This is a genomic window from Compostibacter hankyongensis, assembly GCF_039541075.1.
GTDB classification, from domain to species: domain Bacteria; phylum Bacteroidota; class Bacteroidia; order Chitinophagales; family Chitinophagaceae; genus Compostibacter; species Compostibacter hankyongensis.
Genome location: NZ_BAABFN010000002.1, coordinates 576,715 through 692,057, shown reverse-complemented (window position 1 = coordinate 692,057; position 115,343 = coordinate 576,715). Strand labels below are relative to the sequence as shown.

Annotated in this window: 77 protein-coding genes (2 of these 77 only partly in view); 59 read left to right on the top strand and 18 right to left on the bottom strand. The window is 53.9% G+C overall.

Annotated elements, in window-relative coordinates:
- From ccsA to ABD851_RS07535, 7 genes are all read left to right on the top strand, one after another.
- Positions 1-2,435: the 3' portion of a cytochrome c biogenesis protein CcsA gene (gene ccsA / locus ABD851_RS07565; protein ID WP_344977835.1), read on the top strand. It extends 19 nt beyond the left edge of the window; only the last 2,435 of its 2,454 coding nucleotides appear in the window; its start codon lies beyond the left edge, outside the window; its stop codon occupies positions 2,433-2,435.
- Positions 2,436-2,516: 81 nt separating this feature from the next.
- Positions 2,517-2,957 (top strand): rhodanese-like domain-containing protein, encoded by a 441-nt coding sequence (locus ABD851_RS07560; protein WP_344977833.1) that lies wholly within the window; start codon positions 2,517-2,519, stop codon positions 2,955-2,957.
- Positions 2,958-3,006: 49 nt separating this feature from the next.
- Complete coding sequence (locus ABD851_RS07555; RefSeq protein WP_344977831.1) at positions 3,007-3,627, top strand: DUF4294 domain-containing protein; 621 nt, start codon at positions 3,007-3,009, stop codon at positions 3,625-3,627.
- Positions 3,628-3,725: 98 nt separating this feature from the next.
- The gene (bshB1, locus tag ABD851_RS07550; RefSeq protein WP_344977829.1) at positions 3,726-4,445 is read left to right on the top strand and encodes a bacillithiol biosynthesis deacetylase BshB1; all 720 of its coding nucleotides are present in this window, start codon (positions 3,726-3,728) and stop codon (positions 4,443-4,445) included.
- A 172-nt stretch (positions 4,446-4,617) separates the two neighbouring features.
- Positions 4,618-5,574 (top strand): serine hydrolase, encoded by a 957-nt coding sequence (locus tag ABD851_RS07545; protein WP_344977827.1) that lies wholly within the window; start codon positions 4,618-4,620, stop codon positions 5,572-5,574.
- A 150-nt stretch (positions 5,575-5,724) separates the two neighbouring features.
- A complete protein-coding gene (locus tag ABD851_RS07540) occupies positions 5,725-6,279 on the top strand; it encodes a peroxiredoxin (RefSeq protein ID WP_344977825.1) in 555 nt (184 codons plus the stop codon).
- 195 nt (positions 6,280-6,474) lie between these two features.
- Positions 6,475-7,062, top strand: coding sequence for a carboxymuconolactone decarboxylase family protein (locus ABD851_RS07535; protein ID WP_344977823.1), 588 nt, complete (start codon positions 6,475-6,477; stop codon positions 7,060-7,062).
- 7 nt (positions 7,063-7,069) lie between these two features.
- On the opposite strand, the gene ABD851_RS07530 is transcribed toward ABD851_RS07535, so the two are convergent.
- Positions 7,070-7,204, bottom strand: a complete 135-nt coding sequence (locus ABD851_RS07530) for a hypothetical protein (protein ID WP_344977821.1) — start codon at positions 7,202-7,204, stop codon at positions 7,070-7,072.
- 258 nt (positions 7,205-7,462) lie between these two features.
- On the opposite strand from ABD851_RS07530, the gene rpmB reads away from it, so the two are divergent.
- The 5 genes from rpmB to ABD851_RS07505 all read left to right on the top strand — a co-directional run bounded on the left by rpmB (position 7,463) and on the right by ABD851_RS07505 (position 10,196).
- Positions 7,463-7,699, top strand: a complete 237-nt coding sequence (rpmB, locus tag ABD851_RS07525; RefSeq protein ID WP_344977819.1) for a 50S ribosomal protein L28 — start codon at positions 7,463-7,465, stop codon at positions 7,697-7,699.
- A 28-nt stretch (positions 7,700-7,727) separates the two neighbouring features.
- On the top strand, positions 7,728-7,910 hold the full coding sequence (gene rpmG / locus ABD851_RS07520) for a 50S ribosomal protein L33 (protein WP_344977817.1): 183 nt from the start codon (positions 7,728-7,730) through the stop codon (positions 7,908-7,910).
- Positions 7,911-7,923: 13 nt separating this feature from the next.
- Positions 7,924-8,091: a DUF4295 family protein gene (locus ABD851_RS07515; protein WP_344977815.1), complete on the top strand. Its 168-nt coding sequence runs from the start codon at positions 7,924-7,926 to the stop codon at positions 8,089-8,091.
- 123 nt (positions 8,092-8,214) lie between these two features.
- Positions 8,215-9,183 carry a signal recognition particle-docking protein FtsY gene (gene ftsY / locus ABD851_RS07510; RefSeq protein WP_344977813.1) on the top strand — a complete coding sequence of 323 codons (969 nt, stop codon included), beginning with the start codon at positions 8,215-8,217 and terminating at the stop codon, positions 9,181-9,183.
- Positions 9,184-9,290: 107 nt separating this feature from the next.
- Positions 9,291-10,196 carry a cupin-like domain-containing protein gene (locus ABD851_RS07505; protein ID WP_344977811.1) on the top strand — a complete coding sequence of 302 codons (906 nt, stop codon included), beginning with the start codon at positions 9,291-9,293 and terminating at the stop codon, positions 10,194-10,196.
- Here ABD851_RS07505 and ABD851_RS07500 read toward each other — a convergent pair.
- Positions 10,175-10,372, bottom strand: a complete 198-nt coding sequence (locus ABD851_RS07500; RefSeq protein ID WP_344977809.1) for a hypothetical protein — start codon at positions 10,370-10,372, stop codon at positions 10,175-10,177. The genes ABD851_RS07505 and ABD851_RS07500 overlap by 22 nt on opposite strands.
- Positions 10,373-10,635: 263 nt before the next feature.
- Here ABD851_RS07500 and rimO point away from each other — a divergent pair, with 263 nt between their 5' ends.
- From rimO to ABD851_RS07485, 3 genes are read left to right on the top strand one after another with little or no spacing between them, the layout of a single operon-like run.
- Positions 10,636-11,955, top strand: a complete 1,320-nt coding sequence (gene rimO, locus ABD851_RS07495; RefSeq protein ID WP_344977807.1) for a 30S ribosomal protein S12 methylthiotransferase RimO — start codon at positions 10,636-10,638, stop codon at positions 11,953-11,955.
- 13 nt (positions 11,956-11,968) lie between these two features.
- Positions 11,969-13,576 (top strand): bacillithiol biosynthesis cysteine-adding enzyme BshC, encoded by a 1,608-nt coding sequence (gene bshC / locus ABD851_RS07490; protein ID WP_344977805.1) that lies wholly within the window; start codon positions 11,969-11,971, stop codon positions 13,574-13,576.
- 28 nt (positions 13,577-13,604) lie between these two features.
- Positions 13,605-15,068 (top strand): glycoside hydrolase family 130 protein, encoded by a 1,464-nt coding sequence (locus ABD851_RS07485; RefSeq protein ID WP_344977803.1) that lies wholly within the window; start codon positions 13,605-13,607, stop codon positions 15,066-15,068.
- A gap of 1 nt (position 15,069) precedes the next feature.
- On the opposite strand, the gene ABD851_RS07480 is transcribed toward ABD851_RS07485, so the two are convergent.
- The gene (locus ABD851_RS07480) at positions 15,070-16,080 is read right to left on the bottom strand and encodes a glycosyltransferase family 4 protein (RefSeq protein WP_344977801.1); all 1,011 of its coding nucleotides are present in this window, start codon (positions 16,078-16,080) and stop codon (positions 15,070-15,072) included.
- The gene (locus ABD851_RS07475) at positions 16,077-18,368 is read right to left on the bottom strand and encodes a glycosyltransferase family 4 protein (RefSeq protein ID WP_344977799.1); all 2,292 of its coding nucleotides are present in this window, start codon (positions 18,366-18,368) and stop codon (positions 16,077-16,079) included. The genes ABD851_RS07480 and ABD851_RS07475 overlap by 4 nt, the downstream gene beginning before the upstream one ends.
- A gap of 368 nt (positions 18,369-18,736) precedes the next feature.
- On the opposite strand from ABD851_RS07475, the gene smc reads away from it, so the two are divergent.
- From smc to ABD851_RS07460, 3 genes are all read left to right on the top strand, one after another.
- Positions 18,737-22,270: a chromosome segregation protein SMC gene (gene smc / locus ABD851_RS07470; protein ID WP_344977797.1), complete on the top strand. Its 3,534-nt coding sequence runs from the start codon at positions 18,737-18,739 to the stop codon at positions 22,268-22,270.
- Positions 22,271-22,428: 158 nt separating this feature from the next.
- Positions 22,429-24,006 carry a Na+/H+ antiporter gene (locus ABD851_RS07465; protein WP_344977795.1) on the top strand — a complete coding sequence of 526 codons (1,578 nt, stop codon included), beginning with the start codon at positions 22,429-22,431 and terminating at the stop codon, positions 24,004-24,006.
- Positions 24,007-24,008: 2 nt separating this feature from the next.
- Positions 24,009-25,049, top strand: a complete 1,041-nt coding sequence (locus ABD851_RS07460) for an MBL fold metallo-hydrolase (RefSeq protein WP_344977793.1) — start codon at positions 24,009-24,011, stop codon at positions 25,047-25,049.
- A gap of 27 nt (positions 25,050-25,076) precedes the next feature.
- Here ABD851_RS07460 and ABD851_RS07455 read toward each other — a convergent pair whose 3' ends face one another.
- Positions 25,077-26,414, bottom strand: a complete 1,338-nt coding sequence (locus tag ABD851_RS07455; RefSeq protein WP_344977791.1) for a sugar porter family MFS transporter — start codon at positions 26,412-26,414, stop codon at positions 25,077-25,079.
- 69 nt (positions 26,415-26,483) lie between these two features.
- Positions 26,484-27,392 (bottom strand): AraC family transcriptional regulator, encoded by a 909-nt coding sequence (locus ABD851_RS07450; protein ID WP_344977789.1) that lies wholly within the window; start codon positions 27,390-27,392, stop codon positions 26,484-26,486.
- Between the two features lie 170 nt (positions 27,393-27,562).
- Between ABD851_RS07450 and ABD851_RS07445 the strand changes: the two genes are divergently transcribed.
- The 15 genes from ABD851_RS07445 (at position 27,563) to ABD851_RS07375 (ending at position 55,809) form a co-directional block, all read left to right on the top strand.
- Positions 27,563-29,581 (top strand): polysaccharide lyase family 8 super-sandwich domain-containing protein, encoded by a 2,019-nt coding sequence (locus ABD851_RS07445; protein WP_344977787.1) that lies wholly within the window; start codon positions 27,563-27,565, stop codon positions 29,579-29,581.
- 8 nt (positions 29,582-29,589) lie between these two features.
- Complete coding sequence (locus tag ABD851_RS07440; protein ID WP_344977785.1) at positions 29,590-30,726, top strand: glycoside hydrolase family 97 catalytic domain-containing protein; 1,137 nt, start codon at positions 29,590-29,592, stop codon at positions 30,724-30,726.
- 183 nt (positions 30,727-30,909) lie between these two features.
- Positions 30,910-34,245: a DUF5107 domain-containing protein gene (locus ABD851_RS07435; RefSeq protein ID WP_344977783.1), complete on the top strand. Its 3,336-nt coding sequence runs from the start codon at positions 30,910-30,912 to the stop codon at positions 34,243-34,245.
- Positions 34,246-34,358: 113 nt separating this feature from the next.
- Positions 34,359-37,226, top strand: coding sequence for a sugar-binding domain-containing protein (locus tag ABD851_RS07430; RefSeq protein WP_344977781.1), 2,868 nt, complete (start codon positions 34,359-34,361; stop codon positions 37,224-37,226).
- 46 nt (positions 37,227-37,272) lie between these two features.
- Positions 37,273-37,983 carry an SGNH/GDSL hydrolase family protein gene (locus ABD851_RS07425; RefSeq protein WP_344977779.1) on the top strand — a complete coding sequence of 237 codons (711 nt, stop codon included), beginning with the start codon at positions 37,273-37,275 and terminating at the stop codon, positions 37,981-37,983.
- Positions 37,984-38,156: 173 nt separating this feature from the next.
- The gene (locus ABD851_RS07420; protein ID WP_344977777.1) at positions 38,157-41,279 is read left to right on the top strand and encodes a SusC/RagA family TonB-linked outer membrane protein; all 3,123 of its coding nucleotides are present in this window, start codon (positions 38,157-38,159) and stop codon (positions 41,277-41,279) included.
- Between the two features lie 56 nt (positions 41,280-41,335).
- Positions 41,336-42,934: a RagB/SusD family nutrient uptake outer membrane protein gene (locus tag ABD851_RS07415; protein WP_344977775.1), complete on the top strand. Its 1,599-nt coding sequence runs from the start codon at positions 41,336-41,338 to the stop codon at positions 42,932-42,934.
- A gap of 160 nt (positions 42,935-43,094) precedes the next feature.
- Entirely contained in the window at positions 43,095-44,723 is a 1,629-nt protein-coding gene (locus ABD851_RS07410) for a glycoside hydrolase (RefSeq protein ID WP_344977773.1), read from the top strand.
- 110 nt (positions 44,724-44,833) lie between these two features.
- Positions 44,834-45,148 (top strand): hypothetical protein, encoded by a 315-nt coding sequence (locus ABD851_RS07405; protein ID WP_344977771.1) that lies wholly within the window; start codon positions 44,834-44,836, stop codon positions 45,146-45,148.
- A gap of 77 nt (positions 45,149-45,225) precedes the next feature.
- On the top strand, positions 45,226-48,459 hold the full coding sequence (locus tag ABD851_RS07400; protein ID WP_344977769.1) for a SusC/RagA family TonB-linked outer membrane protein: 3,234 nt from the start codon (positions 45,226-45,228) through the stop codon (positions 48,457-48,459).
- Between the two features lie 15 nt (positions 48,460-48,474).
- The gene (locus ABD851_RS07395) at positions 48,475-50,349 is read left to right on the top strand and encodes a RagB/SusD family nutrient uptake outer membrane protein (protein ID WP_344977767.1); all 1,875 of its coding nucleotides are present in this window, start codon (positions 48,475-48,477) and stop codon (positions 50,347-50,349) included.
- Positions 50,350-50,401: 52 nt separating this feature from the next.
- Positions 50,402-51,607 (top strand): DUF5000 domain-containing lipoprotein, encoded by a 1,206-nt coding sequence (locus tag ABD851_RS07390; protein WP_344977765.1) that lies wholly within the window; start codon positions 50,402-50,404, stop codon positions 51,605-51,607.
- A 43-nt stretch (positions 51,608-51,650) separates the two neighbouring features.
- Positions 51,651-52,868, top strand: a complete 1,218-nt coding sequence (locus tag ABD851_RS07385) for a DUF4998 domain-containing protein (protein WP_344977763.1) — start codon at positions 51,651-51,653, stop codon at positions 52,866-52,868.
- Between the two features lie 39 nt (positions 52,869-52,907).
- The gene (locus ABD851_RS07380) at positions 52,908-54,857 is read left to right on the top strand and encodes a 3-keto-alpha-glucoside-1,2-lyase-like domain-containing protein (protein ID WP_344977761.1); all 1,950 of its coding nucleotides are present in this window, start codon (positions 52,908-52,910) and stop codon (positions 54,855-54,857) included.
- 67 nt (positions 54,858-54,924) lie between these two features.
- Positions 54,925-55,809 (top strand): alkaline phosphatase family protein, encoded by an 885-nt coding sequence (locus tag ABD851_RS07375; RefSeq protein WP_344977759.1) that lies wholly within the window; start codon positions 54,925-54,927, stop codon positions 55,807-55,809.
- Between the two features lie 67 nt (positions 55,810-55,876).
- On the opposite strand, the gene ABD851_RS07370 is transcribed toward ABD851_RS07375, so the two are convergent.
- Positions 55,877-57,046 carry a PepSY-associated TM helix domain-containing protein gene (locus ABD851_RS07370; protein ID WP_344977757.1) on the bottom strand — a complete coding sequence of 390 codons (1,170 nt, stop codon included), beginning with the start codon at positions 57,044-57,046 and terminating at the stop codon, positions 55,877-55,879.
- Between the two features lie 3 nt (positions 57,047-57,049).
- Positions 57,050-59,551, bottom strand: coding sequence for a TonB-dependent siderophore receptor (locus tag ABD851_RS07365; RefSeq protein WP_344977755.1), 2,502 nt, complete (start codon positions 59,549-59,551; stop codon positions 57,050-57,052).
- A gap of 259 nt (positions 59,552-59,810) precedes the next feature.
- Between ABD851_RS07365 and ABD851_RS07360 the strand changes: the two genes are divergently transcribed.
- Positions 59,811-61,169, top strand: a complete 1,359-nt coding sequence (locus ABD851_RS07360) for a polysaccharide deacetylase family protein (protein WP_344977753.1) — start codon at positions 59,811-59,813, stop codon at positions 61,167-61,169.
- Positions 61,170-61,307: 138 nt separating this feature from the next.
- A complete protein-coding gene (locus tag ABD851_RS07355; protein ID WP_344977751.1) occupies positions 61,308-63,434 on the top strand; it encodes a glycoside hydrolase family 2 protein in 2,127 nt (708 codons plus the stop codon).
- Positions 63,435-63,471: 37 nt separating this feature from the next.
- Here ABD851_RS07355 and ABD851_RS07350 read toward each other — a convergent pair whose 3' ends face one another.
- Positions 63,472-64,041, bottom strand: a complete 570-nt coding sequence (locus tag ABD851_RS07350) for an RNA polymerase sigma-70 factor (protein WP_344977749.1) — start codon at positions 64,039-64,041, stop codon at positions 63,472-63,474.
- A gap of 154 nt (positions 64,042-64,195) precedes the next feature.
- Here ABD851_RS07350 and ABD851_RS07345 point away from each other — a divergent pair, with 154 nt between their 5' ends.
- From ABD851_RS07345 to ABD851_RS07330, 4 genes are all read left to right on the top strand, one after another.
- Positions 64,196-67,483: a SusC/RagA family TonB-linked outer membrane protein gene (locus ABD851_RS07345; RefSeq protein ID WP_344977747.1), complete on the top strand. Its 3,288-nt coding sequence runs from the start codon at positions 64,196-64,198 to the stop codon at positions 67,481-67,483.
- Positions 67,484-67,539: 56 nt separating this feature from the next.
- Positions 67,540-69,396, top strand: coding sequence for a RagB/SusD family nutrient uptake outer membrane protein (locus ABD851_RS07340; protein WP_344977745.1), 1,857 nt, complete (start codon positions 67,540-67,542; stop codon positions 69,394-69,396).
- Positions 69,397-69,463: 67 nt separating this feature from the next.
- Entirely contained in the window at positions 69,464-71,407 is a 1,944-nt protein-coding gene (locus ABD851_RS07335; protein ID WP_344977743.1) for a heparinase II/III domain-containing protein, read from the top strand.
- Positions 71,408-71,463: 56 nt separating this feature from the next.
- Positions 71,464-73,341 carry a heparinase II/III domain-containing protein gene (locus tag ABD851_RS07330; RefSeq protein ID WP_344977741.1) on the top strand — a complete coding sequence of 626 codons (1,878 nt, stop codon included), beginning with the start codon at positions 71,464-71,466 and terminating at the stop codon, positions 73,339-73,341.
- A gap of 50 nt (positions 73,342-73,391) precedes the next feature.
- On the opposite strand, the gene ABD851_RS07325 is transcribed toward ABD851_RS07330, so the two are convergent.
- Positions 73,392-74,009, bottom strand: coding sequence for an outer membrane beta-barrel protein (locus tag ABD851_RS07325; RefSeq protein ID WP_344977739.1), 618 nt, complete (start codon positions 74,007-74,009; stop codon positions 73,392-73,394).
- 175 nt (positions 74,010-74,184) lie between these two features.
- Positions 74,185-74,847 (bottom strand): DUF4136 domain-containing protein, encoded by a 663-nt coding sequence (locus tag ABD851_RS07320; protein ID WP_344977737.1) that lies wholly within the window; start codon positions 74,845-74,847, stop codon positions 74,185-74,187.
- A 368-nt stretch (positions 74,848-75,215) separates the two neighbouring features.
- On the opposite strand from ABD851_RS07320, the gene ABD851_RS07315 reads away from it, so the two are divergent.
- Together ABD851_RS07315 and ABD851_RS07310 are read left to right on the top strand one after the other, a co-directional pair.
- A complete protein-coding gene (locus ABD851_RS07315) occupies positions 75,216-76,742 on the top strand; it encodes a carbon-nitrogen hydrolase family protein (protein WP_344977735.1) in 1,527 nt (508 codons plus the stop codon).
- A 100-nt stretch (positions 76,743-76,842) separates the two neighbouring features.
- Positions 76,843-77,274 (top strand): hypothetical protein, encoded by a 432-nt coding sequence (locus tag ABD851_RS07310; RefSeq protein WP_344977733.1) that lies wholly within the window; start codon positions 76,843-76,845, stop codon positions 77,272-77,274.
- 80 nt (positions 77,275-77,354) lie between these two features.
- Here the strand turns inward: ABD851_RS07310 and ABD851_RS07305 are convergent, their stop codons facing one another.
- Complete coding sequence (locus tag ABD851_RS07305) at positions 77,355-78,587, bottom strand: nucleoside recognition domain-containing protein (protein ID WP_344977731.1); 1,233 nt, start codon at positions 78,585-78,587, stop codon at positions 77,355-77,357.
- 107 nt (positions 78,588-78,694) lie between these two features.
- On the bottom strand, positions 78,695-79,708 hold the full coding sequence (locus tag ABD851_RS07300; protein WP_344977730.1) for an FAD:protein FMN transferase: 1,014 nt from the start codon (positions 79,706-79,708) through the stop codon (positions 78,695-78,697).
- Positions 79,709-79,777: 69 nt separating this feature from the next.
- Here ABD851_RS07300 and ABD851_RS07295 point away from each other — a divergent pair, with 69 nt between their 5' ends.
- The 3 genes from ABD851_RS07295 (at position 79,778) to ABD851_RS07285 (ending at position 83,109) form a co-directional block, all read left to right on the top strand.
- The gene (locus ABD851_RS07295) at positions 79,778-80,713 is read left to right on the top strand and encodes a hydroxypyruvate isomerase family protein (RefSeq protein WP_344977729.1); all 936 of its coding nucleotides are present in this window, start codon (positions 79,778-79,780) and stop codon (positions 80,711-80,713) included.
- 64 nt (positions 80,714-80,777) lie between these two features.
- Positions 80,778-81,749 (top strand): formylglycine-generating enzyme family protein, encoded by a 972-nt coding sequence (locus ABD851_RS07290; RefSeq protein ID WP_344977728.1) that lies wholly within the window; start codon positions 80,778-80,780, stop codon positions 81,747-81,749.
- 28 nt (positions 81,750-81,777) lie between these two features.
- On the top strand, positions 81,778-83,109 hold the full coding sequence (locus ABD851_RS07285; RefSeq protein WP_344977726.1) for a Gfo/Idh/MocA family protein: 1,332 nt from the start codon (positions 81,778-81,780) through the stop codon (positions 83,107-83,109).
- Between the two features lie 106 nt (positions 83,110-83,215).
- On the opposite strand, the gene ABD851_RS07280 is transcribed toward ABD851_RS07285, so the two are convergent.
- Both ABD851_RS07280 and ABD851_RS07275 read right to left on the bottom strand, forming a co-directional pair.
- Positions 83,216-85,087 (bottom strand): RagB/SusD family nutrient uptake outer membrane protein, encoded by a 1,872-nt coding sequence (locus tag ABD851_RS07280; protein ID WP_344977724.1) that lies wholly within the window; start codon positions 85,085-85,087, stop codon positions 83,216-83,218.
- A gap of 10 nt (positions 85,088-85,097) precedes the next feature.
- Positions 85,098-88,358 (bottom strand): SusC/RagA family TonB-linked outer membrane protein, encoded by a 3,261-nt coding sequence (locus ABD851_RS07275; RefSeq protein ID WP_344977722.1) that lies wholly within the window; start codon positions 88,356-88,358, stop codon positions 85,098-85,100.
- A gap of 481 nt (positions 88,359-88,839) precedes the next feature.
- Here ABD851_RS07275 and ychF point away from each other — a divergent pair, with 481 nt between their 5' ends.
- The 14 genes from ychF to ABD851_RS07205 all read left to right on the top strand — a co-directional run bounded on the left by ychF (position 88,840) and on the right by ABD851_RS07205 (position 111,794).
- On the top strand, positions 88,840-89,940 hold the full coding sequence (gene ychF / locus ABD851_RS07270; protein ID WP_344977720.1) for a redox-regulated ATPase YchF: 1,101 nt from the start codon (positions 88,840-88,842) through the stop codon (positions 89,938-89,940).
- Between the two features lie 112 nt (positions 89,941-90,052).
- Entirely contained in the window at positions 90,053-91,177 is a 1,125-nt protein-coding gene (gene lpxK, locus ABD851_RS07265; RefSeq protein WP_344978368.1) for a tetraacyldisaccharide 4'-kinase, read from the top strand.
- Between the two features lie 5 nt (positions 91,178-91,182).
- The gene (gene rnr / locus ABD851_RS07260) at positions 91,183-93,246 is read left to right on the top strand and encodes a ribonuclease R (RefSeq protein ID WP_344977718.1); all 2,064 of its coding nucleotides are present in this window, start codon (positions 91,183-91,185) and stop codon (positions 93,244-93,246) included.
- A gap of 48 nt (positions 93,247-93,294) precedes the next feature.
- Positions 93,295-94,266 (top strand): polyprenyl synthetase family protein, encoded by a 972-nt coding sequence (locus ABD851_RS07255; protein ID WP_344977716.1) that lies wholly within the window; start codon positions 93,295-93,297, stop codon positions 94,264-94,266.
- An 8-nt stretch (positions 94,267-94,274) separates the two neighbouring features.
- Positions 94,275-95,999 carry an amino acid permease gene (locus ABD851_RS07250; protein ID WP_344977714.1) on the top strand — a complete coding sequence of 575 codons (1,725 nt, stop codon included), beginning with the start codon at positions 94,275-94,277 and terminating at the stop codon, positions 95,997-95,999.
- 93 nt (positions 96,000-96,092) lie between these two features.
- Positions 96,093-97,832, top strand: coding sequence for an N-acetylmuramoyl-L-alanine amidase (locus ABD851_RS07245; protein ID WP_344977712.1), 1,740 nt, complete (start codon positions 96,093-96,095; stop codon positions 97,830-97,832).
- 214 nt (positions 97,833-98,046) lie between these two features.
- Positions 98,047-98,661 (top strand): RNA polymerase sigma factor, encoded by a 615-nt coding sequence (locus ABD851_RS07240; protein WP_344977710.1) that lies wholly within the window; start codon positions 98,047-98,049, stop codon positions 98,659-98,661.
- 116 nt (positions 98,662-98,777) lie between these two features.
- Positions 98,778-99,815: a FecR family protein gene (locus ABD851_RS07235; RefSeq protein WP_344977708.1), complete on the top strand. Its 1,038-nt coding sequence runs from the start codon at positions 98,778-98,780 to the stop codon at positions 99,813-99,815.
- 21 nt (positions 99,816-99,836) lie between these two features.
- Positions 99,837-103,226 (top strand): SusC/RagA family TonB-linked outer membrane protein, encoded by a 3,390-nt coding sequence (locus tag ABD851_RS07230; protein WP_344977706.1) that lies wholly within the window; start codon positions 99,837-99,839, stop codon positions 103,224-103,226.
- 26 nt (positions 103,227-103,252) lie between these two features.
- The gene (locus ABD851_RS07225) at positions 103,253-105,049 is read left to right on the top strand and encodes a RagB/SusD family nutrient uptake outer membrane protein (RefSeq protein WP_344977704.1); all 1,797 of its coding nucleotides are present in this window, start codon (positions 103,253-103,255) and stop codon (positions 105,047-105,049) included.
- A gap of 275 nt (positions 105,050-105,324) precedes the next feature.
- On the top strand, positions 105,325-106,884 hold the full coding sequence (locus tag ABD851_RS07220) for a glycoside hydrolase family 99-like domain-containing protein (RefSeq protein WP_344977702.1): 1,560 nt from the start codon (positions 105,325-105,327) through the stop codon (positions 106,882-106,884).
- Complete coding sequence (locus ABD851_RS07215; RefSeq protein WP_344977700.1) at positions 106,881-107,984, top strand: glycoside hydrolase family 71/99 protein; 1,104 nt, start codon at positions 106,881-106,883, stop codon at positions 107,982-107,984. The genes ABD851_RS07220 and ABD851_RS07215 overlap by 4 nt, the downstream gene beginning before the upstream one ends.
- A 66-nt stretch (positions 107,985-108,050) precedes the next feature.
- The gene (locus tag ABD851_RS07210) at positions 108,051-109,304 is read left to right on the top strand and encodes a glycosyltransferase WbsX family protein (RefSeq protein WP_344977698.1); all 1,254 of its coding nucleotides are present in this window, start codon (positions 108,051-108,053) and stop codon (positions 109,302-109,304) included.
- Between the two features lie 63 nt (positions 109,305-109,367).
- Positions 109,368-111,794: an outer membrane beta-barrel protein gene (locus ABD851_RS07205; RefSeq protein ID WP_344977696.1), complete on the top strand. Its 2,427-nt coding sequence runs from the start codon at positions 109,368-109,370 to the stop codon at positions 111,792-111,794.
- Positions 111,795-111,848: 54 nt separating this feature from the next.
- Here ABD851_RS07205 and smpB read toward each other — a convergent pair whose 3' ends face one another.
- From smpB to ABD851_RS07190, 3 genes are all read right to left on the bottom strand, one after another.
- Positions 111,849-112,289, bottom strand: coding sequence for an SsrA-binding protein SmpB (gene smpB / locus ABD851_RS07200; RefSeq protein WP_344977694.1), 441 nt, complete (start codon positions 112,287-112,289; stop codon positions 111,849-111,851).
- A 61-nt stretch (positions 112,290-112,350) separates the two neighbouring features.
- A complete protein-coding gene (accD, locus tag ABD851_RS07195) occupies positions 112,351-113,199 on the bottom strand; it encodes an acetyl-CoA carboxylase, carboxyltransferase subunit beta (protein WP_344977691.1) in 849 nt (282 codons plus the stop codon).
- A gap of 108 nt (positions 113,200-113,307) precedes the next feature.
- Complete coding sequence (locus ABD851_RS07190) at positions 113,308-114,366, bottom strand: class I fructose-bisphosphate aldolase (protein WP_344977689.1); 1,059 nt, start codon at positions 114,364-114,366, stop codon at positions 113,308-113,310.
- A 245-nt stretch (positions 114,367-114,611) separates the two neighbouring features.
- Here ABD851_RS07190 and ABD851_RS07185 point away from each other — a divergent pair, with 245 nt between their 5' ends.
- Positions 114,612-115,343 carry the start of a SusC/RagA family TonB-linked outer membrane protein gene (locus ABD851_RS07185; RefSeq protein WP_344977687.1) on the top strand. Its footprint extends 2,553 nt past the window's final position, so only the first 732 of its 3,285 coding nucleotides appear in the window; it begins with the start codon at positions 114,612-114,614; its stop codon lies off the right edge, out of view.

Genomic DNA, 115,343 nt, shown 5'->3' with positions numbered 1-115,343 from the left:
GAGAACACCTTTTACCGGGGCAATTGGGTCATTTCTTTGTTTTGCTGGCTTTTACAGCCTCCATGGTGGCCACGGTAGCCTATTTTGCCGCTACCCGCGCCAAAGAAGAGACGCAGATACGGTCCTGGAAAAGGCTGGCCCGCACTTCTTTCTTTATCCAGCTGGGCGCCGTCTTTGCCGTCTTTGCCACCATCTATTATCTTTTTGTCAGCCACCGTTACGAATACTTTTACGTATTTGAACATACCAACCAGCAGCTGCCGGCGAAGTATCTCCTGTCTGCCTTCTGGGAAGGGCAGGAGGGGAGCTTCCTGCTCTGGAGCATCTGGCACTGCATTCTGGGTACGGTGCTGATCTGTACGGACAAAAAATGGGAAGCGCCGGTGATGGGCGTAGTCTCCTTTGCGCAGGTCTGCCTGGCCTCCATGCTGCTCGGCATTTACTTTTTCGGGTACAAGGTGGGCAGCGACCCGTTTATCCTGTTCCGGCACGCTAACCCCAACATGCCGCTGTTCGGACGAAGCGATTATGTGAGTCATCTTACCAACGGAAACGGGCTGAACCCCCTGCTGCAGAATTACTGGATGGTGATCCACCCGCCGGTATTGTTCTGCGGCTTTGCCTCTACCATCATTCCGTTTGCCTACGCCTTTGCGGGACTCTGGCAGAAAGATTTCGGGGGTTGGGTGAAGGCTGCCCTGCCCTGGGCGCTTTTCTCCGCCATGATCCTCGGCACCGGCATCATGATGGGGGCCGCCTGGGCTTACGAGTCGCTGACCTTTGGCGGCTACTGGGCCTGGGACCCCGTGGAAAACGCCTCCCTGGTGCCCTGGCTGACCCTGGTGGCGGGTATCCATACCCTGCTGATCTATAAGCACTCCGGTCACTCGTTGCGGTCCACCTTTTTCTTTTTCTTCATCACCTTTATACTGATCCTGTATTCTACCTTCCTCACCCGCAGCGGCATCCTGGGCGATACTTCGGTGCATGCCTTCACCGACCTGGGTATGAGCGGGCAGCTGTTGGTATACATGGCCCTCTTTACCCTGCCGGCCATCTGGCTTTTTATCCGTTATTACAAAAAGATACCGGCCATCCAACGGGAGGAAGCGACCCATTCCCGGGAGTTCTGGATGTTTATCGGATCGCTGGTGCTGTTTCTCTCCGCCCTGTTCATCACCTTTACCACGTCTATCCCGGTATGGAACAAGCTTTTCGGTCTCGACATGGCGCCGCCGGTGGACCAGAAGTTTCATTACAACAAGATACAGGTGTTCGTAGGCGTGCTGATCGCCCTCGGTACGGCCATGGTGCAATACCTGAAGTATAAATCCACACCCCGTCAATATTTTCTCCGCAAGATAGGCGTGCCGACCGTTGTAGCCGCGGTGCTGGCAACCCTCCTGGCCTTTTTCGGCGGCATCAACTACCGGGCGCACGGCATCGGCTTTCTGATCGCGCTGTACCTGCTGCTGTATGCCACTGTATATGCCGTTGTGGCCAATGCCGCCTATATTTCGGTAGCGCTGAAAGGCAAAATGAAAGCCGCCGGCGCCTCGGTGGCTCATGTCGGCTTTGGTCTCATGCTCCTGGGGATCCTGATCTCCTCCTCGCGGCAGCAGACCATTTCGCTGGACCAGCTGGGCGTGCTGGAGGGTTATTTCGGCAAAGGTAGCCCTGAAGAGCATACGTCGAGGGAGAATATCTACCTGCCCCGGAATACGCCCATGCACATGGCGGATTACCGGGTTACCTACCAGGGCGATTCCACTGCAGCAGGGGATCCCAAGACCTATTATAAGGTATGGTATGAAAAGCTGAGTGATTCGGACAGGGTGGCCGAGGCCTTTCACCTGTATCCCGATGCCTTTATCAACCCGAAGGGGCAGGAGGGGCTGATTCCCAACCCGGATTCCAAGCATTACTGGAACCGCGATATCTTTACCTACGTTACGGCCGTGCACCCGTCGGAGCAGAAAGATACGGCGCAGTACGTCATGCACGATGTGCAGCCGGGGGATACCATCTTTTTCTCCAACGGATATATGCTGCTCGAGCGGATCAATACCCGTCCCGAGTCTCCGAAATATCATCCGGAGCCCGGCGATATGGCCATCGGCGCCGATCTGAAGGTATATACGCAGCAGGATGAGACCTTTACGGCGATGCCGATTTATTACCTGCGGGATTCGAGCTACCAGTACAGCATTGCCGATACCATCCCGCAGCTGTCGCTGTACGTCAAGTTCCAGCAAATACTTCCCCAGGAGAGAAAGATCCGTTTGGCGGTGAAACAATCCGATACCGTTTCGGACGATTATATCGTGCTGAAGGCTTATGTTTTCCCTTATATCAACGTGCTCTGGCTGGGTATCCTGACCATGATCGCCGGATTTCTGATGTGTATCCGTCAGCGGGTGCGGCAAAGAAAATAGCCCGGCGTGTTTTGCATGCGTCTATGGTCCTTTGGTCCGAAAAGCGGCGGGAATGCCCTCCAGGTAACTAAAAATCAAGCTATGAAAAGATTTTTTTTCGCCTGTTTCCTGATCGTTGCCGGGTATACCGCCCGTTCCCAGTCGGCGTCCCCGGTCCCCTGGACGCAGGCCCAGCTGGTGGAGCCTTCTGTGCTGGCAGCGCAGCTGCAGCTGCCCATATCGCAACGTCCGGTGGTCATCGATGTCGGACCTGCAGGGGTTATATCCGGCGCCCGGGTGGCGGGACCTGCAGGCGAAAAAGAAGGTCTCGGCCGGCTAAAGAAGATGCTGGCTGATCTGCCGCGTGAAAAGCCGGTGATCATCTACTGCGGTTGTTGTCCTTTTGAACACTGCCCCAACGTGCGGCCGGCCTTCCAGACCCTTCTTTCCATGGGTTTCCGGAATCCCCGCCTGCTCAACCTGCCGCGTAACCTCAAGGCCGACTGGATAGACCGGGGCTTTCCGCTGGCACCGGAGGAGTAAAAAGTGAATTCGTATCTTTATATCCGTCTCTCATTTGCGAAAAGGATTTATGGCGAGGTTGTTTGTCACGATCATTTTGCTGGGTTGTTTTTGCATGGCTTTTGAGCCGGCAGAGGCGCAGCGGGCCGCCACCGATAGCATACCGGTAAGTGTGATTGTGGAGGGCGGGGATTCCATGCTGGCGGCCACGCTGCCGGGTGTGCTGATCTTCGACCGCCTCCCCCGCCGCTGGCGCCAACGGCAACGGGAATGGAGCCGTCTGCGCAATGCCGTATACGTTACCTACCCCTACGCCAAAGCCGCGGCGAGCGTGCTGAAGGATGTAGATACCCACCTGGCCACCATACACGGTAAAAAGGAGCGCAGGGCTTATCTGAAGGAAAAGGAGAAAGAGCTGAAAGCACAGTTCGGTAGCAAGCTGGAAGACCTTTCGGTCTACCAGGGAAAAGTGCTGATCAAGCTCATCTACCGGGAAACCGGGGATAACTGCTATAATCTTATCCGGGAGCTGAAAGGCGGCTTCTCGGCGCGGGTCTGGCAGACGGTGGCTTTTTTCTTCGGCAGCAATCTCAAGACGCCTTACGACCGGCAGCAGGACTCCGATATCGAGAACATCGTCCGGGAGATGCAGACCGATCCCTACTTTTATTACTTCGGGAGATATAATTAGTTTTGATTTGGAGATTTGATGATTTGGAGATTTGATGATTTACTTTGTGCTCAATGTTTTTTATTTGTCTCATACCCCTAAAAAACGAATATTAACGGATGAAATTAGATATTCTCGCCATCGCCGCCCACCCGGACGATGTAGAGCTGGGCTGCTCGGGAACGCTGATGGTCCATGCGGCTCAGGGCATGAAGGTAGGGGTGGCCGATCTTACCGAAGGAGAGCTGGGGACCCGCGGTACCGCCGATACCCGGAGGGAAGAGGCTGCCGAGGCGGCCCGTGTGATGGGCCTGGCCGTAAGGGAAAATATCGGTCTGCCTGACGGTTTTTTCCGGAACGACCGGGAACACCAGCTGGCCGTTATCCGGATGATCCGTAAATACCGGCCGGATATTATCCTTGCCAATGCTACGGAAGACCGGCATCCGGACCACGGGCGGGCAGCGCGGCTGATCACCGACAGCTGCTTCCTCTCCGGTCTCATCAAGGTGGAGACCAGCCTGGACGGGCAGCCCCAGGAAGCCTGGCGCCCCAAACAGGTTTTCCACTTTATCCAGGACCGCTATTTGTCTCCCGACTTTATCGTTGATATCTCCACCGTTATGCCGCGGAAAGAAGAAGCCATCCGCTGTTTCAAAACCCAGTTCCTCGTGAAGCAGGACGAGACATTGCAGACCTATATCTCCAGTCCCGTATTTTTTGAAAGCGTGGTGAACCGGGCCAAAATGCTGGGGAAGATGATCGGCGTGGCTTACGGCGAAGGATTTACCACCCCGGGAACGCCCGGTATCCGCAGCTTCAGGGACCTGATTGTTTGAAATTTTTGATTTGAGGTCTCTGGTCTCGATGCACGCTTCGCGTTTCCGGTTCGGCCGCTATGAAGCAAAGTTCGGTAATGCCGCTTACAACGGGTTCAATCCTCTTATCGGTGCTGTACATTTTGACGATGAAGGGAATCATCAAATCATCACATCATCAAATCCTCAACCCATGTACTCCTCCATCTCCATCCGCCGGGCCGCAGGACTGCTGACGGCCTTTTTGTTTTTCCTGCCCGCACTCCCCGCCCTGTCCCAGCATCTCCGCACCGATAAACGGCTGCAGCAGCAGCTTCAGGAGTGGATAAGCGATTTCCACGGCACCGCGGGTATCTATGTGCATAACCTCCGGACAGGACGGATGGCTGCGGTCAATGCCGATACGGTATTCCCCACGGCCAGCATCATAAAAGTGCCCATCCTCGTCGGTATTTTTGACCAGATCCGGCAGGGCAAGCTAAAATATCACCAGCCGCTGCTCTACCGGGACTCCCTCTCACGCGGCGGATCAGGGGTAATGGGTTTTTTCAAGGACAGCACAAAGACCGACCTCAGCACAGCGGTAAGCCTGATGATCGGGTACAGCGACAATACGGCTGCGCTTTGGTGCCAGGGCCTGGCTGGAGGAGGAACCGTTATCAACCAATGGCTGGCGGCGCATGGCTTCGTGCACACACGGGTGAACTCCCGTACGCCGGGCCGCGATTCGGCCTGGCGGCAATATGGGTGGGGGCAGACCTCCCCCCGGGAAATGGCCACCCTCTTCACCCTCATCCGGGAGGGGAAGGCCGTAAGTCCTGCCGCCTCGGAACGTATGTACCGGCTGATGACCCATATTTACTGGGACGAGTATGCGCTGTCGGCCATTCCGCCCTATATTCAGACCGCCTCAAAGCAGGGCATGGTCGACGCCTCCCGCTCGGAAGGCGTGCTGGTGAACGCCCCGCACGGGGATTATGTATTCTACATCGCCACCAAGAACAACCGCGACCAAAGCTGGAAACCGGATAATGAAGCCTGGCAGCTGGCGCGGAAGGTAGCCGCTTACCTGTGGCATTACTACGAGCCCCGCAGCACCTGGCAACCCGCTTCCGGCAGCGATGCCTACCGGGAAGATGCGGGCGACTGACCCGCCCCGGTCCTGTGACGGATTTACAAAATAGATAATACTGATAGGATGAGTAAAACAATCTATTTTGTTTATGGGAAACGGATACGATCTTTGCGGCGTCAAATGAAAAAATGCTTCGTAGTATCGTAAACGTTAAAACAGGAAAAAATGAAAAATGCGATTTTGTCCGTAGGGTCGGTCTTCCCTGATTTCAAAAAAAATGCAGTGGTATCGACCGAAAAGGGCAAAGAATTTTATGAAATTACCTCCGAAGAGCTGAAAAATTCAGGCAAGTGGACCGTATTGTTCTGGTGGCCGAAGGATTTCACCTTTGTATGTCCTACCGAGATTGCCGAATTCAACCGCCACAATGACGACTTTTCTGACCGCGATGCCATCCTGATCGGCGCTTCCACAGACAGCGAATATGTGCACCTGGCCTGGCGCAAGCATCACGAGGACCTGAAAGACCTGCGTTTCCCCATGCTGGCAGATACTTCCAAATCGCTGGCCGAGGAACTGGGTATCCTGGAAAGCAGTGAAAAAATAGCTTATCGCACCACCTTTATCATTGACCCGCAGGGCATTGTACGCTGGGTGTCCGTATATGACCTGAACGTAGGCCGAAATGTAAAAGAGGTGCTGCGCGTCCTGGATGCGCTGCAGACCGACGAGCTCTGCCCCTGCAACTGGCAGAAAGGCGAAGCCACCCTGCAGAATTAAGAGGGTTTCTGGTTTGAAAATCAGCAGTCTAAGGTTTAAAGTTTAAGGTCTAAAGTTGACCTGCCGGCAAAAGAACCTTAGACTTTAGACCTTGAACTTTAGACTTCATTCACGGGCAACGGAAGATACCGATAATACGATACCTGAGGAAAAAGACCATTAGCCGTTGTCCGTGAATTTTTTAAAAAAAGATATATGTTTTCAACATCGCAAAGCGAAACAGCATTTAACCTGCTTACGGAAGTAGGCCTGCATGCGGATGAGCTGAGGGGCAGCCTTAAATTGCTGTCGGATACGGAGTCCCGCTATATCCGTGACCTGAAGATCAATGTTTCCAATACGCTGGGCAGCGAAAACCTGAGCCGGAAGGAAGCCTACCTGATCGGCGTGGCCGTGGCGGTGAACGAGCGGAATGCCGTGCTAAAGAACGCTTTTGAATCGCTGGCCCAGGACAACGGCGCCACCCAGGCGGAAATCGCGGAAGCCATTGCCTGCACCTCCCTGCTGAATGCCAACAATGTACTCTACCGCTTCCGGCATTTTACCGAAAAGGAAAGCTATGAAAGCCTGCCCGCCGGTATCAAGATGAATATCATGGGGAATCCCGTGCTGGGAAAGGAATTTTTTGAGCTGCTGAGTCTGGTGATTTCCGCTTTAAACGGATGCGCCCGCTGTGTAAAGGCCCACGAGGAAGGACTGGTGAAGCAAGGCACTGCTCCCCAGCGCATCTGGGACGCAGTACGCCTCGGCTCCGTGCTGAAAAGCCTCGTAGTGCTGCTATAGGCCGGTTTCAGATAAACAGATCCCGGGTGGCATCAAACTCTTCCTCCTTCATCCAGCGGCTGCGCAGCAGGTAAAGTAGCGCAAAGCCGGCCACACCTATGCCCAGTACTGCCGATCCGATCCATATAAAAATCGCGGTCATGGTCTTTGTTTATCGGTGGACTGATAGAATGACTGTTCAAATTTACAAATAATTACCGGGCCAGCCTCTTTCCTTAAAGTGTTCTTAATCAAGAGTTAATATCTTCAGCCCTGGTTTCTCCTTCCCGGGCCGGGATACTTTTGAAAAGACAGAAAAAGTATGCCAAACGCTGCACGGGAAAAGCAATTAAAAACCAGTTAATTATTTGTTTTTTTCCTAAATTAATCCGACATTTGCACTCCCAAAACCGTTGAAGTTATGGCAAGAGTATGTCAGGTTACCGGAAAGAAGCCCATCACGGGTCATCATGTTTCTTTCTCCAACATCAAAACCAAGCGCAGGTTTTTACCGAATCTGCAGAAGAAGCGTTTTTTCCTCGCGGAAGAAGACCGCTGGATCAGCCTGAAGGTTTCTGCCGACGGCATCCGTACGATCAATAAGAAGGGACTGTACGAGGTCGTAAAGGAACTGCGTGCCGCCGGTCAAAAAATCTGAATTCCAAAAGTTAAAATAAAAGCGGATCATGGCAAAGAAAGGCAACCGGGTACAGGTTATCCTCGAATGTACGGAACACAAGGCTTCCGGACAACCGGGCACCTCCCGTTATATTACCAATAAAAACAAGAAAAACACTCCGGAGCGCCTGGAGCTGAAAAAGTACAATCCTATCCTGAAAAAGGTGACGGTACATAAGGAAATTAAGTAAAAAACTACCTATCATGGCCAAACAAGCAAAAACGGCGATCAAGAAAGATCAAAAGGGCGGCGCCGAAGCCAAGAACTGGACCAAGGTAATCCGGGCGGTACGTTCCCCGAAAACGGGCGCTTATACCTTTAAGGAATCGATCGTCCATAAGGAAAAGATCAAGGATTATATGAAATCCTGAGCGCGGACGAAAAAGCACATCCTTTTGTGCCCTGAAGTAACTACGTCCGTAATGCTCCCGATAATGATATTAAAAGCCATTGCGCTCCGGCGTAATGGCTTTTCCGGTTTAATATTTTAAGCGATGGGTATTTTCAAAAAACTCTTCACCCGGGAGAAAAAGCAAAGCCTGGATGAAGGACTCCAAAAGACCAAGGAAAACTTCCTGGGTAAGATCGGAAGGGCCCTGGCCGGAAAGTCTACCGTGGACGAAGAGGTGCTGGATAACCTGGAAGAAGCCCTGATCTCCGCCGATGTGGGCGTGGATACCACGGTAAAGCTCATCGGCCGCATCGAACAAAGGGTGGCCGATGATAAATATCTGAACACGGCGGAGCTGAATACCATCCTGCAGCAGGAAATAGCCGCCCTGCTCACCGATGCGGATTCGGAGGATTACCGCGACTTTGAAACGCCTGCAGATAAAAAGCCCTATGTGGTGCTTGTAGTAGGCGTCAACGGCGTGGGCAAAACCACTACCATCGGCAAGCTGGCCTATAATTTTAAAAAAGCCGGGAAATCGGTGGTGTTGGGCGCTGCAGATACCTTTCGCGCAGCGGCAGTGGACCAGCTTACGGTATGGAGCGAACGTACGGGCGTGCCCATTGTAAAGCAGGCCATGGGTTCGGATCCCGGCGCAGTGGCTTATGATGCCGTGCGGCAGGGCGTGGCTACCGGCGCCGATGTGGTGCTGATCGATACGGCGGGCCGCCTGCACAATAAGATTCACCTGATGGACGAGCTGGGAAAAATCCGGCGGGTGATCAAAAAGGTACTTCCCGACGCCCCCCATGAGGTGCTGCTGGTGCTGGACGGCTCCACCGGCCAGAATGCCCTGGAGCAGGCCCGGCAGTTTACCGCCGCCACCGAAGTTACCGCCATAGCGGTCACCAAGCTGGATGGTACGGCCAAAGGTGGCGTAGTGCTCGCCGTGGCCAACCAGTTCGGCATACCCGTCAAGTATATCGGTATCGGAGAGAAGATGGAAGACCTCCAGGTTTTTAACAAATTCGAGTTTGTGGATTCCCTGTTCAGCCTGGACCCTTCCGCATAAATGCCTCCGTTACATTTTCCGGTTCCATATCTGCACAATTCCTATATTTGCAGGTCATTTTCCACATGACGGACCTGTAACCGAAAGCCTGATAAAAAAGCTGATGTATGCTGGTGCAACCCATTGACCGGGTGGAAAACATATCCCCCCAAGCCTTCCGGGATAACTATCTGAAGCCGCGCAAGCCGGTGGTCATCACCGGTCTCTCCCACGATTGGCCTGCCTTTACCCAATGGACCTGGGATTATTTTATCTCCCTGGTCGGAAAGGAAAAGGTGGGACTTTATAACAACAGCCGTGCGGACGCCAATACCCCGGTAAACGGCTACGACGAGGAAATGCTTTTCGGCGATTACCTGGAGATGGTTAAAAAGGGACCGGTAGCGCTACGTATCTTTCTTTTTAACATCTTTAAATATGCGCCACAGCTGGTGTCGGACTTTACCTGGCCCGATCACCTCCTAAAAGGTCTTCTGAAGAAATTTCCCATGCTGTTCGTAGGCGGAGCAGGTTCCGTGGCCCATATGCACTATGATATAGACCTGTCGCACATCATGCATACGCAATTTGTGGGCAGAAAACGCGTGCTGCTGCTTGAAAATGCGCAGTCGCCCATGATCTACAAGATGCCCCTGACGGTGGAAAGCGCCGCCAGCTTCGTGAACTGGGAAAACGGCCTCGATGAGGAACACTTTCCTGCATTGAAATATGCCCGGGGCTATACCACCGTACTGGAACATGGCGACACCATGTTCATGCCGGCAGGCTACTGGCACCATATGCAGTACATGGACAGCGGCTTTGCCATGAGCCTGCGCGCCCTTGACGAAACGCTGGCCGGCAAGCTGCGCGGCTTTTATCATATCGCGCCCATGCGTCTCATGAATAATCTGCTGATCAGAACGCGTCCCCGCTGGTGGTATAACTATAAAAGAAAAGCAGCCCACGAGAATGCGGAGAAAGCGATGAAGCGATTCGCCGGAAAACCGGATTACCAGGAAGATAAAATGTAGGAGCGGCGCTGACAGTGCGAGCAGCGGTAACGCCTGATGGGCAGCCAGCCCAGCAGAAACTTGACCAGCCAGCCCCGCGGAACGCGCTCATCAAGCTTCCCCGTCCTGCACCGCTTGCACCTGCGATAAACCTTGGTACTGTCTGCTGTTAGCCAGGACAGATCATGGTTGCTCATACCCTTGTATTTCCCGGTTAAAGACAAGCTGTCCATAACGTATAGGATTAAGGTGAAGAAAAAAGATTACTGCTATTCCTGTTTGATGTATCCGTGCTCGGGGTAAAGGGAAATGGAGATTCCTTTCCAAAAGTAAATAAAAAACGAATTTTCCGCAGTTATTATTTTGTGAATTTACAAGTGATTGACACCCAATATGACAGGGCCGGCAATGTTATTCCCCGAAATCGTCCTACCTTTGCTTCCCCCAAGCTAAAGAAGCGGTGAAGACAAAAAAAATACATCCGGATAAGGTCAATATCATTACCCTGGGCTGCTCCAAGAATATGGTAGACAGCGAAGTGCTGAGCGGACAGCTGCAGGCAAATGATCTGAACGTGGTGCATGAAAACACCGCTGCGGATCACAACATCGTGGTAGTGAATACCTGCGGATTCATTGACAAAGCCAAGGAAGAATCGGTAAATACGATTCTGGAACAGATAGAGCTCAAGCAACAGGGACGGCTGGACAAGGTGTACGTTACGGGTTGCCTCAGCGCCCGCTACCGCGATGAGCTGGTAAAGGAAATCCCGGAGGTGGACGATTGGTTCAATACCCTGGAGCTGCCGTTGCTGCTGAAGCGCCTGAATGCCGATTATAAGGCCGACCTGGTGGGAGAGCGCCTGCTCAGTACGCCGGCTCATTATGCCTATCTGAAAATATCGGAAGGATGCAACCGCACCTGCGCCTTCTGCGCAATCCCGCTGATGCGGGGCGGGCACGTTTCCAAGCCGGTGGAGGAGGTAGTTGCCGAAGCGGAGAAGCTGGTCAGCATGGGCGTGAAGGAAATTATGCTCATCGCGCAGGAACTGACCTATTACGGCCTGGACATCTATAAAAAAAGAAGCCTGGACCGCCTGCTGCATGCCCTGGCGGAAGTGCCGGGCCTTACCTGGATACGTCTCCATTACGCCTATCCCTCGCGCTTCCCGCTGGAAGTGCTGGATGTCATGAAAGCGCATGACAACATCTGCAAGTATCTGGATATGCCGCTGCAGCATGCTGCCGATCCTGTGCTGAAGGCCATGCGCCGGCAGATCACCCGCCGCGAAATGGAAACGCTGATCGGTAACATCCGGGAAAAGATACCCGATATCTGTCTGCGTACCACGCTCATCGCCGGTTTCCCGGGTGAAACACGCGAAGATGTGGAAGTACTTAAACAATTTCTGGTCGATATGCGTTTTGACAGGGTAGGTGTATTTACCTATTCCCACGAAGAGGATACTGCGGCGTATGCGCTCAGGGATGATGTGCCCGCCGCGGAAAAAGAAAAACGCGCGCAGGAGATCATGGAAGTGCAGCAGGAGATCTCCTATGAAAAGAACCGGGAAAAGATCGGCCGTACTTTCCCGGTGCTGATCGACAAGATGGAGGCGGGACGTTATATCGGCCGCACGTCCCACGATTCGCCGGAAGTAGATAACGAGGTGATCATCAGCGGAGAGCGGCCGCTGCCTGTAGGAGAATTTGTCAATGTAAAGATTACCGGCGCATACGATTACGATCTGGAAGGAGAGGTGATAACCGCAGACCTATAACAGCATACGAGATATGGATTGTCAGCTTGATTTTATCGATTATCACGATACCGGTTATTTTTCCTCGCTGATCACCGCTTACCTGAATGACGCTTCCCCGCTTCGTCCCTTTTATCAGTACAGTCCCGTCGACATCGACTTCGACAGGATCATAACAGACAGAACCGCCTTCCCCGTAGACCGTTCCCTGCTGGTGCGGGAGCTGCAGCAGCAGTATGCTGAGCTGGATGTTCCTGATGCCGTAAAAGATAATATCCGGCGGCTGGAACACAACGATACCTTTACGGTCTGCACGGCGCACCAGCCGAATATCTTTACCGGTTATCTTTACTTTATTTACAAGATAGTTCAGGCGATCAGGCTGGCAGAGCAGCTGAAGGAGCGATACCCCGGCCGTTATTTTGTGCCGGTGTATTACATGGGCAGCGAAGACAACGATCTCGAGGAGCTGAACGTAATCCGGCTGGAAGGGCAGACGCTCCGCTGGGAGACTGACCAGCAGGGCGCAGTAGGCCGTATGCGCACCGAAGGGCTGGAGCCGTTGATCGCCGCGGCGGAGCAACGGATAGGCATAAACGAACATACTGCAGAAATAGTAGATCTTCTCCGGGAAGCCTACCTCGGGCAACCGGATATACAGTCCGCCACCCGGTATCTGGTGAACGCCCTGTTTGGCAGGTACGGGCTGGTGGTAGTGGTAGCGGATACGCCCGGATTCAAGCAGGCCATCCGGAAAGTGCTGGAAGAAGAGCTTTTTAGCCACTCTTCCTACCCCGTGGTGCAGGATACCATCGGCCGGCTTTCCGCTCATTATCATGCCCAGGCTCATCCGCGCGAGATCAATCTTTTTTATCTCCGGGATCAGCTTCGCGAAAGGATCGTAAAAGAGGACGGGCATTGGCAGGTGCTGCATACCGATATCCGCTTTACGCGGGAAGCGTTGATGGCCGAGCTGGATACTCATCCCGAACGGTTCAGTCCCAATGTGATCCTGCGCGGCATTCTGCAGGAAAGCATCCTGCCGGACGTTGCCTTTATCGGGGGCGGCGGGGAAATTGCTTACTGGCTGGAGCTGAAATCGCTTTTTGAGCATCATGGCGTGTTCTATCCCCTGCTGCTGCTGCGCAATTCCGTGCTGTGGGTAGATGAAAAATCGCAGCAGGGTCTGGAAAAGCTGGGCCTGCCGGCGCGGGCGCTTTTCCGGGATACCGAGGCGCTGATTGCGGATTTTGTAAAAAAGCATACCCGGCACGATCTGACCTTAAAAACGGAATACGACGAACTGGAACGGCTGTACGCCGCATTGAAGGAAAAGTCGCGCAACATCGATCCTACCCTTGCGGCATCGGTAGGGGCGGCTGCGAAGAAGGCGCTTTGCGGCATCGGCAAGATAGAGCATAAGCTCCTGCGGGCGGAAAAAAAGAAATTCGAATGGCAGATAGCGCTGATCCGGAAAATAAAGGCCGGCTTGTTTCCCGGCAACAGCCTGCAGGAACGTACAGATAATTTTTTACCTTATTATGCAATATATGGTTCCGTTTTTGTGGATATGCTGTACGAGAGTCTTGATCCGCTTTCCCGAAAGCTGACGATTATCCGGCCCGGAGAAGACGGCATATAGCGGAATAGCTTTAAATCCCTATAAACCCATGCAACTTACTGTAACGCGTAAGACGGCGAGGGCTGACCCGGATTCTGCGCGGGTAATAGCCAGGTTTTTTCTGCTCGAACCCAACCGTACCCGTTCCATCATCCAGCAGGTGCTGGACCTGCCTGATGAAGCTGTGGCCCATCAGTTCAGCCAGGTGCTGCGGGAGTTTTCAGGACGGCACCGCAACATCACCCGTATTTTTGAAAAACACTGCGGCCGCGCCAGGGGAAGCTTTGCGGAGCTGGGCGTGGACTATGCCAGCGTGGATATCCGCCGGCGCCTGCTGATCGGCTCGTACTTTACCCTCGAATATTCGGTAGAATCGTCGGCCTTCTTCAATCCTTCTATGGTTAAAGATATTGACCAGACGGCGCTTGAGGAAGGACAATGCCGGGTGATCCTTAGCTTCAGGGCCGTAGGAGAAGGGCATATCTCCTCCATCGTCTTCCGCCGCGCCATCATCGACGCGCAGCACAACATACACCTGCATAAAACCACCCATTACATCGACGAGCCCGAAATCTACCGGGATACCCTGTACGACAAAAGCACCTTTTTTCACAAGGCCTCTTCCATACACCTGCCCCGCGAGATACATCAGCAGATTACGGAGGCGCTGCCGGAAGAGTTTGAATACGAAGCGCTGAAAAAGCAGATCAGGACCTTACAGGAGCAGCATAATGATGATCTTACGCTGAAGGACAGCCTGGAGCGGGTATTATGGCTGGCCAACTCCCACTACGAGATGCATTTCTCGCTGGATACCGACATTTCTGACCGGGTGATCTTTCCTTATTCGGAAGCCGAGAAAAAAGGCATCGAGGACGCCCGTTTTGTGCGGTTTACCGACGACGACGGCGAAGTGGCTTACTATGCTACCTATACCGCCTATGACGGGGTAGCCATACAGCCCGAGCTTATGGAGACCCGCGATTTTTATCACTTCAAGACCATGCCGTTGTACGGTTATGGCGCACAGAACAAAAACCTCGCGCTTTTCCCCCGGAAGATCAACGGCAAATATGCCATGCTGTCCCGCATTGACGGCATCAACAACTACATCATGTATTCGGATAATATCAACGTCTGGGAGCAGCCCATCCGGATACAGGAGCCGGTATCGCCTTGGGAGTTCGTACAGGTGGGCAACTGCGGCTCTCCCATCGAGACAGAGCACGGATGGTTGCTGATCACCCACGGTGTGGGACCCATGCGCCGGTACTGTCTCGGCGCCGCGTTGCTGCGGCTGGATGATCCTTCGGTGGAGATCGGCCGGCTGAAGGAGCCGCTGCTGACTCCTTCGGAGGCGGAGCGTGAAGGGTATGTGCCCAATGTGGTATATTCCTGCGGCTCCATGCTGCACAACGGCGAGCTCATCATCCCGTACGGCATGTCAGACTATGCCTCCACCTTTGCGACCATCCCCCTGGAGCGGCTTATCCGGGCGATATTGCAGGGGTGAGCTACCGACCCAATATCTGTTCGTATACCGCCAGGTAATCCCGGACCATACGTTCGCGGCTGAACTGTGCGCTGGCCCAATGATGGCAGGCTTCCCGGCTGAGGCCGGCAAGATCGGGTACCCGCTCCACGGCAGCCTCCAGCGTCGGCACCAGGAATCCCGTTTCCCCGTCCCGGATCAGCTCTGGCATGGCTCCTTCCGGAAAAGCCAGCACCGGCGTTCCGCACATCATGGCCTCGGCTACGCTCAGCCCGAAAGGTTCGGCAAAATGGATCAGGTGTACGAGGGCATGGGCATTGCGCAGCAGCTCCTTTCGTTTTACAGGATCCGCAGGCCCCAGGTAAACGATCTGTTCGTTATCCACGCAGGGTTTTATCTTTTCTTCGAAATACCGCTGATCCTGAACAAAACCGGCAATCAGCAGCTGACGCCCGGAGCGGCGTGCCAGCGCTATGGCATCCCAGGTACCTTTGTCCGGGTGGATACGTCCCATGAACAGCAGATATTCTCCGCCGGCGGCGCCGAAGGGAAAGTCCTCCGTGCGCAGACCGTGATATACGGTGGCGGTATAGTTTAGCTCGGGATGCCGGTCGGCGTTGCTGACCGATACATAATGCGTGTGATCGTTATATCTCTTGTATACCGGGATGATCCGCGGCGAGGAAAACCCATGAATGGTGGTAAGCATTGGGATGGGGATCAGCCGTGAATAGGTGAGGGGCAGAAAGTCGAAATGGTTATGTATAATATCAAAACGTTCCGCCTGCTCCATCAGATAACTGATATGCATACACTCCGATACCTTAGCGTCGCTGTTTTTATCTTCCTCATAACCTGCGGGAACCACGGCGCAAAGCTCTCCCGCTGTCTGCGAATCGGCGGTGGCAAACAGACTCACTTCGGCCCCCGCTTCGTGAAGGCCTTCGGCAATGTTAGAAGCGATCTGTTCCCAGGGGCCGTAGTGCCGGGGCGGAGTACGCCAGGCGACGGGGCTCAGTACGGCTATCTTCACAGGAGCACCTCCTTTTGCTGTAAGGCGGAATGATACGGCTGACCCGTTCCCGATTCCAGGGCATTGCGTACCGTAAGGCCGGATATCCAGTAGGCCAGCGTGCTTTCGGCCCCCTGGTTGCGGTTGATGCCCTGCTCCTGCAGGCCGTCGCAGCACCCATGGGTCTCATGATCGTATAAAGGGATATGCAGCTCGTTTTCTCCGAGGAACCAGGCATGGCAGTCGTACATTTTGCCCAGGTACGCTGTTTTTCCGGTCGTCTGATAGGCCCGTTCGTACAGCAATACCATGGCCATGGTCTCTATGGCCTGCTGGTCGAAGAGCGGGATATCCCCTCCGCGGAGGTACCAGCCGTTGTTGCCGACGGGAGCGAAGCAGCCGTTGCGGAAGCAGATTTTCTCGAGGAAATGAAGCGTAGCGAGCGCCGTCTGCTTCATTGCAGCATCAGCGGTGATCTCATAAGCGTGTAGCAGCGCAAGCGGCAGGATGCCGTTATCATAAATCATTCTGTCTTCAAACCATTGCCAGCCGTCTGCGGCATGCGCATGATAGGCATTCATGAGCTTGCCGGCGAGACGGGAAAGATGACCGATCATGCCTTCGTCTGTGGGGAAAGAAGCCAGGTAATGGCTGATACCGATGATTGTATTGGATATGCCGCGCAGATGTTGCAGGTTGGAGAAATGGGGAATCGTGCGCCGGAATATTTCCAGGCCGAACTCCCGGTAGGCGCTGTTGGGGGCATAGCGGATCAGGTAACCCAGCGCCCATACCGCGCGGCCGAAGGCGTCTTCCGAACCGATCTCCTCGGTATATTCCCGGTTAAACAGCAGGAAATTCCGGAACAGGCCGTCATCCCGCTGCATATAGTGGACAAAGCCCAGGTACACGGGAAGCAGCTTCAGGGCCTCATGGCTTTTATGATGGCGGAAAGCCATGAGCGCCAGGATCAGCGCCCGCGCATTATCATCCAGGCAATAGCCCTCTTTGAGGTTGGGGATCCCGAATTTCGCGTGCTGGAGAATGCCGGTATCATCGGTCAGCCGCAGCACATGGGCCAGGCTGAAGGGGGGCAGCCCTTCTTTGAAAGCGCCTTCGGCAAGCAGGGGCGTTTCCTCCCCGACGGGCGACAGCATCTGCTCCTCCAGGATATGCCGGAACAATTGCAGGTATTGTTTGCCGATACGGGACCAGCCCAGCTTTTTCCCGTACTCCAGCGCTTTTTTCTGCAGTCCTTCCAGCCGGGAAGGCGTATCCAGCAGCATGTTGACCTCTGCGGCCAGCTGCCGGTGGTCTTTAAAGTTAAAAAGCATGCCCCGCCCGTCTGCCAGCAGCTCCGTAGCATGCCAGTAAGGCGTGGAAAGCACGGCAGCTCCTGCCCCTACGGCATAGGACAGCGTGCCGCTGGTGATCTGGGCCTCGTTCAGGTAGGGCGTGATGTAAATATCGATGGAGGACAGGTAGTAGGCCAGCTGCGCCTCGGTAACAAAGCGGTTGATAAAGAATACATGCTTTTCCATGCCCAGCTCGGCGATCAGCTGTTTCAGATACTCCCGGTATTCTTCCCCGGAAGAGCGGACAACGCCGGGATGGGTATTGCCCAGCACCAGATAAACCACCTCGGGATGCCGGTCCACGATCTCGGGAAGGGCCCTGATGACCGTTTCAACGCCTTTGTTACGGTTCAGCAGTCCGAAGGTAAAAAGTATCCGCCGCCCCTTGTACGGCTGCAGCAGGTCTTCCCCCTCAGGGAGCTCCTGCGGCCGCATATCCGGCACCCCGTGCTCGATCAGATGGATCTTCTCTGCCGGCACTTCATATATATTATCGAGGAAGGTAACCGCCTTACGGCTCATGATCACCACCCCGGATGCACGTTTGGCAATTTCACGGATCACCATTTTTTGCAGGAAGGACGGCGATTTTAATACGGTATGAAAGGTAACCACAAAAGGTATCTTCAGGCGGCTCAGCAGCGAGAGGATATATACGCCGCTTTCGCCTCCGAAAATACCAAACTCATGTTCCAGTACGCAGATGCCGGCGCCGCTGGTGTTGATGAAGTCGGCCGCCCGGTAATAGTCCTCCCTTATTTCCTGCCGGATCACAAAACCCACTCCATGGGGATACGCATAGTTGCTGCCGGGATCATTCATGGCAATGATGGTGGCCGTATCCTGAGGCGTGTCTGCCTGCACATGGAGACCGATGGCCCGTACCAGGTTTTGGGTAAACGTGGCAATCCCGCATTCCCGGGGAGGAAATGATGCGATATAGGCTATCTTCATGGTACAGTATTAAAAGAGCTTAGGAAAGATGGTAGTTGACTTATTGTTTTATATTAACAAAATCTTTGCCAAAAGGATTAAATGGCAAAAAGTGACAATTTGTCTCCTCCGGCGACGGGGCTTTTACCGGACAGGCAGCCCCGGTGCCCGAGGACGGTATTTTCTCTCATACGGCGACGTCTTCCTTTTCCACAATTGTTGATAAAATTCCACTGCGGGGTGGGTGGCATTTATTATTTTACAGGGCATACGGGTTCTCTTCTGCAGCCCGCAGAGCGGGACACAGACCGGAAGCCGGTCCTGCCGAAAGGTTCATGGAATAACGGAATAACCCTTATTTTTGTCGCCCTGTAAAAATTGTTGAAGCTGTGCGTTTAAAAACTCTTGAGATCAAAGGCTTTAAAAGCTTTGCCGATAAAACGATATTGCATTTCGACGAAGGGGTTACCGGGGTCATCGGTCCCAACGGCTGCGGTAAGAGCAATATTATCGACTCTATCCGCTGGGTGATCGGGGAGCACCGCATCGGCGCGCTGCGTTCGGAAAATCAGGCGGGCCTTATCTTCAACGGCTCCAGAACCCGCTCTTCCAGCGGCCTCGCCGAGGTGTCCCTGACCTTTGAAAATACGCGCAACATCCTCCCGACGGAATTTACCACTGTGACCGTGACCCGTAAGTATTTTAAGAACGGGGAAAGCGAGTACCGGCTGAACGATGTGGTCTGCCGGTTGAAGGACATCCACAACCTGTTTCTGGATACCGGTGTAAGCACCGGCTCCTACGCCATCATCGAGCTCGGTATGGTGGACGATATCATCGGGGACAAAGACAGCAGCCGGCGCCGTATGCTGGAGCAGGCCGCCGGTATTTCCATTTACAAGACCCGGAAAAAGGAGGCGAAGCAAAAGCTGGACGCCACCGAGCAGGACCTGAACCGGATCGAGGACCTCCTGTTCGAGATCAACAATAACCTGAAAAGCCTGGAGAGCCAGGCCCGCAAAGCGGAGCGGTACTACGAAATAAAAAAGGAGTACAGGGAAGCCAGCGTGGAGCTGGCCAAGGCGTCCCTGGAGGGTTTTCACCTCACCTTTAAGACGCTGAGCGAACAGCAGGAAGCTGAGACCGACCGGAAGACGGCGCTGGAAGCGGAAATAGCGCAGGCCGAAGCCGCTATGGAAACCGACAAGCTGCACCTGGTGGCCAAAGAAAAAGAACTGCAGGAGCAGCAGCGGGAATTCAACGAGCTGGTAGCCACCATCCGCACCCACGAGAACGACCGGAACCTGGCCGCACAGCAGCTGTCGTATCTCCGGGAGCGGGAAAAAAGTCTCCGGACCTTCCTGGAAGGCGCAGACAGCCAGCTGCAGGGACTGACGGATTCTACGGTCTTTACCGAAGGTCAGCTGGAGGAAGAGGAGGAAAGTCTCAGCAGCATGAGCGACGAGCTGGAAGGCCTGAAGGAGCTGGTAGCCGACAAGCAGGAGACCTTTGCCGCAAAAAAAGCTGCGCTGGAGCAGCTGAGACAGCAGCATCAGCAGGATCAGCGCCGGCAGTTTGAAGCCGAAAAGCAGGTGGCCGTAGCCGATACTTCGGTGGAAAACCTGCGGCGCAGCATCCAGCAGCTGGAGGAAGAAAATGCGGGCCGGCGGGAGCAGGTGCAGCGGCTGCAGGATGAAAAGGAAACGCTGGAGCAGGACCTGCAGGAGAAAGCCGCCCAGCTGGAAGAGCGGATCCGGCACCAGGAAACCACCAAGGAAAAGATATTATCCGTACAGTCCGAAGTGGAGCTGCTCCGCGATAAGATGGTGGACGAAACCCGTAAGCTGGATGCTAAAAAGAACGAGTATGACCTGCTCAAATCGCTTGTAGACAACCTGGAAGGGTATCCGGAAAGCATCAAGTTCCTCCGTAAAAACGGAGGCTGGAACAATGAGGCGCCCATTCTTTCGGACATCATATTCTGTAAGGAAGACTACCGCGCCGCCGTGGAAGGATTGCTGGAGCCTTACCTGAATTATTATGTCGTCCACAACTATGCCGAGGCCATGCAGGCCATTCATCTCCTGGATGAGCATAAAAAGGGGAAGGCAAATTTCTTTATCCTGGATCAGTTCCGGGACGGCGCCGGCGGGGAAGTGAATATCCCTGCGGCGGGCATGGTATCCGCCCTGGATGTGGTGGAGGCGGAAGACCGGTACAAAGCCCTGGTACATTACCTCCTGGGCAAGGTGTTCCTGACCGACCATATCGCGCTCGCGGATGCGGTAGCCCTGCCGGAAGATGCGCTGCTGGTGGAAAAGAGCGGGCGGGCATACCGGGGCCGCTTCAATATGGGCGGCGGGTCTACGGGCCTGTTCGAAGGAAAAAAGCTGGGCCGGGCCAAAAACATGGAAAAGCTGCAGGAGGAGATCACGGCGCGCCAGGCTGCGGTGGACGATCTGCGGCAGCAGATACAGACCCGGCTGCAGGAAGTATCCGGCTATAACAGCGAGCTGGATGAGCAGCAGCTCAACAGGATGCGTGACCAGGTGCAGCAGCTGCAGAACCAGCTGTTTGGGTTACAGAACCGTATCGAGCATTTTCATCATCTGGACACCACCGGCAGGGGAAAGCTGGAAGAGCAGCAGCGGCAGCTCGACACCCAGCAGCAGCAGATCGCCCGCAGCCGTGAGGAGCTGGAGACGCTCACCGGCAGCACGCAGTCGCTCCGTACCCAACTGGAAACGGCAGAACGGGCTTATCAGGAAGCCGAGCAACAGTACAACCAGGCGAGCGTGCAGCAGAACAGCCAGGTGCTCCAGCAGACCCGGCAGCAAAGCAAGGTACAGGCTCTCCGGCAGGAGCTCGATTTTAAGAAAAAGCAGCACGACGACCTGCAGACCCGCATTACCCAGAACAGCGAACAGCTGCAGCATACGGCGGCCGATATTACCGCCGCCGAAGAAAAAGGCCGGCAGGCGGAAGAAGGGCTGACCGAGCTGTTCCGGCGCCGCGAGGAAGAAGAGAAAGCGCTGAATGAAAAAGACCAGGAATACTACCGTTTCCGTAACGAGGTGGGAGAGCGGGAAAACACCCTGCGCGCCGCGCACCGGAACCGGGAACAGCTGGAGCAGGTGCTCAATACCGTCAAGGACAAAGTAAACGAGCTGAAGCTGCAGCTGGCCTCCATGAAGGAAAGGCTCAGCGTGGAGTTCAAGGTGAACCTGGACGATATCCTGGATGAGCCCCGCAGCAACGACCTACCCGAGACAGACCTGCAGGCTGCGGTGGAAAAGCTGAAAAAACGCCTGGAAAATATGGGCGAGGTAAACCCTACCGCTATCGAGGCCTTCCAGGAAATGAAGAAGCGATACGAGTTCATCATCGAGCAAAAGGACGACCTGGTATCCGCCAAAGACTCCCTGCTGGCTACCATCCAGGAGGTGGAAGCCACAGCCAACGAGAAGTTTCTTGATACCTTTAACCGGGTAAGGGAAAACTTTATTCAGGTTTTCAAATCGCTCTTTACCGAAGAAGACCAGGCAGACCTGCTGCTTTCCGACCCGGAGAACTTAGCCGATACCGGTATTGAAATCCTGGCGAAGCCCAAAGGCAAAAGACCCACCTCCATATCCCAGCTTTCAGGCGGGGAAAAAACGCTGACGGCGACGGCGCTGCTCTTTGCCATTTACCTGATCAAGCCGGCTCCTTTTTGTATCCTCGACGAGGTGGATGCGCCGCTGGATGATACCAATGTGGGTAAGTTCACCAACATGATCCGTCAGTTTTCCAACAACTCGCAGTTTATCGTGGTTACGCACAATAAGCAGACCATGGCCAGCGTGGATGTTATCTACGGAGTGACGATGCAGGAAGCCGGCGTCAGCAAGCTGGTCCCGGTGGATTTCAGGAGCCTGAATTAAGGTAAAAGGTGAAGGGCGAAGGGCCAAAGGCAAAAGAATGGAGGGAATGTGCGTCAAGAAAGGTCTCCTGAATTCATGTTTGAAGTTCAAAGTCTAAGGTTCCATTCCAGGCAAATTAACTTTAGACTTTAGACCTGAAACCTTAGACTATTCATGGTATGCTGGAACATTTTCCCTTCTATTTGGGGCTGATCGTCCTTATCGTGCTGCTGATCATGCTGGGCAACCGCATCAGAGTAGCCTATCCCGTATTGCTGGTACTGGCGGGATTGCTGATCAGCTTTATTCCCGGCATCCCCATGCTGAAGATCGACCCGGAACTCATCTTCATTATATTTCTGCCGCCGTTATTATATGAATCAGCCTGGGCCAATTCCTGGAAAGAGCTTTGGCACTGGCGCCGGATCATCGGGAGCTTTGCCTTTGTAGTGGTTTTTCTGACCGCCATTTCGGTAGCTTTTGTAGCCAACTCCTTTATTCCCGGATTCTCCCTGGCGCTGGGCTTTTTGCTGGGCGGCATCGTTTCACCCCCCGATGCTGTGAGCGCGAGCGCCATCTTAAAATTTGTAAAAGTCCCCAAGAGGATGTCTTCCATATTGGAAGGGGAAAGCCTGCTGAACGACGCTTCATCGCTGATTATCTTTCGTTTTGCCATGATTGCCGTGGCCACCGGCCAATTTATCTGGTACCGGGCAGCGCTGAGCTTTGGCTGGATGGTGATCGGCGGTGTGGGTATAGGACTGCTGGTGGGATTTGTTTTCCTGAAGATGCATAAATGGCTTCCGACAGAAGTCAATATGGATATTATCCTCAGTCTGGTAACGCCTTATGCCATGTATATAGGCGCGGAAGAAGCCCATGCTTCGGGCGTGCTGGCGGTGGTGAGCGGCGGGCTCTTTTTATCTTATCACCGGCATCAGTTCCTGAGCAGCTCCTCCCGCTTGCGGGGTGAGAATGTCTGGCAAAGTTTTGTCTTTTTATTGAACGGGCTTGTTTTTATGCTGATCGGACTGGACCTTCCTGAAATTATGTCCGGGTTGAAAGCCGCGGGCATCAGCTTTTATCAGGCCGCGGGATATGGATTGCTCATTACCCTGGTTTTGATCTTCGGCAGGATGCTTGCCGCTTACGGAGCCTTGATCGTGACAAAAGTAGCCAGCCGCTTCATTACCGTGGCGGACAGGAATCCGGGTAGCAAAGCCCCGCTGATCCTCGGGTGGACAGGCATGCGGGGCGTGGTTTCCCTGGCGGCGGCATTATCCATTCCGGTAACGCTGGCGGACGGAACCGCTTTTCCGCACCGGAATCTGATCTTGTTCATCACCTTCGTAGTGATTCTGGTCACGTTGGTTTTGCAGGGATTGACGCTTCCGCTGCTGATCAAAAAAGTAAAGCTGCCCGATTTTAAGGATCACCTGCCGGAAGCGGAAACCGAAAACCTGATCCGGGAAGCGCTGGCCCTGGAGTCTTTGCAGTATTTAACGCAGCATCATAAAGCTGAGCTGGAGCATGATGTCCACCTGCAAAAGTTAGCCGGCCAATGGCAAAATTCGCTGAGGCCGGATGAAACCGCAGCTGTTCCCGGAAATATCAGATCGATCTACAAGAATGTTCTTGACCGGCAGCGCAAACTACTGCTGCACAAGAATAAAACCGAGCCGCGTATCGACGAGGAGATTGTCAGAAGATTCCTTCATCAGATAGATCTGGAAGAAGAAAAAATAAAGCTGGAATAATGATGTTGAGCAAAAAATTCGGTCAGGCTCCCGATGCAGCCCGGAGGGCCTGTTTCGGTACGCTTCCCAATTATAAAAACGGGAGATTTCAAAACCTGGTTTTTACGCCGGCATTGGTCGAAGGCGAAAGCATGATAAAGGTGCTTTGGAATTTCCTGGGTAAGCACCCCGATACGGCGCCGGCGGGTCCCATCCCGTTCGTAGACACGGATCTGAAAAACCTGAAGCCGGATGAAGATGTGTTGATCTGGTTTGGACACAGCTCCTATCTCATCCAGGTGGACGGCAGAAAGTTCTTGGTGGATCCTGTTTTTAGCGGCAATGCCTCGCCGATAAAGGGCTCCGTAAAGGCTTTTCCCGGATCTGATCATTATCACGCGGAAGATATGCCGCAGGTGGACCTGTTGCTTATTTCGCACGATCATTGGGATCATCTGGATTATACCACGATACAGCAATTAGAACCGAAGGTCGGTAAAGTTATTTGCGGATTGGGGGTAGCGCAACATTTTGAATACTGGGGTTGGGCTAAAGAAAAGCTTATTGAAAAGAACTGGTATGAAAGCGTGGATTTGGGAGAGGGGTTCAGGATTACCTTAACACCCGCCAGGCATTTCTCCGGCCGGCTGTTTCGGAGAAATATTTCGCTTTGGACTTCTTTTGTTTTGCAAACCCCGACGAAAAGGTTGTTCCTCGGGGGAGACAGCGGTTACGGGCCTCATTTTAAGGCTATCGGGGAACAGTTTGGTCCTTTTGACTGGGCGATCCTGGAATGCGGGCAGTACAACGAGAAATGGCATTATATCCATTCCTTTCCCGCAGAGCTCATCGAGGAGGTAAAGGAACTAAAAGCCGACAACTTTATTCCCGTCCATCATTCCAAGTTCAAGCTGGGTCAGCATCCCTGGTCTGAGCCGTTGCATGAGGTCTCCGCCTTTGCGGAAGCCGCGGGGCTTCCCGTCACCACGCCAAAGATCGGCGAGAAGGTAAGCCTTAACGACGGACGCCATATTTGGGAAAAATGGTGGGAAGTGGCCCTTTAACCTTTTACCCTTCACCTTTCACCCCCTTTAGGGGGCTGGGGGTACCAGCTCCCGTTCGATCTCCTCGAGGCTCTTGCCTTTTGTCTCCGGTGCATATTTCAGCAGGAAAAGGAAATAAATGAAGCAGATGCCGGCAAAAAGGGCAAAGGCCTGGAAGGGGCTCAGCCGGTTGATCAGCACCGGGAACCCGTAGGCAAGGGCAAAACAGGCTACCCATAGCATGGTGGTGGCCACCGACATGGCAATGCCGCGGATGCGCGTGGGAAATATCTCGGAGATCAGCACCCAGGTTACAGGCGCCAGGGTGGTGGCATAGGTGGCGATAAACAGCATGACCAGCGTGGTAAGGCCTGCTCCTTCAAAGAAATGAAAATGATAGCATAGCCCGATCAGCAGCAGCCAGACGGCCATGCCCAGGGAACCGCCCAGCATCAGCTTTTTCCGTCCCCAGCGGTCGATCAGCCGCATGGCCACCAGCGTGAATACCAGGTTGGTGGTGCCGATAAGTATCTGCTGGAAGAGCTGGTCTTGGACGTTCATTCCCGCCTTTTCGAAGATCACCGGCGCATAGAAAAATACTGCGTTGGCCCCGGACAGCTGCTGAAGAACGGCAATGACTATCCCAAGAAATACGATGCCGCGAATGCCCTTTTGCCAAAGGTCGCTGAGCTTTCCTTTTACCTCGTCATGCAGCGCCGTGTTGATCCTGCTGATCTCTTCCTCGGCGGCAACAGCCCCGGCAATACGGCTCAGGATGCGCCTGCTTTTTTCGGCCTGTCCTTTCGCGAGCAGCCAGCGGGGACTTTCCGGAACAAAAAATACGCAGAAGAAAAACAGCGTCGCCGGCACGGCCCCGGAAGAAAACATCCAGCGCCAGTTGTCCGTATATCCAGCCAGCAGGTAGTTGGAGAGATAGGCCAGCAGTATGCCGATAACGATAGTAAGCTGGTTGATGGCCACCATCCTTCCGCGTATGGAAGCCGGGCTTACTTCGGCGATATACAGGGGGGAAAGCATGGAGGCGGCGCCCACCCCGATGCCGGCGATGATGCGCCAAAGGATCAGTCCGTTATAGGAGCCGGACCAGCCCATCATTACGCAGGAAATGGCAAAGATCAGCGCGGCGGCGGTGAGCGGAAGCTTACGTCCGAACCGGTCCGCGGCGTAGCCGGTGATGAGGGTGCCGAGGATGCAGCCTACGTACAGCGAGCTGCCCGTCCACCCCAGCGCGGCGTCGTCGAGGTGATAGTAAGGTTGTATAAAAGGAATGGTACCCGAGAAGATGGCGATGTCAAAACCAAAAAGAAGACCGCCGAAGGCGGCAACCAGGCTGATCAGGACGATGTATGCTTTTTGCTGCTTCATAAACGGGAACAATAGTAAAAGGATTTTTGATTTCCCGCATGGAGGATAAAGGGATAAAAATGGATTTTTTTATGATCCCCCCGAATCGGGGAAGGTATGCCGCATTTCCTTTTTATTGCGGTACTCCCGTGGCGAGAGCCCCATGAGCGAGCGGAAAAGCCGGGAAAAATAATACTGGTCTTCGATCCCCACGGATAAAGCGATCTCGCTGATGCGGAGCTGTGAGAACTGCAGGAGCTGGCAGGCCTTCTGCATTTTCAGGTGATTGAAATACTCGATAGGGGAGAACCCCGTTTTCTTCCGGAACAGGCTGGAGAAATGCGAGGTGGACAGGTTCACCGCATCGGCGATATCCTGGAGAGACAGTACCTGGTCGATATTATCCCGCAGAAACAGGATAGCCCGGTCCGAAAGATCTTTCTTTTCGTGCTCCCGCGGCAGGCTGAATTTTTCCGGGAAGATGAACGAGGACAGGAAGTAATGCAGGCTGAGGCTCGAAAAAATGAGGTTGTCCATGCTGTAGCCCATCTGCAGATGACGGTATATGCTGTGGAAGAGCCGGATGAGATCTTCATTGAATTTTAAATAGTTCTGTCCTTTCTGCATGCGCCGGGCCAGCAGCTCACTCAGCTGGTTGCCGGTATGTCCGTTGAAGTGAAGCCAGTAGATGGTCCAGGGGCTTCGCTCGTCCGCCCAGTAAGAATGGGCGCAGCGCGCCGGGAGCAGCATGTACTCAAACGGATGTATGGTGTAGGGGACATCGTCGATTACCGCCCCGCCCTTGCCGTCCACGCAGTAAATGAGGATATGCTGATCCACGCCGTGCTTCCGCTCCCGGTAATGATACTCTGCGCGGGGGTAATAGCCGATGTCTGTGATAAACAGCTCCCGGATAAGCGCATGTTCCTCGCACTGCCGGATCACGGTGCGGGGCAGCACGATAGCTTCCTGTCCGTCAAAACCTTCTTTCTTTTTCACATTCACAACAAGATATTGAGAAAGATATTATTTCCGGGTCGTCCTGCGGATGGCCGCCTGCTTCAGCCGGTAAATGTAAGCTTTTTCACATAAAATAATCCATCTTTCCGGCCTTCCCTTTTCCCTGCGGGATAAAAGAAGGTATATTTGTTTCCCAAAAAATCGCCTGCATGAAGAAAGCCTGTTTTTTACCTTTTTTTATCCTGCTGCTGTGCTGCGGCCGGTGCTTTGCCCAGTATACACCCGATACGGTACTGAACCGGTACCGCAGCTATCTGTTCCGGACTTTCCCGGCAGCGCATGTTCGCAGCTGGATTGCTACCCTGGACGCCGGCGGGCAATGGCCGGATATCAACTATGCGGATAAAGAACCGGCCAAATGGAAGGTCTCGGGGCATCTTCAGCGGGTGCGCAGCCTGGCCCTGGCCTGGGCCAGGCCGGGCACTCCGGATTATCACCGGGAGGCGATATGGAAAACCATCAGCGCTGCGCTGGATCACTGGTTGAAAGTGCGTTACAAAAGTGTTAACTGGTGGCACAATCAGATCGGTGTGCCCCAGTTCATGCGGGATATCATCATTCTTACCCGGGAAAAGCTGACCCCGGAGCAGCGCAAAGGGGCGCTGGCAGTGCTGGCGCAGCTGAAAGTAGACGGGGTAGGAGCAAACCTCGTATGGAGCGCCGATCTGGGATTGCACTATGCCGCGCTTACCGGCGACAGCCTGCAGATGCAGCATTGCAGCACATTGATCAGCCGTGAAATAAAGATAACCCGCGGAGAAGGCATACAACCGGACTACAGCTTCCACCAGCACGGGCCGCGGCTGCAGATGTATCAGTACGGCGCGGCTTTCCTGGATGTGAATGTCCGGCTCGCCTGGGAGCTGCGCGGCACGCCCTGGGCCTTCCCCGAAGATAAGGTGAATATCCTGACCCGTTTTCTGCTGAACGGCTGGCAATGGATGGCCAGGGGGATTCATACCGTTCCCGGTACCATGGACCGATCGGCCAGCCGGATAAATGCGCTGAACGACGCCGATGTACGCAATCTTGTTCCCTTTCTTTCCGAGCTGCGTCCCGGTTCTGCACCGGCTTTCCGGGCTATAGCGGAACGGCAGAACGGGGCGGGGCAGCCCCTTACGGGCTTCCGGTATTTTCCGTATTCCGATTTTGCAGCATACCACCGTAAAAATTTCACCTTTTTCCTGAAAACCATCTCCGACCGCACCCTGTCTACGGAATCGATCAATCACGAAAACCTGAAAGGGCACCTGCTCAACAGCGGAGACGCTTATCTTATCCGGAGCGGCCGGGAATATTATAACCTTATGCCGGTATGGAACTGGGAGCGCTTACCCGGGGTTACTTCGTTTGATGGCGCCGACCGCATAGGGCGCCGGCCTTTTACCGGCAGTGCCGGCGACGGGAGCAGCGGCCTGACGGTCATGGATTATTGTATGAGCGGCAAGGACGGACAGCAGCTTACCGCCCGTAAATACTGGGCCTGTCACGGAGATGTGGTTGTCTGTCTCATCGCCGGTATCCATACGGCAAACATAAGCGGCGACATATTTACCACGCTGGACCAATGCCGGCTGGAAGGGAAGGTAACGGTCAACCGGCCCGGGAATGTGTTGCAGCAAGGCAGCCGGCAGCTCGAGGATGTCCGCTGGATGTATCATAACGGCTTCGCCTATATTCCGCTGAAGCCGGCCGAGATAAAGTTGCAGACCGGTCCTGTTACCGGAAGCTGGTCTTCTATTAACGTCTCGCAGACTGCCGCCCCGGTTACCGAAGATGTTTTTTGTCCCGTTATGGTGCAGCCCGTTCAGCCGGAAGATGCTTCATCCGGCTATGCACTTTGCTACTGTCCCGGTCCGCAGCAGGCCGCCGCGCTGGCCGGCAAGCCTTCCTGGACCGTATTACGGAATGACGGGCGAGGTCAGGCCGTGAGTTTCTCCGACGGCACCCTTATGGCGGCTTTCTTTTCGCCCGGCATGCTGAAGCTGGCCGACGGAAGGCGGGTAACGGCCGACCGGCCCTGCCTGCTTCTGATAACGGGGGAGACCCTTTGCGCCAGCGACCCCGCTCATACCGGCGGCGCCCTGCATGTGGATATAAACGGCAGGCAGGCAGCAGGAGAATTGCCGGAAGACGGGTCTACAGTAAAGCTATCTTTCGGAAAATAAGCTGAAATATGTATAAAAAGCTGCTCTTCATCCTGTCTTTTCTCTTATGGATATCTGCCGGCCGCGGGATTGCCGGTGACATTAATCTTTCCAGTCCCGATGGCCATGTAACCGCTGTTTTTACCGCTGGAACGGACCTGCATGCGCTGCTGGCTTACCGTCTGCATTATGAAGGCAGGACGGTCCTGAAAAATGCTTCGATAGGCTGGGCAATAGCCGGTGAAGCGGGCGCAACGGCATATACCCTGGCGGGGTCCGCGGGGCCGCTTGATCTGAAGCAGGTGATCCGGTACGCCAGCGCGAAAAATATCGGGGTGATCCTGTATGTCAACCATATTGCCCTGGAAAAGCAGCTGGACAGTCTCCTGCCTTTGTATCACTCCTGGGGCGTAAAAGGGGTTAAATTCGGATTTGTCAGGGTAGGGTCGCAGCAGTGGACCGGCTGGCTGCACCGCGCGGTGCGGAAGGCGGCGCAATATAAGCTGATCGTGGACGTGCATGACGAGTACCGGCCGACCGGCTATTCCCGCACTTATCCCAACCTGCTCAGCCAGGAGGGCGTGAGGGGCGATGAGGAAAGTCCTTCAAACGAGCAGACCCTTATCACCCTGTTTACCCGGATGATCGCCGGAGCGGCCGATAATACCAACTGTTATTTTACGGACCGGGTCGACCAGAAAATGGGCTCTCATGGTTCCCAGCTGGCCAAGACCGTGTGCCTGTACAGTCCGCTTCAGTTTCTTTTCTGGTACGACCGGCCGGATCCGGATCATGCTTCCTCCGGGCGCGAAGGTATTATTGCAGAAGTGCCGGAGCTCGCTTTTTTCAGCAGCCTCCCTACCGTGTGGGACGATACCCGCGTGCTGGAAGGGGAGATCGGATCCCATGCCGTTATTGCCCGGCGGAGCGGCGTCAGCTGGTTTATCGGTGCGCTGAACGGGAAAGCGAAAAGAGATATCGTGCTGCCCTGCGGTTTTCTGGAAAAAGGAAAGCGGTACAGGGCCTTCGTGTATGCCGACGACCCGAAAGCGCATACCCCGACCCATGTCAGGGTGGATACCCTGGAGGTGAATCAGCATACCCGGATACCGCTTACGCTGTTGCCCGATAACGGCTGCGCCATCCGCATATCCCCGCTGAAATAATATCCTCCGCAGCACAGGAAAGTCCGTCTTCTGCCTGTTCTGGACGCTTAGGCCGGCCGCCATGCGGGAGTCCCCCGTGGCGTCGGTAACGGTCTGACAATACGATAATCCATCTTTTTAAAAACTTCCTCCATTGTGGCGCGAAGCAGGCGGCGATAAATTTGACCTTGCAAAACAAGGATCATGATGGAGGTAAAAATCTGGACAGAAGAAGTTATCATTCCTACATACGGGACGGGGACTCCGGAAAAAAATCCGATGTTTCTCGAAAAAAGGGTTTATCAGGGCAGCAGCGGGGTGGTATATCCGCACCCGGTAGTGGAGAAAATCCTGGATGAAAAGGAAGACAGGGCTTATACGGCGGCTTTCCTGGAGAACGAATACCTGAAGATCATGATCCTGCCGGAGCTGGGCGGGAGGATACAGATGGCCTATGACAAAATACGACAACGCCATTTTGTTTATTACAACCAGGTGATCAAGCCGGCCCTCGTCGGACTTGCAGGTCCCTGGATATCGGGAGGGATTGAGTTCAACTGGCCCCAGCACCACCGCCCCAGCACCTTTGAGCCGGTGGATTTCACCCTGAAAGAAAATGAAGACGGTAGTAAGACCGTGTGGGTACACGAAGCCGAAAAGATGTTTCATACCCGTGGCATGGCGGGCTTTACCCTTTATCCGGGAAAAGCCTTTCTCGAGATAAAGGGAAAGCTGCATAACCCGACTCCTTTCCCCCAGACTTTTTTATGGTGGGCCAATCCCGCGGTAAAGGTGAACGATCATTACCAGTCCGTATTTCCCCCCGACGTGCATGCTGTATTTGACCATGGCAAAAGGGCTGTATCTTCTTTCCCCATCGCCACCGGCGAATACTATAAAGTGAATTATGCGCCGGGTACGGATATATCCTGGTACAAGAATATTCCCGTGCCGACTTCCTATATGGCGGTACGTTCCGAATACGATTTTATCGGCGGTTACGAACATGATGCCGAGGCCGGCGTCCTGCATGTGGCGGATCACCATGTGTCTACCGGTAAAAAACAGTGGACCTGGGGCAACGGCGATTTCGGGCAGGCCTGGGACCGGAATCTCACGGACGAGGACGGACCCTATATAGAGCTGATGACCGGCATGTTTACCGATAACCAGCCGGATTTTTCCTGGCTGCAGCCCAACGAAACCCGGACATTCAGCCAGTACTTTATGCCTTATGCCAGGGTAGGGCTGGTGAAAAATGCGACCCGCGAGGCCATGCTCAACCTTGAGCAGCAGGCCGACGGCTCTCTTGCTATAAAAGTATATGCCACCGCGTTATATGAGGACGCCCGTATACGGCTTTCGGCCGGAGATGCCCTGCTTTTGGAAACGACAGTGCGGTTATCGCCTGAGCATATCTTCGAAAAAGTCCTCCCGCCCGTGTCGTACCCCTACGAGATGCTGCAGCTTACTGTAACGGATCGCGAGGGAAGGACGCTGGTGAGCTGGCAGCCCGCCGCTGCAGAAGGCAAACCGGTGCCGCCTCCTGCCGTAGCCGCTCCGGATCCTGCCGAGGTGGAAAATAATGAATTGCTTTACTTGCACGGCTTACATCTTGAGCAGTACCGGCATGCTACCTATTCGCCGGTGCCTTATTATGAAGAAGCCCTCCGCCGCGACCCGGGCGATGCCCGCAATAACAATGCGCTGGGGCTATGGTATCTGCGGCGGGGAAAATTTGAGCAGGCCGCCGGGTATTTTCAAAAAGCCATCGACCGTCTTACCCTGCGGAATCCCAATGCCTACGACGGGGAGCCCTTTTACAACCTGGGATGGGCGCTGATGCTGCAGGGTCGGCTAAAGGCATCCTTTGACGCCTTTTATAAGGCCGCCTGGAGCGGCGCATGGAACGACAGCGCTCTCCTGTCGCTGGCCCGTATTGCCGCCATGCAGGGCAACTATGCCGAAGCCCTGGAGCTCGCCGGCCGGTCGCTGGAAATTAACGGCCTCGGATATACGGCGCATCATCTCAAGGTAATACTGCTGCGCAGCCTGAACCGGCAGGAAGAAGCCCTGGAAAGTCTTGCGGCTACCCTGCAGACCGATCCCTTTAACTATGGCTGCCGCTTTGAGCAATATTTGCTTTTGGAAAAAGGAAATCCCGCCGAGGCTGCCGCATCGTTGGCCGCTATGAAGTCGCTGATGGACGGCCGTACCGAAACCTGGCTGGCCTGTGCCCGGGATTATATACAGGCAGGATTTTACCGGGAGGCTATTCTGCTGCTGCAGCAATATGCCGCCGGCTATCCACCTGTATATCCTCTGGTATATTATTATATGAGCTGGTGTTACCTGCAGCTGCAGGATGAGAAGGGCGCGATGGCAGCGGCGGAAAAAGCCGCGGCGCCTTTTGCGGGTCCCTGCTTCCCGAATCATATTATGGATATCAATGTGCTGCGGGCTGTTGCGGACCTTAATAAGAAAGATGCCCGGGGGCTTTATTACCTGGGGAATCTCTGGTATGATAAAAGGCAATATGAGGAAGCCATCTCCTGCTGGGAGCAGTCGGCCGGAAGAGATGCATCCTTCCCGACGGTGTTCCGCAACCTGGCGCTCGCCTATCACAACAAGCGGAACGCGCCGGAGCAGGCGTTGGAGATGCTGGAAAAGGCCTTTTCCCTCGATACCGGCGATGCCAGGGTGCTGATGGAGCTGGATCAGCTTTATAAAAAGATGAACCGTGCCCCGGCGGAAAGATTGGCGCTGCTTGAGCGGCACCTTTCCCTGGTGGAAGACCGGGACGACCTCTATCTGGAAAGGATAACCCTGTACAATCAGCTGGGTCAGTACGGAACGGCCCGGCAGCTGCTGGCCGCCCGCAAATTCCATCCCTGGGAAGGCGGCGAGGGAAAGGTGGTCCGTCAGTACCTGATCTGTCACCTGGAGCTCGGCCGGCAGGCATTGCTGAGCAGGGACTTTAAAAAAGCGCTGCTGCTGTTACAGGCCTGTGAGCAATATCCGCATAACCTCGGCGAAGGGAAGCTATACGGTACGCAGGAGAACGATATCCATTACCTGCAGGGTTGCGCGCTGGAAGGCATGGGAGCGCTGCAGGCCGCGAAGGAGAAATGGCAGCTGGCCACCCGCGGCATCAGCGAACCGGTACAGGCTATTTTTTACAACGATCCCCAGCCGGATAAAATATTTTACCAGGGCATGGCCTGGGAAAAGCTTGGTGAAGCGCAGTGCGGACAGGAGATTTTCAAACGCTTTGTCCGCTTTGCCGAAGAGCACATGCAGGACCATATCCGTATCGATTATTTTGCCGTATCGCTCCCCGACCTGCTGGTATTTGACCAGGATCTGGATCTGAAAAACAGGATCCATTGTCTTTACCTCCAGGGGCTGGGTTACCAGGGCCTCCGGGCGTTCGACCGGTCGGAAGCCTGCCTCCGGGAAGTCCTTGCACTGGATGTCAACCACCAGGGCGCCCAGGTACACCTGAATGCGCTGAAGACCAGCAACCAGGCGGTCGGTTGACAGGGTTTCATTTCCTCGCTGAAAGCCGGAGCGGCATCCTGTCGGGTGTCGGAGGGGTTGGCATGGTTCATTCCTCCCTGTGCGGATAAAATGGTTTTAATGCCAGAGAGCTGATGTTATCCAGGTTATATATACAAATATCGCGAACGGCGGTGCCGCTGTTGCTGTTTTGCATTTGTACGGGATTGTCCCGTTCGCTCCGGGCGCAGGCAGAAACCGGTGATGCTGTGGTGCCTTCGCGGGTAATTTCACTGGCCGGGATCTGGAATTTCAGGCTTGACCCCCTCGCAGACGGCATCCCGCCCCAGGGCAGCCCGCTGGCCCGCAAGCTGCCGGAGTTTATCACGCTGCCGGGCTCTACCGACCAGGCGGGAAAAGGCATTCAGACAAAAACCATGACTTCCCTGCGGCTGACCCGCGCCTTCGCCTACAGCGGCGCCGCCTGGTACGAGAAAAAGATAGATGTGCCGGCCGGCTGGAAAGGAAAAATCATACAGCTGTTTCTGGAGCGGGCGCACTGGGAGACGCGCGTATGGGTGAACGGACAGGCAGCCGGCAAAAAGGAAAGTCTTTCCGTACCGCATGTGTATGATCTCACCGGGCTGATACAGCCGGGCCGTCCCAATACGATCCGGATACGGGTGGACAACGGCCGGATTTACGATATCGGATTTCCCCATGCCATCAGTGCAGAGACGCAAACGAACTGGAACGGTATCGTCGGCAAAATGGAACTGCGGGCTTTTGATCCGGTACATATCCGGGATGTGCAGGTCTATCCTGAGCCTTTGCGGCGGCAGGCGCGGGTAAAGATCACCATTGCCAACGATACCCGGCAGCCGGTGGCCGGTACGCTGGCCTTGTCCGCCCGCCCGCAGCAAGCAGGGGGACGGCCTTCTATTAAAGTAGCCGGGGCGGGCAGGAAGGAAAGATTCTCCGGAAGCGGCGATACGATAACGGTGACGACCCTATTAAAAATGGGCGACAGCATCCGGTTATGGGATGAGTTTGATCCAGCCCTGTATGCCCTGGGGGTTAACCTGGAAACACAGACAGACAGTTCCGCCTGCCGCGACAGCCGTACGGTTACCTTTGGCATGCGGCAGTTCTCCTTAAAAGGCACCCACTTTGCGGTCAACGACCGTATCACCTTCATCCGCGCCGATGTAAACTCCGCCGAGTTTCCCCTTACCGGTTATCCGGCTACCGACACGGCTTACTGGGGTCATGTGTTCCGTACCTGTAAGGCCTACGGGCTGAATGCCATGCGCTTTCATTCCTGGTGTCCGCCGGAAGCCGCTTTTGAAGCTGCCGACCGTACCGGGATCTACCTGCAGGTGGAGAATTCGGACTGGCGGTTTAATATCGGCAGGGATCCCGCTGCAGACAGCTTCCTGACGGCAGAGGCCGATCGTATCCTGCAGGTCTATGGCAATCACCCTTCTTTTATGCTCTTCTGCGAAGGCAATGAGCTCGTGGGGCCTAACGTCAAACCCTTTTTATCCGGCCTGCTGCGTAAATGGAAACAGCAGGATCCCCGGCATCTTTATACTTCGGGATCCGGCTATCCTTCCGTTCCGGAAAACCAGTACGAGGATTTTTACGGACCCCGCTACCAGCATTGGAAAGAGGGGCTGAAGGGACGCATGAACGCCCGGGCGATGAATACCGATTTTGACTATAAGGATTATGTGGGCAAGTTCAGTGTGCCGCTGATCAGCCATGAAGTAGGACAATGGTGCGTATATCCCGATTTTTCACAGATACCGAAATATACCGGTGTTTTAAAACCTTATAACTACGAGCTGTTCCGTGAGTCGTTGCGCAACCACCATATGCTGGATCAGGCCAGGGCGTTTACCCGGGCCTCCGGCCGCTTCCAGGTTATCCTGAAAAAAGAGGAGATGGAAGCCTTGTTGCGTACGCCCGGTCTCGGCGGCTTCCAGCTGCTGCAGCTGCAGGACTTCCCGGGGCAGGGTACTGCGCCGGTGGGGGTAGTAGACGACTTCTGGGATCCCAAATTTTATGCGGATGCCGCCGAATTCCACGCTTTCCAGTCGGCCCGCGTGCCCTTGCTGAGAGCGGCTGCATTCACCTGGACCAATGATCAGGTTTTTACCGCAAAGGCCGAGCTCGCCAATTACGGAAGCGGGACCCTCCATGATGCGGCGCTGCGCTGGGAGCTGCAGTACCCGGATGGACGCGTTTATGCGGCCGGCCGGTTTGATCGCAAAGATATTCCGGTAGGAGATCCGGTATCCCTGGGCGCGTTGCAGATACCGCTGCAGGGAATACAAAAGGCAGTTTGTATGAAGCTGGTTATCGATCTGAAGGGTACGCCGGTCCGGAACAGCTGGCATGTGTGGGTATATCCGGCCCGGCTGCCGGCGGTGTCCCGCAAGGGGGTAACGGTAACGGATAAGTGGAACGAAAAGACAAAGCGGATATTGCAACAGGGCGGCAGCGTATTGCTGCTGGGCGATACCTCCCGGCTCAATGATGCCATCTCGCCCAGCTTTTCGGGCATCTCCTGGAATACCGTATGGTCCGGCATGCCCCCGGACCTCATGGGCATCCTGTGTGATCCGCAGCACCCTGCATTGCAGGCCTTTCCGACCGCCTTTCATTCGGACTGGCAGTGGTGGGACCTGGTCAGCCATTCCCGCCCCATGTGGCTGGACAGTATGCCCTCGGCCCTCCGGCCGCTGGTGCAGATGATCCCGGACTGGAACCGGAATTATAAGATAGCGCTGATATTCGAAGCCCGGGTGGGGAAGGGGAAATTGCTGATGTGCAGCATTGACCTGCTGCATGATATGGAACGCCGTCCTGTAGCGCGACAGTTGCTGTACAGCCTCGAAAGATATGTAACCGGCGATGATTTTAAACCGGAGCTGACGCTGCTGCCGCAGCAGGTAGACCGGCTGTTTGACCGTAGTCTGCGTCCCGCGGCCACGGCAGCCGGCGCTGCACCGTATTGACCAGGCCGGCCGGTAATCTTATTTTTATCAATGTTAAAAACAGTCTATGACAAGACATGCTTTTTTCCTGTTGTTATCCGCTTTGTTGTTTACTGCGGCAAAGACAAATGCGCAGGCGGACAGCAGTACCTATCTGCAGGATATCAAGTCGGAGCTGGTAAAACAATGGCCGCATAACCGCACGATCAACCTGGTATTTCATGGTCATTCCGTGCCCAGCGGCTATGCGCACACTCCCCTGGTAAAAACACTGGAGGCTTATCCCCACCAGGTGTTGCGGGCGATGAAAGCGCGTTATCCTTATGCAGTGATCAATGTGATCACCACCTCTATCGGCGGCGAAAACTCCGTGCAGGGTGAAAAGCGCTTCAAACGGGATGTGCTGACGCATCATCCCGATGTGTTGTTTATCGACTATGCGCTGAACGATCGCAGCATCGGTCTCGAAAAAGCCCGGAAGGCTACGGAGCGGATGATCAGGATGGCGCTCCGCCGGCATATTAAGATAATACTGTTGACCCCTTCTCCCGATCTTACGGTGGATATTACAAAAGACGGAAATGTACTGGAGCAATATGCGGATCAGCTGATCCGGCTGTCGGCGCAATATCATATCGGTCTGGCGGACAGCTATGGTAGCTTTAAAACGCTTGCCACGGCAGGGGAAGACCTGAAATCTTATATGGCGCAATCCAATCATCCCAACCGGAAAGGACATGCCGTCATTGCAGCAGAGATCATGAAATGGTTATGGTAATATCATAAGATTGTCCATTTTTTAAATAAGATTACCCATTTGTCCGGCCTCGTTTTGCCATTATTTTTGATGTCGCATTAAGCTGGGAGCTTGCTGTTGCTGAACCCCTTTCAGCAAGCTTCGTTATATACTCCATCCGCAGTCATTCGTTTCACCACCCAAACTTCGTCCGTATGCGTAAGTTCGCCGGCGTATTGTCCTTATTTTGCATTTGCATTTTTTCCGTTTCTGCTGTACGCGCCCAGCAGGCACCGCAGCCGGTGCAGGGAACGGTCCGCTCTGATGGCGGAGATCCGGTCATCGGCGCTACCATTGTTATTAAGGGTACTCAAAACGGCACCACAACCGATGCCCAGGGTCAATTTCGTCTTGAAGCAGCTCCCGGCAGCACCCTGGTGATTTCTTCCATCGGCATGGAAAGAAAAGAGGTGCCTGTTACCGGTACATCTCCTCTGAATATTGTCTTGGCCCTCAGCAATGCCAAATTGAATGATGTGGTAGTGATCGGTTATGAAACGGTCTCCCGGAAAAGTGTGACCACTTCCATTGCCTCCATCAGTGCAAAAGACATTGCGCCTTATACTACCGGCAATGCCGGCAATGCGCTGCAAGGCAAGGTGCCCGGCCTGCTGATCAAATCGGGCGGAGGACTGCCCGGCGCACAGCCCAAGATATTGATTCACGGGCTGAGCAGCATCAACTACAACAACAATCCGCTGGTGATTGTGGACGGGGTAGAAGTGGGATTCAACGATCTGAACCTGCTGAACCCTTCGGATATTGCTTCCATGGATGTGCTCGAAGACGCTTCCGCGGCGGCGATCTACGGCGCACGCGGCGGGCAGGGTGTGATCCTGGTAACAACGAAACGCGGCATGGGCAAGCCGGTGATCCATGTTACCGGTACCACGGGCTGGAACAGGCTGCCCAAAATAGATCTGGCCAGTGCTTCGGAATATGCGCGCGTGATGAATATGGAAGCCGAGAACGGCGGGCAGGCGCTTCCTTTTTCCAATCCGGACCAGCTGAAGGGAACGGATTACTGGGACCAGACCTTTGATGTGGGCAGGACCCAGAATTACGTGATCAGCGCTACCGGCGGCGGTAAAGGATTGTCGCTTTACGGCAGTCTGGGTTACTACCGGGAGGATTCCTACAACGCCACCAGCAAAGGCGGCAACTGGCAGAAGTTTACCGGCCGGTTCAACGGGGATCTTGAGGTAAGCAAAGCGGTTAAGATAGGAATGAGCATCGCCCCCCGTTATGAAACCTGGCTGGCCTCTCCCAACAACATTTATGGCGCCTATGCGATGGATCCCACCACGGCTCCCTTTAAGACGGCGGACTCGGTGATGAACGCCATAAACAGCTCGGGAACTCCCTGGGATTATACGGCCTTCAATCCTGTATACAGCCTGGCCAACCGATCTTCCTTTAACAGCGTGACCAACCCGGCATTTAACTATGCAAAGAATTTTGATAAGAATGAATTTTTTGGTACGCAATACGCTGCCTATGTGCAGGTGACGCCGGTAAAAAACCTCGTCATCAAAAGCAGCGTGGAGGGCTTTATCAATGTTTCCCAGGCCAATAATTATTTCCCGAAATACTTCCTCGCCCCCAATGCCTATAACAAGGTGGATTCCGCCAGGTCCTCCACCGGGGTAGATACCCGCTGGAAGATTGTCAACACGGCCAATTATAAATTTGATATCGGCGATCATCATTTCGATGTGCTCGCCGGCGAAAGCACCGACAAATATGTGACGAAAGGAACGGGCGCGGTACGCCAGGATATACCGGCGGACAATCCAGCCTACCAGGATATTGCCGGTGGAGCCACCGTGATCGACGGCAGCGGTACCTATCAGCCCGGCGCGCCTACCTGGGGCAACATGGTTTCCTATTTCGGATCACTGCGGTACAACTATAAGGAAAAATATTACCTGGGCGGCACTATGCGGGCCGACGCCTCTTCCCTGGTCAATCCTTTATACCGCTGGGGATATTTCCCCACCGTTTCCGGCGCCTGGATCATTTCTGCAGAACCTTTTATGCAGGACCTCAGCGAAACCGTCAGCTACCTGAAGCTCCGGGCCAGCTGGGGTAAATCCGGAGGGAATCTACCGCCGACGACCAGCGCTTATACCTCCAGCCTGGGTGTGGTCACCTACCCGAATGCAAGCGGAGGTTATACCACGGGATATGCCGCGGGTGTGATCGCCAACCCCCTGATCAAATGGGAGGTGCAGCAGGACTATACCTTCGGGCTGGACGCCACCCTGCTGAAAAACAAGCTCAATGTCAGCCTGGAGAAATATGTGAGAAATCCCAGCAACCTCCTCGAAAACATCACCGTGGATTATGTCCTGGGCTACCCGCAGGGCTACTACCCGGTGCAGCTGGCCAATATCGGGAAGATGACCACCAACGGCTGGGATGTGATGGTGGGCTATAACGATATGCTGACCCCCAAGCTCCGGTTCGGCGCCAACTTTACGTTGAGTCATTTCCGTTCCATTGTGGACGATCTCGGCTCGGCCGATCCTATCCTGGGACACGAAGCCAACGATGTGATATCCACCTTCCGCTCCCGCCTGACCAAAGGACATGAGCCCGGAGCCTGGTACGGCTTTATCGTGGACGGGGTGTTTCAATCGGATGCAGATGCGGCTGCTTACGTCAATAAAGACGGAAAGGCCCTGCAGCCTTCCGCTCAGGCAGGCGATCTGAAGTACAGGGATATCAACGGCGACGGGGTGATCGATAACGACGACCTTACCGACCTGGGCTCCCCCTGGCCCAAGCTCACCGGCGGGCTGACCCTGACGCTGAACTATGGGAACTTTGATTTCCGGACAGAGCTTTACGGCTCCTGGGGCGCCAAATATTTCCAGAGCAACCTGCTGAACATGAACCCGGCGGGGCATCTGAACTTCGAATCCGGTCTGGCCGACAAATTCTGGCATGGCGAAGGCACCAGCAACAGTTATCCTATCCTCCGGTACCCGGATGCCAACGGCAACTTCAGCAAGATGTCCACCTTTTTCCTTGACGAGGCCAATTTTGTGAAATGTAACCTGATGCAGATCGGTTACACGCTTCCTTCGAAATGGCTGAAAGGCGTGCAGAACCTGAGGATATCCGCTTCGGTGCAGAACCTGTTTACCATTACCCGGTACGGCGGCCTTAACCCGGACCTGCCCTGGTTCAATACCGTGGGCTACAACGGGGTGGATAACTTTCAGGCGCTGCCGTCCCGCGTATATCTTGTTGGCGTAAGTCTTAACTTATAATAGGTCCCGATGCAGTTTCGCAGTCACCCGACCATTCAAAACAAAAATAGTAAGAGATGAAACGTAATTATCGCATTATAATGCTGGGCGTCTCGGTTTTGCTGACGGTAGTATTTACCGGCTGCGAAAAATCCCTGCTCACGGTGGACCGGCACGGCAGCAGCGTACAGCCCGATCTGTACTATACTACTGTCCAGCAGTGTAACACTTCTACTCAGGTATGCTACCGGTATATCGATTGGGACAGCTGGTGGCAGACCTTTAACTGGCGGTACCTCTCCGGGGAGGCGGCAAGCGACAATGCCTGGATCGGTAATACTTATCAATCCAGTCATTCCACCTACGACGTGGTATCGCAGTATACCATTGATGCCGGTAATGACAGGAACGAAAGCCAGTGGATACAGCTTTATAAAGGCATCGGTATATTCAACAGCGCCATAGAAGGGATCAGCGGATCCCCCATCGATACCGCGGACAAGCAGCGGTTTACCGGGGAGCTGAAATTCCTGCGGGCTTGGTGCTATTTTGACCTGGTGCGTAATTATGGCGGAGTACCGTTGGTATTGAAAACCTACTTACCGGACACGCATCTGCCGCGGAACACGGTAAAGGAAGTGTATGATCAGCTGATTGCCGACCTGAAAGAGGCGGCTGCGGTATTACCTCTTAAATCAGCATATGCGCCTGCTGATAAATTCAGAGCATCCAAAGGCGCCGCCCTGGCCCTGCTGGCCAAGATTTATCTTTATGCCGAAGACTGGGCCGATGCGGAAACTGCGGCAAAACAGGTCATGGATATGGGAGACTATCATCTCGAAAATGACTTCGGAGACCTCTGGGATTACCATTACAAGAACGGAGCCGAATCTATTTTTGAGATACAGACGGCTTCTTCTCAGAATCCGCCGCTTCCTTCCAGCCCGCTGTATATGATGAATTCCGTTGCGGATGCAGGATGGGGCTATTACAGCGTGACCAGCGACCTGGAAAACGCCTATCTTTCGGAGAAAGACAGTATCCGCCGGGTATGGACCATCAATAAGCAGGGTGAGCCGGTAGCCGGAGACCCCGATAACAAGTCCTTTGACGGAAGGGGATATGTGCCCGGGGGGCCGAGCCCTGCCTCGAAGTCCGGAAGGTTTTGCAGAAAGTGGTATGTGCCCAAGGCTGAGCGGCCTTCCAACGGTCTGTATTCGCGTGATGACATCATCCTGCGGCTGGCCGATGTGATCCTGATCCATGCGGAAGCCTGCGCTATGCAGCAGAAGACCGCCGAAGCCCTCGCTTCTTTGAAGATGATCCGGGACCGGGTACAGCTCCCGACAGATATGAGCCTGAGCGGTTGGGATCTCATCAACGCGGTAAGAAAAGAGAGAAGGCTGGAGATGGCCTTTGAAGGCGATCGTCTTTACGACTTGCGCCGGTGGAAAGATCCTGCGGGGAAAAGGGTGATCGAGGATATATTCGGACCCAACGGCAGCTTTGTGCTTTATAATACCAAGACCAGCAAGGATGTTTTTGAAACGAACAATACGCTGGAGCCGCAAAACAAGGGTATTCATTTCAACCCGGCCGTCCACCTGCTCTGGCCGATCCCCAACAGTGAGATCGTGGCTTCCGGCGGCGTGGTGGAGCAGAATCCGGGATATTGAGAGAGGTGAAGGGCGAAAGGTAAAAGGTGAAGGGTGAAAGGTGAAAGGCATTTCAAGTTTAAAGTTCCATTCCAGACAGATCAACCTTGAACCTTAGATTATTGAACCTCAAACCAGAAACCGGAAATCAGAAATCAGAAACCAGAAATTGAACCTACTGTTGAAAAAAAGTTGGCAAACGATCGTTCCCGCGGGTGTCCTGTCGCTCCTGACCGTGTTTTCCTGTTGCGGGAAGCCCGCGCCTGCATCTTCGCCGGAAATGCCCGGCGGGAAGGACACTTCCGCCCTGCTGGAACTTCGTATAGACCTTGCCGATACCCACCAGACCATACACAGCTTTGGTGCTTCGGATTGCTGGACCGGCAAGTTCATCGGCAGCTGGGCAGATGTGAGCAAGAAGAACAGGGTCGCCGATCTGCTGTTCAGTACCGATACGCTGGCCGACGGGACCCCGCGCGGCATCGGGCTATCGCTCTGGCGGTTCAATATCGGCGCCGGCAGCTTTGAGCAGGGGGCGGGCAGCGGCATCGCCACCGACTGGAGAAGAGAGGAATGCTTTCTGAATGCGGACGGCTCGTATAACTGGAACAAGCAGGCCGGGCAGCAATGGTTCCTTCAGGCGGCGCGCAGCAGGGGAGTGAAGTATACCCTTGGCTTTGCCATATCCCCGCCCGTATACATGACGCGGAACGGGAAGGCCTTTCACCCCGGCGGGGACAACCACCTGAACATCCGCGAAGGCCGGATGAAAGATTATGCCGGCTTCCTCGCTGCCGTAGCGGAACATCTCCGGCTGGATTACCTGAGCCCGGTAAACGAGCCGCAATGGGACTGGAGCGCCAAGGGCAAGCCCACCGCTTCCCAGGCGGGCAGCCAGGCTACCAACGGGGATATCGCCGCGCTGGTAAAGCAGTTGTCCGCCGCGCTGAAGACCAGGCATGCCACGGCGAAAGTAGTGATCGGAGAAGCCGGCCAGCTGGATTTTCTCTATGGCCGCAACAACGACGACCGGGGCGACCAGGTCAGCCGTTTCTTCTCCGCTGCTTCCCCGGATTATATCGGTAACCTGCCGGACGTGGCGCCCGTTATCTCGGGACATAGTTATTTTACTACCTGCCCGGATGATAAGATGGTCCATGTACGTCAGCAGCTGGCCGAAAAGGTCCGTCAGGTGAACCCTGCCTTGTCCGTCTGGCAGAGCGAGTTCGGGATACTGGGGGATATCTGCGGACAGTACAGCGGCAGTCCCCGGAATACCGGCATCGGCTACGGACTGTATGTAGCCAAGGTGATCCATCACGATCTCACCGTAGCCAATGTATCTTCCTGGCAATGGTGGCTGGCAGTAAGTCCCTATGATTACAGCGATGCCCTGGTCTATATCAACGCGCCCGACAGCAGCATAAATGTGGATCAATGCAAAAGAGACGGTGTCGTGCTTGAATCCAAGCAACTCTGGGCGCTGGGTAATTATGCCCGTTTTGTCCGCCCGGGCATGCAACGCGTCACCGCATCGATAGACGGCTTGCATGATCCTGTGAAAGCAGCGGGAGCGCTGATGGTTTCCGCATACCACGATCCGCAGGAGAAATCCCTGGTGGTGGTGCTCGTCAACGTCAGCAATGAAACAAAAACGCTGCGGCTACATACTTCCGCAACCCTCCGGAAGAACCTGCTGAATACTTATACCACCGATGCCGATAGCAACCTGAAGCGTTCTTACAGCGCGCCAGACAGTATCGTTGTAAAGCCTCAATCCGTCGTTACCCTCACCGGAAGATATCAGTGAAGAGAAACAGCGACCGTAAGATAATCCATTTTTTAAGTAAGATTGACTATTTCGGAAGACGATGATGATTGTACTTTTGAAACAATATGATCGCCTTTTGAAACGATATGATGGCCGGCGAAGTTTCTGATCGAAAGCGAATTGAAGCGGCGGAGGCGGATAGCGGCGGGGCAGAGTTTCCCGCTGTTGCAGTACAAGGCGGTCATGTTGCCGGAGCTTGCTCTTCGATACTGTCTTTTATTACCCTGCCAAATAAAATGCGTACGGCTGATGAAGTGAAGTTGGTTATCGTTCATATTTTCTTAACCCGCTTTTCTGCCGTTCTGTTTTTCCAGACCATATTTTTGATTTATTTTTCACCGTTGTTATCAGGCTGCTTACAAAAGCAGCTTTTGTTCATGAAGAAAAAGCGTCATTATATATAATCCGGTCTGCGGATGAGCTGCAGCGCCTGTGTCTGCGGTGATCCTGCGCCGGATATTTATTAACCATCCTCAAACCTATGACAAAACGATCTACTCCAAAGACCGCGGGGCTTGTTTTGCTTATGCTGATCTTCCTGTCTGCCGGTCGCGCAGCGCCCCTGTCCCATACCATACATCCTGAGGTAAGCGTCAAACCATCCGCTGTTATTCCTTTGGAAACCGGCCTGCGGCTTCCGGACAAGGAAGTCCGGGGTCTGGTTACCGATAGCAGCGGGGCGCCTATGCCCGGTGTGACCGTGTCGGTAAAGGACAAACCTACTGTCGGAACCACTACCGATCTGAACGGCCGCTATATCCTGGTTGTACCCGATAATGCGGTGCTGGTTTTCAGTATGGTCGGCTTTGACAAGCAGGAGGTGCCGGTTAGCGGAAAGACCTCCATTGACATCCGGCTGCTCCCGGCTTCCAACACGCTGGGTGAAACGGTGGTCGTGGCCTTTGGCACCCAGAAGAAAGAGGATGTGGTCGGTGCGGTGACCACCATTGATCCCGCCGAGCTGAAAGTGCCATCGAGCAACCTCACCACGGCGCTTGCCGGACGTCTCGCCGGCGTCGTCGCCTATCAGCGCAGCGGGGAGCCGGGGGCGGATAATGCCGAGTTTTTCATCCGCGGCGTCACCACCTTCGGGTATAAAAAAGACCCCCTGATCCTGGTGGACGGAATAGAGTTCAACGCTACCGATCTGGCCCGGATGCAGCCGGATGATATCGCTTCGTTCTCCATCCTGAAAGATGCCACCGCCACCGCCTTATACGGCGCCCGGGCGGCCAACGGTGTGATCCTGATCAGCACCAAAGAAGGTGCGGAAGGAAAGGCGCAGGTTACTGTACGTGTGGAAAACTCCGTTTCCATGCCCACCCGGAACATCCAGCTGGCCGATCCGGTTACCTATATGAAGATGGCCAACGAGGCCGCTATCATGTCGGATCCGCTGTCTGTTCTGCCTTATACGCAGGATAAGATTGATAATACGCTGAAGCCCGGTTCCAATCCTTATGCCTATCCTGCCACCGACTGGCTAAACACGCTTTTCAGGGATTATACCATGAACCAGCGGGCCAACTTCAATGTAAAGGGCGGGGGTAAAGTCGCCCGCTATTACCTGGCCGGGACCTTCAACGAAGACCACGGTATGCTCAGGGTGGATAAACGGAATAATTTCAACAACAACATCGACCTGAAGAGCTATCTGCTGCGCTCCAACGTGAACATAAACGTCACGAAAACCACCGAGGTAGGCGTAAGGCTCTACGGTACCTTTGACGACTATACCGGTCCGATCAATGGCGGAACAGACACTTACCATAATATCATGCGGACCAATCCCGTATTGTTTCCTGCTTATTTTCCCAAAGATGCGGAACACCGTTTTGAAAGGCATATTATGTTTGGCAATTATGGTATTTCCGCCAATTATCTTAATCCTTACGCAGATATGGTAAAAGGGTATAAGGACTATTCCCAGTTCCTTATGATGGCCCAGTTTGAGCTGAACCAGGATTTCTCCTTTATCACCGAAGGCCTTTCGCTCAGGGCGATGGTCAATACTACCCGGCGTTCCTATAATGATGTTTCGCGATTTTATAACCCTTATTACTATCAGCTAAACACCTACGACAAGCTGGATGACGCCTATACTATCGGTCTGCTTAACGAAAATACCGGTACGGATTATCTGGGCTATGCCGAAGGCACGAAGCAGGTTCATGCCACCTCATACATCCAGGCGGTTTTTAACTACAATCGCACAATCAAGAAGAAGAACGATATCAGCGGAATGCTGGTGTTTTTGATGGATAATCAGGTGGACGCCAATGCGGGCGATCTCCAGACCTCTCTGCCGCATCGGAATATCGGCGTATCCGGAAGGTATACCTATTCGTATGACAAGAAGTATTTTGCCGAGTTCGATTTTGGCTATAACGGTTCCGAACGGTTTTTTGAAGAAAAGCGATTCGGCTTTTTCCCCTCCGTCGGGCTGGCCTGGACGGTCTCCCGGGAGCCCTTCCTTGAGCCCCTTTCTCATGTCATCACCAACCTCAAGCTGAGGGCCACTTACGGCCTGGTCGGCAATGACGCTATTGGGAAGCCGGAGGACCGGTTCTTCTACCTTTCCAATGTGGATATGAATGATGTTGACCGCGGCTCGCGTTTCGGGACTGATTATACCTACAGCCGGACCGGTGTTTCCATCTCCCGTTATTCCAATGAGGAGATCACCTGGGAAACTTCTTATAAAACCAACCTGGGCATGGACCTGGGGCTTTTTGATAAGGGTAACGTAGTGCTGGATCTCTGGAAAGAGCACCGTACCCATATCCTGATGCCACGCGCCTATATACCCAGCACTACCGGATTGGCTGTTACCCCGCAGGCCAACCTGGGAGAAGCGAACAGCAAAGGCATCGACCTGTCTGTGGACTATTCCCAATCCTTCGGCCCCAGCTTCTGGCTGCAGGGGAGGGCCAACTTCACCTATGCTACCAGCGCATTTACCGTCTACGAAGAACCGAAATACGACAGCAAATACCTCTCGCATGTCGGCTATTCATTGAGCCAGCAATGGGGGTATATTGCCGAACATCTCTTCGTGGATCAGAAGGAGATCGACAATGCTCCGTTTCAGAACTTCGGGGAGTATCACCCGGGCAATATCAAGTACAGGGACGTGAACGGCGACGGTCAGATCACCACGCTGGACCAGGTGCCGATCGGGTATCCGACCACACCGGAGATCGTTTTTGGGTTCGGGTTTTCCGCTGGGTATAAGAACTTTGATCTTTCCTGCTTCTTCCAGGGCCTGGCCCGGGAGTCATTCTGGATAAACCCATACGCTACAGCCCCGTTTGTATCTTATCTCTATCCGAACGAAACGGCTCCTGCCGGTGTGCTCCAAAACCAGTTGCTGAAAGCCATCGCAGACAACTACTGGTCGGAAAGCAACCAGAATCCCTATGCCTTCTGGCCGCGGTTGTCAGCAACCAGCACCCTGCTCAGTAACGATGCCCAGCAGAATACCTGGTTCATGCGCAACGGGGCGTTACTGCGTTTAAAAACCCTGGAATTGGGCTATACGCTGCCCCGCAAGATTACCCAGCGCTGGCACATCACGGAGACCCGATTTTATTTCAGCGGGATCAACTTGTGGACTCTCAGCAAGTTTGACCTCTGGGATGTGGAAATGGGGGGTAACGGGCTGGGCTATCCCATCCAAAAGGTCATGAACCTGGGAATTCAGGTTTCATTCTAACATAAAAAATAGGTCATGCAAAAGATAAAAAAAATATCCCTTCTGCTTCTTTTCGGGTTATCCTGCTCCTGTAATTACCTGGATATCGTGCCGGATGACGTAGCGACCATAGACAATGCCTTTGTGATGCGGAGCGCAGCGGAAAAATTTCTGTTTACCTGCTATTCCTATCTTCCCAATGAAGACAACCTCCAGGAAGATCCTGCCTTTTTCGCGGGAGACGAATGCTGGTATTATGCAGTATCCAACAATCCCTGGAATATTGCGAGGGGCAGTCAGAATATAGTGGACCCGTATGTGGATTATTGGGACGGGACAAGATCGGGTATCTCCTGCTACAAAGCGATACGTGACTGCAACATCTTCCTCGAAAAAATTGACGGCGTGCCCGACCTGGATGATTTCGAAAGAGACCGCTGGGTGGCCGAGGTCAACTTCCTGAAAGCCTACTATCACTGGCTGCTGCTGCAGATGTACGGGCCCGTTCCGATAATGGACAAAAATCTGCCCGTATCCAGCGGAACGGAGGCCGTAAAGGTGGAAAGGCAGCCGGTGGATTCCTGCTTTACCTATATCATAAACCTCATCGACTCCGCGGCTATGAACCTGCCGGACCGGATCGAGAATGAGGCCACTGAGCGGGGCCGTATCACCAAAGGCATCGCCCTGGCCATAAAAGCAAGAATACTGGTTAATGCGGCGAGTCCCCTGTTCAACGGGAATCCTGACTATGCGAGCTTTACAGACAAGAAAGGACAGCATTTGTTCCCTTCCCAGGCAGATCCTGAGAAATGGAAGCGGGCTGCACAGGCCTGTAAGGAAGCTATCGATTTTTGCGAAGCGCAGGGTGCGAAACTATACCATTGGGAACCCAACCGGGAAGGGCTTTCGGATACCACCATTACCAAGATGGATATCCGGAACGCGATTACGGAAAAATGGAATCCTGAGATCATCTGGGCAGATCCCAATAGTGTGGCAGACCGCCTCCAGTGGTATTCGCAGGCCCGCCTGCTGCCCGAAGCCACGCCCAATATCCAGTCGCTTTACGCACCCACCCTGCGTATGGCCGAGCTGTTTTATACCAATCATGGAGTGCCCATTACGGAAGACAAGACCTGGGATTACACCGAACGTTATTCGCTCCGGACTGCTACGGCCGCGGATAAATTCGATATCAAGGAAGGCTATCAGACTGTAGGACTTCATTTTAGCCGGGAACCCCGCTTCTATGCCGATCTCGGTTTCGACGGCGGCATCTGGTACGGACAGGGACGGTTTGATGATAAGGATCCTTATTATGTACAGGCCAAGATGGGACAGGCTGCAGCCAGAAAAGACGTGGCCTATTATTCGGTGACCGGTTACTGGCCCAAAAAGCTGGTCAATTTCAATAATTCCGTGAGCACGGGTATCAGCTACGGTGCGGAACCCTACCCCTGGCCCAGGATCCGCCTGGCCGAGCTGTACCTGTCCTATGCCGAAGCGCTGAATGAGTCTCAGGGACCGGTTTCCGATGTGTACCGTTATCTCGATATGATCCGGGAGAGAGCGGGAATACCTTCGGTGGAAAATGCCTGGTCGCAGTATGCCAAAGATGCCGGAAAATACCGTACCCGGGACGGGCTGCGGGATATCATTCACCAGGAAAGGCTGATCGAGCTGGCTTTTGAAGGGCAGCGTTTCTGGGATCTCAGACGATGGAAAGAAGCGGAGAAAGTGTTGAATGCTCCCATCATGGGATGGAATACCGAAGCAGAAGAGGCGGGAAACTATTATCGCGTACAGATCTTGTATAACCAGCGTTTTGAGAAAAAAGACTATCTGTGGCCCATAAAGGAACAGGAAATGATCGATAATGAAAAGTTGGTGCAAAATCCCGGCTGGTAAGATGCGGAAGAACAAATCATATCAAACCAATCTGAAAATGAAACCGAGTATGATGAAATATACACGCCTTCTGCCCCTTATCCTGCTGGCAGCAGGGGCATTGCTGTTTGCTTCCTGTAAGGAAGACCAGCCCGCTCCGCAAAAAAACGACGGCAGTGCTCCCGCTCCGGTGACCAAGGTGAGCTGGGCTCCTCTGCCCGGTGCGGTCAGGATCAGCTATGCTCCACCTGCCGATGCGGACCTCTTTTATGTAGAGGCCGAATGCGAAACCGCTAAAGGGAGCAAGGTGGCCAAAGCTACCTTTTATGATCACGCTGTAGTGCTGAACGGATTCGGGGATACCAGCGAATATGAAGTAAAGCTGTATGCGGTGGACCGGGGTGAAAACCGTTCCGAGCCCGTTACCGTAAAAGTAAAGCCTTCGCTTCCTCCCGTGTTGTCCGTACGCAACTCGATCGTGATCAAAGAGGACTTCGGCGGGATCAACCTGGCCTTTACCAATTCAACCGAGGCCAACCTCGTGCTTTTTGTGCTGACACCCGATTCCCTCGGCGACTGGAAAGAGGTGGATGCCAACTATACCAAACGGCCCAGCGGCGCTTTTTCCGTAAGGGGGTTCCCGGCTGTAAAACGCAAATTTGCGGTGTATGTCAGGGATCAGTGGAACAACTTTTCCGACACCATGGTTCAGGAAGTGGTGCCGCTCTTTGAAGAGGAGATCGACAAAAAGAAATTCCGCGAGTACCGCCTGCCCACCGATGCACCTACTGGTTTCAGCTGGTTCATGCCCAGGATGTGGGACGGCAGCATCGAGGAGCCCAACGGATTCCATACCGAGCATATGGGTACTGCCGACAATCCCAGCGGCTTCCCGCATCATTATACCTTCGACATGGGAACCGTAGCCAAGCTCAGCCGTTTTAAGATCTGGCAGCGGGGAATCCTTTCAAATCCCAGCTTTTTGTACGCCCATGGCAATCCCCGTAAGTTCGAGATCTGGGGATCCACACAGCCGGCGCAGGACGGCAGCTGGGATGGTTGGACCAAGCTGCTGGACTGCGAATCCATAAAGCCATCCGGACTGTCGATAGGGCAGGTATCCAACGAAGACAAAGCTTATGCGGCGGACGGGGAAGAATATATATTCCCATTTGATGCTCCCCCGGTCAGGTATATACGCGTCAACGTATTCAGCACCTGGGGCGGGGATGATTATTCCCATATCATGGAAATAACCCTCTTTGGCGCCGAGCAGTAACCGAGACTCCTTATCGATATCTATTTTAATAAAAACAGAAAATATGTCCACCGCCCGATTTTTTAGCTGTCTGTTGTCCCTGGCATCAATATGCTGCCTGTTGGGAAGCTGCAGCAAGATGGATCATACCTATGAGCCGATCATCAAAGATGGGGAAATTGTGTATACCGGAAAGGCAGATTCGGTAAGAGCCTTCTCCGGTAAGGATCGCCTTGCACTTTCCTGGCTGTTGTCCGACCCGAAGATCACCTATTGCAAGCTGTACTGGAACGGTGGCGCGGACTCCCTGCTGGTGCCGGTGAAGCAGGGATCGCTGACCGACTCCATCCACGTTATGCTGGATAATATGCAGGAAGGCACCTATACCTTTACCATTTATACCGGCGACGACGAAGGACACAGGTCGGTAAAAAGCGAGGTAGTGGGGCGTGTTTATGGCGATCAGTATGCCGGCACGCTGAGCAACCGGCTGATGAAAGACGCCCGGTGGACGGATGGGGAAGCCCGGCTTATATGGGAGCATGCTGTAGGTAGTCTTGCCGGAGCGGAGCTGAGCTATACCAGCACTGCGGGAGATGTCCGGCAATTGTTTATTTCTCCGGAGGCGGATACCATAGCCATCGCCGATCTGAAGGAAGGAAGCAAGCTGCAGTACCGCACGTTGTTTTTGCCGGATTCTGCTGCCATAGATACTTTTTATACCGGCTATACGCAGGTGACCCCTGTCTTTGAAACCCTGATGGATAAGTCTGCCTTCAAAGAGCTGATCCTGCCGGGAGATGCGCTGACGGCTTACGGTTGGGTCTTGTCTCGTTTATGGGACGGCAGTATAAAAGAAGGCCAGGGGTTCTTTTGTACCGGGTCCGCTTTTCCTTTTCATTATACCTTCGATCTGGGCGCCGTAGTGCAGCTCAGCCGGTACAAGATCTGGCAGCGGGGGAATGACCCGTCTTCGGCTTCTCTGTATAACAGCGACAATCCCAGCAGCTGGGAGATATGGGGCGCCACTGATCCGGCCGACGACGGCAGCTGGACGGGCTGGACGAAGCTGATGGTGTGCCGTTCCTTCAAACCCTCGCAGGCGGCGCTGGGAACCAATACGGTTGCGGACAAAGCCTACGCCCTCGCAGGGGAAGAATACATCCTCTCCGATACCCTGCCCCCGGTGAGGTATATCCGGATCAATGTGCTGGAGACTTGGAACAAGGGGAAAAGTCAGGCAAACTCCATGGAGCTGACTTTCTGGAAAAAGAAACAATAAAAAGACGATTATCGCGTAAAGGATGGTAAAGGAAAGTTCATGAAGAAATTGTGCCTGCAGGCAGTGGCCTGCATCCTGTTACTGTCTTTTCAAAATCTCAGTGCCCAGCATATTACGATCGACGGCAACAGCAGCGGTCGCATCTTTGAGGGGATCGGCGCCCTGAGCGCCGGCGCTTCCACCCGCTTTCTGGTCGACTATCCCGAACCCTATCGCAGCGATATCCTGGATTACCTGTTCAAACCCGGCTTCGGGGCCGGCCTGCCGGAACTAAAGGTAGAGATCGGCGGAGATATCAACTCCACAGACGGCTCCGAGCCGGCTTATGCCCATACGCGGGAAGAATTTAAAAACCCGCGCGCCGCCTACTTCAACCGCGGATACGAGTGGTGGCTGATCAAAGAAGCCCAGAAAAGGAACCCCGACATCAGGATAGAAACCCTGCAATGGGGCGCGCCCGGCTGGGTAGGCAACGGCCGGTTCTATACGGAAGAAAATGCGCGCTTTATTGCCGGCTATATCAACGGCCTGAAAAAATATCACGGGATCACCGTGGACTATACCGGCATCCGGAACGAGACGCTCTATGATAAAGACTGGATAAAGCTGCTGCGCCGTGTGCTGGATGAGTCCGGTCTTTCGCACGTAAAGATCGATGCGGGCGACCAATGGAAGCCCGAGCACCAGTGGCAGATCGCGCAGGATATTGCCAAAGACCCTGAGCTGGCAAAAGCGGTGTACGCCGTCAATGCGCATGTCCCGGAAGAAACGGATTTTCGTACTCCTCCCGAAGTGCAGCAGATCGGCAAGCCGGTCTGGAGCGGGGAGTCGCACGACCATGGGGGCGACTGGGCCGCGGCCGCCAAGGTGGCCCGCATCAACAACCGCGCATACCCCCTTGCCCGTATTACCAAGGTGATCTACTGGAGCCTGATCACTTCCTATCCTCATTATCTTACGGCCCCCGCTTCCGGCTTTATGGAAGCCAATACCCCCTGGTCCGGTCGCTATACTGTGCAGCCGCCGTTGTGGATCGTAGCGCACACCAACCAGTTTGCCAGGCCGGGATGGAAATATGTCAACAGTGCCTGTAAATACTTTAAGGATAAGGGCTGGTCCGTGACGGCGCTGACCGATACGCTGACCCATGATTACAGCGTGATCATCGAAACCACGGAAGCAAAGCAGGACCAGACGGTGCATTTCAGGCTGTCCGGCGGTCTTCCGGATAAGGCCCTTGCCGTATGGCAGTCTTCCCCCGGTCATCTGTTTGAAAGAAAAGCCGATATAACGCCCCGGCAGGGAACATTTGTCCTTACGCTAAAACCCAATACAGTTTACTCGCTGACCACCACCCGCGGTCAGCAGAAAGGGAAAGCCCAACATGCGGTGCCGCCGCCGGCTCCTTTTCCGGATCATTATAAAGATGATTTCGACGGGGACAGTCTGAACCGGCAGCCGCCTTTCTTTATCAGCTATCACGGCGCTTTTGAAGTGGTTGGCGACAGCGCATCCGCCAACCGCTGGTTGAAGCAAGGTGCGCGGCAGCAGGGCATCAACTGGTTTGGCCAGCCGTATCCCCGCATCCTGTTTGGCGACAGCAGCTGGACGGATATGCGCGTATCAGCGGACTTCCTGCTGCCCGATACGGGCAGGGTGGGGATCGAATCCAGGCTGCAGCGTTTTCCCTGGAACAGCAAGGTAGACGGGTATGCTTTTGAGATCAGCCACACCGGCAGCTGGCAGCTGAAACGCAACGGGAAAGACAGCAGCCTGCTGCAGCAGGGACAAGCCCGTCCCGTAAAAGGAAGCTGGCATCATCTGGAGATGCGCTGCAGCGGAGACCGGATTATCATCCGACTGGATCATCAGGAGATCGTCAGCGTCCGGGACAGTCATTACAAAATGGGTGTGACGGCGCTGACTACCGGCTGGAACGAAGCTTACTTCGATAACTTTGAAGCGGAGAATACGGCAGTTACCCCCTGATTATTTTTTTGTGTCCTGCTTCAGTGATTGTTGTTTGTTCCTTACCTTACACTTCAAAAATATTGCTATGAAACAGCCCGGAATACCGGTACTTTTTGCCGCCCTTTCTCTCGCCGCCCTGTCTTCCTGCGGGGTAAAAAATCACCCTCCCCGTCCCGACCATATCGTGATCGTTATAGAAGAAAATCATGGGTACAACCAGGTCATCGGTACGGGAAATGCGCCTTATATTAATCAGCTGGCGAAGGAAGGTGCGCTCTTTACCAATTCCCATGGCGTTACTCATCCCAGCCAACCCAACTATGTGGCATTTTTTTCCGGCGGGCTGCAGGGGATCAAGGGCGACGAATGCCTGAAGGATTCAACGCCCTATACCACGCCCAATCTCGGAGCCTCGCTGATAAAAGCGGGATATACCTTTGCCGGTTATTCAGAGACATTGCCCGGCGAGGGTTTCCTTGAATGCAGCTATGAGCAGGTAAAAGGATATTCCTATGCCCGTAAGCATGCGCCCTGGGTGAACTGGCAGGGCAATAAGGAAAACGGCCTGCCCGCATCCACCAACCTGCCGCTGAGCAGCTTTCCCTCGGACTTTGACAGCCTGCCCACGCTGTCCTTTGTGATCCCCAACCAGGGCAACGATATGCACAATACCTGGATCGACGGCGATACTGCCGCTATACAACGTGCAGACCGCTGGCTGAAAGATCATCTTTCCAGATATGTGGATTGGGCCAAAACGCACAACAGCCTGCTGATCCTTACTTTTGACGAAGATGATTTCACGCCGGACAATCATATTCCCACGCTTTTTGTCGGACCCATGGTACAACCCGGTGAGTATGCCGACTCCATCAACCATTATAGCGTGCTGCGTACGCTGGAAGCCATGTACGGCTTGCCGCCGGCCGGCGCGGCACAGGCTGCCGTCATCAAAAATGCCTGGCAGTAGTTTTCTGAAATCCGCCGATGAATCTGTTCTTCCTCGCCGGAAGCGGGATGCTTCCGGATGGTATTTCCTAAAGGATAGCCGCTCTTCGTTTCTTCTCCTTGTTCTTCCGCCCGTACCACACGAGAAAGCCGGTCAGCGGGAGGGAGGCGCATACAAGGCTGGCCAGAAAAGCCAGTATCTGGCCGGGAAGGCCATAGACATTACCGGTATGGATATAGAGATTGGTGTTACGCCATTTCTGCCCCAGTGACTTATCGCCCTGGAGGAACTGTCCGGTCAGCTGCCCGGTAATGCTGTGATAATAGTAATAGTCCACCACCCTCCAGCCGGTTCCGCTGCTTACCTGGACAATGGCCATAATAGGCTGGTTGGCTTTTTGAGGCAGGTCAATGCTGATCTGCTCAAACCGGGGCGCTTTGCCGTATACCGACCGCATGGCGATGTCCAGCGGGCGGATATCGGCGGCAGGCCGGGATGCCACGGGAAGCTGTTCTCTCTTTACGCTCAGGGGCCGGTCCGTTCCGAGCAATCTGTAGATACCGCTTTCCCACCATTTGAAGGACCAGGTAAGCCCGGTTACTGCCATGACTGCGCCCAGCAGCAGCACATAGAAGCCGCCTGTGGCATGCAGGTCATAGTTGACCCGGCGCCAGCGTGCCCGCAACAGGATGCGGAAACGTTGCTTGCGCGCCCCGCGGTTCCTGGGGAACCAGAGCACAACACCCGTCAGCAGCAATACGAGGAAAAGCAGGGTAGAGATGCCCACGATGGGGCGGCCGACACTGGGGTAGAGCAACAGATACCGGTGCAGCCACAGCAGGACCGTAAAAAACTCGTGCTTCCGGTCGATCTGTCCCAGCACCTTGCCCGTATAAGGGTCCACGTAGACCTCATCCAGGTAATCCACCTGGTCGAAGGCCGTTCGGTGCGTGCTGTGATTTTTACCGCTACCCGATGCGCCGAAGACAAAGGACCGGTCCGGATCCGGATAAATGGTTATCGTATTGACCGGCTTGCCGGGGCCCAGCGCTTTTTGGGCGGTCGCGGTCAGCGCCGACAGGGGCCGGGTGCTCCCTCCTGCAGCCGGAGTATACACCAGCCCCGGGTGTATCAGGTTGAAAAGCGGCTCCTCGAAGACCAGCAGGCAGCCGCTCAGGGACACCAGCAGGATAACGATACCGGTGATCAGCCCGATCCACAGGTGCAATATTCCGGATATCTTCCTCAGCCGGTGCATGGTTTAAAAAGTATATCCGACGCCGACCAGGAAATTCCGCGGAGTGCCGGGGAAGAGACGGTTATAGTCATACCCCCCCAGCCAGTGCGTTTTGTTAAAGATATTGTTCAGGTTCACCGAGAGCCGGAATTTATCAACGGTATAATAAAGCGCCCCGTCCGCCACAATATATCCGGGAAGCTGCAGGTTGGTCTTGGCATCCAGCGTATTCCGCCGGGTGACAAAATTACTGCCCAGCGCGATGCCCAGACCCTTCAGCGCCTTGCCGTCAAAGAGATATTTTGCCCAGAAGCCGCCCTGGGCCCGTGGCGCATTGGGCAGCTGCTCTCCGATTTCATCGGGGTTGTCCGAACGGGTAACGGTGGCTTTGTTGTAGGCAAAGTTAGCGGTAAGGCTGAAGTTGTGCGTGACTTGTCCGTATGCGTCCAGCTCTATGCCTTCCGATCTTTGCTGTCCGATCTGCCGCAGCTGGTCGGGATTGCCGGGGGCATTGGCGTTCTGCAGCACGTTGTTTTCCTCAATGCGGTACACCGCAAGGTTCAGGGCCAGGCGTTTCCGGAACAGCTCTGTTTTGGCGCCTGCTTCCACCATGTTGGAGATCAGGGGGTCGAACGGTCCGCCGTACCGTTCGGGATCGCCTATGGTAGCGGCGTCCTGCGGCTGATAGCCTTCCGTAAAGGTGCCGTAGAGGCTTATCGCCTCAACCGGCGTGTAGACCAGGCCGATACGCGGTATGAACGCATGCTGGTTTACCGTTTGCTCGTCTTTCCGGGTATAGTTCAGCAGATCGGTATAAAATTCCTGGCGGAAGCCGAGCAGGGCGCGTATTTTCCCCCATTGGAGCTGTTCCTGGACATATACGCTGTTGACATAATAACGCGCCGGTGCGATCGCCTCGCTCGTATTGAAATACCGGGAGATATCGCTGAAGGAATAGTCCGGGTTCTCCAGGTTGAAATAAGGTACGTTCGGTACCGGCATATTATTCCGGATGAGGTATCGCGACCGCTGTTCCGGATCATAGGCTGCCGGTTTTCCGGCCGGGGTCAGCACAATGCCGGTGGAGTCCGCATTGATGAATCCATAGGCATTGTAGGTGGAGTTGCCGTCGGGAGAGATATAATTGATATGGTCATAGCCTGCCAGAATTTTGTGTTTCAGGGGGCCGGTATTGAAATCGAATACGAAATAGGAGGAAAGGTTATCAGTATAATCCTCGTCCAGACGTCGGGTGGTCTGCATCTCCATGAGGGTGGGCACGGGGTCGCCGTCGGCATCCATGGCATACCGGTTGGCCGTGCGGTGCTCCAGCAGGCTTTCGTGGTACAGCGATTTGAGGTAAGATGCATTAAACGTGATATGATCCGATATTTTCCGTTGCAGGGAAAGGGTGGCGTTCAGGAAGGTCTCGTTTTCAAAATCATTTTCTTTTCCGATCGCAAAGCTGATGGGTGTGGAGTTCAGCTTTGTACCGGCGGATGCGCCGAAGATCGGTTGTCCCCGGTCCAGCCGTCCCAGCGACAGCGAATAGACCAGGTCAAAATTGACCCGGGTCTTGTCATCGGGTATAAACGAGACGGATGGAGCGGCCACTACATTCTGTCCGCCCTGCAGCTTGCGGAAAGAGCCGGCGTTCTGATAGGCCAGGTTAAGACGGTACAGCAGTGTTTTTTCCTTGTTCATCGGGCCGGTAAAATCCGCAGCCAGGCGGTAGGTATTGTAGCTCCCCGTGGCAAAGTTCAGGGCCTTCCGGTTCTCGTCCAGCGGCTTTTTGGTCACAATATTGATGGTGCCGCCGGGATCGGTATTGGCAAAGAGCGCCGAGGCCGGTCCCTTGATGACCTCTACCCGTTCCACATTGGGCAGCACAGACTGGTTCCAGCCGTCGCCGGTCAGTCGCAGCCCGTTGAGCAGCACATCGTGCGTGCGGAATCCGCGCAGGGTAAAATCGTAATTGTTGGTGGAGAACACGTTGAGCCCGCTGACGTTTTTTACGATATCCATGGTCCGGAAAGCCTGCTGGTCCTGGATGACTTCCTTGGTCACATAGCTGATGGCCTGGGGAATGTATTTCAGGGCGGTCTCCGTTTTGGTACCGGAAAAAGAAAAGGTGTTTTTATAGCTCTTCTCGCTTCGTCCGATCACCTCCACTTCCTGGAGGGCGGCCGTAGCGGCCCGCAGCGAGAGGTCCGTACGAAGGCTTTCTCCGGCCTGCAGGGATACGGTACGTGTCTGCCGCGCAAACCCTATGGTGGTGGCGGTCAGCGTATAGGTTCCTTCGGGTATTCCGGACAGCCGGTAGCTGCCCCGGTCGTCTGTGGTGACGGACTGCTCCGTTTCTTCCAGGTACACGCTGGCTCCCGGAAGGGGATTGCCTCCGGCATCGGTGACATGGCCGGAGATCACGCCACGGTCCGGTGAACCGGGTTGCTGGGCGCGGGCGGTCGGGGTATGACAGCAGAGGGCAATGCAGATCACGCAGGCGAAAGCGGTAAAATAATTCATAATGTATTTGTTTGGTTACCCGGCCGCGGCGGCAGGATATGCCGGGCGCAGGTACATATAAATCCTGATCGGGCGCAAAGGTAATGCATCGCCCAGGCAGCGCCTGATCCGATCCGGAATTTCTCCACGGCGATCCGGAAATTTTTAAGGCAGATGATTTTGTGAAGGTAAAAGATATGTGACGGCAAAAGATAACGGACCGGAAGCGTCAAATATGCGGAGAATGGCTTAAATTCCATTCTCAGATAAAGAAATACCGATGATTTATTCCCATCTCCTCCGGCATATCCTTCCCTTACTTTTCCTGATCATCCTGTTCGGCGCCTGTTCGGAACGGGACGAGATAACCGGGCGCACGGAGATCACCCGCTGGCCGGATGGAAAACGCGGCGCTGTCTCCATTACCTATGACGATGGTAACCGGAACCAGTTTCGCTATGCCCTGCCGGTAATGGAGCGGCTTCATATACCGGCCACCTTCTATATCATTACCGGACCCATTGCCGGCTCGGCGTATCCGGGAAAATTTATCGGCCGTCCGGTCCGGAACATCATCCTCGAAAGCGCAACAGTGCCGACCGGTAATGAAAATTATTTCGAACGTATCTCGGCAGCGCGGTATCTGGGCTACAAAGGCGCCCTGGCTTATTACGACAGGAGCGCGGGTCTGTTTGAAAGGGATAAGAAAGAGGCGGCTTACCGGGTCATGGACACCCTGTATGCTGCGATCCGGTCGCGGCGTCTGAAGCCGGGAACGGAGTATAGTATGGAGATAAGCGACGAAAAAGGTCTCAGCTGGGACAGCCTCCGCGCCTATGCTGCCCGCGGATATGAGTTTTCGAGCCATACGGTCACCCATACCCATCTCGCCGTGCTGGACACGGCCAACATCGCCTATGAGCTGGGAAAGAGCCGGGAAGATATCCGGAACCATCTCGGCAGGCGACATACCTTTGATGCGGAGATACCCTTTGGCATCGAACATCCCCGTGCGATGAAGTATGCGCTGCCTTTTTATCCCGCATTGCGAAACCGGATGACCGATCCTTATCTCAAAGAGATCAACCGGGGCTATAAAGATCCGCCGGGTATTTCAGACCGGGAGTACGTACAGTGGCAGCGGGGTCCGCTGACGGCTACTCCTTATACCCTGATGCAATCGTGGGTGGATACGGTACTGGCGCACGATAATATCTGGCTGGTGCTCGTCTTTCACGGAATAGACGGACTGGGTTGGGAACCGCTGACCCATCACACCCTGGAAGCGTATTTCCGGTACATCAGGCGCAGTGAAGACAGTCTTTGGATAGCCACCTTCGGAGATGTGGCGCGGTACATGCGGGAAAGAATGAACACCGGCGTGCTGTCCCGCCTGCAGGAAGACGGGATTGTCCTTACCCTTCGTCACTCACCGGATACCGCCGTTTACGATGTGCCGCTGACCCTGAAAACCTATGTGCCGGAAAGCTGGAAGCATGCACGGGTCATCCAGGGCGGGCGGCATATCACCGTAAAGGTGCAAAAAGATGAAACAGGAAATTATGTCCTTTATCCGGTGCGGCCCGGACGTACTCCCATACGTCTGATCCGGCAGCAGCCGTCTCCCGGGAAATCATAAGATAGTCCATTATTTAAATAATATACCCTATTTACGGGGCGGCCCCTTGGTTTATTTTTGAACCGAAATTACCGGGCAGGCCGGAAGTAGAACGGCCTGCATCTTCACTGCACATTTAATAACGTATAAATGTCCGATATGTCTTCCCGCAGAAGTTTTTTAAAGAATCTGGGTGGCACAGGTGCCCTGACCGTATTGCCGTTTTCTTCCGCCTTGTTTAAGGATGAGGCAGAAGGCGGCGTGCTGCCGCAGCAAAATAAAGGAGAGCTGGTGTTTTCTCTCAATGGAAGCTGGCAATTCAGGACTGATCCAGATCAACAGGGCGTTTCCGGGGGCTGGTACAAGTCTGCGGCCACCGGCGGACACTGGGACACGGTAACGGTGCCGCATACCTGGCAGATCACGCCGGAGCACAATGATTATTTCGGAGTTTGCTGGTACCGGAAGACATTCAGCGTTCCTGGCGAATGGAAAGGCAAAACGATCCGCATCGAATTTGAAGCCGTATACCATACTGCAAGGGTATGGCTGAATGGTACCGAAGTCGGCGGGCATACCCGTAAAGGTTATACGGCGTTTTTTATTGACCTTACCAAAGCGGTAAAGCCGGATGCAGTAAATACGCTGGTGGTCATGGCTGACAATCATTTTGACGACAGGATGCTGCCGCGCAACCGCTCTTACGACTGGGCCGCCGACGGCGGCATTACCCGACCTGTAAGCCTGCACGTTACCGAGCCGGTATATGTGGAACGTATCCAGGTTACCGCTCTGCCGGATATCGGCAGGAAGACGGCCGGTATCGCCGTGCTCGGCCTGGTAAAAAATGCCTCAGGAAAAAGTGTGCGGCTGGAAGCCGCTTATACGATAGCCGAAGAAGAAACGGGCCGCGTCGTGCTGCAGTCGCCCCGCCGGCCATCCCAGCTTGGAGCCGGGGAAAGCCGGGAGATCAGCTTCCCGGAGAAGACCCTGCAGCAACCCAACCTCTGGCATTTTGACCATCCTCATCTGTATACCGCAACATTCGACCTCTACGCCGACGGCGTTTGGGTACACAGCTATGTCACCACCTTCGGCATCCGGAAAACCGAGGTGAAAAATGCAGGTTTTTATCTCAACGGGGAACGAGTATGGCTGATGGGCGTGGAGCGCATGGGCGGCAGCAATCCGGACTATGGAATGGCCGAGCCCGGTCACTGGATCGAGCACGATCACCGGGATATGAAGGAGCTCAACTGCATCTTTACCCGTGTGCACTGGCAACAGGATAAGCGGGTGCTGGACTTCTGCGACCGCCATGGCATACTCATACAGCTGGAAGTGCCGACATGGGGCGCCGCTACCTTTAAAGGCATGAGCGAGCAGCCCGATGCGGACATCATGCAAAACGGGCTGGAACAGCTGGAGGAACAGATCCACCGGGAGTACAACCATCCCTGTGTTTTCTCCTGGGGGCTTTGTAACGAGATCGGCGGGCAGAATCCGCCGGCCTATCATTTTGCCGCCAACATGCTGAAGGGGGCCAAGAAGCTGGATCCTCACCGCTTATGCTCCTATGCTTCCAACTCGTTACAGAAAACCCCGGAAAAGGATGTTTCCGAACTGATGGACTTCGTGGAGTGGAACGAATACTATGAAAGCTGGTACAAAGGTACCGTTGCGGATATGGAAAAGAATCTCGAAGAGATCCACCACGCATTCCCGGACAAACCTATCGTGATCTCGGAATATGGCTGGTGCCGCTGTACCCCGGACCGTAAAGAAGGGGATGAAAAGCTGATCCGCATCATGCAGACGCACAATGCCGTATTCCGGAAGCATGATTATGTGGGCGGGCTGATCTTTTTCTGTTATAACGACTACCGGACCCATGTGGGAGATAAGGGTATGGGCGTGATGAAGCAGCGGGTCCACGGCGTGGTAAACCTGCTCGGTGATCCGCATCCTTCCCATGCGGCGCTCCGGAAGGAATCTTCACCGGTGGAAACCCTTTCCGCTGCACTGGACGGGCAGGCCCTCAAAGTTTCCTTTACTTCGCGGAAGGCCATACCTGCGTATACCTTGCGGGGATATGTGCTGCGCTGCATTGCATACGGAGAACAGGGCATACCCCTCGAAAAAGCGGAATATTCCCTTCCCGATATTGCTCCGGGCGCTTCCGGCGGACATACCTTTACCCTCAGCACTCCCGCGATTGAGCGTGTGGAAGTATCGGTCTGCCGTCCCACGGCCTTCTCCGTACTATCTGTGGCGGTAAAATCCTGATCAGGTTGTTCCGCATTGCCGGCTGCGTGGCGCAAGACTAAGGGCTGAGCAGGAACTCCTTCAGGTTTTCCCTCAGCCGGGTGAGGGCCCGGGATATCTGTGTCTCGACGGTTTTGACGGAAACCTGCAGCCTGTCGGCTATCTCCATGTATTTCAACCCCTCGAACCTGCTGAGTACGAATATCTTCCTACACTCTTCCGGAAGTTGCGCAACAGCTTCGTGAACGCGATGATTCAGCTCCTTATAGCTCAATGAATCCTGCACGGGATCCGTAAGGTGCTGCGTTTCATGAAGCCTCCGTATGGAGTGAAGATATTTTTTCCTCACCCTGAGATGGGAAAGATAGGAGCTGCATTGATTATAAACAGCCCGGAACAGATAAGACTTCAGCGCATTTTCGATGATGATCTTGTCGTGATTCTCCCATAGCTTCAAAAATACCCCCTGCACAATCTCAACCGAAATGTCCTGAGAAGATACAAAACGCGAAGCAAAATTGCATAAGACCGTATTGTATTTTTTGAAAATCAGTTCGAAAGCATAGATATTTCCTTGGTAAAATAAGGTGAGGATATCTTTTTCCGGAGGGTAAGAAGTAGAGGGCATAGCAAGGGTGTAACGATTCTTAGGAAAAGTAATATTGTTTATCAGACACGCAATCGTTTGCAAAAATTGTGCAGTTTTAGTGCTGATGTTTTTTTCTGCCTTTGTCAGGGTCAATCCGTTTTCAGCCGACTTATATAGATAACAACCAAAGCGTATGAAAAAAATAAACAGGGAGACCTGTCCTTCCGGCCGGTTCAGGTCGGCAAGCGCGCAGGTCTTTGTAAAACCGGTCATCTTTATTGCTTGTATGATATGGTGGAATGCGCCCGCTCCGGTCTGCGCAGGAGGGACAGGTCCGGAGAGGGAACATGTAAACATGGCAAAGGGAGTAACGGGTACGGTCACGAGTAAGGACGGCCGTCCGCTGGCCGGTGTAACCGTAGCCTTAAAGGGTACTTCAGTCGGAACACGTACGGATGAAAAGGGTGCCTATAGCCTGACTATCCCGGATACCATACCGACTCCGGTGCTGGTATTTTCTTACGTAGGCTATCTGAAAAAAGAAGAGCCGGTGAATAACCGCAGCGCAGTCAATGTTGTGCTCCAGGAGGATGTAAAGAGCTTAGAGCAGCTGGTGGTCGTCGGCTACGGTACCCAGAAAAAAGTAAACCTCACCGGCGCCGTGGGGACGGCTTCCGGCGAAAGGCTGGAAAACAGGTCGATCGCCAATGTGGGAGAGGGCCTGCAGGGAGTAGTACCCAATCTTAATGTTACCGTCCGGAACGGGGACCCTGCAGCAAGCCCCGGTTTCAATGTCCGGGGATTCACTTCTATTAATGGCGGGGGACCGCTTATCCTGGTGGACGGCGTGCCGATGGACATTAACCGGATTAACCCCGCCGATATCAAAAGTGTCAGTGTGCTGAAAGATGCCTCTGCTGCAGCGGTCTATGGGGCGAGGGCTGCCTATGGCGTGATCCTGGTGGAGACAAAAAGCGGACAGCGTGGAAAAGTGCACATCTCCCTGAATACGCAATGGTCGCTGGCGAAGCCTATTTTTAAGGCGGATGTGATTTCCGATCCCTATCAGTTTGTGTCCATCGAGAATGTAGCCAGTATGCGGACAAACGGCGTGCCCGCCTATGACAGCAATATGGTGGCCGGGACCAAGGCCTGGTCCGAGCATCCGGAAACGGCGCCTGAATGGGGAGTGGTCAACGGCGTCCTCCGGTTTTACGGATACAATAATTATCAGAATAAACTGCTGACAGACTTTGCGCCAACCAATCAGCATGATCTGAGCATTTCAGGTGGTTCCGAAAATGCAGATTATTATGTTTCCGCCGGATACCTCACCAAAGACGGCTATTTAAGATATAATAACACGAATTTCAAACGATACAATATCTTGATGAAAGGGGATTTTAAAGTGAACAAATGGCTGCAGCTGAATGAAAAGGTTGTTTTCAATTCCCAAAATAACAATCAGCCTCATTTTTATAACTGGGATGTAAACATCAATTCCCTGGCCAGGGTATCTCCCATACAGCCCATCCAGTTCCCCGACCTTCCCCAATACCTGGAGCCCGGAGATCATGATAAATATGCACAATACATCGGAATGTATTTCGGGGGCACCAACTTCTATCCTTATCTGCTGGACGGCGGCCGCACTACCTTTGCCAATAACGATACCTGGCTGACTACCGGAGCTACCATAACCCCGTTAAAGGGGCTGACGATCAAATCGGATTTTTCCTATGAGATCTTCAACAGGAACTATCAGGATGTGGCCAGCAAGATAGACATCGTAGATGCGGATCTTACGAATCCTACCCCGGTCAGCCACGGCTTCAGCGATCCTGACTGGATAGAGAACCAGAACCAATATAACCGTTACTATGTATTTAATGTATATGGTGAATATGCCTTTGATTTTCTTGCCGATCATCATGTAACTGCTACGATTGGATTCAATCAGGAGTGGGGGCAGAACAAATATGTAGTAGCGCGGGCCTATTCTCTAATTTCACCATCTGTTACCGATATACATGCCACTACAGGCGATCAGCAAACAAATGGCAGCAGTTCAGAAGTGGCCTTGCGGGGCGCGTTTTATCGTTTGAAGTATAATTACCAGGACCGTTATCTCCTTGAGGCAGACGGCCGTTATGACGGAACGTCCAGATTCCCCGAAAAGGATCGCTTCGGGTTCTTTCCTTCCTTCTCGGCGGGATGGAGAATCTCCAACGAGCATTTTATGGAGGGAACAAGGAGGTGGCTGGATAACCTGAAGATCCGCGCTTCTTACGGCTCATTGGGAAACCAGCTGCTCACGGACAATAATAATAACCCGCTTTATTATCCTTATATCCCTACACTGGGCAGTGGTACTGCACCGTATATCATGAGCGGCGACAGCAGGATTCCCTATGTATCCGCCCCGGGGCTGGTGAGCCCGTCCCTGACCTGGGAAACCGTAGTGTCCAAAAATATAGGGCTGGACTTCACCCTGCTGCAGCAGCGGCTGGACGTTTCCCTGGATGCTTATACCCGGGACACGAAAGATATGCTGATGCGCAAGGAGTACCCCGATATCCTGGGCGCAGATGCTCCGCAGACCAACGCCGCCGATCTGCGGACCAAAGGATGGGAGGCATCCCTGACCTGGCACGATAAGATAAAATCGGACTTCAGCTATGATATCACCCTGTCATTGTCCGACTGGACCAGCGAGATCACGCGGTATGAAAACCCCAGCGGCAATATTGACGACTATTATGTCGGTAAGAAGATCGGTGCCATCTGGGGATATAAGACCGTAGGGATCTTTCAGTCCCAGGAAGATGTCGACAAGGCCGTCGATCAGTCCAAGATAGGGGCGAACTGGCAGCCAGGAGATATCCAGTATGCGGATCTTAACGGCGACGGGGAGATCAGCCCGGGCAGCCGTACCCTGGATGACCACGGGGACCTCACGGTGATCGGCAATAATACCCCAAGATATCAGTTTGGCCTCAATATCAACCTGAATTATAAGAACTGGAGACTGACTACCTTTTTCCAGGGAGTCGGCAAAAGAAAGATATGGCCACAGGCTGGCAACTGGACCTGGTTCTTCCCCTTTAATTCCGGATATCTTGAAAAATGGGCGGTTACGGATACCTGGAGCGAGGATAACCGGGACGCCTATTTTTATGCGCCCTATTATGCCTACAATGATAAAAAGAATGTACAGACACAGAGCCGGTTCCTTCAGAATGCAGCCTATATGAGGCTTAAGAATATTACGCTGAGTTATGAGCTGCCCCGGCAGCTGATCAATAAAATAGGGCTGGAGCAGGTAGAGGTTTATTTTACCGGTATGAACCTGTGGGAGTTTTCGCGCATCAGAAGACCGCTTGATCCTGAATCCATTCCTGAAGTTACGGCCGAGACCAATGGAGCGATTGAATATCCCATGCAACGCATATATACCCTGGGAGCCAGGATATCGTTGTAGTCACACTTGATGAGCCTTCGGTGTCATCATCCATTAAACAGATAAAAAACCAACGGATGAAAAAGTTATCGCAGGTCCGCCGTCTGGCGGGCGACTATAAAGATCTCGATGAATACCTGAACCTGGACCGGAAAAATTTTATAAAGTTCAACTTGTTAGCCCTTGGCACCTTCTTGCTGAATGGCTGCAACGATGATTTCCTGGAAAGAAAACCCGTCGACAGCGTCACCGGCGAAACCTTCTGGAATACGGAAGATAATTTAATGGTCTATAACAACAGCCTTTACGACCTGGCCAGGAATGATGATAATGTCCCCATTATGCAGGGGCATTATGACGGATTTAACAGCCATTGGGGCAGCATCTGGAACCAGGATGAATTTTCCGACAATATGGCCCCCACAAACAGCAGGCATCAGTATTTTATCGAGGTGCGTGCCGGTAAGTATCATGTTCCGGATACCCCGGCCGATCAGTGGTTCGGGTATAAAGGATGGGACTTCGTCCGGGCGATCAACGTAGGGCTGGAGAATTATGACAAGGCGCAGGTCCCACAGGAGATAATCGACAGATATGCCGCAGAGGCGCGGCTTTTCCGGGGATGGTTTTATGGCGAAAAGGTGGAAAAATTCGGCGATGTGCCCTGGGTGGATAAGTCGTTGAATATTGACGATCCGGACCTGAATATTGCCCGTACACCGAGAGATGAGGTAATGAAGCATGTGCTCGACGACCTCAATTTTGCCTGTGAAAAGCTTCCAGATGACTGGGAAGATGGGAATGCCCCGGGAAGGCTCAACCGTTGGTGCGCATTGCTGGTTAAATCCAGGATATGCCTGTTCGAAGGGACATGGCAGAAATACCGGGGCGGGCCCGACGTAGAAAAGTGGCTCCGGGAAGCGGCCGATGCGGCAAAGGAAGTGATGGACAAGGGACCTTATAAACTGTATACGACGGGGGATCCCCAGCATGATTATAACGCGTACATGCGTATACTCGATCTGAGTGGGAATCCTGAGGTGATGTACTGGAGGAAATACAAGCTGGGAGTGATTACCAATGCCGTTCAGAGCTATTTCATAGATTATTCGGGCGGCGCGACAAAAAGCCTGGTGGAGGATTATCTGTGTACCGACGGGCTCCCGGTCACCTTGTCCCCTTTATATAAAGGAGATGAAAAGATTGAGGATATATTTGAAAACCGGGACCCGCGGCTAAGACAGACCGTGCTGCATCCGGACGACAGTGAAAAATACAGATACCACCTGGACGACGGCCGCTCCTATCCGCGGATCACGGGCATGGCCGGAGGGGCCATATCCACCACCGGTTATCATATCGTCAAGTTCTACAATGCTGATGATATGATCGGGCATGCTTATAATACCGGAGAGTCACCTGCGATCACGCTGCGGTTTGCCGAAGTGCTGCTGAACTATGCGGAAGCAAAAGCCGAACTTGGAGGGATCTCGCAGCAGGACCTGGATATCAGCATAAACCTGCTGCGCGACAGGGTGGCGATGCCCCATATGAGTTTGAGCAATATTCCGGTAGATCCCCGCTATACGGGAGACGGTGTTTCTCCGCTGATCGCAGAGATCAGGCGCGAGCGCAGAATAGAGCTGGCCATCGAAGGATTCCGCTATAAGGACTTGAAACGCTGGAAGCTGGGCAAGAAATTAACGGTCAAGACCCTGGGTATACAATGGAACAAGGATGCGGAAGCCCGTTATGCGGGGGCCACCATACAGACTTCTGTGGACCAGGCCTCGGGAAAGGCCTATATAGACCCTTACAAGGGCGTGGATTGGGATAATCCTGTTTTTGACGAACACAAGCATTATCTTTGGCCTATTCCGTTAAGCGTTATTGCAAAAAATTCAAAAATCGAGCAGAACCCCGGATGGGAATAGCCCCCTGTATAGCAGCATATGTCAGCGGTGGCGGCGGCCGGTTCTCCATATGCTCTAAACAGCTATCATGATCAGACGACTCCTACTCCTCTTGCTGCTTTTTAGCGGCGGCTATGGGCATGGCCAGGACCTGCTCAGCGGAAAATATACCCAAGATGCCCTGCAACATATTCTTATACCGCAGGCGAAATGGGAGCCGTTTCCGCGGAGGGAAGACCGGTCCGGCTGGAGCCGAGCCGATACAGGAAGGATGAGGTCTTATGTAAAGGAAGCGGAGTCGTACCTGAATTATGAATGGCCTTCCATTCCTGCAACCACGTCCCTGCTGATTGTCCGTACCGGCGACCGGAGCCGTTATGAAGCGATCAGCTTCAAGAAGCGACAGGTGCTGGGCACCTTGCTGCTGGCAGAAATTTACGAGAACAAGGGACGCTTTATCGATCCTATTGTCAACGGCATATGGTCTATCTGCGAAGAATCTTTCTGGGGAGCCTCGGCGCATATTCCCAAGACAAAAGAAAATGCGGGGCTGATAGATGTATCCGATCCTTTTGTGGAATTATTTTCCGCCGAAACGGCCACTTATCTCGCCTGGGCCGACTACTTCCTGGGGGATAAGCTCGATGCGGTGTCTCCGCAGATACGGAAACGCATATACTACGAGGTCAATAACCGGATATTCCGGCCGCTGATGACCAAATATCATGGCTGGATGGGCAAGAACGGTAGTGGCCGGAGGCCCAACAACTGGAATCCCTGGATATGCTCCAACTGGCTGAACGCGGCGTTGTTGCTGGAAAGAGATGATGAAAAACGCGCAGCCATGATAGCCAAGGCGCTGCATGTGCTGGACCAGTTCCTGAATCCTTATCCTGCGGACGGAGGATGCGATGAAGGACCTTCTTACTGGAGCGCTGCGGGCGCTTCCCTCTACGACTGCATAGCCATGCTCAACCTGGCGAGTCATGGCGCCTTCCGTTATGTTTTTCACGATCCTAAGGTGGTCAACATAGGAAAATACATCTACCGCGCCCAGATCAGCGATACCTATTTTCTCAATTTTGCCGATGCTCCCCCGCAGCCCGGAATGGATGGGGAGCTGATCTACCGCTTCGGAAAAGATATAGCCGATCCCGACATGGTGAAGTTCGGCGCTTATTACCGCAGGTCCTCGGACGGGAAACTGGGCCGCTTTCATTTTTTCCGTAATTTTTATTCCCTCTTTATGCAGGATGAATACAGTAAGGCGGAAAAAGCTCTTCCCCTGCCGGAGGATGTGTGGCTTCCCGATCTGCAGGTGATGGCAGCGCGGGACAAGGCCGGCAGCACCGCCGGTTTTTACCTGGCCGCCAAGGGGGGCAACAATGATGAAAGTCATAACCATAACGATATCGGCAACTTTGTGGTGTATTATAACGGGCAGCCGCTGATCATTGATGTGGGCAGCGGTACCTATACGAGCAGAACCTTTAGCGACAAACGGTATGATATATGGTACAACCGGTCCGATTACCACAATACGCCTACGATAAACGGCCAGCCACAGCCTGCCGGTAGCGCGTTTAAGGCGGAGCAGGTCAGCTATAAGGCTACAAAATCATCCGCTGCCTTTTCTCTTGATATGGCCAGCGCCTATCCGTCCGGCGCGGATATCAACAGCTGGCGGCGAACGATACAGCTGAACCGGGGGAAAGCGGTAACGGTAACCGACGACATTGATCTGAAAAATGCCCGTTCCTATACAGAGCATATGATGACGGTTTACCCGGCGGAAGTAGCGGCACCCGGCAGACTCCTTATTCATTACCGGCCGGAGCAGGGAAAGGCCCGGGATTTTCTGGTAAAATATGATGCAAGGCAATGGAATGCCACGGTGGAAAAAGTCAAGCTCGGCACCATGGAAGATCAGGGTATCCTTAAGAACTGGGGCGACCGTATCTACCGGATCAGCTTTGAAGCCGCCCATCCCCAAAAGAGAGGAAAGGGCATCTTTGTCATTACACCGCAGTAAAATCAGATATTCCGGAATAACCGGCACCGGTTCTTCATCCGCTTTAATTATTTTTTATGGCCAAACATTTGTTTTTGCTCTTGACTGTCTTTTTGCTGTCCGGATATCTGGGGATGGCCCAGATCCCCGCCACCGGCGATTCCCTGCTGAAGGGCCTCCGCAGCGGGCACCCCCGCCTGCTGGCTACGCAGGAAGATTTCAGTCGCGTAGCTGCTGAGCGGAATACCGATCCGTATGTAAAAAGCGCCTTTCAGCAGCTGTATCGAGAGGGAGAAGAAATACTGAACGCGGCGCCGAGCCGGTATGTGATCCCCGACGGGCTGCGTCTGCTCGCCACCAGCCGCAGGGTGGCGGACCGTGTGTCCACGCTGGGCTTCCTGTACCGGGTTACCGGTGAAAAGCGGTTTGCCAAACGTGCCTGGGAAGAGCTTGAAGCCGCTTCCCGGTTTCCCGACTGGAACCCCAAACATTTTTTGGATGTGGGTGAGATGACCTTTGCCTTTGCGCTGGGATACGACTGGCTTTTTGATTATTGTAATGCTGAACAGCAACAGGTGATCAGATCGGCCATTATGGATAAGGGACTTTCCCGGGCGTTGCTGGCGTATGAGGGGCTGGCCACGCACGACAAAAGCTGGTGGACCGACGTGCCGCATAACTGGAACCAGGTGTGTAACGGCGGCATCGGTACCGGAGCCCTGGCCATCGCAGACGAGGAGCCCGCGCTCGCCGCCTTTATCCTCAAAAATGTGCTGCAGCGCCTGCCGCTGGCCATGAAGCATTTTGCGCCGGATGGCGCCTGGAACGAAGGGCCCGGCTATTGGAGCTATGCCACCCGCTACAACGTATTTATCATTTCTTCCCTGGAAAGCAGGCTGGGACACGATTTCGGGCTGTCGGAGATGGAAGGCTTTTCAAAAACCGGGCTTTTTCCCCTGTATCTGAATAGCCCTGTTAACAAATCTTTCAACTACGCAGATGGCGGCGACGGTCCTATTGCTGCGGCACAGCTTTTCTGGTTTGCAAAAAGATTCCGGCTTCCGGAGGTGGCGAGATATCTCTACCGCTTTAAGCCGGCCGATCCCTTTGCTTTGCTTTGGTATGATGCGGATCTGATAAAGTCTTCCGGGAAGCTGGCGCCGGACAGCTATTTTCGCATGGCAGAAGTCGTTACCATGCGCAGCCGCTGGGATGATTCCCTGGCTACTTATGTGGCTTTTAAAGCCGGAGACAACAAGGCCAACCACAGTCACCTGGACCTGGGCAGCTTTGTGCTGGATGCGTTGGGGGAAAGGTGGATAATGGATCTCGGAGCGGATAATTACAACATACCGGCTTATTTCAGTTCCGGCAGGAAGGGAAAACGTTGGGTATATTACCGTACCCGCGCCGAAGGACATAATACATTGGTTGTGCAGCCCGGTGCGGAGCCGGACCAGGACCCGGAGGCGGAAGCGAAGGTAACGCAGTTCAGCAGCCGGCCCGAGGCAGCCTACGGCATAACGGACCTTACGGCAGCTTATGCCGGCCGGGCCAGCTCCGTAAAGCGAGGTATTGCATTGGCCGATCATCGCCGGGCGGTCGTGGTGGAGGATGAGCTTGCTTTCACCCGGCCGGAAGAAGTATACTGGTTTGCTCATACCCGGGCGGAGATTACGCTCAGCGCCGATAAGCGAACGGCTGTGCTGAGCCGGCAGGGTAAAAAATATGCGGCCACCCTTGTTTATCCCGCGGGCGCGGTGTTCGGCATCATGCCGGCGGTCCCGCTGCCATCGTCTCCCCATCCTGCGGAAAACAATCCCAACAGGGGGCTGCGGAAACTGAGCATACATTTATCCGGTGTAAAGCAGACGCGCATTGTAGTGATATTCCACCCTGCAGACCTCCATGTTTCCACCGGGTTCAGCCGCCCGCTGGAAGACTGGAAAAGATAAGCGCAAGCGCAGGATATTCCTGTCCTGAGTTTGATGAGATCCAATGCCCGTTACCGGATGTTGAGCGTTAGCCCCACGTTGCCTTCCACGTTGCTGATGTTTTTTATCTCGTTATATGAGTAGGGGGTGAAGTTGTATTTCACCCCGACGTTCAGCCCCAGCGGAGAGTATTGTCCAAAGGGGATACGGACGCCGGCCATAGGACTTACGCTGAAGGCCACCTTGTTATGGCTGTCCGAAAATTCACCCCAGTACTTGTCGTAATTGACATCGGCAATACCGACGCCCAGCCCTGCATAAGGATGTATGCCCGGCTCCACGCCTCCGAAGGTGTAGATGCCGGCAGCCTGTACCGGGATCAGCTGGAGGGTATGTGTTTGCACCGCGGAGACGTCGGATGACCCGGAATGATAGACCTGCCGCGGGATTCTTTCATAATAATCATTGAACCCGCCCTGCAGGCCTACGGATATCTCGGGTGTGACGCTGTACATCAGGGATACGTTCCAGCCGTTAAAGCTGGTTTTGTTGGCATAGTCCTTCAGCGTACCGAGCGGTTGTGAAATGGAATAGTTCAGGTTGGCGTTCAGACGGGACATCTGCGCCTGCGTCTGTTGGAATCCCAGCACCAGCAAAAGGGCCAGGCTTCCTTTCAATATGTTTTTCATCCGTTAATATTTGTTTTTTAGTGGTCGGATGGAACCTCGCATATTAACATAACCCTGTGTAAGAACTATTATTATGCTCGGTTTCATCCCTAAATATTTTTGCTTTTACAATGAACCCTGCTCTTCAGCATCTCTTCCGCAGCGGACGGCAGAGGATATCCTGCAGACGGGCGGTTTACGGTGCGGCGCTGCCGCTCGCTTCCAGGTAAGGAGACTGGTCAAAGACCGCTTTTACCTCGCTTTCATAGTTATCGCTGTTCAGCACGTCCTCACCGCGGAGTACTGCGTTCCATACCGCGTCCAGTTCCTTATCGCTTCCCTTTTGAGCGTCTTTCAGATCGATCATGTCGATCGTCATCAGGTCTTCCTGCGACTGCAGCAGGGAGAAGGCGGGCGGGAAATAATAGGAATACCCCCCGTAGCCCCAGTAAAACGGGTCCCAGTAACCGGGAAAGCTCCACCAGGGATAAGGATTGGGTACTACGTTCAGGTATTCGTTGGAGATGAGCGTTACGTTGATGCCCAGGTCCGGTTCCTGATCCTTTTTTACATAGGTATAACCCCGTTGCTCCAGCTGGGTGCGGATTTGCTTCAGCAGGTGGGCATCCGCATCCGACAGCTCGCGCTGCGGCTCGTCCCCGTTCGAGATCACGGCCACCGAATCCACGATGCTGAAGGTTTTGAAATCACTGAAGTCGGCCGTACTGTCGTAGTTGGTCGTATACACCCTGGATTCCTCCCGGGTCATGTCCTTAAGGGGGTCTTTCCGGCAGCTATTAAGGGCCAGCAGCAACACCGGCAATGCGCCCAGCAATAACCCGGATATCGGCTTTTTCATCGTTAAATTATTTTTTATCATTCATGTATAAACGCGTTCCCGGCACGCAGCGACAGGCGGCCGCTTTATCATCCGCCGCGAGGGGTATTGCCCTGCCGGCGGGAACGTTTTTTAAACGGTTATTTGACGGTTATTGTTGCCCGGGTTTATTTTCCGGGCATCAAAATTTTGTTAAAAAAGCCCTTACTTTTGTTGCAGGAGGGGAGCGCTTGTCCGCCCGCCTGCAGCGCTCGCAGGAGAGCAGAAAACCCGGCCGGCGCAGGCCGGTTGTATGGAGTGTTCTCCCGTTAGACAACCGGAAGATATAAAACGCTGCATGCCCGGAAAACGGGCGGCGGCCCATGATCCCGAAACCGAAAACAGACCGTATGGCACCCGAAACCACTGTGGAAGTGCGCAACCTCACCGTAGAAGATTACCTGGATCTGAAATCCTCGATGATATCGGCGTACGCCTATACCGGGATGGGAGACGCCTACTGGCGGGAGGACGCTATCCGGCGCCTGATCCGCATTTTCCCCGAGGGGCAGATCGGGGTTACCGTCAACCAGAAAGTGGTGGGCTGTGCGCTGACGCTGATCGTCGATTACGGACGCTTTGGCGATAACCATACCTATGAACAGATCACGGGCCGTTATTCCTTCAATACCCACAATGCCAAAGGAGATGTGCTGTACGGCATAGAAGTATTTGTGCACCCCGAATACCGCGGCATGCGGCTGGCCCGCCGGCTCTACGACGCCCGGAAAGCGCTTTGTGAAAAGCTGAACCTCCGCGCCATCGTGGCGGGAGGGCGTCTGCCCGGTTACGCTGCATATGCCGGAGAGCTCAGTCCCCGCGAATACATCAGCAAAGTACGGCACCGGGAGATATACGATCCTACCCTGACCTTTCAGCTGGCCAATGATTTTCATGTAAAAAAAATATTGAAAAATTACCTGCCGGAAGATACACAGTCAAAAGGCCTGGCTACCCTCATCCAGTGGGACAATATCTATTATGAGCCGCAGAACGATCTTTTCCGGCAGCTGAAATCCACCGTAAGGCTGGGGCTGGTACAATGGCAGATGCGGCCGCACAACCTGCACAGCCTGCTGCAGCATATCGAGTATTTTATCGATACCGTAAGCGATTACGAATCGGACTTTGTGGTATTCCCGGAGCTGTTCAACGCCCCGCTGATGGCCGAGTTCAACGACCTGCACGAGCACGAGGCCATCCGGGGGCTGGCCAAATACACTGATGCGCTGCTGGAAAAAATGGTGGAATTTGCAGTATCCTATAATGTAAACATCATTGCCGGCAGCCTGCCCATAATCCGGAACGACCAGCTGTACAACATGGCCTATGTCTGCCGCCGCGACGGCACCTATGACGGTTGTGAAAAAATCCATCCCACCCCGGCAGAGGTGACGTTCTGGGGCATGCGCGGGGGCGACCAGATCAAGGTGTTTGACACCGACTGCGGACGCATCGGCATCCTGATCTGTTACGATGTTGAATTTCCCGAGCTCTCCCGGATCATGGCGCTGGAAGGCATGGACATCCTGTTTGTGCCCTTCATGACCGATACGCAGAACGGATATAACCGGGTGCGTTTCTGCGCCCAGGCCCGGGCCATCGAAAACGAATGCTACGTGGCCATTGCCGGCAATGTGGGCAACCTGCCCCGTGTGAACAACATGGACCTCCAGTTCAGCCAGTCGGCCGTCTTTACCCCCTCGGATTTTGCCTTTCCGGTAAATGGTATCAAGGCGGAGGCCACGCCCAATACGGAAACCATCGTTATTGCAGATGTGGATCTGATCCTGCTGAAAGAGCTGCGGCAGTTCGGCAGCGTCAATAACCTGAAGGACCGCCGGAAGGACCTCTATGAGCTGAAGTGGAAAAGCTGAACCCGCTGCGTCTTCTTTTGTACATTAACCAATAGCGGCTACCTTTGTGCCCATGCGTCGAAAAAAGCCATATCGCTGCCCGGCTGCTGTTTTAACCGGCATGCTGCTGTCTGTACTGCTGTTTGCCTGCAAAAAGGAAAACGATTTTGTGGATGAAGACGCCATCGGCAGCGGGGTGCATTATTATCCCGATATCCTTACGCAGCATTTTTATGATACGACCAGCCGGTACAATATCTCGGATGCCAACTTCCCACAGGGGGGTAAGGTCACCTTTGAAGTGGACTTCAGGGCCCGTGAAGGCGTTACCCTGATCAACCTGTATGCAACTACTCCCGATAAAGTGACCCGCCAGGTAGAGAGCATTCCCTATAGCTCCGATTTTTATTCTTCCGTGAAGCAGGCCGATACCCTGTTTTTCTCCTATGCGATCCCCGATACGGTCGCCGGCAACCGCATCGACCTTCGGGTAGAAGTGGTTACCGCCGCCGGACTCAGCACCTCACAAACCGATTACGTGAAGGTCCAGTAACGGGCCGTATGCCATCAGCGGCTTCCCGGGCAGAGACCGGGTTGACGGAGGATGTTTGGGCCGGAAGGTCTCCGGTGGCTTTAATGGAAAAATATATAGGCGATGATAATGGCGGCAATGACGCCGGCCAGCTCCGAAAGCAGGGCGCAGGGGAGGGCATGTCGTGTTCTTTTTATGCCTACCGATCCGAAATAAACCGCCAGCACATAAAATGTCGTTTCCGTAGATCCCTGGATAACCGTGGATACACGGCCGGGAAAGGAGTCTGCCCCCAGCGTGTGCATGATCTCCACCATCAGTCCCCGCGCCCCGCTGCCGCTGAGCGGCTTCATCAGGGCTACCGGTAACGCGGGTACGAAGTCGGTATTCATACCCAGGCTGCTGAAGAGGCTTCCGATGCCATGCACGAGATAGTCCATGCATCCCGAAGTGCGGAATACGCCTACAGCCACCAGGATGGCGACCAGGTACGGGATGATCTTGACGGCAATGCCAAAGCCTTCCTTCGCGCCGTCGATAAAAGCCTCATAGACATTCTCCCGCCGGATAAAGGCCAGCAGGAAAAAGGAGATGATCGTTCCGAAGAGGATCACATTGCCGACGACGGAGGAGATAGTGCCGATCTCTGCGGGGGAAAGACGGGAGAAAAAGTAAAGTGCGGCGCCGATGAGAAGGGTGACGCTGCCGATATAGGCCAGCACCACCTTGTTGAACAGGTTGATCCGCTGATAGATGGACACCATGATGAGCGCGGTGATGGTGGAGAAAAAGGTGGCGAGCAGGATCGGCAGGAAAACGTCGGAGGGGTTGGCCGCCCCTTCCTGCGCGCGGTAAGCCATGATGCTGACCGGCAGCAGCTGCAGGCTGGAGGCGTTCAGCGCGATAAACATGATCTGCGCATTGGAGGCCTGGTCCTTGCCGCCGTTCAGCTCCTGGAGCTCTTTCATGGCTTTCAGGCCCAGGGGTGTGGCGGCATTGTCCAGCCCCAGCATATTGGCGGAGAAGTTCATGAGGATGGAACCGTATACGGGATGATTCCGGGGGATATCGGGGAACAGCTTGTTGAACAGGGGGCCGATAAGCCGTGCAAAGACCCGGATCACCCCGCCGCGTTCGCCTACCTTCATGATGCCCAGCCAGAGGGTCATGATGCCGATGAGGCCCAGCGAGATCTCTGCGGCGGTTTTGGCATCTTTAAAAGTGCCGTTGATGATATCCTGGAAGATATGCGTATCCCCCAGAAAAACCAGCCTGTACAAAGCCACCAGGAAGGCAATGATAAAAAAGGAAATAAAAACGATATTCAGCGCCATGCATGTGGTTTGGTGATCAAATATACGGGAGATGATTTGATAATTTGATGATGTGCTGATTTGATGATTGTTCCATTGTCAAATCATCAAATCTCCAAATCATCAAATCAATTCTTGTAAAATCCCGCCGAGCTTTTCTGAAACAGCTTTCCTTTACGCAGTTCCGTGACCAGCATTTCGGCCCCGGGGATACGGTTTACCAGCCGGAAAGCTTTCCTCAACGGAAGAATGCTGCCTGCCTTGGCCAGCCAGTCTGCCGTGGCCCCCTCCGGTGCTATCACGGTAACATTCCGCTGGAAAGTAACCCCCATACCCGTACGCGGGTCTATGATATGGGAATAACGTTTTCCCTTATACGTCAGATACTGGTAAACATCTCCCGAGGTGGCCACGGCGCAGTTGTGCAGCTGCAGCATCTTCGGCAGCAGCGCATCGCGCTGCTCAGGCATATTTATGGCGATCAGCCATCCCTTGTCCCCGCCGGGGGCGTCGCCCAGGGCCATATCGCCTCCCGCGTCCGTCATGGCTGCGGGATAACCGGCTTTGCGGATATAATCCAGCGCCGCCTGAGCGGCGTAGCCTTTGCCGATGCCGCCCAGGTCCAGCTGCATGCCCTTTTTCTCGAGCCATACCGCGGAACGGGCGGTGTCCAGATGAATATAGCGGTAGCCGGTGGATCTTAACGCCGCTTTTATCGCGGCCCTGTCCGGGAAAACCTGATCTTTCCGCGCTTTTCGCCAGCGCTTTACCACCGGGCCTACCGTGATGTCGAAGCTGCCTCCGCTCAGGCGGGAAGCCTGCAGCGAACGCCTCAGGATGTCGAGCATGGGGGCGGATACGGGTACGTACTGTCCTGTTCCACTGCCGGCGCTCAGCCGGCTGAGCTCGCTGTTATTGATATAATCGCTGAAGAGCAGGTTCAGCGTATCCACCTGTTTGAAGGCGTTGTCTGCCACCTGCGCGATCGCCGCCGAATCGCGCCCGTAGATAATGATCCGGAAAGGAGAGCCCATCTTGGGCTGTGTGAATATGTATTTTTTCTGCGCCTTTAGCGGTAAGGTCCCAGGACCGGCCTGCGCAATGACGAAAAAAAACAGGAAAAGGTTATAAAATCTGAACATTTCACCCTAAATTCATCCGTTAATATAATCATACCCGGTTTCGATCTTGCAAACAAAGTATTTAAAAAAATGGAAAGAAGAAAATTCCTGAGAAACGGTGCCCTTGCAGGCGCGGCTGCCATGGCTTTCGGCGGAAAGACGGCGGGAGCCGGCACCCTGGTAACGGGAACCGGCATACGAAAAGATGCTGAAGGCACCTTCCACCTGAAATATGCGCCGCATGACGGTATGTTCAAGAATAGCAGTGGCGGGGACTTTATCGACCAGATCAAATACATGTATGATCAGGGCTTCCGGGCCATCGAGGATAACGGGCTGATGGGGCGGGACAAGGGGCTCCAGGAAAAGATCGGCAGCACCCTGAGCAAGCTGGGTATGGATATGGGCGTATTTGTGGTGGACAAGGGAGGCAACGGGGCCAATACACTGGCCGCCGGCAAGCAGGAGTTTGTGGACATCTTCCTGAAAGGATGCCGGGGTGCCGTTGAAACGGCCAAACGCGTGAACGCCAAATGGACTACGGTGGTACCGGGCGACTTTTTCCGTCACCTCCCTATGGATATACAAACAAGCCATGTTATCGACGCCCTGCGCCGCGGCAGCGAAATACTGGAGCCGCACGGTCTGGTGATGGTGCTGGAGCCCCTCAGCGATACCCCCGACCTTTTCCTGAGAACCTCCGCCCAGACCCATATGATCTGCCGCGCGGTGAACAGCCCCTCCTGCAAGATATTATTTGATATGTACCATATGCAGCGCAATGAAGGCGACCTCATCCACAACATGGATCTGTGCTGGGATGAAATCGCCTATATCCAGATCGGCGATAACCCGGGACGGAAGGAGCCCGGAACGGGAGAGATGAACTACCGCAATATCTTCAAGCATATTTATGAAAAAGGATACAAGGGGGTAATGGGCATGGAGCATGGCATCTCCCTTCCCGGAAAGGAAGGCGAACAAGCCCTTATAAAGGCCTACCGGAATGCGGATGATTTCCTGTAACCCTTGCCTGTTTTCTTCAGCGGGAGATACCTGTCTTTTGCTGTTAACCCTGTAACCCGAAAAAATGAACCGTTCTGCAGCCTGCTGTCTTTTATCAGCACTCTTTATTCTTCTTTCTTTCCGTATCCGTGCGCAGGAAAAGGGGGCGCCTGCCTTTAAACCTTATGCGCAGACCATTCCCAATACGGAAGTATCTTTCCGCATGATCCCTGTGCCTGCCGGCAGCTTTCTCATGGGCAGCCCGGAGGGCGAGTCCGGGCGAAATGCCGACGAAGGTCCGCAGACCCGGGTAAAGGTCTCAGCCTTCTGGATCGGGGAGCATGAGGTTACTTATGATGAATATATCCATTTCCAGGATGAAACGAGGGATACGGAGCCCAAACCGGACGGTATTACCCGGCCCAGCCCGCCGTATGTGGACTTCACGCTGGGTATGGGCAAGGCCGGCGGCTATCCTGCCAACAGCATGACCCAGTACGCCGCGCTGATGTATTGCCAGTGGCTGTACAAAAAAACCGGCGTATTCTACCGTTTGCCTACCGAAGCGGAGTGGGAATATGCCTGCCGCGCGGGCAGCACAGGGGCTTATTTCTTTGGCGGCGATTCTTCCGCCTTATCCACCTATGCCTGGTACGGCGCCAACAGCGATAACAAGTATCACGCGGTAAAGCAGCTGAAGCCCAATGCCTGGGGACTGTACGACATGCTGGGGAATATGGCGGAGTGGACGCTGGACCAGTACCAGGAAAAATATTTTGAAAAGATAAAAGCGCATCCGGACGATCCCTGGATGCAGCCGGACAGCAAGCATCCCCGCACCCTGAAAGGCGGCCATTTCCGCGACGGGGCCGCGGCCCTGCGCAGCGCTGCACGGCTGCGTTCCAGCCTGAAGTGGAATGCCCGCGACCCGCAGATCCCCAAAAGCAAATGGTGGATAGCTGATGCCCCCTTTGTGGGTTTTCGGGTGGTGCGGCCGCTGAAACAGCCTTCTCCCGAGGAGGTGGAAAAATTCTTCAGCCAGGTGCTGATGCAGTAATATTTCTCTACACTAATATACTACGACCATGAAGCAAAAACCTTTCCGGCAAAGCGCCCAGAGCAGGCGCGATTTTGTAAAAAATACCGCCCTGCTGACCGGCGGCGTGATGGCAGCTCCGCTACTGTCCCGCGCCAATTATTTTTCGGGAGCGGATGATGTCATTAACATAGCCCTCATCGGCTGCGGCGGCCGCGGCACCGGCGCCGCAACGCAGGCCCTCAGCACCAAGCAGAACGTGCGTCTTGTAGCAATGGCCGATGCCTTCCGGGACCGGCTGGACAGCAGCTATAATAATCTTATTGAAGCCCTGGATGAAAACAAGGGCCGTGTGCAGGTAAAGGAAGATCATAAGTTTATAGGCTTTGATGCTTACAAGCAGGCCATTGCCGCCGCGGATGTGGTGATCCTGACCACACCGCCCGGCTTCCGTCCGATCCACTTCGAGGAAGCGGTAAAGCAGGGTAAGCATGTTTTTATGGAAAAGCCGGTAGCTACCGATCCCAACGGCGTACAGCGTGTGCTGGCCGCCGCGCAGACCGCCAAGGCCAAAAAGCTGAATGTGGTCACCGGTCTGCAGCGCCGCTATCAGACCTCTTACCGGGAGCTGATCAAAAGGGTCCACGACGGCATGATCGGCGACCTCGTGTCGGCCCAGGCCTGGTGGGATAACGACGGAGTATGGGTGCACCCCCGGCAGCCGGGCTGGACCGAGATGGAATACCAGATGCGCAACTGGTATTACTTTGTGTGGCTTTGCGGCGATCATATCACCGAGCAGCATATCCACAACCTCGACGTGATCAACTGGGCGATGGATGGCTTTCCCGTACAGGCCCAGGGCATGGGGGGCAGGGAAGTGCGGAAGGGAAAAGATTACGGACAGATATTCGACCACCACTATGTGGAATTTCATTACGGCAACGGCGCCATCCTCAACAGCCAGTGCCGGCACATCAAAGGCGCCATGAGCAAGGTGGACGAATTGCTGGTCGGCACAAAGGGAAAGGTATACTGCGATGCGGCAAAGATCACCGACCTCAAGGGCAATACCCTCTACCAGTTCGATAAGAGCAAGGATAACCAGCCTTACCAGAACGAGCACGACGAGCTGTTTGCCGCTATAGCCAAAGGAGAATTCAAGTATCAGGATGCGGAGCGTACGGCAAAGAGCACGATGACCTCTATCCTGGGCCGTATGGCAACCTATTCGGGCCAGGTGGTAGACTGGGACAAGGCCATTAACTGCGGGATGAACCTGCTGCCGAAGACCTTTTCCTTTGATGCCCAGCCGTCCGTATTGCCGGATGCCGAGGGCAACTACCCCGTTGCCGTGCCCGGCGTAACGAAGTTTTGCTGATAAGGTCATACAGATAAAAACCCCGTCCGGTCTGAAACCGGACGGGGTTTATTTTTTCTGAAATGCCCTTCACCTTTTACCTTTCGCCCTTCGTCTTTTACCGCTATTAATACCCCGGATTCTGGACCAGCTTGTTGTTCCGGTTCATCTCGTCCCGGCTCATGGGCATGAAATACATCTTGTCCAGCCACTGACGGTCTTCGAGGTCGGTATTCTGCGCCGAATAGGAGTACGTGTAATCGGCTTCGCTGTGCCGGTACTGGGTAACGGTATGACCCGGCTTCAGCTTTCCGGTAATCTTGATCACCTGCGCCTTTTGTCCCAGCGTTTGCGGGGCGATCATCCAGCGCCGCGCATCGCTGTACCGCTGTTCTTCATAAGCCATCTCGATCCGCCGTTCATTCTCGTAATGGGTCATAAGGGCATTCCCGGATTCGGTGAGAGCGGGCATACCGGCGCGGAAGCGGATCTTGTTCAGCCAGTCGCGCGCCTCTCCATCCTGGTGCAGGGCAATACAGGCTTCGGCATAGTTAAAAACAGCTTCGGTGTAGCGGAAAAAGGGCCAGGGTACCTTCTGCCGGTCGGTTTGGTTCACGATATCCGGGTTCGGATCGATGAATTTGCGCATATAGTATCCCGTATAGGAACCGTTCCAGTTTTCGATGCTGCTGCTGCGGGTATCCAGCCCCGGCACGCTCACTTTCTGACCGCTCCGGATCACTTCGTAGGTGCCGGTCTGTATCTGGTTCACCGGGTCAACGCCCACATCGGGTCGCGGCTTCCAGTCGGCTCCGTCGTACAATATACTGGCATAAAAGCGGGGGTCGCGATTTTTGTAGGGAGCTGTGGCTTCTTCCGGTTTGTCCCAGCTGAAGGCCGTTCCGTCCTGCATCTCGTAATCATCTACCAGGTTCTGGATCGGGGTATTGCCGGCCCAGTTGTGATACCCGTTCGGGCCGTTGTTGCGGCCCACCCATGCGCCCTGCTCGTCTTTGTCATCGATAAAATAACGGCCGAAGATGATCTCTGCTTCCCCGCCGTTCTGTGCAAGAGAGATGTCCATATAGTTCTGCGTACCCTCTTCCGGGGTCACGGGAGCGGTCAGGTCCATCTTGTAGGCATATTCAGTCCTGTCGAGCACGGCTTTAGCGGCGGCTTTGGCCTTTTCCCAGCGTTCGGTGCGATTGCCGCTGGGATAGCCGATCAGCTCCGGGTGATCGTAGGCGGAGATCACCGAAGACTTGGATTTTGCTGTGGGTATATCGTGCAGGTCGCTGGCGGCGTACAGCAGGATACGCGATTTGAGGGCCAGCGCTGCCACCTCGTTGGCGCGCCCTTTGGCGATGTTCTTACCCTTCAGGAGGGCGGCGGCCTTGTCGCAGTCTGCAGTGATATGATCCACACATTCCGCAAAGGTATTCCGGGCGATCGTCAGGTCTTTCTGCCCCAGGGTGTACACCGAATCGATCAGCGGCACGCCGCCATAATAGCGGACCAGCTGATGATAGTAAAAAGCCCTGAGGAAGTAAGCTTCTCCCTTTAGCCGGTCGATAAATCCCGTATCCTCCGGAGGATTCTCAAACTCGGGGCTGGCCAGGTGTTGAAGCGCTACGTTGCAGGCGCGGATACGGAGATACATCTTGTCCCAGCGGCCGTTGAAAGCATCCCTGTTGAGCCAGCGCAGGTCTGAGGCACTGACCAGTGATTCTGTCATGCTGAGCAGATCGTAGGGATGGGTGAACATGGATTCATCGGTGGTGGAGGCGAGCATTTCCTCTGCAAACCCACCCTGCTGAAGTCCTCCGTATATACCGGTGACAAAGGCTTCCACCAGGCCTCCGTCGCTCCATACCACCCCTTCCGAAGCCTGGTTCAGCGGCTGTGTGTTTACAAAGTCCTGGTTACATGCCGAAAGCAGCAGGGTGGACAGGAAGGCCGCGACGACGATACTTTTTATTTTGAATTTCATCGGTTTCATCTCGTTTCATTTAAAAGGTTACGGACAGGCCGGCATTCAATATCCGGGACTGCGGATAATACTGTAAATTCCCGTTGATGGACTCCGGATCTACCACCTTCAGCTTATCCAGCGTGAAAAGGTTCAGCCCGCTTACATATATGCGAAGGTTCTGTATACCCGCCTTTTTCATCACGGCTGCCGGCAGGGTATAACCGATCTGGACGTTCTTCAGACGCATATAATCTGTGCTCCTGAACCAGTAAGTATTGCCGTTGGAATAATACAGGTTGTTGCGGTCCGCGATCCGCGGATCTTTGCTGCTGGGGTTGTCCACCGTCCACTGATGTTCGTAGGTATCCAGCAGGTAGTTGCCGATACGTCCGGACTCGGTCTGCAGAAAGAGCGCGCCCCCGGTGGCTCCCTGGAAAAGGATGCTCGCATCAAAATTCCTCCATTGCAGGTTGATGTTAAGACCGCCCTGAAAGGTAGGCTGGGTATTTTTATCCATGCGCATCTGGTCGTCCGCATCGATCTTGCCGTCGTTGTTCACGTCCTTGTATTTCATATCGCCGGGGCGGATATTGTTATTGTTGATGGCGCTGTAGTCCAGCGTATTGGCGGCAATATCCTTTTCGTCCTTGAAAACGCCGTCATAGATGTAATAGAGGGGTGTGTTCATCGGGTGGCCTGTGGATTGCTGCCACTTGGGCGCGCCCGGCGCCTCATCCCAGAAGATGATCTTGTTTTTGGCATAACCGCCGTTGACGCTGACGCTGTAGTGAAAATCGCCCGCCTGATCCTCGTATCCGACCTTCAGCTCCCAGCCTTTGTTGTTGACCTTGCCGATATTTTCCGCCGGAAGGGTCATACCGGTGGTCTGGGGTATGGAAGCGTTTCTTTGCCAGAGGATATGGGTACGTTTGTTAAAGAAGATATCGCCTTCGAAGCTGATCCGGTTGTCCAGCAGGGCGCCCTCAATGCCGATGTCGGTATTGTTGGCAACCTCCCAGGTCACGAAAGGGTTGGGCACCCGCGATTCGGTAAGCGACTTGGTCAGCTCGTCGCCGACCACATAAGTATCGAAAGCATAAGTGGTCAGGTACTGATACTCCTGCAGCACGTCGCCAAAATAGATCTGGTCGTTCCCCATCTGTCCCCAGGAGCCGCGGAGCTTGAGGTAGTTGATTAAATGCACATTTTGTTTCCAGAAGCTTTCTTCGGAGATGCGCCAGCCGGCCAGCACGCCGGGGAAAAAGCCAAAGCGGGTGTTTTCCGGGAACATGTAGGATCCGTCGTAGCGCCACAGGAATTCGGCCAGGTATTTTTCCTTATAGTTATAGGATACGCGGCCGAAGTAGTTGAGGCGGGCGCGTTCCCAGGCTCCGCCGTCGTTTGTCTTTTCCGGATCGCCGCCGGCATATAGCTCGTCGATTGCCGAGGAGATGAAATAACGCCGGTAGGCATTGAAGTTATCAAACGATACCGTTTCCCGGTTTACTCCTGCCAGCACATTGAGCGCGTGGCTGCCGGCGAAGGTATGGTCATAGTTGAATACTCCGCCCAGCAGGATGTTCAGCTGGTCTTCGTCGCCCTGGGTCAGCCGCGGATCTGAGAAGTTGGACCGCAGCACCTGCATCAGCGCGGGCGTCTTGCCGTCTTCCTCATAGCTGGTGCCGTCCCAGTTGTACAGGTACCAGGGCGTTTCCCACCGCTTTGTGCGTTTGATATATTTATCTACGGCTGCGGTACCGGTGAACTTTAATCCTTCCACCCAGGGAATCAGGATGTCCACCTTGCCGTTGGTTTGCACATAATATCTTTTATCCCGGTCGTAGCCGGTTTCATTGGTGGTGATCACCACCGGGTTGTCGCCGTATTCGATGTCCATGCCCGGCTTGCCGTTGGGCCAGATGGCGTTTTTGGTAGGATCGCCGCGCATCAGCATCCGGAAGATATTGCTGGCGCTGCGGATGGGGAAAAACCGGTATTCCTCGCGGGCTGTTATGCCGAGACTGGTGCTGATCCATTTGCTGATCTGGCCGTCGAGGTTGATCCGCATGTCGTATTGCTTGTAGCCGGTGGCGGAATTTTTATAATAAGCGTCCTGGTCTTCGTAACCCAGCGAGGCGAGGTATTTGAAATTGTCGGTGCCGCCGGACAGCTGCAGGTTGTGTCGTTGCTGCGGGGACCATTTCTTAAATACCGCCGCATACCAGTCGGTATTGGGATGTCCCCAGGGATCGGAGCCGTCCTTGAACTTCTGGAAATCCTCAGGCTGAAAAGGAGCGGTGACCACGTTCCCGTTGGGGCGGGTATAGCTGCCGGTTGCCTTAAAGGCATCCCATGCGGCCTGCCATTCTTCGTCGGGCAGGTCAAATACTTCCAGCTCGTTTCTCATTTCTGCGTATTGGCTGGCATTGGCAACCTTGGGGATATGGGTGGCCTGGGCCAGTCCGTAATTGAAGTCGTAGGTCAGCGTGGGCTTACCCGTCTTCCCGTGCTTGGTCGTAATGAGAATGACCCCGTTGGCGGCCCTCGCGCCGTAGATGGCGGCGGAAGCGTCTTTCAGTACGGACATGCTTTCTATGTCGGCGGGATTGATGCGCTCCAGACCTCCTGCCCGGGCCGGCACCCCGTCGATGACGATCAGCGCATCGTTATTGCCAAGGGTGTTGGAGCCGCGGATGCGGATGGAAGATCCGTCATAGCCCGGTTCGCCGCTGTTCTGCATGGCTGTCACACCGGGCAGGCGGCCGGCCAGACTGTTGGAAAGGTTGAGGGTGGGGGTCTTCATCAGTTCTGTGCCCTGGACTGCGGCGACGGATCCCGTCACCGTTACTTTTTTCTGTGTGCCGTAACCGACGACGACTACCTCATTGAGCGCTTCGTTATCGCTTTGCATCCGGATGCTCAGGGGGGCATTGCCGGTTACGCCGACGGTGCGGGTGCGGTAGCCGACAAAGGTGATCACGAGAGAATCTCCCACGTTGGCAGGCAGGGAAAAGTGGCCGGTGGGATCGGTGACGGTACCGGCGTTCTGGCCTTTTATCTGCACCGTTACGCCGGGCAGGCTGTTGCCCGCTTCATCGCGGATCTGTCCCCGGATATTGCTTTTCTGCTGCGCCTGCAGGAGGGCGGGCAGCAACAGCAGGATGACCGCCATGAAGTGGAAGCGAAGCCGTCGTCTGCTGCTTTGACCTCCGGGAGGTTTTGAAAACGGGAGGCGCAGCAGCGCCCCGGTCCCCGGGCCATACGGCCCGGAAAGCAGGTGTTTGGATATTCGTTTCATGATTCAGATTTTGGTATGGGAAATGAATGAAGAAGATGCAGGAAGCCTCCGGCAGCGCAAACGATCTACTCCCGTTACGGAAAACGTAATCGATCACGAACAGGATGACCTCAGGGGATCCTTAGCGGCTTAGTCGCCGGGGAACGGATCCCGCGGTGACAGGAAAAGAAGAAACGAAAAAGGGATGTAAAAGCGGAGGGACGTAGAAATGCGCAGGCCGTCCGCAGGCGGTAGGGAGTAAAATTTTCATATCGGAGATTTTGGTTGTGTACCCGTTAAAGCAATCAGATGCCGGTTAAGGCAGCCAAAACTGTACCAACATAAAAGTAAAGTTTATTTTGACAAATCCAAATGACGGTTACCGGCATTTTTTGCCGTTACCGGATGAAGTGTGAGAACATCTTTGTGTTACTGCCGGCGGATCATCAATTTAGGTAAGATTAAGTGTCGTTGCTTATCTTTGCCGAAATTTTTAAAAGAAATGGGATTACAAGCCGGAATTGTGGGACTGCCCAATGTAGGGAAATCTACCCTGTTCAATGCATTGAGTAATGCGAAGGCGCAGGCCGCCAACTTCCCTTTTTGTACCATTGAGCCCAACGTGGGTGTCATCACCGTGCCGGATGAGCGGCTGATCCGGCTCGAAGAGCTGGTGCACCCGGAGCGCGTGGTACCCACTACCGTGGAGATCGTGGACATTGCGGGGCTGGTAAAGGGAGCCAGCAAGGGAGAGGGCCTGGGCAATCAGTTCCTGGGCAATATCCGTAATACCGACGCCATTATACATGTGCTGAGGTGCTTTGAAGATGATAATGTCATCCATGTGGACGGCAGCGTAAACCCGGTGCGCGATAAGGAAATTATCGATACGGAACTGCAGCTGAAAGACCTTGAAAGCGTGGACCGGAAGATACAGCGCATCGAAAAGCAGGCGAAGACCGGAGACCGGGAGCTACAGCGGGGGCTGGAGATCTTACAGCAGCTCAAGGGGCACCTCGAACGCGGTCTTTCCGCCCGCAGCTTCGAGGTCAGTCCGGAAGACCGGGAGAAATTTGTGGACGATCTCTTCCTGCTGACCATCAAACCGGTCATCTACGTGTGCAACGTGGATGAGGCATCGGTGGTAACGGGAAACTCCCATACGAAATCGCTGGAGGCGGCGGTGAGCAGCGAGGCGGCGGAAGTATTGTATATAAGCGCCGCCATTGAATCAGAGATCGCCGCGCTGGACAGCTTCGAGGACCGGAAGGCCTTTCTCGGGGACCTGGGCCTGGAAGAAAGCGGCGTAGCCCGGCTGATCCATTCCACCTATCGGCTGCTCAGCCTCATCACCTACCTTACGGCGGGTGTGCAGGAAGTGCGGGCCTGGACCATTACCCGGGGCATGCTGGCCCCTCAGGCTGCCGGCGTTATCCATACTGACTTTGAAAAAGGCTTTATCCGGGCGGAGGTGATTTCCTATGATGATTATATCCGGTACGGGTCGGAAGCGGCCTGCCGGGATGCCGGACGCCTGCACATAGAAGGCCGTGATTATGAGGTAAAAGACGGGGATATCATGCACTTCCGGTTCAATGTATAGCCTACTTTCATCCGTTAATATTTGTTTTTTAATGGTCGGATGGAACCTTTAATGATTATTTTAATCATGTTGGTTTCGTTATCTTTGGCAGCGACCCGCAACGGGGGCTTCCCTGGCGAGGGCTCCTTTATTACATAAAACCACTGTTATTATTCAGTCAGCTATTATCCGGTTACTGCGCCTGCTCCTGTATCCTTTTTCCCTTTTATACGGATTGATCACCGCATTGCGCAACAAGCTGTATGACTGGGGCACGCTGTCTGCGGTATCGTTTGACCTGCCTACGATTGCCGTCGGCAATCTTTCGATGGGCGGTACCGGCAAAACGCCGCATGTCGAATACCTGATCGCGTTGCTGAAGTCGCATTACCGCGTGGCCACCCTCAGCCGGGGATACAACCGCCGTACCCACGGGTACCGGCTCGCCGGTCCGGACAGCGACGCCCTGGAGATCGGCGACGAGCCGATGCAGTTTCACCGGAAGTTTCCCGATATAGCAGTATGCGTGGGAGAGGAGCGGGTGCTGGCGCTGCCGCAGCTCCTGATGGACAAGCCGGAAACGGCGGTAGTGCTGCTGGATGATGCTTTCCAGCACCGCTCCATACGGCCGGGCTACAACATCCTCCTCACGGAGCACAGCCGTCTTTTTACCCGCGACTATATCGTGCCTTTCGGACGGCTGCGTGAAAGCCGGCAGGGATACCGTCGCGCGGACTGCATCATCGTCACCAAATGTCCGCCGGCGCTTTCCGAAGAAGAACGTCTGCGCATTACCCGGGAGATAGCCCCCCTGCCTGCGCAGCCCCTGTATTTTACCGCGCTGCAATACGGGGAGCCCTATGATCTCTTTACCGGGGCGGCAGTATCTATCCCGGAAAGCACCGCGCTGCTGCTGGTTTGCGGCATTGCCCGGCCGGCGCCCCTGCAGGAATGGCTGCAGCAACGCTTTGCTTCCGTGACGCTGCAGCAGTTTCCCGATCATCATTATTTTACGCCGGCAGACGTAGCGGAGATCCGGAGCTCCTGGGAAGTGTTGGGGGCTGAACAAAAAATGGTCATTACCACAGAAAAAGATGCCGTAAAACTACAGCTGCTCGAGGCCGAACTCCGCGACCAGGCGCTTCCCATTTGCGTGCTGCCCGCAAAAGTCAGCTTCCTCTTCGATTCGGCAGATTCCTTTAATAATCATATTTTTGATTATGTAGCAAAGGCCCTGGAGGAGCAGCAAAATCCATAGAAATTATGCGTAAGCAAAAAAAAGACAGAAATAAGCCGAAGGCAAAGGATAAGAAGAGCCGGGAAGCCCCGGGTGGGAAAACCTATACCGGCATCGTTGACATTGCACGGTCCGGGATGGGATTCGTAGTGGTGGACGGTCTTGAAAAAGACATCCGTGTTCACCCCGGCCGTCTTCGTTCCGCGCTCGACGGGGATGAGGTAAGGGTGAAGATTCAGGGCGGGGGAAAGAGCAGCGGCCGGATGGAAGGAGAGATCACCGAAGTGCTCAGGCGCAGCAAGACCGATTTTACCGGCAAGCTGGAGCTCAGTAAGGAATTTGCCTTTCTGCTTCCGGATAAAGAAGGTATACCGGATATTTATCTGCCGCTGGACAGTCTCAACGGGGCGCGGCATGGCGATCAGATCGTGGTGCATATCACCCACTGGGGAGGGCAGGGCAGGCGGCCTTCGGGCACGGTAACGGCGGTGCTGGACAAGACCAACCTGAACGATACCGCCATGAAGGGTATCCTCGTGGAAAACGGGTTCCCCCTTTCTTTTCCTACCGAGGTGATGAAAGAGGTGCTGGCGCTGCCGGAAACGGTTTCAAAGGCGGAAACGGCCCGGAGAAAAGACTTCCGGGAGGTATTTACCGTTACCATCGACCCGGTGGACGCCAAAGACTTTGACGACGCCATTTCCATCAGAAGTCTCCGGCGGGGGGTGTACGAGATCGGTATCCATATTGCAGATGTGAGCCATTATGTGCTGCCCGGCACGGCGCTCGATGAAGAGGCCTACAAGCGGGCCACTTCGGTATATCTGGCCGACCGTGTGCTGCCTATGCTGCCCGAAAAAATCTCCAACGAGCTGTGTTCGCTGCGGCCGCATGAAGACAAGCTGGCCTTTTCGGCCGTTTTCGAGATCGGCGCCAAGGCGGCTGTCCGGAACTGCTGGATCGGCCGTACGGTGATCCATTCCAATCATCGCTTTACCTACGAGGAGGTACAGGATATTGTGGAGACCGGGAAAGGGTTGCACAGCAAAGAGCTTTTGCTGCTCAACGACATCTCCCAGCAGCTGCGCAGCCGCCGTTTTGAGCAGGGCGCTATCAACTTTTCATCGCAGGAAGTGCGTTTTCAGCTGGATGAGGATGCCGTACCGGTAGGGGTAGTGATCAAAGAAAACAAGGAGGCGCACCAGCTCATCGAGGAGCTGATGCTGCTGGCCAACAAAACGGTGGCGGAATATGCGGCCAAAATCCGGGTACAGGGGCAGGAGATACCTTTTCCTTACCGCGTGCACGATGTGCCGGATGAGGAAAAGCTGAAGCTGTTTACCGCCTTTGCTGCAAAATTCGGTTACAAGTTCGATGTCTCCAGTCCCCAGAGTATCGCCCGCTCTTTCAATGAGATGCTGGAAAAGGTCCGGGGCAGGGCCGAGCAGCATGTGCTGGAGCAGCTGGGTATCCGTACCATGTCCAAGGCGGTCTATACCACCGAGAATATCGGTCACTACGGGCTTGGCTTCGGCAATTACTGTCATTTTACCTCTCCCATACGCCGCTATCCGGATGTGCTGGTGCACCGTATCATCGCCGCCCACCTGGAAAAGCAGGAGTTGGCCGACAGGCAGCTGGAGAAGAAATGCCGGCACTGTTCCGAACGGGAGCGAAAGGCCATGGATGCGGAACGCGCCGCCAACAAATACAAGCAGGTGGAATATATGCAGCAGTTTATCGGGGAGGAATTTGACGGGGTGATCAGCGGCGTGGCGCATTTCGGCTTCTGGGTGGAAACGGTGGACAGCAAGTGCGAAGGGATGGTGGGCATAGCGGATCTCCAGGAGCTGGATGATTTTGTTTATTCGGATACCGAATATGCCCTGATCGGCTCGCGGACCCACAAGCGATTTCGTATGGGCGATACCGTTCGTATACAGGTGGCTGCCGCCAGCCTCGAAAAGCGGCAGCTGGATTATGTGCTGGCCGGGGGAACGGAGCCGGCAGCGAATAAGAAAGAAATAAGGAACGCCAGCACGGATAAAGAGAAAAAAGGCCGGAAAGGCAAACGCAGGAAAGCATCCTGAACGCGGACGACCTGCGGCCGGAGGTGTTTTATCATTACCCATCAGCTTATGCATACATTCCAGGAACTGCTTGAACAGTTTGAACGTCATTTCGGGGGCTGCACCTTTCCGGACCATCCCGCCACCCTGTACGGCCCTGCGCAATATATTCTTGATCTGGGAGGAAAACGTATCCGCCCCGTGCTTTGCCTGATGGGGATGGAGCTCTTCGGCGAGCTGGATGAAGATGCTTTTGAAGTGGCGGTGGCGGTGGAGCTTTTCCATAACTTTACCCTGCTGCATGACGATATTATGGATAAGGCCCCGCTGCGGCGCGGCAAGCCTACGGTCCATACCCGCTATAATGAACCTGCGGCGCTGCTGGCCGGCGATACCATGCTTATCTATGCGTATGAGCATATCAACAGCATCCGCTCGCCCCAGCTGCAGCGCATCCTTTCCGTATTCAACAAGACGGCCATTGAGGTTTGCGAGGGACAGCAGCTCGATATGGATTATGAGCAGCTGCATCCGCAGGAGGTAGAGATGGAGCAGTACCTTACCATGATCCGGTTGAAGACTTCCGTGCTGCTGGCGGCCAGCCTGCAGATGGGCAGCATCCTCGGCGGCGGCAGCGAAGGCAATCTCCATCATCTTTATGAATTCGGGAAAAACCTCGGTATCGCCTTTCAGATCCAGGACGATCTGCTGGATGCCTACGGCGACCCGGAAAAATTCGGGAAGCAGCCGGGAGGCGATATCCTGGCCAACAAAAAAACCTTTCTGCTGGTAAAAGCCTTTGCATTGGCAGATGCCGCCCAGCGCGAGCAGCTCTCTGCGCTGCTGCAGCGCAGAGACGGGGATAAGGTGGCTGCAGTGCTGCGCCTTTTCAGCGCATGCCGTGTAGATGAATGGGCGCGGCAGGAGAAGGAGAAATACGCCTGTGAAGCACGGCGGCACCTGGAAGAGATTGCCGTATTGTCTTCCCGCAAAAAACCGCTGGAAGCGTTAACCGACCGGTTACTCAACCGGGAAAGCTGAAGACCGTCATGGACCGATCCACCCTGTTTCGTAAAAAGCCCTTTCACCAGATCCTGAGCGATATGGAGGCCGGATACGCCGAGGGGGAAGGCATGTACGAAGGACTGCGGAAAGAGCTTCGGGTAAAGGATCTTACGGCCATGGGCATTGCGGCCGTTGTGGGCGCGGGCATCTTTTCCACGATCGGCGAGGCAGCCTTTAACGGCGGCCCGGGTATCTCCCTGCTCTTTGTGATGACTGCAGTATGCTGCGGGTTCTCCGCCCTCTGCTATGCCGAATTTGCTTCGCGCATCCCCGTGTCGGGCAGCGCTTATACCTATTCTTATGCTTCCTTCGGCGAGCTCATCGCCTGGATCATCGGGTGGGACCTGGTGATGGAATATGCCATCGGCAATATTGCCGTAGCCATCTCCTGGAGCGGTTATTTTGCCAACCTGCTGGAAGGGTTTGGCGTGCATCTGCCGCCCTATTTCACTACGGATTATGTATCTGCTTACCGCGGATTCGGCGAAGCCACGCAGGCCCTGGCTTCCGGCGTTCCGCTTTCCTCGCTGGAGCCTGCGATGAGAAATGCTTACGAGGCGTGGAACCTGGCTCCCGCACTGGGGCCTGTGCGGATCATTGCCGACCTGCCGGCTCTGGCCATCGTTGTGCTGATCACCTACCTGGTCTATATCGGCATCCGGGAAACCAAGCGGGCCACCAACCTGATGGTGGGCCTGAAGCTGCTGGTGGTGATCGGCGTTATCGCAGGCGGCGCCTTTTATATAACGCCGGCCAACTGGCACCCTTTTCTGCCCAACGGCTTTTCGGGTATGATGAAAGGAGTGTCCGCCATCTTTTTTGCTTATATCGGCTTCGACGCCATCTCCACCACGGCTGAGGAATGCCGCAATCCCCAGCGCGATCTTCCCCGGGGTATGATCTACTCCCTGCTGATCTGTACCGTGCTGTATATCTGCATTGCCCTGGTGCTCACGGGTATGGTAAGCTATAAAGCGCTGGCCGTGAAGGATCCCCTGGCTTTTGTATTTAAGGAAAGAGGATTGGACAGTATCAGCTACATTATTTCGGTAAGCGCCGTGATCGCCACGGCGAGCGTGCTGCTGGTGTTCCAGATGGGGCAGCCCCGCATATGGATGAGCATGAGCCGCGACGGGCTGCTGCCGCCGGCCTTTTCCAGGATACATCCGAAATTTAAGACACCCTCCTTTGCCACTGTTGTGACCGGTTTCATCGTAGCCGTGCCGGCACTGTTTATGAACCTTACCGAGGTCACAGACCTTTGCAGCATCGGTACCCTTTTTGCCTTCGTGCTCGTCTGCGGGGGCGTGCTGGTGCTGCCGGCGGAAGAAAAAACAGCGGCCACAAAAAAGCGGTTTCGCATTCCCTATATCAACGGCCGTTATATCGTGCCGGTACTGCTCGTTGCCGGGATGATCGTTTTCTGGGAACCTTTTACCAGTCTGTTTCATTACGGCGGTGACTGGCATGCTTATAAGGATAAGCTGCCTTTCTTTTTGTTTGTCGCCCTGGCGTTCGTGCTTTCGGCGCTTACCGCCTGGAAAAAGCTGTCGCTGATACCGGTGCTGGGTCTGGCCAGCTGTTTTTACCTGATGACGGAGCTGGGATATACCAACTGGCTGCGTTTCCTGATCTGGCTGGTCATAGGGCTGGTGGTATATTTCACCTACAGCATCCGCCACAGCCGTCTGTCGGGTAATGGCCAATAGTCATGGGTCAATATTCGTTTCCCGGACAGATTAACCTCAGACTTTAGACTTTAAACCTTAATCCGGTTACCGTCTTTTTTGTACTTTGCCCGGATGCAACCTTTTAACCTCTTTTTCAGCCTTTTTATCTTCCTGGGGTCCGCCTCCCTGGCCCAGACCCCCTTCATCCGCCTGCTGCAACCTTCCCGGCCGGTGGTACAGACCTCTTCCCCGCGCAACTACGTCAGCGGCAGCACCTGCAGCGGGTGCCGGCTCAGCGTCAACGGGCGGGCGGTAAAGGTATACCCTACGGGTGCCTTTGCCGCACAGCTGGATCTGCAGCCCGGCGACACCCTGATGATCTTCAAAGCGGTGTCTCCTAACGGAGCTGCACATACGCAAAAATTGTCTTATCATTATGCTCCGCCTGCACCGTCGCAGGCGGTAAGGGATTTCAGGATCGCGTCGGTAGAGGCCTTTCCCGCTGAGCATTCCTGGCTGATGCCGGGCGATGTGATCCGTTTCCGGGTAAAGGCCCAGCCCGGTAACCAGGTGACCGTTGCCGACCGGATCACCTTGTACGAGCAGCCGGCCGCAGATGCCGGCATCGCAGGCATCTACCAGGGGTCTTATACCGTCAAGCCGGATGACCCGCTGCTGAAAAAGACGCTCAGGGTAGTCATGAAAAACCGGGACGGCCGTACCCTTACCTATACCCTGTCGCCCCAGTACAGGATACTTGACCGGGACGAACCTATCGTCGGAAAAACCACAGGAGCGCTGCCCTACCTGAAGTTCGGCCTGGGCGACGACCGGTTGGGCGGAGCCAAGATCAGCTATCTGGATACAGCCGTGCTGCTCTCCGTTACCGGTAAATTCGGAGGAGATTACCGCGTACAGCTTGCCCCGGGACATACGGCCTATATTCCCGCCGGAAATGTGCTGTTGCTGCCCAAAGGGGCTTTTACGCCCCGTTCGCTCACCGGCGCCTGGCGGGTCCGGGGCGAGGGGAAATACGATTACGTCTCCATAGGGCTCTCCGCAAAACTGCCCTATACCACCCGGCAGCAGACAGATCCCTCCCGTATCGTCGTGGATATCTACGGGGCTACAGCCAACACGAACTGGATCACGCAGCTGCAAAGCGCCACGGAAATAAAGAATGTGGATTATGAACAGGCGGGGGACGACCACCTTCGCGCCATCATCACCCTTCGTCACCGCCAGTCCTGGGGTTACCTGGCCTATTATGAAGGCAATAATCTGGTAATAAAGATCAGGCGACCGCCGTCGTCGCTTGCCCTGTCGCAGCTTACTATTGCGGTCGATGCCGGGCACGGGGGAAGCAACCGCGGCGCACAGGGTCCTACCGGGGTCTTTGAAAAAAACCTTACGCTGCTGATCGCAAAAGAGCTGAAGACGCAGTTACGGCAGGCCGGCGCGCGGGTGATCATGACCCGGGAAAAGGATGCCTCGCTGGACATGATCCAGCGTACGCTCATGCTGCGCTCGGCGGCGCCCGATCTGCTGGTGAGCATCCACCTCAATTCTGCCGGCGATCCCATACACGTGGCCGGCGTCAGCACATACTACCGCTATGTGGCCTTCCGCCCGCTGAGCGCTGCCATTTTAAAACATATGTTGTCCCTCGGTCTGAAAGAATACGGCAATATCGGGCGGTTTAATTTTTCCCTGAACGGTCCCACGGAATATCCCAATGCGCTGGTGGAAACCCTCTTCATCAGCAACCCCGCCGATGAGATGAAGGCGCTGGACCCCGCGTTCCGGAAACGGATTGCAGGCGCCATCCTGGCCGGCATAAAGGATTTCCTGAAACAAGCGAAAGAAGAGTAGCGATAAGGATACCCATCTGTTGTTTCAGGCGGCGAAGGCAGGACAGTGCAGGACAGTTATCAGCCTGATATGGGTTATTTTTAATTGCACTTTGACCTCAGGGCCGTGAACTCTTTTTGAATATCCGAACTCTTTTTATAACGCCTACTGCATTAAATCGTATTGCATCATCGTGCTTACAGGACGTCTACCGGCAATGCCAAAAATAAATTTAATGGAAAGGCCGATCGCTCAGGTTGAGGATATCGAATTATGGAAAAGCTTCAAAAGCGGAAGCGAAGCGGCATACAGACGTCTATATGAGCAATATGCGCCGGTTTTGTACAGCTACGGGTGCAAGGTATGCAATGATGAGCCGCTTGTAAAAGATTGTCTGCAGGACCTGTTCTTCAATGTTTGGCGTACCCGGGATAACCTGTCGTATACCACTTCCATAAAGTATTATTTATTCCGCGCCCTGCGCCGTGAAATCATACGGAAATTAAGCCGCAGGCTTGAGATAGCGCATCGGATGGCCGGAGCGGGTCTCGAGATGGCAGAGCGTTCCGCGGAAGAGATATTGATTGCCAATGAAGACGTTTATATCCGGGATCAGACCTTAAAGCAGGCATTATCCCGTCTTTCGGTGCGACAACGGGAAGCCATCTATCTCCGTTTCTATGAGAATGCCCCCTTCGAGGATATTGCAGCCATTATGAACATTACCCCCAGGGCTGCCTATAAGCTCATCTACAGGGCCATAGAGGCGCTGCAGAAAACCTATGTGCCCGCCCGGGGCATGAGTGCTGAGCTGCTGGGCCTGCTGTTGATTCTGGCTATAACCGCCTGATTAATAGCTGCCTGCATTTTTCTTTCCCGATTTCCCTTTTTCCGTGGGTCACTTTCATCATTTTCTTCCTTTATACAGGAGAGGCGATCATACAACGTCTCCGAATTGAATGCCGTATGGAATATGAAGACTATGCTCTGGAAGAGTTGTTAATGGACGAGCTTTTCCATAAATGGGTAAAAGACCCTGATGCCGAGGTTAGTGCATATTGGAAGCAATGGATAGAGGATCATCCGGGAAAGACCGACTTGATCAGAGCGGCAAAGAAGATGGTCCTGATGTTCAGCGAACCGGGAAAACAGCTGAGCGATGATGACCGGCAACAGATATGGGAGGGCCTGACCCAAAGGCGGATAGCATATGAGAAAACACTGCAGCACAAGCGGAAGGAAATCCGGGAAAAGCACCGGATAAAAAGGTTCTATTTTCTGAAGGCCGCTGCATTGCTCATGTTGTTTATTGCATTGGGAGGTATTTTCCGTTATCATTTAAGCCATTCCGGGACGATACGATATGCCACACGCTATGGAGAAGTAAAGAAAATATGGCTGCCGGACAGCTCTGTTGTCTATCTCAATGCAAATTCGGAACTGAGCTTTGCCGAACCATGGCGTAAGCATGTCCCGCGTGAGGTTTTCCTGAAAGGGGAAGCCTATTTTGAGGTTGTCAAAAAGTACGGGAGGGGAGACGGGAAATTTATCGTGCATGCAGGCCAGATACGGATAGAAGATCTGTCTACCCGGTTTGATGTAAACAGCCGGAATGATGCGGTGAAGGTTGTGCTTAAGGAAGGAAAGGTGAGGGTTTTTAAGGCCGGAGCGAAAGAAAAAAGTATGATGATGGACCCGGGAGATATGCTTGTTTATGACACGGCGACAGCCGGATTTCTACGAAAAGAGGTCTCTCCCGACCAGGTTATCTCATGGAAAGACGGCATTCAGGCCTTTAAGAACACCACATTGTATGAGATGGCGCAAACGCTGAAAGAAACGGAGGGATGGGAATTTTCTTTCAGCGACGGCAGATTGGGGAACCTGCGGTTTACCGGGGGGTACGAGAGAAACAATATCGATAATTTTCTGATCATCTTATCGAAATCCTTTGACGTTAAGATTACGCGGAAAGAGAACCATATTATAATTAAGAAAGAATAAGGTCAAATTAAATACTCCATCATGAAAAAATATTTATCCGCATGTCTGCTCTCTGCATCAATAATAGCTTCGGCTTATTTTTCATCTCCCGCCCAGGATATATCCCTTACCATGGCGCCCAGGGAAACAGGATATTATGCTGAATCGAAAGAAGCTTCGCTGGAAAGCGTGCTGGGCATGCTGCAGCAACAGCTGAATGTGAGCTTTAATTACAATAGCGATCTGGTCAAAGGCAAAACGACCCGGGCTGATTTCAATGACGCCACCCGGGAAAATCTATCCGGGATCCTTTACCGGATGCTTCATCCCCTGGGGCTTTCGGCAGAGAAAATAAACAACAGGCAATACATCATACACCGGGAGAAAACCGCGGGTCTCCGGCGTCAGCCGGTCTCATATAGCGATGATGTGCCGGAGCGCCAGATCACGGGAGTAGTGACGGATGCCGAAACGCATGCCCCGGTAGCGGGGGTGACCGTCACCCTTAAAAATACATCGGGCATAGGCACCATCACCGATGTTAACGGAAAGTATGCATTGTCTGTTCCGGAAAATGCGGATACGCTGGTCTTTTCTTATTTGGGCTACATCACCAGGGAGATTTCGGTGAATGATAAAGATATCGTAGATGTGATATTACAGGCAAACCAGTCGAAGCTGAACGAGGTGGTGGTGGTCGGATACGGTACCCAGTCAAAAGCAACAGTGACAGGCTCTATTTCTGCTGTTGAAGGCAGCCAGCTGTCCGTGGCCCCGGTGGCCAGTACGGCCAATACGCTGGCGGGGCGTTTGCCGGGCCTGGTGTCCCTGCAATCAAGCGGTCAGCCGGGATCGGATGCAGCCAGCCTCAGTATCCGGGGCTTTGGCGGCGCCCTGGTCATCGTGGATGGGGTCGAATCCAGCTTCAATAATATAGACGCCAACGAGATCGAGTCGGTTACGATATTGAAAGACGGGGCTGCTTCGATTTACGGGGCGCGGGCGGGAAACGGCGTTATCCTGGTCACCACCAAGCGCGGTCATACCGGAAAGCCGACCATTACGCTGAATTCATCCTACACCTTACAGCAGATTACCACGATGCCGAAACCCGCCAGCTCGGGCCAGTACGCAGAAATGAAACGGGAGGCCTGGCTCCAGTCGGGACAGCCTGAAGCCACGGCGCCTTTCACGACAGAACAGATCCAGAAATACTATGACGGCACGGACCCGCTGTATCCCAATACAGACTGGTATCATGTGCTGATCAGGGACTGGGCGCCGCAGCAACAGCATAATCTCTCAGTAAGAGGAGGGAGCGACAGGGTCAGGTATTACGGATTTCTGGGCTATCTGGATCAGGGAACGATATGGAAGAAGAACGGAGGGAATTATAAGCGATACAATATCCAATCCAACATCGATGCCGACATCCTGGATAACCTGTCCCTGCAGCTGGACATCTCCTCCATTCTCGAAGACCGCCGGTTCCCGTGGCGGGGTGAGGGCGCAGGCGCCAATACCGTATGGCAGGATTTCTGGAACACCCTGCCGATATATCCCGCTACGCTGCCCGATCCTACCAAGATCTCTTTTGCAGACGGCGGCGGAACGGGAGGAGCACATGTAGTGACCAACAGCAAGATTGCGGGATACGATAATAACGAATCCCAGAATCTCAAAGGCACCCTCGCTTTGAATTATTCGTTTAAAGCGGTGAGGGGCCTGTCCGCCAAAGCCCTGGTCAACGTTCTACAGGATTATTCCACCAACAAGCACTTTACCCGGCCGGTTCAGTTTTATACCTACGATCCTGCCAGCACCACCTATACACTGGCGGGAGCTTTGGGGTCGAAAGCGTCCCTTTCGACGACCGAGAGCCAGGGCAGGACGATTACCGGGCAGTTTCAGCTGAATTACAATCACATCTTTGCCCAATACCATCACCTCACGGCTCTGGCGCTTTATGAGGTGATCGACTACAGCAGCCATTACCTGACGGCAGGCCGGATAGATTTTCTGACACCGGCTATTGATCAGCTGTTTGCCGGCAGCACCGCCGGCATGACCAATAACGGCTCCGCCAGCGAGATGGGCAGAAAAAGCTATGTAGGAAGAATAAACTATGACTTCAAGGGCCGGTATCTGGTGGAGACGATACTGCGGGCTGATGCTTCAGCCAAGTTCCCTTCGGATAAGCGCTGGGGGTATTTTCCCAGCTTTTCCCTGGGATGGGTCATGTCTGAGGAAAATTTCATGAAAAACTCCGCCATTGTGGATAACCTTAAATGGAGGGTAAGCTACGGGGAGTCCGGGAACGACGGCGTAGGCAATTTTCAGTACCTGTCCGGGTACCAGTACGGTCATACCTACCTGTTGGATAACGGCATCCAGCAGGGGATCGTTTCCACCGGCCTGGCCAACCCCGATCTGACCTGGGAGAAGATCAGCATTTATAATGCCGGTCTGGATTTTTCCCTGTGGAAGCGGAAGCTGTACGGCGTTGCCGATGTTTTCTACCGTGAACGGAAAGGCATTCCCGCAACCCGGATCACGACTTTGCCCTCCACCTTCGGATCAAACCTGCCTCCTGAGAACATCAATAGCCTGAATGACCGGGGATTTGAGCTCCAGCTGGGCACCGCCGGCAGCCGCAATGACCTTTTGTGGGACCTGAGCGGGAATATCTCCTGGTCAAGGGCGAGGTGGGATCATTACGAAGAGCCTGTTTACAATGATCCGGACCAGAACCGCATTTACCGTCAATCCGGAAGATGGACCGACCGCCAGTATGGTTATGTATCGGACGGATTGTTCACCAGTCAGAAGCAGATCGACGATCTGGGTTTTGACCAGGATAATCAGGGAAATGTCTCGCTTCGTGAGGGCGATATCCGGTATAAGGATACAAACAGCGATGGCAAGCTGGACTGGAAGGACCAGGTTGAGATCGGCAAGGGTACCGTTCCGCACTGGATGTTCGGCTTTAACATCAATTTAAAGTATAAGGACTTTGACCTTTCAACCCTGTTCCAGGGTGCCTTCGGCTATTATGATTATATCGTGCTGACGCATGGCAACCTGCCTCCCGAGCTGGTGTACAGCCTGAGATGGACGGAGGAGAACAACAACCCTGATGCTTCGGTGCCGCGGCTGGGCGGGGCATCTACAAACGGATTGACCTCGGATTACTATTATAAGAAAGCCGGCTATATGCGGCTGAAGGCATTGTCAGTGGGGTACAACCTGCCCCGGATGTGGCTGGAAAAAATCGGGCTAAGCCAGGTCAGGTTCTATTTTGCCGCAAACAATATCCTGACATTCGACAAACTGAAGAAATATGATCTTGATCCGGAGGCGCCGTCCGGAAATGCCGCTTATTATTACCCGCAGCAGAAAACGATGACCTTTGGCGCCAATATATCATTTTGAGGATTTACCTATAAAAGCAACATGCCATGAAATATAAAGTTAGCGCATTTTTACTCGTTTTTTGTATGGCCGCCTCCTGCCAGAAGGATGTATTGGATAAAGCGCCCCTTGATATTATTTCCGACAACGTCGTCTGGAGCGATCCTTCCCTGGTGAATGCATACCTGACGGAATGCTATGCGGAGACCTACGTTTTTTGCAACGTTTCCGTGGACAACTCCTGGGATAACCTGTGGAAGGGCGATGCGGGATATGCGCCGATGTATATTAACGAAGTGAGCGATGAATCCAAAGCCGGATATATAGCGGACGGATATAGTTATAAGCTGGGTCAGTTAAAGGTGCAGGGGGGGCTCCTGGAATGGTGGGAGGGCGCTTATAAGGTGATCCGTATGTTAAATGAATTCATAGCGCGGGTGCCGGCCTCGGCGCTTGAAGACGATGTGAAAAACAAGCTGACTGCCGAGGCCAGGTGGCTAAGGGCCTATAACTATTTCGAAATGGTAAAACGGTACGGCGGCGTTCCGATTATCACTACGGCGCAGTCTCCCAATGCCCCGGAGGATTCTTTGTATCCCAAACGCGCTAAAGAGCAGGAAGTATATGATTTTGTACTGTCGGAGACCGATGCCATCTCAGACGGGCTCTCCACAGAGCCGGGTAATGTTACCCGGCCTACCCGGTATGCTGCGCTGGCGTTAAAATGCAGGGCGGCTTTATATGCCGGCAGCATCGCAAAATACGGAACGGTGCAGCTGGACGGCTTATTGGGCATCGATGCTTCCAAAGCCGGAGGGTATTATCAGCAGGCTTATGATGCTGCGAAACAGATCATCAGCAGCGGAAAATATTCCCTGTACAACAAAAATCCGGACGATAAGGTGAAAAATTTCAGGAATCTTTTCCTGGATAAGGACAACCCCGAAGCGATCTTTGTGAAAGCGCACAATGATCAGAATGGAATGGGAAACGGCGGGAACGGCTGGGGTTACGACTTCTTTCAGTGTCCGTATCCCAACGGCTGGGGCTCCGGAAACATGGATGCGCCTTATCTGGAAATGGCCGAGGAGTTTGAGCATACGGACGGCAGCCCGGGTAAGCTGGACAGAGACGCTATCCAGCAGGGATTGTGGACAACGGACGAGCTATGGGCAGACAAAGACCCTCGCTTTTTTGCCACCCTTTATACGCAAAATACCGAATGGCAGGGAGCTTTGCTGGATTATCACAAGGGGATACGCAAGCCGGACGGATCCATACAAACAGACGGATCCTATAATGGCATACTGGCCAACGGAACCCAGAATGTAAATGCCACGGGATTCGGAGTATTGAAGTACATGGATGAAAATCACGGTAACCTGATAGGCTCTAACGGGGACTGGGCCACTTCCTCAACAAACTGGATGGTGTTCCGCTATGGAGAGGTGCTGCTTAATTATGCGGAGGCCGCCCTGAATACGGGAAAGCCCGGGGATGCCCTCGATGCGGTTAATCAAATCAGGGAAAGGGCAGGTATAGCGGCGCTGGGATCTGTTGGCGTGGATGACATACGTCATGAGCGGAAAGTTGAGCTTGCCTTTGAAGGACATCGGTACTGGGACCTGCGCAGATGGAGAATTGCCGTGCAGGTCCTTTCCCGGAATAACTCCGCCCTGCGCTATATTCTGGATTACGCCACAAAAAAATACAAATTAATGGTGGTTGAGAAAACCGACGGAACGGTGACGCCTCCCGCTTTTTACCCGCAGAATTATTACTTACCCATTACCCTTGCCAGAACAGCCAATAACCCTAATCTGGTTGAAAATCCGGGATATTAACCCCCTAACCCCCTAAAGGGGGAATAAGGCGAAAGGTTAAAGGCGAAAGGTGAAGGGCATTCAGTTCAAGGTCTAAAATCTAAGATTTCATTCCAGGCAAATCAACTTTAGACTTTGGACCTTAGACTATTGAACCAGAAACGCGCAGCGTTCACGGAGACCGCTAAAAAATCTTTGTGAACGACGTAAACCTCAAACCAGAAACCTCAAACCAGAAACCTCAAATCAGAAACTTCAAATCAGAAATCCCTGAAGAACTTTTAAACAATGTAACGATGAAGTACCCGTACAAGACAATGCTGCATGGCCTGGTAGTACTGACCGGCCTCTGGACAGGAATGGCTCCGCTGAAAACGACAGCCCAGCAGGCTATCCCCGCTCAAACCCCGCCACGCATCCTGGCATTTGCCGGTGAGCAGCCGATGACGCGGGCGGAACGTCCGTTCGCCCTGTCGGCGACGATCCTCAACCCGGCCAAAACCACCGTCCGGTTTACCGTCAAGCTGCTGGTCCCCGAGCACCTAAGGGTTCTTGATACGGCCGCCCGGCAGGTCGTGATTGCGCCGGAAGGGAAAGCGACGTTCAGATGGAAGCTTATGGCAGATAAGGCGCTGTACGGACAGGTGAGGCTTGAGGTCGTGCAGGACGATGCCGTGTTTTCCACTGCTGCATTACCCCTGCGGTTTCTGCCGGCGATGCGCCGCACCCCCGGCAATGATATCCCCGCGCCCGTGAAAAGGGATGAGAAGCTGCTGGTAGGCGCGCATTATTTTCCGGGCTGGGAGAAGGGGCGTCCGGAGATGTGGAGCCAGCTTATAAAACATCCCGAACGCACCCCCGCCCTCGGCTTCTATGATCAGGGTATCCCCGAAGTAGCCGATTGGGAAACAAAATGGGCGGTGGATCATGGTGTGGACTTTTTCATCTATTGCTGGTACAGGACCAGTCAGGGCGGACCGGTAGAGCAGATGCTGGGCAGCGCTATAGCGGCGCGGAACAAATCCCGGTTCAGGAACCAGATGAAATATACCATCATGTGGGAGAATCAGAACCGGGGACGCGCCGGCGTTGCCAACGAAACGGATCTCATGAAGAACCTCCTGCCTTTCTGGATCAATAACTATTTCAAGGGCGAAAACTATCTTAAAATAGACAACAAGCCGGTATTGTTTATCTACCGGCCGGAATTCCTGGTGGACGACCTCGGTGGAGAAGCGCAGGTACGTGCGGCATTCGCAAAGATGCGGGAGGCCTGTAAGCAGGCCGGTTTCGACGGCTTATGGCTGCTGGGGGAATACAGGGGACTGGATGCCAAGCATCTTGAGCTCATGAAACGCCTGGGTTTGGATTATACCTTTGCCTACTGCTGGTATGTACCCAACAGTCCCGATCCCCAGCAGGCCATCGATTCGCAGCTGGTCAGCATTCATAAAACACAGGAGCTCAACATTCTGCCTCAGGTGGTGACCGTTTCCCAGGCCTGGAGCGGCTGGAGGGACGAAGGTTCCATATGGGCGATCCCCCCGGTGGCGTTTGAAACGCTTTTGCGCCGGGCCAAGGCTTTCGTTGAAACCCTGCCCCGGAACCAGCTGAGCGGACAAATGTTGTTGCTGGATAACTGGAACGAATGGGGGGAGGGACATTATATCGAACCTTGCACGGAATATGGCTTTGGTTATCTTGACGCTATCCGAAAAGTCTTTTTGAATGCGCCGGACAAACATACCGATCTTATCCCGGAAGACCTGGGCAGAAGCAGTTATGAAACCGCTTACCGGCAATGGCTTTCCGACAAACGCGAAAATGAGAATCCCGTAAATTCCGGATCAAAATGAAGATATTACAACAATACGCCGGACATTTGTTAATTGCCCTTGTCGCGATCCTGTGCCTGGGATGTACAAGCCATACCGGTAAAAAGGATGCTGCTGTCCAGCCCGGGACAGGCCAGCCGGTCATTACGGGCGCGATCCGCTGGGACGGATGGGTGGGGCCCTTACATAAGGCGGGGCTCGAGGTAGAGCATACGCTGAGCCCGCACCAGTATCATTACAGGGCGCCGTTTTACAGCCGGAAAATATCTGCTGATTCCATTCAATGTCGTGGCATTACGCAGGAAATTATGGACAAGGAAATTTCCTATGCAAAATATGCAGGACTGGATTACTGGGCCTTTTGCTGGTATCCTCCCCATAGCGGACTGGATACGGCAAGGCAGCTGTATTTGGCCAGCTTGCATAAAAGTGATGTCAAGTGGTGTGTTATACTCGGAACCAATCCCTTTGATTATGATACCGACGGTCCATGGCTGGTCAAAAGATTCGGAGCATCCAATTATCAGAAAGTAGCTGACGGAAGACCCCTGGTATACCTGTTTACTTCCCCGGATGCAAAAGGATATGAGATCGCCCGGCTACGCAGGCTGACTGCGGACGCCGGGTTGCCGGATCCTTATGTTGTGGTAATGGCCTTTTCGGCAGCGCATGCGGATTCCATCGCTACACATGAAAAAGCGGATGCGATAAGCTGCTATGCCAGCTCCTATAATTTCAAAACCGGGGGCCAGTACGACGGAGCTGCCTATGATGCGGTTGCCGGCAGCGACCGGGCCGGTTGGGAAAAGTACAAGGCCACGGGCAGAGCGGTGGTTCCCTGGGTCACCACAGGGTGGAGCCCCCGGCCCAGGATAGACCGGTCCGTTTCGTGGGGCGCATACTATAAATCCAATGGTTGGGCGCAGGATGCTACGCCGGCCGGGATTGCAGAGAACCTTCAAAATGCCAGGGACTGGGTAGGTAGCAACAAGGTTGCTGCGAAAGCCGGTGTCGTTCTGATGTATGCCTGGAATGAGTTTGATGAAGGAGGATGGATATGTCCGACCCTGGGCGATAGTACCCACCGGCTGGATGCCATCAGGCAGGTGCTGAAGCGGTAAGACGTGGAGCATCCTGTTTAAGTAACTGAAAGTCCATATATTGCAGTGTGATTATAATACGAAAAGATGAAAAAGGTCATAGGGATATTCATGCTGTTTTCCTGTTATGCCGCGACTGCTGTTGCACAGGGAAGCAGGCCGACCGGACAGCCCGGCGGAAAGAAAAACACTTATGAGGTGGCGGCTTATTACTTTCCGAATTATCACCGGGACAGTATAAACGAAAAGTGGCACGGGAAAGGCTGGACGGAATGGGACGTGCTAAAAGCGGCGAAGCCGCGCTTCCCGGGGCATGAGCAACCCAAAGTGCCGTCGTGGGGATATTTTGACGAAGCGGATCCCCGCTGGGCGGCCCGGGAGATCGACCTGGCCGCCGACAACGGCATCGATGTGTTTATTTATGACTGGTACTGGTATGCCAATACCGGGCAATATTTACAGCAGGGGCTGGAACAGGGATTTTTAAAGGCGCCCAACCGTAACCGGATGAAATTTGCCCTCATGTGGGCCAACCACGACTGGCTGAATATACAGCCGGCTACGTTTGACAACAACCGGATCAAGCTGACCGACGGAAAGGTCTCCTGGGGATTGTGGGACACTATCTCTACTTATATCGTTGAAAAATACTTCAAACAGCCCAATTACTGGAAGATAGACGGCAAGCCTTATTTTTCGATCTACGACATCGTGAATTTCGTAAACGGGCTGGGCGGCCTGCAGCAGGCCAAAAAGGGCATTGACCTGCTGGAGGAAAAGGCCCGGAAGGCCGGCTTTCCGGGTATAGATCTTAACATTGAAGCCTGGATGATCAACGACGGATCGGCTCGGCAGATAAAAGGGCCTGATGCGCCGCGTAATGCGAAAGAGATGGTCAAGGCGCTGGGATGTGAAAGCGCGTCAAGTTATTGCTATGTGCATCACTTTGACATCAGCGGCGCCGGTTTCCCCACGGTGCCCTACAGTAAAGCGCTGGAAGCAAATAAAAAATACTGGAGACAGTTTATCAGCGATTATCCGGATATCCTGTATACACCCAATGTATCGATGGGATGGGATGCCAGTCCGCGTTGCATGCAGAGCGATAAGTTTGAACTGAAAACCTATCCGTGGACGCCGGTGCTCACCGGTAATACCCCGGCGGCTTTTCAGGGCGCGCTGGAAGATGCAAAACGTTTTTTAGATGAATATAATCCCAGACATAAGATTATTGTGCTGAATGCCTGGAATGAGTGGACAGAAGGAAGCTTCCTGTTGCCGGAAAAGAAATACGGAGATGCTTATTTAAAAGCCATCAAAGCGGTATTCGGCGATGAGTGACCTATAAAAGATATTTTCAGACACAACAGCTTAAAAATTTGAAGCCCCAACCCTTGGAATGAAATGCGTTTTGTTAACTATCTTATTTTAATTCCCTGCGTATTTTTATCTGTTAATATATGCTATGGCCAGGCGCAACTGGGCGGATCAGTTACAGGTTTACATGACGGCCCTGTCCCTTACGCAACGGTTTCCTTAAGCGATACCCAAACAAAAGTGGCTGCTGTCACGCAGGCAGATAGTACCGGCCATTTTACGTTTAATGCCTTGCGCTCCGGATATTATAATTTGGCGGCGCATGCTTTAGGCTATGCAGAGCAGGTATTGCCCGTCGATATCAGCAAGGACACCCTTATCCATATTGTCTTAAAACCCTTAAGCCGGTCGCTGGACGAATTAACCGTCGTAGATACCAAACCGGCCATTGAAAGAAAAGCAGACCGGATCATATTTGATCTGAGCAATAGCATCGCGGCTGCCGGAAGCAATGGATTGGCTGCATTAAGCGAGGCGCCCGGCGTAAAGATATCCGGGAACAGCATTTCCATTGCCGGTAAGGGAACGGTAAGCATTATGCAGGACAACCGGCTGTTACCTTTATCGGGGGAGGATATGATTAACTATTTGAAATCCCTGTCGGCCGACCAGATCTCAAAAATTGAAATTATTACGCATCCGTCTGCGCAGTATGAAGCGGAAGGTAATGCGGGACTGATCAATATTGTAACGAAGCACAGTGATAAAGCCGGATTCAGCGGTAATATACAAGGCTCCCTGCTCCGTTTTATGTTTACCAATCCGCCTGATTACGGAGTGGCGAACTATGGCTATGCCAACGGCAGCGCTAATCTGAACTATAATAACCGAAGATTATCTGCTTACGCGGGCATCAGCTACCTGAAAGGCCGTGAGCTGGAAGGATATGGGATCGATGTGTATTATCCGGGAAAGCATTGGGCCATGAAGGATACCGGCGATTATAAAGGGTCCTCTTTTAACCTGTCAGGGGGTGCGGATTACGCCCTGTCGTCCCGTACATCGTCAGGGGTGAAATATCAATTTGGAAAGCGGGTGTATGACGGCGCGGATCATATCCATGTGCCGGTGTATAACAAAAGCGGAACGGTCGATTCTGTCCTGCGTACCGACGCCGTTTATTATCCTGTCGCCTATAGCAATGCATTTAATATGCATCTCCTGCAGGATATCGGCGCGTCCGGAGGGAAACTGATCTTAAATGCCGACTATTTTAACTATTACCGGCACGACAGATCGGATTTTGAAACCAACAGCTATACCGGTGCCGGTGCTTTGATACCTTCCGGCTTAAAGCGATACTATGATACTACCGTGCAGGATATAAAGGTCTATACCTTTAAAGCTGATCTGGAGCTTCCTGTTTCCTTTGCCAAGCTGATGATGGGCGGTAAGGTCAGCTTTATCGATAACTACAGCAACATTTATTATTATGATAAAGTGGATGACGAGCTGATATTGAATCATGAGCTGAGCAATGAATACCGGTATATCGAAAATACCCAGGCGCTCTATGCCAGCGGAGCAAAGACGGCCGGGAAATGGAAGCTGAGCGCAGGTATCCGTGCTGAGATCACGCAAACGACCGGTACTTCGTATTTCAAGAATGAAAAGACGGCCGATAATTATCTCAAGCTATTCCCTTCTTTTTTGGCGACTTATACAGCAGATAAAGAAAACAGCTTTTCCCTGACCTTTGACAAACGGATACACCGCCCTACGTTCTGGGACCTTAATCCATATAAGTCGTTAATGACGGCTTATTCCTACGTGGAAGGGAATCCGTATCTGCAGCCCGAGTACATCAGCAATATTGAGCTGACCCATGCTTATAAAAGTCTCCTGACGACTTCTTTTTACTTTAATATCATCAACAACGGATTTACCCAGGTCACCTACGCGGATGTGGACAGTAATTATATTCATACTACCCCGTTGAATTTTATAAAGACCCGTCGCATCGGCTTTTCTGAATCCTTGTCCTTTCGTCCTTTCCGGTGGATGGAAAGCGATAATCAGGTAAATGGTTATTATACGATTGCCCGATCCGGCCTGCCTTATATCAGCGGGATCGATGGATGGGGGGTGTATATGGCAACGAACAACACCTTTTTCTTTAACAAAGAAAAAACGATTACGGGAAATCTGGGCTTTTGGTGCCAGTTTCCCGAGATCGACCATTTTGGAAGATCCGATACCTATTATAAGCTTGATGTGGGCGTACAGGGTCTGGTTTTTAAAAAGAAGCTCAGCCTTTCCCTGGATGCTGTCGATGTATTGCAATCCAGCGCTGCGGTGATCCGTTCAACGGTGAACAATATTCATGAAACCTATACCAATTTCCAGGTTTTCAGTAATATAAAATTTACCGCTACCTGGAACTTCGGCAACAATACCCGTGAAAGGACCCCGGTAAAAACGGGGAATGAGGAGGAGAGGAGCCGGGTGAATTAGTGCGGTACGGGCTCGGGAAGCGGCGCATCCGGACAGGCTGCTGCGGCCGGATGATTATTTATAATGCCGGCGGATCTCACGCTCGGCTTCACGCTGCTTGATGCTTTCCCGTTTGTCGTGCACCTTCTTGCCTTTGGCCAGCCCGATGACCACCTTGGCCAGGCCTTTTTCGTTGATAAAGAGGCGCAGGGGTACGAGCGTATAGCCCCTTTCCTTGATCCTGCCCTGGAGCTTGCGCAGCTCGCGTTTTTGCAGCAGCAGCTTCCGTTCCCGGAGCGGATCGTGATTGGCATAGGTGCCGTGGGAATATTCGGAGATATGGAAGTTCTTTACAAACAGCTCCCCGGCGGCGGAAAAGTAGCAGTAGGCGTCGTTGAAGCTGGCCTTGCCTTCCCGGAGTGATTTGATCTCGGTACCCGTGAGCACAATTCCGGCCGTATATTGCTCGTCAATATGATACTCGAAATAGGCCGACCGGTTTTTGATCTCCGCCAAAGGACAATTGTTTTTTTGAACGTAACAGGGTTCGGAAGACGAGCCGGAAAAATATCTGTGCTCAGTGGGTCATCATCTCCAGAAAATCGCTCAGTTTTCTCTTTAAATCCTTCCGGTTTACAATGAAATCAAGAAAGCCGTGCTCCAGCAGGAATTCGGCGCTCTGGAAACCTTCCGGAAGGTCTTTTTTTATGGTCTCGCGGATCACCCGCGGTCCTGCGAAACCGATCAGCGCGCCGGGCTCGGCGATATTGATATCTCCCAGCATGGCAAAGGAAGCCGTTACCCCGCCGGTGGTAGGGTCTGTCATCAGCGAGATGTAGGGCAGCTTTGCGTCGGCCAGCTGGGTCAGCTTGGCCGAGGTTTTGGCCATCTGCATGAGGGAAAAGGCGCTTTCCATCATCCGGGCGCCCCCCGATTTCGAGATAATGAGCAGGGGAGTCTTCTTTTTGATGCAGTGATCGATGGCGCGGGATATCTTTTCACCCACCACCGACCCCATCGAGCCGCCGATAAAATCAAAATCCATGCAGGCGATGACGAGCGGCGCCTCGTTGACTTTTCCTGCCCCCACCGTCATGGCGTCTTTGCGGCCGGTTTTTTTCTGCGCGTCCTTCAACCTCTGTTTGTAAGGCTTCAGGTCTTTAAACCCCAGCTCGTCCTTGGGTGCAAGCTTTTCAAACAGCTCGGTAAATTTCCCCTCGTCAAAGAGGATATCAAAATATTCTGCAGAGTTGATCCGATTATGATAATTGCACTGGTCGCAGACGTACAGATTTTCTTTCAGATCTTTGGTCGTCACGGTCTTCTTACACTGCGGGCATTTGTGCCATAATCCGTCCGGCGCTTCCTTCTTTTCGACAGTAGAGGTGAGAATACCTGTCTTTATCCGTTCAAACCATTTAGACATGATCGCATTTGGTTGATTAACGATAACCCGGATATCCTGATAAAAAAAGTGCAGCAAATCCGGGCAGCGGAATTCCCCTTTCCCTTTGCTACACTAAAATACAAATTTTTATGCAATCGTAATTCCCTTATCCAGATACACATCCTGGATAGCTTTTAGCAATTCCACCCCTTCTTCGAAGGGTCGCTGGAAGGCCTTACGACCCAGAATCAGCCCCATGCCGCCGGCCCGTTTGTTGATCACGGCCGTAGCTACGGCATCGGCCAGGTCGGAAGCTCCTTTGGATTCTCCGCCAGAATTGATCAGTCCCACGCGGCCGCTGTAGCAGTTCAGCACCTGGTAGCGGCAGAGGTCTATCGGGTGGTCGGAGGTCAGCTTTTCATATACCAGGGGATGGGTTTTTCCGTGCTTGGTAGCCAGGTAGCCCCCGTTGTTGGTCGGCAGCTTCTGCTTGATGATGTCGGCCTGGATGGTCACCCCGAGGTGATTGGCCTGACCGGTAAGATCGGCGGAGGTATGGTAATCCACCCCGTCTACCTTAAAGCCGTTGTTCCGGGTATAGCACCAGAGGATGGTGGCCATGCCCAGCTCATGGGCCATTTCAAAGGCTTCCGCTACTTCGCGCAGCTGGCGGCTGCTCTCGGCCGAGCCCCAGTATATGGTGGCGCCCACTGCCACAGCCCCCATGTTCCAGGCGCTGCGGATGGTGCCGAACATCTGCTGATCGAACCGGTTGGGATAGCTGAGAAATTCGTTGTGGTTGATCTTTACGACAAAAGGTATTTTATGGGCGTACTTGCGGGCCATGATGCCCAGCACGCCGTAGGTAGACGCTACGGCATTACAGCCGCCTTCGATGGCCAGCCGGATGATGTTTTCAGGATCAAAGTAGATGGGATTGGGGGCGAAAGCGGAGCCGGCGCTGTGCTCGATGCCCTGGTCCACCGGGAAAATGGAGATATAGCCGGTATCGGACAGCCTTCCATGGCCAAGCAATGCCTGCATGCTGCGCAGCACCTGATTGCTCCGGTTGGAATGCGCCCATACCTCGTCCACATGGTCGGCCGCCGGAAGGGTCAGCTGAGATGATTTTACGGTATTGCATTGGTGATTCAGCAGGTATTCCGCCTGGTCGCCTAACAGATCCACGATCTTCTTTGATGCCATAGCTGTGTGTTGTTTTATTGATTACAGGGGCACAAAGATATAAAAACGCGGATAGAAAGCGCCAACTTTTGCGGAAGGCGGCGCCAACGGGCCTTCGCGGCAGGATAAGATCGTATAATAAAAGGATAAGAATAAGAAAAAAAGACGTGTGTTTATTCGTCAAATTTGTTTCGGGCAGGAGAAATGAAGCGCAGGGCATATCATCAGCAACGCATGATCATCCGCATACTTCAATTTATTTATCTATGCAAACATCGCTACGCATCTCTCCTTTCATCCGGAATGCTATCCAGTGGGGCTGCCTGTCTCTTGCCCTGCTTCCAGCCCCGGCAGGGGCCGCAGGGCGTTCTCTTTTTCCCGAACATCTTCCCGTATTGCACGGTCCGGAAGCCGGCTATCTCATACAGCAGCGCCAGGATATCCGGGGCAGGGTCACGGATGAGGCCGGCAATCCCCTTCCCGGGGTGAGCATTACCGTAAAGGGCGCCGCCCGGGGAACAACCACAGACGACCAGGGCCGGTATACGCTGGAAAATGTTACCGCCGGCACCACGCTGGTATTCAGCTTCCTGGGCTACCAGAGCCGGGAAGTAGCGGTCGGTGGCCAAACGGAGCTCAACGTCACGCTTTCCCGGGAAACAAAGTCCCTGGACAACGTGGTCATCACCGCCCTGGGCATCAAGCGGGAGGAGAAGGCATTGGGTTATTCCGTAACCCAGCTCAACGGCTCGGCCGTGAGCGACGTACGTGCCCCCAATATGGTCAGCGCCCTCTCGGGCAAGGTGGCGGGGGTGAACATACGCAGCACCTCGCCCGACCCCGGCGCCAGCGTATTCATCAACATCCGGGGCAAGCGTACCTTGTACGGCGAAGACCAGCCCCTGATTGTGCTGGACGGGGTGCCGATGAACAACGCCGTCAATGGCAACGCTTCCCAGCCCTTCGGCGGGGGCAGCGGCAACAACCAGATCGTGGAC

Coding starts and splice junctions, on each gene's coding strand:
- ABD851_RS07400 (WP_344977769.1), top strand. CDS start 45,226: ATGACAAAACGATCTACTCCAAAGACCGCGGGGCTTGTTTTGCTTATG.
- ABD851_RS07335 (WP_344977743.1), top strand. CDS start 69,464: ATGATCAGACGACTCCTACTCCTCTTGCTGCTTTTTAGCGGCGGCTAT.
- ABD851_RS07515 (WP_344977815.1), top strand. CDS start 7,924: ATGGCCAAACAAGCAAAAACGGCGATCAAGAAAGATCAAAAGGGCGGC.
- ABD851_RS07250 (WP_344977714.1), top strand. CDS start 94,275: ATGGACCGATCCACCCTGTTTCGTAAAAAGCCCTTTCACCAGATCCTG.
- ABD851_RS07315 (WP_344977735.1), top strand. CDS start 75,216: ATGGCACCCGAAACCACTGTGGAAGTGCGCAACCTCACCGTAGAAGAT.
- ABD851_RS07540 (WP_344977825.1), top strand. CDS start 5,725: ATGAAAAATGCGATTTTGTCCGTAGGGTCGGTCTTCCCTGATTTCAAA.
- ABD851_RS07440 (WP_344977785.1), top strand. CDS start 29,590: ATGTATAAAAAGCTGCTCTTCATCCTGTCTTTTCTCTTATGGATATCT.
- ABD851_RS07235 (WP_344977708.1), top strand. CDS start 98,778: ATGGAATATGAAGACTATGCTCTGGAAGAGTTGTTAATGGACGAGCTT.
- ftsY (WP_344977813.1), top strand. CDS start 8,215: ATGGGTATTTTCAAAAAACTCTTCACCCGGGAGAAAAAGCAAAGCCTG.
- ABD851_RS07285 (WP_344977726.1), top strand. CDS start 81,778: ATGAAGCAAAAACCTTTCCGGCAAAGCGCCCAGAGCAGGCGCGATTTT.
- ABD851_RS07340 (WP_344977745.1), top strand. CDS start 67,540: ATGAAAAAGTTATCGCAGGTCCGCCGTCTGGCGGGCGACTATAAAGAT.
- ABD851_RS07560 (WP_344977833.1), top strand. CDS start 2,517: ATGAAAAGATTTTTTTTCGCCTGTTTCCTGATCGTTGCCGGGTATACC.
- ABD851_RS07230 (WP_344977706.1), top strand. CDS start 99,837: ATGAAAAAATATTTATCCGCATGTCTGCTCTCTGCATCAATAATAGCT.
- ABD851_RS07255 (WP_344977716.1), top strand. CDS start 93,295: ATGCATACATTCCAGGAACTGCTTGAACAGTTTGAACGTCATTTCGGG.
- ABD851_RS07280 (WP_344977724.1), bottom strand. CDS start 85,087: ATGAAACCGATGAAATTCAAAATAAAAAGTATCGTCGTCGCGGCCTTC.
- ABD851_RS07240 (WP_344977710.1), top strand. CDS start 98,047: ATGGAAAGGCCGATCGCTCAGGTTGAGGATATCGAATTATGGAAAAGC.
- ABD851_RS07545 (WP_344977827.1), top strand. CDS start 4,618: ATGTACTCCTCCATCTCCATCCGCCGGGCCGCAGGACTGCTGACGGCC.
- ychF (WP_344977720.1), top strand. CDS start 88,840: ATGGGATTACAAGCCGGAATTGTGGGACTGCCCAATGTAGGGAAATCT.
- ABD851_RS07445 (WP_344977787.1), top strand. CDS start 27,563: ATGAAGAAAGCCTGTTTTTTACCTTTTTTTATCCTGCTGCTGTGCTGC.
- ABD851_RS07345 (WP_344977747.1), top strand. CDS start 64,196: ATGAAAAAAATAAACAGGGAGACCTGTCCTTCCGGCCGGTTCAGGTCG.
- ABD851_RS07325 (WP_344977739.1), bottom strand. CDS start 74,009: ATGAAAAACATATTGAAAGGAAGCCTGGCCCTTTTGCTGGTGCTGGGA.
- ABD851_RS07205 (WP_344977696.1), top strand. CDS start 109,368: ATGCGTTTTGTTAACTATCTTATTTTAATTCCCTGCGTATTTTTATCT.
- ABD851_RS07375 (WP_344977759.1), top strand. CDS start 54,925: ATGAAACAGCCCGGAATACCGGTACTTTTTGCCGCCCTTTCTCTCGCC.
- ABD851_RS07190 (WP_344977689.1), bottom strand. CDS start 114,366: ATGGCATCAAAGAAGATCGTGGATCTGTTAGGCGACCAGGCGGAATAC.
- ABD851_RS07355 (WP_344977751.1), top strand. CDS start 61,308: ATGTCTTCCCGCAGAAGTTTTTTAAAGAATCTGGGTGGCACAGGTGCC.
- ABD851_RS07435 (WP_344977783.1), top strand. CDS start 30,910: ATGATGGAGGTAAAAATCTGGACAGAAGAAGTTATCATTCCTACATAC.
- bshC (WP_344977805.1), top strand. CDS start 11,969: ATGGATTGTCAGCTTGATTTTATCGATTATCACGATACCGGTTATTTT.
- rnr (WP_344977718.1), top strand. CDS start 91,183: ATGCGTAAGCAAAAAAAAGACAGAAATAAGCCGAAGGCAAAGGATAAG.
- accD (WP_344977691.1), bottom strand. CDS start 113,199: ATGTCTAAATGGTTTGAACGGATAAAGACAGGTATTCTCACCTCTACT.
- ABD851_RS07425 (WP_344977779.1), top strand. CDS start 37,273: ATGACAAGACATGCTTTTTTCCTGTTGTTATCCGCTTTGTTGTTTACT.
- ABD851_RS07210 (WP_344977698.1), top strand. CDS start 108,051: ATGAAAAAGGTCATAGGGATATTCATGCTGTTTTCCTGTTATGCCGCG.
- ABD851_RS07395 (WP_344977767.1), top strand. CDS start 48,475: ATGCAAAAGATAAAAAAAATATCCCTTCTGCTTCTTTTCGGGTTATCC.
- ABD851_RS07310 (WP_344977733.1), top strand. CDS start 76,843: ATGCTGCTGTCTGTACTGCTGTTTGCCTGCAAAAAGGAAAACGATTTT.
- rpmB (WP_344977819.1), top strand. CDS start 7,463: ATGGCAAGAGTATGTCAGGTTACCGGAAAGAAGCCCATCACGGGTCAT.
- ABD851_RS07305 (WP_344977731.1), bottom strand. CDS start 78,587: ATGGCGCTGAATATCGTTTTTATTTCCTTTTTTATCATTGCCTTCCTG.
- ABD851_RS07215 (WP_344977700.1), top strand. CDS start 106,881: ATGAAGATATTACAACAATACGCCGGACATTTGTTAATTGCCCTTGTC.
- ABD851_RS07320 (WP_344977737.1), bottom strand. CDS start 74,847: ATGAAAAAGCCGATATCCGGGTTATTGCTGGGCGCATTGCCGGTGTTG.
- ABD851_RS07225 (WP_344977704.1), top strand. CDS start 103,253: ATGAAATATAAAGTTAGCGCATTTTTACTCGTTTTTTGTATGGCCGCC.
- ABD851_RS07415 (WP_344977775.1), top strand. CDS start 41,336: ATGAAACGTAATTATCGCATTATAATGCTGGGCGTCTCGGTTTTGCTG.
- ABD851_RS07275 (WP_344977722.1), bottom strand. CDS start 88,358: ATGAAACGAATATCCAAACACCTGCTTTCCGGGCCGTATGGCCCGGGG.
- ABD851_RS07475 (WP_344977799.1), bottom strand. CDS start 18,368: ATGAAGATAGCCTATATCGCATCATTTCCTCCCCGGGAATGCGGGATT.
- ABD851_RS07245 (WP_344977712.1), top strand. CDS start 96,093: ATGCAACCTTTTAACCTCTTTTTCAGCCTTTTTATCTTCCTGGGGTCC.
- ABD851_RS07430 (WP_344977781.1), top strand. CDS start 34,359: ATGTTATCCAGGTTATATATACAAATATCGCGAACGGCGGTGCCGCTG.
- ABD851_RS07420 (WP_344977777.1), top strand. CDS start 38,157: ATGCGTAAGTTCGCCGGCGTATTGTCCTTATTTTGCATTTGCATTTTT.
- ABD851_RS07390 (WP_344977765.1), top strand. CDS start 50,402: ATGAAATATACACGCCTTCTGCCCCTTATCCTGCTGGCAGCAGGGGCA.
- rpmG (WP_344977817.1), top strand. CDS start 7,728: ATGGCAAAGAAAGGCAACCGGGTACAGGTTATCCTCGAATGTACGGAA.
- ABD851_RS07535 (WP_344977823.1), top strand. CDS start 6,475: ATGTTTTCAACATCGCAAAGCGAAACAGCATTTAACCTGCTTACGGAA.
- ABD851_RS07405 (WP_344977771.1), top strand. CDS start 44,834: ATGGCCGGCGAAGTTTCTGATCGAAAGCGAATTGAAGCGGCGGAGGCG.
- ABD851_RS07385 (WP_344977763.1), top strand. CDS start 51,651: ATGTCCACCGCCCGATTTTTTAGCTGTCTGTTGTCCCTGGCATCAATA.
- ABD851_RS07500 (WP_344977809.1), bottom strand. CDS start 10,372: ATGAGCAACCATGATCTGTCCTGGCTAACAGCAGACAGTACCAAGGTT.
- ABD851_RS07350 (WP_344977749.1), bottom strand. CDS start 64,041: ATGCCCTCTACTTCTTACCCTCCGGAAAAAGATATCCTCACCTTATTT.
- ABD851_RS07300 (WP_344977730.1), bottom strand. CDS start 79,708: ATGTTCAGATTTTATAACCTTTTCCTGTTTTTTTTCGTCATTGCGCAG.
- ABD851_RS07505 (WP_344977811.1), top strand. CDS start 9,291: ATGCTGGTGCAACCCATTGACCGGGTGGAAAACATATCCCCCCAAGCC.
- ABD851_RS07370 (WP_344977757.1), bottom strand. CDS start 57,046: ATGCACCGGCTGAGGAAGATATCCGGAATATTGCACCTGTGGATCGGG.
- ABD851_RS07290 (WP_344977728.1), top strand. CDS start 80,778: ATGAACCGTTCTGCAGCCTGCTGTCTTTTATCAGCACTCTTTATTCTT.
- ABD851_RS07485 (WP_344977803.1), top strand. CDS start 13,605: ATGCAACTTACTGTAACGCGTAAGACGGCGAGGGCTGACCCGGATTCT.
- ABD851_RS07380 (WP_344977761.1), top strand. CDS start 52,908: ATGAAGAAATTGTGCCTGCAGGCAGTGGCCTGCATCCTGTTACTGTCT.
- ABD851_RS07555 (WP_344977831.1), top strand. CDS start 3,007: ATGGCGAGGTTGTTTGTCACGATCATTTTGCTGGGTTGTTTTTGCATG.
- ABD851_RS07455 (WP_344977791.1), bottom strand. CDS start 26,414: ATGAAGCAGCAAAAAGCATACATCGTCCTGATCAGCCTGGTTGCCGCC.
- ABD851_RS07530 (WP_344977821.1), bottom strand. CDS start 7,204: ATGACCGCGATTTTTATATGGATCGGATCGGCAGTACTGGGCATAGGT.
- ABD851_RS07220 (WP_344977702.1), top strand. CDS start 105,325: ATGAAGTACCCGTACAAGACAATGCTGCATGGCCTGGTAGTACTGACC.
- ABD851_RS07360 (WP_344977753.1), top strand. CDS start 59,811: ATGATTTATTCCCATCTCCTCCGGCATATCCTTCCCTTACTTTTCCTG.
- ABD851_RS07330 (WP_344977741.1), top strand. CDS start 71,464: ATGGCCAAACATTTGTTTTTGCTCTTGACTGTCTTTTTGCTGTCCGGA.
- ABD851_RS07365 (WP_344977755.1), bottom strand. CDS start 59,551: ATGAATTATTTTACCGCTTTCGCCTGCGTGATCTGCATTGCCCTCTGC.
- bshB1 (WP_344977829.1), top strand. CDS start 3,726: ATGAAATTAGATATTCTCGCCATCGCCGCCCACCCGGACGATGTAGAG.
- ABD851_RS07465 (WP_344977795.1), top strand. CDS start 22,429: ATGCTGGAACATTTTCCCTTCTATTTGGGGCTGATCGTCCTTATCGTG.
- ABD851_RS07295 (WP_344977729.1), top strand. CDS start 79,778: ATGGAAAGAAGAAAATTCCTGAGAAACGGTGCCCTTGCAGGCGCGGCT.
- ABD851_RS07460 (WP_344977793.1), top strand. CDS start 24,009: ATGTTGAGCAAAAAATTCGGTCAGGCTCCCGATGCAGCCCGGAGGGCC.